Here is a 112,092-nt window from a genome sequence, read left to right as displayed (position 1 = left end):
CAGGCCGGCGATGAAGGATTTCGCCACCTTGGACAGCTTCATCGGGTCGCCGGCGTCGTGGAACGCGTTGCGCTCGCCCTCGAACAGCGACAGGTGGGTGTGCATGCCGCTGCCCGGCTGGTCGGTGAAGGGCTTCGGCATGAAGCTGGCCTGCACCCCGGTGGAGAGCGCCACCTCCTTCACCACGTGCCGGAAGGTCATGATGTTGTCGGCGGTGGTCAGCGCGTCGGCGTAGCGCAGGTCGATCTCCTGCTGGCCGGGCGCCACCTCGTGGTGGCTGAACTCCACCGAGATGCCGATCCGCTCCAGCGCGAGCACGCCCTGGCGGCGGAAGTCCCGGGCCACCGCGTGGGTGGTGTGCTCGAAGTAGCCGCCGGTGTCCACCGGGACGGGCACCGAGCCGTCCTGCGGGCCGTTCTCCAGCAGGAAGAACTCGATCTCCGGATGGGTGTAGAAGGTGAAGCCCTTCTCCGCCGCCTTGGACAGCATCCGACGCAGCACGTGCCGCGGGTCGGCCCAGGACGGGCCGCCGTCGGGCAGCAGGATGTCGCAGAACATCCGGGCGCTCTCGCCGCTGACCCCGCCCTCGAACGGGAAGACCTGGAAGGTGGTCGGGTCGGGCATCGCCACCATGTCGGACTCGAAGACCCGGGCGAAGCCCTCGATCGCCGAGCCGTCGAAGCCGATCCCCTCCTCGAAGGCGGCCTCCAGCTCGGCCGGGGCCACCGACACGCTCTTCAGCGTGCCGAGCACGTCGGTGAACCACAGCCGGACGAACCGGATGTCCCGCTCTTCCAGCGTACGGAGGACGAACTCCTGCTGACGGTCCACTTCCCCAACCCCTCGCGACACTCTTGTTACGCCTTCGACCGGGTGTTACGCCTTCGACCGGGCCGTACCCGATCTGACCGCCCAGTCTCCCCGGGCCTCGTTACGCCGACGTTACGCGACCCGCCGCCCACCGTCCCGCCGTGTCCCGCCTCGCCCCGCCGGTCGCGGCGGACGTGGCCGCCGTCTCCCCCGAGGCGCCCGATTGCCGCCCGGCCACTGGGGCAAGATGAGGACATGCCCACCATGCGTCTCGCTCTCTGCCAGGTCAACCCGACGGTCGGCGACCTCGCCGGCAACGCCGAGCTGGTCCGCTCGTGGACCCGGCGCGCCGCCGACGCCGGCGCCCAGCTCGCTCTCTTCCCGGAGCTGATGCTGACCGGCTACCCGGTTGAGGACCTGGTGTTCCGCCGCTCCTTCGTGGCCGCGTCCAAGGCCGCGCTGCACCAACTCGCCGCCGACCTGGCCGCGGACGGGCACGGCGACCTGCCGGTCCTGGTCGGCTACCTGGACGCGGACGGGCCGCCGCAGGTCAGCGGGGACGCCGAGCCGGGCCGGGGGGCCCGCAACGCCGCCGCGCTGCTGCACCGGGGCACGGTCGTGGCCACCTACTTCAAGCACCACCTGCCCAACTACGGCGTCTTCGACGAGGACCGCTACTTCGTGCCGGGCGACACGCTGACCGTGGTGCGGATCGGCGGGGTGGACGTGGCGCTAACCATCTGCGAGGACCTCTGGCAGGCCGGCGGGCCGTTCGCGGTCGCCCGCCAGGCCGGCGTGGGGCTGGTGCTGAACATCAACGCCTCGCCGTACGAGCTGAACAAGGACGACATCCGGCTGCCGCTGGTCCGCCGCCGGGCCGCCGAGGCCGGCGCCCCCATCGCGTACGTCAACATGATCGGCGGTCAGGACGAGCTGGTCTTCGAGGGCGACTCGATGATCGTCGCGGCGGACGGCACGCTGCTGGCCCGGGCGCCGCAGTTCGTCGAGCACCTGCTGGTGCACGACGTGGAGCTGGCTGCGGCGACCACGGACGCGCCGGACGTCGCCGAGCTGGCGGACGGGATGCGCCTGGTCCGGCGTACCGTCGATGTGGTGCCGGCCGCGCCGGCGGGCCCGGCGGCCGGCGGCGGCGTGCTGGAGCCGGTGGCCGACGAGGCCGAGGTGTGGCAGGCGCTGGTGCTCGGCCTGCGTGACTACGTGAACAAGAACCGGTTCCCCTCGGTGGTGCTCGGGCTCTCCGGCGGCATCGACTCGGCGGTGGTGGCCGCGCTCGCCGTGGACGCGCTCGGGCCGCAGCGGGTGGTCGGGGTGTCGCTGCCCAGTCAGCACTCGTCGGAGCACTCCCGGGCGGACGCGGAGGAGCTGGCCAAGCGGACCGGTCTGGACTACCGGATCGAGCCGATCCAGCCGATGGTGGACACCTTCCTGGCGAACCTGTCGCTGGCCGGGGTGGCGGTGGAGAACCTCCAGGCCCGGGTGCGCGGCGTGATCCTGATGGCGCTGTCGAACCAGGAGGGGCACCTGGTCCTCACCACCGGCAACAAGAGCGAGCTCGCGGTCGGCTACTCCACCCTGTACGGCGACTCGGTCGGCGGCTTCAACCCGGTCAAGGACGTCTGGAAGACGCTGATCTGGCGGCTGGCGAAGTGGCGCAACGCGGACGCCGCGCGGCGCGGCGAGACCGCCCCGATCCCGGAGAACTCGATCGGCAAGCCGCCGTCGGCCGAGCTGAGCCCCGGCCAGCTGGACAGCGACAGCCTGCCCGACTACGACGTGCTCGACCCGATCCTGATCGGCTACGTCGACGGCGACCTGGGCCGGGACGGGCTGATCGAATCCGGTCACGACCCGGAGGTCGTCGACCGGGTGCTCCGTCTGGTGGACACCGCCGAGTACAAGCGCCGGCAGTCCGCGCCCGGCACGAAGATCTCCATGAAGGCGTTCGGCCGGGACCGCCGCCTGCCGATCACCAACCGCTGGCGCGAGCACGGCTGAGGTCCCCTCGGTCGGAGTGACATCCTGCACTGCGCCCTGCCGCCACCCGGTCGACCGGTGCGACGATCGCGGTGGAACCCGGGGACCGCGTTCGCGGCCTCGAGGAAGGAGACAGTCATGGTGGAGTCCACCCCGACCGAGGTGACCGCCCTCTACGGCGGCCCGGCCACCCGTCGGATCCGCACCCGCGACCTGATCGCCGCCAAGGAGCGCGGCGACCGCTGGTCGATGCTCACCTCGTACGACCAGTACACCGCCGCGATCTTCGACGGCGCCGGCATCCCGGTGCTACTGGTCGGCGACTCGGCGGCCAACAACGTCTTCGGCTACGAGACCACCCTGCCGGTGACCGCCGAGGAGCTGCTGCCGCTGGTCCGGGCCGTGGTCCGGGCGACGAAGCACTCGCTGATCGTCGGTGACCTGCCGTTCGGCTCGTACGAGGAGGGCCCGACCCAGGCGCTGCGCACCGCGGTGCGGTTCATGAAGGAGGGCGGCTGCCACGCGGTCAAGCTGGAGGGCGGCCGGCGCTGCGCCGAGCAGATCGCCGCGATCGTGGGCGCCGGCATCCCGGTGATGGCGCACATCGGCTTCACCCCGCAGAGCGAGCACACCCTCGGCGGCTACCGCGTGCAGGGCCGCGGTGACACCGCCGACGAGGTGCTCGCCGACGCCCGGGCGGTGGCCGAGGCGGGCGCCTTCGCGGTGGTGCTGGAGATGGTGCCCGGCGAGGTGGCCAAGCGGATCACCGCCGAGCTGCCGATCCCGACCGTCGGCATCGGCGCCGGCCCGGACACCGACGCGCAGGTGCTGGTCTGGCAGGACATGGCGGGCCTGCGGACGGGCCGGGCGCCACGCTTCGTGAAGCGCTACGCCGACCTGGCGGGCGCGCTCACCGAGGCGACCCGCCGCTTCGCCGACGAGGTCCGCGCCGGCGAGTTCCCCACCGCCGAGCACACCTTCTGACGCAGGGCCGCGGCGGTGCGAGCCGGCCCTGGGTGGCACCGCCGCGCGCGTTGCCCGGCTGCGGAGTCGAGCCGGTCAGACCACGCAGAACTCGTTCCCCTCCGGGTCGGCGAGTTGGTACGAGTAGTAGCCGTTCTCGGCGTCGTCCGTCGACCACAGCACCCGGGCGCCGAGCGCGGTCAGCCGGCCGACCTCGGCGTCGACCGTCACCCGGCGTTCGGCCACCGGCACCGCCCGGCCGCCGCCGACCCGGATATCGATGTGCAGCCGGTTCTTGATGGATTTCACCTCGGGCACCGGCTGGAACCAGATCGGCGGACCTCCGCCCGTCGGATCCTCCAGCCGGTCCGCACAGTCGCCGTCGCCCAACTCGTCGGCCGGGACGCCGACCGAGAGATACCAGTCCCGCCAGGTCGCGTGTCCGGCCGGTGGCGGCTGTGGACGGTAACGCAGCGCCTCCGCCCAGAACGCGACCAGCCGCTCCGGATCCTGACAGTCGATCACCAGTTGCCAATTCATGGCGCTCACTCTGCGCCAGGCGTACGACATCGGCGATTCTTGTCGTACGCCTGTTCTAATCTGGCCCGGTGATCGACGAGCTGGCGGAGGCGCGGGCGACCCTGGGCTGGGTGGCCGACGCCGCCGCGTGGGCGCTGCCCGAGCCGGAGCTGGTCGCGGCCCTCGACGCGGTGGACGCCCTCGAACGCCAGCTCGCGTCGGTGAAGCTGGCGCTGGTCCGCGAGCTCGACGGGCGCGGCACGGCGGTCGCCGCCGGCGCCTCCTCCACCGCGGTCTGGCTGCGCGAGCGGCTGCGGCTGTCCATCGTCGCCGCCCGCCGGCTGGTCACCGACGCGGCCGCCGTCGACGCGGCGTGCCCGGTCCTGCGGGCGGCGCTCGCCGCCGGCACGGTGAACGCCGAGCAGACCCGCGTGATCGCGGATGTCGTCGCGGCGATCCCGGCTGAGGCCGGACCGGGCTCGGCGGAGAAGGCGACGGAGCTGATGATCGGGTGGGCCGGCGAGTTCGAGCCGGCCCTGCTGCGCAAGCTCGGCTCCCGCATCCTCGACCACGTGGCGCCCGAGCTCGCCGACGTGACCGCCCGCGCCGCCCTGGAGGCGGCCGACGCCCGCGCCGCCCGCGACCGGCACCTCACCCTCGCCGACCTGCACGACGGCCGGCTGCGGCTGACCGGCGTGCTCGACGCCGAGACGGGCGCGCTGCTCACCGCCGCCCTCGGGCCGCTGAGCCCACCGGCCGGCCGGCACGACGACCGGACGGCCGGCCAGCGGCGACACGACGCCCTCGGTGACCTGTGCCGGCTGGCCCTGCGCACCGGCGAGCTGCCGGAGCACGGTGGCGACCCGGCGCAGCTGGTGGTGACCGTCCGGTACGACGCGCTCAGCCGCGGGCTCGACGCGGGCGCCCTCGACACCGGCCTGACCCTGAGCGCCGCCGCGGTCCGTCGGCTGGCCTGCGACGCGGCCGTCCTTCCGGCGGTGCTCGGCGGGGACGGCCAGGTGCTGGACGTCGGCCGGCAGCGGCGGCTGATCGGTGGGCCGCTGCGGCGGGCGCTGGTGCTGCGCGACCGGGGCTGCGCGTTCCCGGGTTGTGACCGCCCGCCGCGCTGGTGCGACGGCCACCATGTGGTGCACTGGGCCGACGGCGGCGCCACCGCCCTGGCCAACGCCGTGCTGCTCTGCCGCCACCACCATCGCGTCGTCCACCACGGCGACTGGCGGGTGCGGATGGCCGCCGACGGCCGGCCCGAGTTCCTCCCGCCCGCCTGGCTCGACCCGGCCCGCGTGCCCCGCCGCAACCCGTACCACCTGCGCATCTGAGCCGTCACCAGAGCGGAACGCGCGGGCACGGACCTGCACGCCCGTCAATCCACCCTCGCCAGCACCGACCCCCGGCCGGAGCGACGCGGCGCGACCTGGCGCGATGCTGCGCGACGTGGCGTGGCGTGGCGCTACCTGGCGTGGCGTGGCGTGGCGCTACCTGGCGTGGGGTGGCGCGACGTGGCGTGCGCGGCGTGGCGTGGCGTGGCGAGAGGTGACGTCACGCGGTGCGGCCTGGCTGGAGGCGCCACCGGTCTGCTCCAACACGGACCGACGGCAGTCGCAGCATGCCGGCGGCCGGATCTCCGCGTCGGCCAATGCCGAGGTTGGTCGCGCGGCCCCCGCGCCACGCCCCGGCGGCGTCCGGTTCAGAGGTCGGTGACGCGGATGCCGGCGTGTGCCTTGTAGCGCTTGTTGATGGCGATCAGGTTGGCGGTGAAGGCCTCGATCTGGTGCGCGTTGCGCAGCCGTCCGGCGTAGATGCCCCGCATGCCCGGGATCCGGGCGGCGAGGGCGCCCACGATGTCGACCAATTCCCGGTCCTCGGTGCAGATGAGCACGTCGAGGTCGATCCGGTCGACCTCCGGGTCGGCCAGCAGCGGGGCGCTGACGTGGTTGAACGCGGCGCAGACCCGGGAGTCGGGAAGCAGCCCGGCGGCCTGCTGAACGGCGCTGCCCTCCGGCACGGTCAGGGCGTACGGCCCCTGCTTGTCGAAGCCCAGCGGGTTGACGCAGTCGACGACGATCTTCCCGGCCAGCGGCTCGGCCAGGGCGGCGACGGTGGCGGCGTGACCGTCCCACGGCACGGCGACGATCACCACGTCGCTACGACGGGCGACCTCGGCGTTGTCCGCGCCGGTCACGTCGGCGCCGGCCGGCACGCCCGGCAGCGCGGCGATCTCGGCGGCCGCCTCCGCGGCACGGCCGGCGTCCCGGGAGCCGATCAGCACCGTCTGCCCGGCACGGGCGAACCGGTACGCCAGGCCCCGCCCCTGGTCCCCCGTGCCGCCGACGATGCCGATGGTCAGCCCGGACACGTCGGGCAGCGTGCTCGCGTCGTAAGCCATGGAGTCATCCTCGCAAACCGGTCGCCCGGCGGCACCGGGAGGCGCTGTGACAATGCCCCCTGCCACCGCCCCGGACATGCAGACGGCCCGACCGGCCGGGAGAGGCGCGGTCGTCGGCCAGCCGACGCGGCCCGGTCGGGCGGGCCCAGTGTGGCTCAGGCCAGCTCGAAGAGGACCTGCCGGTGTTCCGGGTCGGCGGTCACCAGGCGGACCTGGACCCGCTCGCCGAGCGGCAGCTGACCGGTGCAGCGGGCGCGTACCGGTGGGTCGTCCAGCGCGACCGTCCCACCCGGCTGCCGCCCCGGACGTTGCTGACCGTTGCCCTGCGGGCGTTGCTGGCCGTTGCCCTGCGGGCGTTGCTGACCGTTGCCCTGCGGGCGGCCGTCGGGGTGTTGCGGACCGCTCGCCTCCGGGGGGTGCTGGCCGTTGGCGGGGGCGTCCGTGTCCAGGACCGCCGCGGAGAACGTCTCCCCCACCCGGTGCTCCAGCAGCACGGCCTCGGCCAGTTCCACGGCGCCCCGGGTGGCGGCGCCGGCCGTACGGTCGGTCGTGGCCATCACCTCGGGCAGCTTCGGCAGCGCCGCGCGCGCCCAGCCGGGCACCGGCCGGCCCTCGTGCAGGGCGAGGCAGACCTCCGTGGCGTACCGGTCGGCCAGCCGGCGCAACGGCGCCGTGACATGGGCGTACGCGGCCCCGACCCCGCCGTGTTCCGGCTGCTCGGGCAGGTCGCCGTCGAATGCGGTGTAGCCCGCGCCGCGCATCAGCTCGGCGGCCTGGTCGACGAACGCGGCGGCGCGGGGCTGCGAGGCGTCCAGCCGCGCCAGCACCTCCCCCACCCCCTCGCCGTCCGGCCAGTCCACGCCCAGCGGGGCGGCCGCCGCGCGCAGCCGGGCCACCGCCTCCGGCTTCGGTGCCGGCATGGTCCGCAGCAGGCCCACCCGCCCGGCCAGCATGATGTCGGCGGCGGCCATCCCGGTCAGCAGGGAAATCTGCGCGTTGTGGTCCTCCATCGGGACGGGGCCGCGCAGCACCAGCCGCCAGCCGTCGCCGTCCGGCTCCACGTCCTGCTCGGGCAGCGGCAGGTTGATCGCGCCGCGGCGCAGGCCGCGGGCGGTGAGCAGGGCGCCGATCTCCGGCAGCAGCGCGATCGGCTCGGGCAGCCGGCCGGCGTCCGCGTCGGCCTGCACGCCCACGTAGTCCAGCTTGGCGCGGCTGCGTACCCGGGCGCGCTCCAGCGCCGCCGCGACGATGCCGCCGTCGCCGTCCAGGTCGATCGTCCACACCACGGCCGCGCGGTCGACTTCCGGCAGCAGGCTGGCCGCGCCCTCGCTGAGGGTGTGCGGGTGCAGGGGCACGTTGCCGTCGGGCAGGTAGACCGTCTGGCCGCGCCGCCAGGTCTCCTCCTCCAACGGGCCACCGGGGCGTACGTGCGCGGCGACGTCGGCGATCGCGTACCGCACCCGGTAGCCGCCGCCCGGACGGCGGGCCAGATGCATCGCCTGGTCGAGGTCGCGCGAGGCCGCCGGGTCGACCGTGACGAACGGGATGTCCGTACGGTCGACGGCCTCGGGCAGCGGCGCGGCCGCCGCCTCCTCCGCCTCGCGCTGCGCCGCGGCCGGGAAGCTCTCGGGGAGGCCCAGCTCGCGGCGCAGCGCGCCGAAGTCGATACGGGGTGCCAGTACGCGTCGGATGACCACGGGTCAATCTTGGCAGTGGTCCGGATGATCCGCCCTCCGGCGAAGCGGCGACCCTCCGCGTACGGTCAGCCGGTGGCCTTGCGGGCCCGGGACCGCGCGCTGGCGGGACCGGCGGTACGGGCGGCGGTACGGGACGGCGCCGTGCGCGCGGTGGTCTTCCTGGCGGTGGTCTTCTTCGCGGCCGTCTTCTTGGCGGTCGCCTTCTTCGCCGGCGCCTTCTTCGCCGCCGTGCGGCTGGCCGTCGAGGAGGTCGCGGTCGCCTTCCTCGCCGGGGCCCGCTTGGCCGTGGTCTTCGACGCCGGCGCCGTACGGGCGGTGGCCTTCGTGGCCGGCGCCTTCTTCGCGGCCGTGGACTTCGCGGCGGTGGTCTTCTTCGCCGTGGCGCGGACCGACGCGGTGGCCTTCGTACCGGAGGAGGTGACCTTGCGGGCGCCGACCGTCGACCTGCTGCCGGCGGTCTTCTTCGCCGCGGCGCCACCGGTCGCGGCGGCGCTTCGGCGCGCGGTCGTCGACGCGGCGGTCTTCCGGGCGGTCGTCGCCGTCTTCGCCGGGCCGGCCGTCTTCGCGGTGCTGGCCCTGACGGCCGCGGTGGACCTCTTCGCCGCGGGGGACTGCTTGGCCGCCGTGGTCTTCTTCGCCGCGGTGGTCTTCTTCACCGCCGTGGTCTTCTTGGCCGCCGTGGTCTTCTTGGCCGCCGTCGTCTTCGTCGCCCCCGTCGTCTTCTTGGCCGCGGTGCTCTTCGGGGCCGCCGCCGCGCGCTTGGCGACGGTCTTCTTCGCCGGGGCCTTCTTCGCGGTGGACTTCGACGCCGGGGCCTTCTTGGCGGTGGACTTCGAGGCGGGCGCGGTCTGCGTCGCGTTCCTCGTGGCCGTCGTCTTCCGCGCGGCCTTCACGTTCTTCGCGGCCGCCTTGTTGGCCGCCCGGGGCGTGGTGGCGGGGGCCCGGCCCGATCCGGCGCCGCCCGCGTTGGGCGCCGCCCTACCGGTGGACGCCTTGCGGACGGTCGAGGCGGTCGTCGCCGCCCGGCCGGCCGCCGTGCTGCCGGACCCGCCCGTGGTACGCGCCGAAGCGGCGGTCCTGGTGCCGGCCGGGCGGGTGGTGGCCTGTCGTGCTTCGGCCATCTCGGTTCCCTCCTTGGGGACATGCTCCCGCGGGCCGCCTTCCGGAGGCACGCGAGTTCCTCGACGCGGGCCGTCCCGCGCCGTTCGTCAGCCCTCCCCGGCCCAACGGGCGTCCTCGGCGTCCCACGCTTCGTTACGCTCCCGCACCTGCTGCAGGGCGTTCTCCGCGTCGGCCGCCGAGTCGTACGGTCCGAGAACGTGCTTGGCAGGGCACACGTCGGCATCGGTCTCGACCCGGTGGTGTCGCGTGCACCAGTAGTAGTGCGCACCACGTCCGCTGTCGTTCATGGGATCACTGTGCACCGCGCGCAGCCCGGCCGCCACCGGAACCGACAAAGACGCCGACGAGATCCACAGTAGACGTGCCTGTGGGTCGACGGGGCAAAACGGGATAATCCATGTCCGCAGGTCACCCGGGCGTGGGACGGATCGGCCGCGCGGTCACTACCGGAGGCGGTACGCGTACCTACCCAGCCGACCCCGGCCGGGCTGGTGCGGGCGGCCCGGTCGGCCGAGCCCTGCGCCGGCACGGGTGGCGGTTACAGTCGCCGGATGGCCGTACCCGAGTACATCCGGCGGATGCGTAAGCACATCGCCACCGAGCTGCTCTGGCTGCCGAGCGTCAGCGCGGTCGTCCGCAACGACGCCGGTGAGCTGCTGCTCGGCCGGCGGGCCGACGACGGCCGCTGGTCGGTGGTGAGCGGGATCGTCGAGCCCGGCGAGCAGCCGGCCACCGCGGTGGTGCGCGAGGTCGAGGAGGAGACCGGGCTGGTGGTGGAGCCGGTACGCCTGGCCAGCGTGGTCGCGCACCCGCACACGTACCCCAACGGCGACCGGTGCGAGTACCTCAACCTCGGGTTCGTCTGCCGGCCGGTGGCCGGCACCGCCCGGGTCAACGACGACGAGTCGGTGGCGGTGGAGTGGTTCCCGCCGGCGGCCCTGCCGCCGCTGGACGCGCACGCCCGGCTGGTCATCGCGCGGGCGCTCGCGCCGGACGAGGCCGCCTGGTACCTACCGGCCGGCATGTCCTGGGACGACCTGACCGTCGCCGGCTGACGCCTCGCGCGCTCCCGAGCGGCCCGCCGAGAAGGTCGACGAGCCCCACCGGTCGGAGTCCTCGTCGTAGGCGCTCAACCGCTCCGGGAGGTTCAGCGGTGGTGGCGACCGTTCCGGGGCAGGACGGCGCGCGGCACCCGGGAACATTCGTAATCTTGGTCACCCCGGCTGGGCCCCGCATCGACCAGCCAGCATCCTCTGTCGGGTGACGGTCAAGGCGAGTCCCGAGAGTGCCGGAGTGGCGGTCGTGCCCGCCGGACGCAACCCGTACATCGACAACGTCAAGGGGCTGTTGATCGTCCTGGTTGTGCTCGGCCACCTGATCCGGCCGACGGTCGGCTACTCACCGGGCGGCTGGACGGTGTACACGTTCATCTACATGTTTCACATGCCGGCCTTCGTCATGCTCTCGGGGATGCTCTCGGCCACCGACGTCACCGGTCGCCGGGCCGCGTCGCTGATCCGCGACCTGGTGGTGCCTTACCTGGCCTTCCAGTTGCTCTACATGAGCTTCCACACCCTGCTGGGCAAGCCGATGCCCTGGACGGTGAACGAGGTCCTGTCGCCGATCTTCCACCTGTGGTTCCTGCCCGCCCTGCTCATCTGGCGGATACTCGCTCCGTTCATCGCGCAGATCCGCGGTGCGATCGTCATCGCGATCGGGGTCTCGCTCGCCGCCGGAGTCGCCACCGTGCTCGGTCACCCCCTGTCGCTGGACCGCACGGCGGCGCTGCTGCCCTTCTTCGTGTTCGGCGTCTGGATCGGTCGCGGCGGGCTCTCCTACCACCCGTCCCGCGGCGTTCGGCTGGCCGCGGTCGCGGTGTTCGTGACCGCCGCTCCGATCGCCTATCTGGTCGCGTCGCGCCTTTCCAGCCTATGGGTGTACTGGAACAACCCGTACCAGCGGGCCGGAGTGGACACCACGCAGGGCGTGCTGATCCGGCTCGGACTGATGGCTGCCGGGTTCGCGATGGCCTGGGCGATCATGATGCTCGCGCCCCGCCACTCGACGGTCCTCACCGGGTGGGGGGCCAATTCGATGTACCCGTACCTGCTGCACGGGTTCGTCGTTCTGGCCTTCACCTGGTCGTCACTGCCAGAGCGGGTCGACGACATCCCTACCTTCCTGGCGCTCACCGCCGCGGCGATCGCGCTGGTCTGGATCACCGCCAGCCGACCGGTGGTACGGGCGTCACGTCCCCTGGTCAGCCCCCCGATCGGCTGGCTGCTGAAGAGTGCCACTCCGGCGGGGGATCCACGGTCCGTGGCCGCGAGGGAGACCGACCCGAACCCGGGACCGGTCAGAGCCTGGGCGACAGGATCCGCGGGCGGGCGGCACCGCGGCAACTGATCAGGGACCTGCACGCCGGATCCTGGACGCCGGAGTGGTTGCCGCCGCCGACGAGGCGTACCGGGAATGCGCGGCGGCGGCGGTGGCGGCACGGCACGGCACCGGGTTCCGGCAAACCTTGCCGGCCGCCCTGCCGGTAGGCCCCGCCGGGGGGTGTAGCCGATCCGCCGCGCGGACGTAGCCGTCCTCGCCGAGACCGGATCTTCGACAAACGTTGAACCTGAAGGTTCAGTTTTATAAGGTGAACCACATGGTTCATCAACAGGTGCTCGACCGGGTGTTCGCGTCGCTGGCCGACCCGACCCGGCGCGGCATCCTGCTCCGGCTCGGCGACGGCCCGGCCACCATCGGCGAGCTCGCCGAGCCGGCCGGGATGAGCCTCACCGGCATGAAGAAGCACGTCCAGGTGCTCGAGGAGGCCGGACTCGTCGTCACGGAGAAGGTCGGCCGAGCACGGCACTGCCGGCTGGTGACCGCGCCGCTCGACGACGTGCTGGCCTGGATCGGCTTCTACCAACGGCTCTGGACCCGTCGCCTCGACGGCCTCGACGCCTACCTCACGTTGCGCTCCCGGAAGGAACACGACACGTGACGATCGACATGCGGATGACCCGGCAACTGCCCGCGACGCCGGCCGAGGTCTTCGACGCGTACACGGACGCCGAGCAGCAGAAGATCTGGTTCAGCATCCTCGACGAGCAGCCCGGCATCGTCGAGATCGAGGTCGACCTGCGGGTCGGTGGGCAGCAGACGGCGGTGTGGGGGCCCAGCCCCGACATGCTGTTCCGGGAGACACAGACGTTCGTCGAGATCGACCGTCCGCACCGGCTGGTCACCGAGTCCACCGGGTCCAGCCCGGACGGCATGACCATGACGACCCGCATCGAGCTGACGTTCGAGGAGAACGACGGCGGCACCCTGATGACCGTCGTGCAGAGCGGCTTCCCGGCACCCGAGGTCCGTGACTTCTTCGTCGGCGAGGTGTGGACCGGCGCCTTCGCCCGGATCGAGACCTACCTGACCCGCCGGTACGGTGCGGAGCCCGCTGATGCGTAGGCCCTCCCGCTGGACGATCGTCGCCCTGGCCGGCGCCGCCGCCGTGGTCACCAATCTCGTCCTGTACGAGCTCGGCCGGGCGGCCGGCGGCACATTCCGCTTCACCTCGGCCGGCGGGCCGGCCGAGGTCGACGCGATCACCGTCGCGGGCTTCAGCGCCGTACCGCTGCTGATCGCGCTCGCCGCCGTCGCGCTGCTGGCACCACGCGCCCCGTGGACCGTACGGGCCGCCCTGGTCGTCGGCCCGGTGCTGGCGGTCGGCACGATCGCCGCGATGACCCTGCCCGCCGACTTCGACCGAGCGAGCACGACGACCCTCGCGCTCTGCCACCTGGCGCTGGCGCCGATCATCATCGTCGCGGTGGTCGCCATCGGCCGGCGGTCGGCGGCGCTCCGTGGCGCGGCGCTCCGGGGTCCACACGAGGTCGACGCGGCCCGGCCGGCGAGCTGACCGGGCGTCGGGGCCGCCGGCGGACCACCCGGGGTGGCAACCGGCGGCCCGACGGCCTGCCCGCGCCGCGAGGCCGGCGGCGGGGACGACCGAGCCAGCCTTCAGGCCGGCCGGGGTACGACGCCCCTGTGCGTTGTCCTACTTCAAGGCGCTGCAGTTGAGGATCGCCCCCCGCCCAGCGGCGGGCCATCCGCTGGCCGTCGCCGCCCGCCCCCGGCCGCCGAGCGCCAGCCGGATCCGCACCCCTGAACAGAGGAGTCCGCCATGACCGCCGACCTGTCCGGCGACAACCGCCCCTACCTGCGCAACGGCCGCTACCGGATCGACCCCTCGACGAGTGAGGCCCGCATCGTCTTCACCCGGGCCCTACACCTGGGCGGCATCGGGGCAACGATGACCATGATGGACGGGGAGATCTTCATCGCCGACAGGTCGAGTGACACCCGCGGCCACCTGATCATCGACGCCACGACGCTGCGCACCGACAGCAGCAGCTTCACCGCCCACCTGCTCGACTCGCCCAACCTCGACGTCACGAACCATCCCCGGATCCTGATCAGCAGCATCGACGCCGGTCAGGCCGGCGATCGGCGGACGGTCACCGCGGTGATCGGGCTGCGCGGCATCCACGGCGTCGTCACCCTGGCCGCCCGCTGCCTCGGTGCGCGCCGGAACACCGTGCGCCTGCGCGGCGACCTGAACCTGAACGACTACGACCTGCGCCCGCGCTACCACGGCCCGGTGCGCCAGCGCGCGGAGCTCATCCTCACTCTGCAACTGCTGCCCGACTGACACCCACCCCGGCCGCTTCCCATCCGCCGACGGAGACCCCATGGCCCCAGCTCACCCCGCACTCCCCAGCACCGGCAACCGTGGTCACCGGTCGTACCGGCGACCCGGACACCGCTCCGGCCCGCCCTGCGGATTCCGCGCATCGACGTGACGACGGAGACCGGGCAGCTCACCATCACCGTGATCGCACTCGACGCGGCACCGCACGCCGTCGAGCGGGCGGTCGAGCTGGCCCGGTCCCGGCTGCCGAGGCGGGCGTCGTCGACCATCGCGGCCGGTGCGCACGCGGCGGATCTGCTCATCACCGACCTGACACCGCAGGAGGCGACGGGCGTCATGGTCCGCGTCGGCGACTACGCCCGCGTGCGCGGCCCCGCACCGCACGGCACCGCCTGGGCGATACCGACCAGCATCCCCGCCTCCCCCACCTGGCACCTGCGCGACGGAGCGATCGCAACGGCCACCCGCCCCGCGTCGCACCGCCCCGGCGGGCGCGGCGACCCCTCCCCCGGAGCCGCCCTGGTCGTGGTCCACGCCGACACCTGCGACCACGCCGGCACCCTCGCCGCCCGCTGGCTCGGCCGCACCGGTGCCGAGTTGGCGGAACTGGCGCGCGCCCACAACGTCGCCGTCCGCGCGCAACTGACCGACGGGTCCACCGCCTCCTTCTCGTCGCACCCCGGACCGGCACGGCGACCCGCGGTGGCCGCCGGCACTTGACGAGCAAGCCCACCATGTCCCCGTGCGTCGCTGCCCATGCCGGGTTCGGGCACCGCGCCGGTGGGCCCCGCCGGCGGCGTCCTCCGTTCCGCCGCCCGGCCGTGACCGTCCTCGCCGCGGCCGACACCCCGACGAACGTTGAACCTGAAGGTTCAGTTTTGCAAGGTGAACCACATGGTTCATCAACAGGTGCTCGACCGGGTGTTCGCGTCGCTGGCCGACCCGACCCGACGCGGCATCCTGATCCGGCTCGGCGACGGCCCGGCCACCATCGGCGAGCTCGCCGAGCCCGTCGGAATGAGCCTCACCGGCATGAAGAAGCACGTCCAGGTGCTCGAAGAGGCCGGACTCGTCGTCACCGAGAAGGTCGGCCGGTCCCGTCATTGTCGCCTGCGGACCGCGCCGCTCGACGACGTGCTGGCCTGGATCGGCTTCTACCAACGGCTCTGGACCCGTCGCCTCGACGGCCTCGACGCCTACCTCACCCTGCGCTCCCGGAAGGAACCCGACTCATGACGATCGACATGCGGATGACCCGGCAACTGCCCGCGACGCCGGCCGAGGTCTTCGACGCGTACACGGACGCCGAGCAGCAGAAGATCTGGTTCAGCATCCTCGACGAGCAGCCCGCCCGCCCGGCCGCCGCGCCATCCCGGTGGTCCTGCGCGGCGGGACGCCGAGCGGTCGCCTAGGCTGCGCGCATGTCGTTGCCGGTGGCCGGTGGTGCCGTGGCGCGGTGCGGGCCGGTCACCCCCGCCACCCACCCGGCGTCCGCGCTGCCGTGGGGAATGTTGCACACCATCGGCGTGGTGAGCGCGACGCCCAGCATGACCCGGGCCGCCGAGCTGTTGCGGGTCTCGCAGCCGGCGCTGAGCCGACGGGTGAACGCCGCCGAACAACTCGCCGGCACCGACCTGTTCGACCGCACCGGCAGCGGGGTGCAGGTCACCGCCGCCGGTCACATGCTGGCGGAGGCCGCGCGGCGCATGCGGGGCCCGCTGCGGACCGCCACCGATCCCCCGGTCGCCGGCCCGCCGGAGTGCGCGTTCGCCACCTACGTGACCTCGCTCGGCGAGCTGGTGCGGTGGTTCTCGCAGCGCTGGCCGGCGAGCCGGTGGCACGGGGCCGAACTCCGGCCGGAACTGGCGATGGCCGACCTGGCGCAGGGCGCCCTCGACATCTTCCTCGGGGTGCACACGCAGCACCACGCGCCGGTCGCCGCCTCGGTGCGGCGGCACGTGGCCGTTCGCGATCCGCTGCGGCTGGCGATGAGCACCCGGCATCCCCTCGCCGCGAACCCGGTGCTGACGCTCGCCGAACTCCGCCACGAGCCGTGGCTGACCAGCAACGACCCGGCGGTCGAGCAACTCCTGGTCGAGGCGTGCCGGGGCCACGGCTTCACGCCGCGGATCGCCTACCGGACCGACCGCACCCGCAGCATCCGGGACCTGGTGGCGGGCGGGCACGCGATCACGCTGTGCGTGCCGGTCGCCCGCACCGACGACGAGGTGGTGGTCCGCCCGGTGACCGGCCTGCCCAGCCTGGACCTGGTGGTGGCCTGGAATCCCGAGCGGCTTCCCGTCGCCCTCGCCGACCGGTTCTGCGGCGTCCTCATCGGCTGGTACCTCTCCCGCGCCTGGTCCGTGCCCGCCTTCCGGTCCTGGTTGGACGCGCACCACGCCGAGGTGATCAGCAGTGCGACGATCAGCTCGGACCAGAACGACGACCCCGACCCGGTGCACGACGACGTCGACTGGAACGACCTCCAGGCCGCATTCGAGATGCTGCGCACCGGCTCGGCCCCGCAGGCCGCCACCCGGCTGGGTTGCTCGCCGAGCACCGTGCAGCGACGCGTCCACCGGCTGGAGCGCCAGGTGGGCGGCGCGCTGCTGGAGCGGTCCGCCGAGGGCCGGCCGGAACCGACGGTACGGGGCTTCCTGCTGCTGCACCACCTCTACCGGGCCCAGGCGGCGTGCGATGCACAACTGACCGCCGGGACGCCGCTGATCTCCAACAACACATAGCCGCAGCCAAGATTGTCTTAGCATCGGCGGAATGGCTTTTCCGGAGCGGGAAAGCTGGATCCTCGCATCGCGCGATTCACCTATGTTTGCTAGCGTCCGATCTCGTTGAGCGTTCGTCGTCAATGCTCGACGTGCAATTATTCACGCTCCGAAGTGGCCCGCGAACTGGAGGTAAGACGTATGCAACAACGCGTTCCCCGCCGGATGGGAACAATGCTGCGGCACGCACTCACCGCCCTGGCCGTGCTCGGCCTGACCCTTGTCGGCACCGTCGCCGGCAACCCGGAACCCGCCCGCGCCGACTCGACTGTCGTCTGCGCCAACGCCGGGGTGCCGGCCGGCTACGTGGTCACCGGCGTCGGGATCAACCAGTGCAACGGCTACCACCGGCTGGCCATCACCAACGACCTCTACGAGGGCATCCCCATCTGCAGCCTGTGGGGCATCCCCGGTGGCTGGTACGCCACCGGCGGCGTCGCCAACGACGCCACCTGCGGATACAGCAACCGCTACCAGGTCAGGACCGGTCTCTACGACGGCATCTCCGTCTGCGCGGCGACCGGCATTCCCGGCGGCTGGATCGCCACCGGCGCCCGCTCCAACGACCCGAACTGCGCGAACCTCAACCGCTACCAGATCACCTCCGGCCTCTACGACGGCATCTCCATGTGCGCGGCGTCTGACGTCCCCGGCGGCTGGGTCGTCACGCAGGTGCTGGCCAACGACCCGAACTGCGCATACCTCAATCGGTACGTCATTCGACGACTCTGAGTGAGGTTCGACCTCCGGCGGAATCCCATTCCGCACAACCCGCTTCACGCACGCGAGAAAGGCAGTAGTCAATGGACAGAAGACGCTTCAGAACGTGGGCGACGACGGCCCGGAACGGCGCGGTGGCCCTGACCGTCACGGTGGCCGGAGTGGGCGCGTCCCTGGCGATCGGCAGCCCGGCCCAGGCCGCGACGACCTCCATCTGTGCGGTCGGCTCGATTCCCGCCGGATGGGTCGCGACCGTGGGCCGCTCCAACGACCCGAGCTGCGGCTACCTGAACCGGTGGCAGATCACGAACGAGATCTACCCCGGCATGAGCATGTGCGCGGCGAGCCCCGTGCCGGACGGCTGGTACGTGTCCCAGGTCGCGGCCAACGACTTCAACTGCGCCTACCTGAACAGGTTCGTCATCTACCCGTACTGACCGGTGCGACGGGGGCGGGCACGGCCGGTCGGCCGCGCCCGTCCCCGCGTGGGTTCGGTGTCGGCACGACGGTGCGGTGCGTTCGTTGATCAGCCGAGCGGTTCAGCGTGACCCACGAGCCGGTCGAGGCCACCGCGCGGAGGCTGCATGGTGGATGCTCAAGCGTGACGGGTCACGGCAGCGGCACCTTCGCCCACGCGAGCGCTGAACCGCGTCGCCGCGGCAAGGACGACGCGCCCAGCGCCTACAAACGTGATGACGCGAACGATTCGTGGCGGCCGGATCGCTGCCGAATCACCCACGTCATCACGTTGGTAGGCGCGCGAGAGTGCTCTCTGCGCGGGTGGGGACGGGTGGACGTCGAGCGACTCCTTCACCAGCTTGTGATCCGCAGGGCCCCGAGCGGCAGCTCGCCAGGTCGTCGTCCTTCGGTAAGGCCGTGCCATCCGGTCCGGCGCCTGACGAGAGTGAGAAGCGCTACGCCGTGAGCGCTACGCCGTGACAATGTGCGTTCCAGAGGTCAGTTTCACGGTCTGGGAGTAAGGCGACCCGGAGCCTTGATCGCGGCTCTGAGCTGGTGGGCGACGGACGAGTCGACCTGTACGCCGGATTAAGATCATCGCACCCCCGTTGACCAGGAGCGGAGCCTGGCGAAGGCCGCTATAGGCCGTCGCCAGGCCGTCTTGGCGTCGCTGAGGCCCTTCATGATGGGCGGTCACGCCGCCGGTCGCGGTGACTCGCCCTCAGGAAGATCGCCGCCGCCACACCTCCTGCCATGCCAGCAAGGAGGGGAATAGCCGGCCCAGTCGGGGGCGCGGGATTCTCGGGGCGAGGACTGCCGGACGCACGGCTCGGTGTAGTGGTGGGCGGAAGAAGCCTGCTGGCCCGCGCCCGCTCAAGCTCCTCCGTCAAAATCACCATGAACCGCCTATCGCGACGGCTCGGGCGCTTGATCCAACCTGGCCCCACTTCAGCCCAGTATCGTCGCGATACATCGCTGCGAAAGAATCCTTTGGCGATGCCACGAAGAGTCTCATCATCGATCTCGCCGACCCTCCAAAGCACCAGCCAATGAGTGGTCAGCAAATTGCAGAAGCTACGGAGCCCGTACCCTTCTTCGGTACCGTCCTCCCCCCAGCTGCGCGAATAGACGGGATTCTCTAGGGTGAAGCGCACAAGCTCGAAATGCCGCTGCGATACGTTGTAGAGCAGCGATGAGCGGTGATCTCTGTACTGAAGGATCAGGGATGCCGTAATGCCACAGAGAGCCGCTGCGGACAAGATCGCCGAGACACCACCGTACGCCTGCCCAACATCGCTAAGCTCGCCCCACTCGTCGCTGAAGCGAAGCAGAACCCGCATCAGCAACGGCGACAGCAGGACGGCCACGATGAAGCCCAACGCAGCCCCAGTGATGATCAGCCACTTCGATGACCAACGATGCATACCTGACAGGTAGCAAGCCGTCGCAAGACTCACCTTGGCGCCCTCCAGACCGGGCTAGGTGAACAGATCGTCGATTGCGCGCCGGGTGCGTTCCTCGCTGGCCGGCATCAGGTGGGTGTAGACCCGAAGCGTGAAGCCGGGGTCGGAGTGCCCGAGGTACGAAGCGAGGGCCTTGATGCTCTCCCCCGCGTCGAGCAGCGCCGAGGCGTAGAAGTGGCGAAGCGCGTGCATCCCGGTCGCCCGGGTCGGGACGATGCCGGCCGCCCTCACCGCCGGGCGCCAGTTCTTGTCGTCGAAGGTGGCTCGCTTGATCGCACCCCGCTGGGTGGTGGTGAAGAGCAGCGGCACGGTCACTCGCTCGTCGCTGAACGGGTCCTCCCACGGCAGGGTGATCGAGAGCGGGTCGTACTTCTTAGCGTGTTCCTTGAGTGACTGTGCAACCGAGTCGGGCAGCGGTACGCGGCGGTCCCGGTCGTTCTTGGGCAGGCCGAAGACCAACCGGGAGCGGACCACCTTGACTTGCCGAACGACGTGGACCCATCCCGAGGCGAAGTCGATGTCATCGACACCGATCCCGAAGATCTCACCCTGCCGCAGCCCGCAGCCGGCGCCCAGGTCGACCATCGGGCGGTACCGCTCAGCCAGGCAACCGCGGATTGCCGAAACCTCGTCGGCCCGCCAGGGAACGACGCGACGTTGCACCGGCCGGGGCGCCTTGACCGAGGCAGCCGAACACGGGTTCTTTGCGATGCGCTCGTCGTCGACGGCCGCGCCGAGGATGGTCCGCAGGTGAGCAAAGATGACGGCCCGGGTCGCCGGCGCCAGCTTTCCGGCCATCGCGGCGTCCCACTCTCGTACGTGACCCGGCTTGATCGAGGCCAGCTGCCGAGAGCCGAAGAACGGCAGCAGGTGCTTCCGTACCCGGAACTCGGTGCTCTCCCGGGTTGACTCGTCGAATGCTCGGGTCCGCAACCAGCTCTCGGCGTACTCGGCGAAGGTGATCCGACCGGCGGAAGGGTCGACGTAGGAACCTCGGAGCTTGTCCGTCTCTGTTGAGACGAGGAAGGCGTCCGCGTCGCGCTTGGCCCGGTCGGGGAAGGACTGGCTGCGTTCCCGGCCGTCCGGGCCGATGTACCGCACCCGGTAGCGCATTCCTTTGCCGAACAGATCCGACTTGATCCGTTCCTTCCGGCCGCCGGGGTGCCGGATCACCTTGTACCAGCGATCTTCAACGTGCCCCATCAGGCAGCCGCCTGGTCACGGAACCACGCCCGGACCGCTTCCGGCTCGTAGCGCAGGTGCCGACCGACCCGAGCCGCCGGCGGACCGTACTTGACCTTGCGCCAGCGGTACAGGGTCTCGGTTGGCACCCGCAGGTACGCCGCCACGTCCCGGATGGTCCAGAGTTCATTGTTCGCCGCCATCACAGTCCCTCCCCCGTCATGCCGTCTGTTCGCGTCGTCGATCCGTCCGCCGATGGCTGGGCGGCCCGGTCCTTGGCGGCGAGGAGTTCGGACCGCCAGCGGGCGCGTTCGCTGATCGAGCGCATGAGTCGGTGGGACATCGGGCCCACGTCGGGGTCGTCGGGTCGGGCGAGTTCCCAGGCGTGCCGGACCCGTTCGGTGGTGTCGGCCTGGTCGTCGACGAGGTGCGCGGCGGTGGTGCTGTCGGTGGTGACGCCGAGGAGGGCGCGGACCCAGGCGCGTACGTCGTGTTTGTGGTCGGCGAGGGTCTTGCCGGACCAGTCGCGGGAGATGAGGATGCGCCGGCCGCCGATGCCGAGGGTGTCGCGTTGGTGGACCTTGCCCTTGCAGCGGCCGGGCTTGAGCTTGGCGTGTGCCTTCTTGGGCTGGACGCCGTAGAGCAGCCAGTTGGCGCACCGGTCGGTGCAGGGGGTCAGTTGGAGTTGGTGCCAGAGCCGGTCGAGGTGCTTGCGCTGGCGGTCGGTGGTCGCCTTGTGGCAGTCGCCGGTGTGCTTGGTGATGTATTTCGTGACGTACCGGATGGTGCGTTCGGCGTCCTCGGTGCCGGGCATGACGCCGCGGGCGTCGACCTGGGTGCCGAAGCGGACGACGTGCACGGGTTCGGCGTCCGGGTCGTCGTCGATGGCGTCGAGGGCTTCCGTCCAGGTGGTCAGCGGCTCCCGGGTGTCGGGGTCGACCCACGCCGCCGCCTGCTCGTCCCAGACGGGCAGCCGGTCGAGGGTGTACCGCTGGACGTCGACCGCCGGCCACCACACCTGGTGGTAGGTCGCCGCCGCCACGGTGCGGAGCACGTCCCGGGGGATGGTGCCGCGGATGGCGAAGTGGGCGTGTGGGGCGAGGCGGCGTTGCGGCTCGACGCAGCCGGCGTACTGAACGTTCCAGCCCTCGCAGCGGCGCAGGTTCTGCCAGAAGCGGTCGAGCAGCCGCGGGAAGTGAACGGCGTCCCAAGCGGCGCGGCGGTAGTCGTACCGGTCGGGGTTGACCGGGGTGCCGTCGGGGCGGACCGGGCCGTAGGAGTCGAGGGTGAGCGTGAGCCACATCGAAGGTCGGAAGGTCGAGCCGTCCCGGGAGGTGTAGGTCTTGCCGACGGTGCGGCGCTCGACCTTGCGGCGGGGTAGGTCGGGTGCGTCCTGGCGCCGTTTGGTGGAGCGCTTGCGCCGGCGGCCGGGCTCGTCGTCTTGGTCCTCGTCGACATCGACGTGGGGTGGGCCGACGCGCCCGCGCAGGCCCTCGGTGGCGATGGCTTCCTCTACCTCGCGGATTGCCTCGTCGAGGTCGGTGACCTGGTCCCACTGGGCGGCGCGGATCGCCTCGTCGCGGGAAAACTCCAGGTGTGCGCGGAAGAGGATCAGGGACTTCTGCGCCTCAGTCGCGGGCTCGGGGCCGGGTAGGGGTTCGTCGTCGCGGTGCCAGCCTTCGCGGATCTGGGCTTGGCGTAGCCGGCGGTTCTTCTTGGCGCAGGGGCCGCACTTGTCCTCGCGGGTCGCGCCGCAGGGCAGGTCGATGATCTCGGTCAGGCCGGTGTCGAGGTCGGTGCGGCGCATGGCAAGGGGACGCGCGCAGACGCCGTACTCGGCGGCGATCTCCTTGAGCACGTCGACCGAGCGAGGGAGTGCCATGCGGGCCGCCCGCGACCCCGGTCGAGGAGCAGCCGAGGTCGGGGCGGCAGGAGCGAAGCCGGGCAGGGTCGGAGCCGTCACCGGCCCACCTCCAGGGCGGGTCGAATGCGGTAGTCCGGGGTGCGGGTTCGCCGGTACTGTCCGGGCTCACCCAGAATCTGAGCGGCGAGGTTGAGATGAGCAGCGATGGCGGAACGACGGTGCTGTGGCGCCCCACCGGGCCGAACGAGCTGGCTCTTGTCCGGGAGTCCGGGTGGCGTAAGTGGCCGCCGCGCCTGCCGGATCAGCTGATCTTCTACCCGGTCCTGAACGAGGACTACGCGGTCATGATCGCCAGGGACTGGAACGCGTCGGCGTCCGGCGTCGGCTACGTCACGCGCTTCTACGTCGAATCCGAGTTCCTGCGGCGGTACCCGGTCCGGCAGGCCGGCGGAGAGACCATCTTGGAGCTGTGGGTGCCGGCCGAAGAGCTCGACGAGTTCAACGCCCACATCGTCGGACTGATCGAGGTCGTACACGAGTTCCGGTAGCCACCCGACGGTGGCGAGGGTGGCGGTCATCGGATGATCCCGACGACCTGGGGCCGGTTGGGCTGGACGACGCCGAGCGGAGGCAGCACGGCAGCCGGCGCCGGGTGGATCGCCGGGGCGGGCACGGTCGGCTGCTGGGGCGCGGACTCGGTGACAACCTGCTCCGCGACCTCGTACGACCAGTCGACAGGCGGTTGGTCCGGCTCGGGAGTCGGGGCGGGTGCGCTGGACAGGACGACCTTGACCAGGGCGAGGAATGCCAGCGACGGCACCGCGGCGACGATCCAGCCCCAAACGGAGGGTTCCGCTTCGGCGACCTGGGCGGCGAGGGAGAGCAGCGCGAAGGCGACCAGGAGTACGCCGACGAGGCCGACGGGGCGACTGGCGCGGCGGCGGGCGCGGATTTCCAGGCCGAGGTAGATGGCCATCAGCTCGACCGCCACGGCGTTGGCCCAGCCGATCCAGTCGGGTTGGCCGTGGGCCACGGTCAGGTCGTGAACGTGGGTGAACGCGGCGGCGCCGGCCATGGTGCCGATGGCGAGCAGGATCAGCACCCGGATGCCGGACTCGGCGCGGTCGCGGATCATTCGAAGTCGCCTTCAGGGATGCGGATGGTCACGGTGATGCGGATGCGCTGGCCGTCGAGGTCGTCGCGGCGGCGGACCATGTGCGCCAGGCCGTGCAGGGCGGCGGCGAGCCGGTCCGGGGAGCCGTTGAGGTCGATGTTCAGCGGCTTGAGGCGGTGGGTGCCGAGGAAGAAGCGCTTGAGGGACATCGGGGCTACCTCCGGTCCGGGGTGACGCGGGTGCGGATGTGGTCGGGTGGGTCGCCGAGGGTGGCGACGGCTTCGGAGAGGCAGCGCCACAGCGCCCACGCCTCGTCGGGGGTGAGGTACATGCGGCGCCGGCCGCCGCCGACGGCGAGATAGACCGGGTACGGGTCGGGTCGATCGGGGTCGACGCGGACGGACACCGCCGTGCTGGTGGTGCCATCCGGGTTCGGTACGCGGAGCCGGTAGAAGGCGCGGGTGGTCACTGCGGCTCACCCCCGTCGGCGTCGAGGATTTCGCGCAGCGCGTCGGGCAGCAGTGGCCCGCGGCGCTGCCGGGGTAGGGCTGGCCGGACCGGTTCGGGGGTCGACTCGCGGGCGACCTGGGCGAGGATGTCCGCCGCGTCGGCCGGGGCCGGGTATTGGCGGGCGAGGTCGCGGATGTGGTCGTCGGTGACGTAGGAGAATCGGACCCGTATCGGTTCGGGGGTGCCGTCGAGGATCACGTAGCCGACGCCCTTGGCCCATCGGGGCATCTCGTCTGCCAGGGCACCTCGATTGCGGGCGCCGTCGCCCAAGACGAGGTCGACCTGGGCCGCCTCGGTCAGGCCCAGCGCGATCCGGGTCGGGAACAGGTCGCGGAACGGCAGCACCTCCTTGCGGGGGTCCTGCAGTGCGGCCACCACCAGTACGCCGACGCCGGCACCCTGGGAGAGCAGCAGCCCGAGCGAGCCGGCGATCCGCTTGCGCAGCTCGACGTCCTGTAGGTAGGCGGTGAGCGCGGCCATCTCGTCGATGACGACCACGACCAGGGGGTCAGCCGTAGTCGGGGTGTGCACCCGCACCGTGCCGGCGAGCCGGGTCTGTCGCTCCCGCATGACCGTCACGGCCTCGTCGAGCAGGTCGGCCATGGCCTCGAACGACTTGCAGGCGAAGCGGGCGAACAGCGGCCGGCCCATGGCGAACTCCATCCCTCCCTTGGGGTCGATCACCCAGAGCCGGACCAGGCCGGAGGTGATGCCGCCGGCCAGCGCGCGGACCAGGGACCACAGCACCGAGCCCTTCCCGGAGCGGGTGGCCCCGCTGATCAGGACGTGTGTGGCGAGCAGGTGCAGGGACCAGGTGCCGAGGTCTTCCCGCCGGGCCAGCGGCAGCGCCGTGAAGTTGGGGACGGCCGGGGCGTCGAAGGGTGCCACGACCGGCCTCAGCGCGTCGGTTCGAACGAGCACGAGGTAGACCACGGTCGGCCGGTCCCGGAACCGCAGCCGGTCCACCCACCCCAGCAGCAGGGACCAGTAGCCGGTACGGGTCGGCGGGTCGTCGGGCCGCTCGGAGTAGACCCGGGCGTGCCGCCGGCCGAAGGCGTACGCGAGGTTCGCCGTGACCCGCTGGAAGTCGGCCGGGGTCTGCCCGCGGACCATGCGGACGGTCAGCACGTCGAGGGCCTGATCCGAGCGCACCCGCAGCAGTTGCGGCACGACGACCTGAGCGCCGTACTTCTCGGCCAGGCCGCAGAGGGTCATGGCCTCGTGCCACGCCCGCCGGTACACGAAGACCTGACGGAACCGGCCGAGGAGCGGCCCTGCGCACCACCGCCACCAGGACGACTCGTCCCGCCACCGCCACAGCGCGGATCCCGCCGACGCCGGGACCAGCGGCACGACCAGACCCGCCCAGCCGTAGTCGGCGTATAGCACGACGCCGAGCAGGACCAGGCCCACGGTGATCGGGTGGCGCAGGCACCACCAGCAACCCCGGGCGAGCCACCGCAGCGCCAGGCCCAGCACGACCAACCACATCGGCAGGACGAAGCGCTTCGGCCGGACCACCATCAGGTCACCGGCGGTCGTCAACACCACCTCGCGCCGCGGCCGGCGCATCATCGCGCACCGCGCAGCGATACGAACCGGCCCGACGCATCACGGACCGGAGGGAACGGGAGAACGAGCTGCCCGACGCAGCCGGCGCACCGACCGTCGGCACCGGTGGTCGGGTCGAATCGGGACTGACACACGCCGCACCGAGGCTGGGCCGGGGCAGCCGAACGCCTACGCTTGGACACGTCACTACCTCTCTCGACAGAGCAGGGGGAAGAGACAGAGGGCGGGGCTGCCGTCCGCCAAGACCTGACAGCCCCGCCCTCACCTGATGCGGCTACGCCGCCGCCTTCTTGGTCACGCCCGCCGGCGCCCGCATCCCGGTCGCCCGCAGCGAGTACGCCATCCGGTTGTTGTTGGTCACGTACGGCGTGACCGTCATGCCGTCGAACTCCACCGCCTCGAACGGGACACCCGTTGGCGGCACCGGCTGGTAGTCGGCGGAGATCTTGACCGTCGTCTCCCGGGGCCGCTTGCCCAGCTCCGGGTCCAGGTCCATCACGCGGACCTGCCACACCCGCTGGCCGGTCAGCTTGTCCTTCGCCGGGCTACGCCGGCCGGTCTTCTCGTCGTAGTCCTCGACCTCACCCAGGGACTCGGGGACCAGGGCGCATCCCGCCGGGAACACGTCCTCACAACGCACGGCGAACCTCGTACCGCCACGCAGAGCCATCGCTCAACCTCCAGGTCGTTGGCATGTCTGCCAAGTGGAGACTCCAAGGTAGACACCACTTGGCAGACAAGTCAACAAGTAAGGCCGTCAAGCTGGCTGACCCCCAGCGCAGCTCACGGTCGCAGAAGACTCCGCCCCTCCCGCACGACTCCATCCAGACCAGATCTGGGCAAGCGACTTCCTGCGTCATAACATGCATGAGGTAAGGTCTGGATAGTTAAGTAAAGCGGGCCCCCAACCCCTCGGCTGACAACTTCGAGGTTGGAGGCCCGCGATCAATCGGTGTGATGTGGCCTTTGGTGGCCAGCCAAGGGCTACATCACATCCCCGCTGGACCCAAGCAGGTCCACCAACTCAATGATCCGAACGGCGATCCTCAGCAACAGGTCCACCAGCTCTCCCGCGCCCTTGAGCCTCACCCGTCGGACGCTGGGCTGGGCTTTCGACCTCGGGGAATCACTAGTCGGCACGCCGAACCTCCTTCCCGGGAAGGGACCCTCCCTCTCCCGATATCTCGAAGAGGCGAGCCCGAACCCGATCACCACAAAGGCTGCTCGGCATGGCGTTCTTGACGGTAACTGTTGAACGCTATTGAGACCCGCCACTGTGATCCCGGGCACAAAAAATCATAACGGCCATCGCCGCTTTTCGAACTAACCCGTAAATTCGGAAATGCTCCGCTAGGTCTTTTTAGTCGACGACTGCCAACTCACAACTTTGGTGCTAACGTGAGAAAAGGCGCTAGCCTGGGTAACCGCTCCTCATGGCAAGTGGAGATCGAACGAAGCCTCCGGCGGCAGAGGAGCACGCGCGGCCCGCGGGAGTAAGCGACGCGACCGTTGAAGCGCTGGGTGAGTTGAGCAAGGCGATGGAGACGATCCATCGAGTGCGCGGGCACCTCTATGCGGCGCATCAGCTCGTTGGCGGCGCGGATCTCACCCTCGACCGGGTGGTGAAGCTGCTCCGCGAGGCCGGGCACGACGAGATGGCCGACCGGGTCGAGCACGAGCTGTTGGGGCGCAACCTGCTACCCGGCCGTTGGACCTTCCAGATCATGGAGGAGTTCGACGACGGCTACTACGCCGCGTTCCAGGAGATCGAACGCGATGCCCGGGAGAAGCTAGCCGGCGGCCGGCGGCACATCTACGAGGCGGAAATGAAACAGCGGCGGCGTACCCCCGGCATGCCGGGGCACGAGGCTACGCCAGAGGGGTGAGCGGCAACCCTTTCGGGAGCATCGAGGCCAGGGCGTCGGCTCTGGCCTCGATGATTGCCATTCGCGCCTGGTACTCCGCCGGCTGCCGGTGTGCGGCCTGGCTGGTGACCTGGCCGGGCCACTTTCGGTAGAGCAGGCCGTACTCCCGGGTGAAGTAGCCCTCGCTGACCGCGCCGGCCGCGAGCAGCAGACCGGTGTCCTCGGAGGCAGGCAGGGCCATCCAGCCGCCCAGGGCGAAGACGAGATCCCGGCGCAGGCACAGCGTCGCCGGGTGCACAGAGGCCCGGTAGTCGTTGGCCCGCCAGAACGACAGGACCGCGCCGCGGCTGATGACCCCGCCGGCCGGGTCCTTGTCCCATCCAGCGGTCGACCCATCGGGCAGCAGGTCGAGTACCCGCGAGGTGGTCCAGCCGATCTGCGGGTGCGCGTCAAACGCGGCGATGTCCCGCGCCAGCGCGCCGGGGGTCAACTGGTCGTCGGCGTCCAAGACCTTGATGAGGTCACCGGCCACCCGCGAGAGAGCGAGTGTTCGGGCGACTCCGGGCCCGCCGGCGCGGCCGGTGCCGGGGCTGATCCGGGGATCGTCGGGCAGGGCTGCAGCCACTGCCCCGGTCTGCCCGTCTTCCTGGACGAGCCACTGCCAGTCCCACCCGTCGGGCATCTCCTGCTTGGCCAACGACTCGTAGGCGCCAGCGAGGTGCTCGATGCTGGGCGCGTGGACCGGCGTGACGACCGAGACGATCTGCGTCAAGTTTTCCACCGCTGGAGTTTGTGGGAGTAGACAAGCTCGGTCCGGTCGCCCGGCATCACCACGTCGGCGACCTCGACGACCCGCCCGCTGGTGTCGATGGACGTCTTGCGGACGGTGAGCACCGAGACGCCAGGGTCGATGTCCAGCAGCTCGGCCTCATCCGGCGACGGCGGACGAGCGCGTACCTCGTCGTCGATCCGGTCCAGCTCGATGCCCAGCGTGTGGAGCTGGTGCTGGGTGCCGCCCGGCCACGGTTCCTTGCCCTCGTCGAGCAGGTCCGGGTTCGCGGCGACCAGGTCATGAGGCAGGTAGGAGTACGACACGGTCAGCGGCGCGTTCTCATGCCGGGACGAGGTCCAGTAGACCCGGCGCAGCAGCGGCGTACCCGGCTCGACCTGGAGGGCCGCCGCCATCTCCTCGTCCGCCTCGACGCGGGAGTACTCGGCGTGGAACTTCAGGTCGTCGACGGTCAGGCCGGTGTCGTGCTCGATGGCGCCGGTCTTCGTCCGCTCGTCCTGGTCGAGCAGGACCCGGTCCTTCTCCCACTGGTACCGCTCACTGTTGCGGCGGCGTACCCGTTGGCGGGGTGCCCGCACGTAGGTGCCGCGCCCCTGCTCCGCGCGGACCAGGCCCCATTCCCGCAACTGCCGGATGGCGTTGCGCACGCTGGTGCGAGACAGCCCCGACGTGTCGGCCAACTCGGTCTCGCTGGGCATCAGCGTGCCGGGGGCCAGCTCACCGCGCATGATCTTCGCCCGCAACTCTTCCGCGAGTTGCAGGTAGCGAGGGCGCCAGTCCCGGCCTTGCACACCGGTCACCGTACCCCCTAGACGTTCCAACGTCTGCCAGGTGGTCCCGCCGGCGGGCCGCTCGGGCACGGGAGGGACCGTGACCGCCGGCCGCGTTGCCTGCATCTGGAGAGGGCCAGGAGTACGCGGAGCTGCCACAGCCCGCCGGCCGTCGGCCTTCATCGGCTCTCCCCGGCCTGTTCGCGCTGGCCGGTCGGTGCACCCATCACGTGTCGCGCATGGGTCAACTCCTCGATGAGCCGGTCGAGCTGCTTCGCCGACAGAAGGACCGCCTGCGTCGCGCCGTAGCGAGTCGCGTCGAGCTTGACGGCCAGGTCCCGACGCGCGAACCGGTCGACGAGCAGTTGGACGCTGACCCAACCGGTCCGCTCCCGCCCGACGGTGACGAGCAGCCCGCGGTGCATCGGGTCATTCGGTCCACAGCCCCGGCACCATGCCGGACACCTCGGCGGCGAGGTCGGCAACGGTCGCCGGCTCTCGTGTTCACTCATCGTCCGCCCCCTTGGCGATCGCCAACCTGCGCCAGCAGGGCACGAAGCTGCTCGATCAGTTGAGCGACCTGCGGCAGGGACAACTCAGCCCACGCCTTGCCGGCCCGGCACGTCGCGTGCACGGCAACCATAGGGCCGAGCGCGTCAGCGCCAATGAGGTACGTGACGACAAGTCCACTCGACCGGTGGTCTCCCACACGCTGTATGACGCCGCGATGCCGACGAGCCATATGGGACATCACCGGCGGCACCAGGTAGCCGCAGCGATCGGGGCTGCACCAGTCCGGGTGACCGATCGGTTCGGTCGACGCGCTCGCGCGCTTCATCGCTGCCACCGCCCGCCGTTGCCCCGGTAGGTCTGAGCCAACGTCATCAGCGGCGCGTTCCGCAGCATGGGCAGTTCCCGGGTCGGCCCCGCCGGCCACGAGTACGCCGGACCGGTGTTCTGCGCCAGGTGTCGCCTCGGCAGGACCCTAGTGCTGGCCGGTGGTATGTCCTTTCGCTTCCGTGACCACCAGGACCACAGCCAGCCGCGTCGACGGTGGGAGCCGGACATCGCACCTCCACAGGTAGGCGGAGACCGGTGGCCAGCAACAGGTGAGTGCGGCCGGCCACCGGCCCGGATGAAGGCACGGCGCACCGTCCGACACGGACGGGTCGGGTGTCGCCGAGCCAACTTGTCCGCGCGGCTACCGCAACCGGTCCGACAGGACGCCGCGCGTCAGGTGCGACCAGGGGCCGGCGTGGCACCACCCCTGATACGAGCCGTCACACTGGCCGCACACGGGGAAACGTACCTACAAGTGGACGACTTGTCTAGGCATCGAAACGGGTCGCCTAGTTGGCACTTGGCAAGACAAGTGCCGGGTACGGTGAGCAGGTGCCCACCCCGCACTACGGACAACCTCGGTACCGCCTCATCGCTGACGAGCTAAGAAGACGCATCGAGAGCGGAGCGCTCCCGCCGGGCGCCCTCTTACCGGCCGAGAGTGCACTCACAGCGGAATTTCGAGCAAGCCGCGGCACAATCCGCCAAGCCATAGCAGTCCTACGGGAGGAACAGCTGGTCGCGACCGAGCACGGTCGAGGCAGCTACACAAGTCCTCAGCAGCGGAGCAGAAGATCAGAGGAGGATTCAGAGACAGAAACACGACAGCGTCGGGTCGCCGCCGACCCTGAGCTGGCCTTACTCTTCGCTGTCGATGTGGGCACCACGTTGGTTGAGCAACAGAGCCTCACCCGGACAGACGGAGCGGTCAGAGCCGTGACCCGAAGGTATCGGTTGCTTTGAACCAAGTAGAAGTACCCACCCCCACAGCAGGACTGGCTCGACCGGCGCACCCAGCTGATGCCCGTGAGCGAGCTGCGCTCACACCGGCTAAGCCCCGACCAACCCCACCACAGCGCTACGGTGCGCATTAGCCACGGGCGAGTCCAAGATAGATTTGCTGTCTAATGTGACCCGAGCGGAGCCGGAGAAGGCATGCAAGGCGTGACTTCTGCCAATAAACCCAAGGGGGCCGCGAGCCCGTACTCCACTGGCGGCGGCGGGACGGTGCTGGAACACACCTACGGCGCCGTTCTCCTAGCCGCTCTGCTGCAACGGTCACCGGTCCGCGGTCTGGGCGAGGACGTCACCCCAACCGAGGTTCGTTTTCAGCAGGGGGCCGATCACGCTGTCGACGACCTGATGGTAGTCGGGGAACACAGATCAGGGACGCGACACCTGCACATCGGGGTCCGGCGGAACCCGGTAATCACTTCTCGGAATCCCGATTTCATCAAGCTACTTGCAGACTACCTGTTAATGATAGTTGAACACAGTGTCGAAATTGATTCTGACCAAGTCCGGCTCGGCTTGGCTGTCGCTGGCCCTCACACCGCATCTCAAGAAGTGGCGCTGTTAACGCAATTCGCGCGCACCCACCGCAGCAATAAGGCCTTTCGCTCGGCGGTTTCAGCTCCGCGGGCCACTAATCACAAGGTACGCAGCAGGTTGCGCTTGATCGATGAGGCACTCCCTAGAGCGGCAGGGATCGCTGGAATAAGCTTGAGACCCCCTCACGGCTTTGACCGGCTAACCTGGCAACTGCTTCGCGCTATGCGCATAATTGATTTGCGGCTTGAGGGCGATGATCCTGCGGACCGAAACACCACCGTTTCCGGCCTCATTCCGGTTGCCGGTGACGCCGGACAGGCGACGGACCTATGGTGGCACCTAGTCGGCCTATCTTCCAGATACGCCCAGACCGCGGGCACGGTCGACCGGTCCATGTTGATCCGAGAGCTGTCCAGTCAACTCAGCACTTTCACCGCGGCCAGCTCCAGAAAGTTAGTTTCGAACGAGCGGACACGCGACAGCCAGTGGGGAGGAAGTCCCCTTAAGACCCGGCAACGGTGGCGACTGACGACTGTTGCAGAATGCCTGCCAGAGCATGTGGAGGTTCATAGCACCCTCAGCAGTTCAGACAAAGAAACAACGCTGAGCCTACCGCCCTACATTTTCCGTGACCACGACCGAGCATTGCGGTCCAAGCTTGAAGAGCTTTCCGCCCAGGGCGGAATGCTTGTTGCAGTGGGCGCGTCCTCCGCAGGCAAATCACGCAGCATGTACGAAGCCGTCCGAGAAGTTTGCAGCGACTGGCAACTGTTGCTCCCTTACGACGCCAAGGCCATCCGCGAGGCAGCAAAAGAAGGAATTCCCGAAAGAACCGTAATCTGGCTAGATGACACCCCGACGATCCGCTACCTCGGAACTGATGGCCTGACAAAAACTGAAGTGCTGGAGCTAATTGGCAGCAATTCCGGTCCAATCTTGATTATCGACATGCTTTGGCCCTCTGAGTACCAGCACCTTAGTACCATCCCCCAGACAGCCTTTGAGGTCCAGCGAGGCGATGAGTGGCGCGATGCACGCGAGGTTCTCTCCCTTGCCGCGCACGCAGTCATCCACGTGCCGGACCGATTCAGTCTGCAAGAGCGGGAAAAAGCCGTTCGCGTCGCCAGGTCCACTGGTGACCTACGCTTGAAGGAGGCATTAGCAGACAACCAGTTTGGGCTCACCCAGCATCTAGCGGGCGCTCCACAGTTGGTAGCACACTGGAACCTCAGTAGGACATCCCATCCGTATAGCTGGGCTATCCTAACCGCAGCCATCGATATTCGACGGATAGGCGTCCGGGACGTCTTAACAACGGAAATTCTCAGCGCGGCCGCACCGGCATACCTCAGTGATGTACAGATCGCAGAAGCCAGTGACGGATGGCTGGAATCAGCTATCGCTCATGCAGCAAAAAAACTTCATGGAGGCGTCCAAGCGCTAGTTCCCATTCCGGGACCAAGCATGGGCACAATTCTTGGATACGAGGTAGCAGACTATCTTCAGCAATACGCATCCATTAGCCGATACTATGAACCGCTACCGGCCAGCTTTCGTGAACTACTCTCCTCGCAAATAACTAATCCAATTGCTCTACTGCAACTTGCACTTCATGCTGAGCAGTGTGGCTCGCTAGTTAGCGCCGTCGCCCTATATCGCCGGATATATTCATTGAATCTCGTAGCGCACAGGCGCCTGCCCCAGCTTCTAGCCGCCACTAATCAGGAAAACGCATTACGAGAACTGATTGTGTTAGGAGGCGGGAGCGACGCGCGTCGCGCTTTGATCGGCCTCTTGGCGAAACAGGGACGCGAAAATGACTTGCGGAGGCTTTCCGCATCAGGAGATTCTTATGCGAGATGGAAACTAGCACTCCTTCTTCAGTGTAAAGGTGATCCATTCTCGGAGCGGCCTGCCACGGTGGAGCTAGATGACTACACACTCGATGAAATTCTCTCTCGCCCAAGAGAGATAATACGTAAGAGCAGAGGACGGGCCGCTGCTGATGCCTTCGCCGCTAAACTGCTTGACCGCGACAACAGAATTGATCCCTCCCCCATCTGTGACACCGCGACGGGCTCACAAGACCAACGGCTTGCAGAACACGAAGGCGAGTTGCGGAGGCTCGCCTGCGGGGGCAGCGCGCCTGCCCGCAGGTTGCTCGCTGAACTTCTAGCTGCGCAGGGTCGCGAAGCTGACCTACGGACTATGGCTGCAGCAGGCGACGTCGCCGCCCAGGAAGAGTTTCTTGCACTACTGGAAAAGCCGGGAAGCAACGACAGTCTGTCGCCCCACGAAAGCACCTAATGGGCCGCTTACCGACGCGAACAACAGGCAGTAGGCCCTGAATCCCAGAAACAGCACCCGACATCACAAGCGCGACCATCGCGGGCGCATTTCCATGCAAGAGAGCACGCCCGCCATCGCCTAGGGCGATCTTGAAGATTAGCTATCCTTAATCCCAAGCTCTCGAACGAACGCGAGGTGAACCTGAAGTTGAGCCTCATCACTTGACCGGAGATGACGGTCCTGATACCGATACCTAGTCTGAGAGCCACCTCTCGCGCCACCAGTCCTATGGACGCCCACTGCAGAAGCCTCGAAGAGCTGCTCCAAAGCAACCTTCGCATCATCGGGACTCAAACCGTTAGCGAGTGCGGCCTCTTCCCACTCGCCGTGCGAGAACGTGCGACGGCCCAAAGACTTCAGTGTATTAATTACCTGACTAAAGTCGCTGACGTGGCGCTCAATCTCGTCCCTCAACTCTTCGAGGGCGTGGTTACTGTAGCGATTCTCCGACGCGTAAATATCTTCTTTTTCAATCAATTGGTGGTTTCGGTTTCTGGCCTCCTCCAACGCGAATACTGAGAAGGCGACGATATCTCGCGGCCTTCCAAGTGCCCGCTTAAGCATATGACGTTGAGCGCTCGCCCGCTGCCGCATCTCGGCGCCAGTAAAGAGCCTCCCCCATCCTTCCCCCTCAGGGATCCCAGCGCTGCTGCTGATACGGCGATCAACGACTTCGGCGAGTTGTTCGTCAGTCCAGTTGAGATAAATGATGTCTTGGCTCATCTTATTTCGATCATTGAACGACAGCTTCTCCCACAGGTCAGTGCGGAGGAATGTAATGACGGGGGCGGGCCCATCCTGCTTCAAGAGAGTCGCAAAATGACGTGATGCTCGCACGGCACCTGCAATCAAATCCAGGGCTTTCTGATCCCCGGTCCAAGCATCATCGAGCCGATCGATCAGAACAGTCACTGGGCACTTCTGTGCAGCTACGCAGAGAATTTCTTCTAGGCGGTCCAAAGCTTTAGACGTAGAAATATCCAATGCCTGCGTTTCCTTGCCTGCTATTTCAACCCCGCCTACTTCAAGCAGTCCGGCTACAGAAGGTAGGTCTACTCGTCGGACGCGAGTCAGCCAGTCAAACATACTCCGAACGGGACCAGCGTTGGGACCGAGGCCAATCTTTCTTAAGAGACGGTCACCTTCTCTGCGCCGCCAGAAACCCATCTCTTTACGAACCGCCCCAAACATGGAGGCCGCAATAAGCAACCGCCATGACGAGGTGTAAGCGAATTCGCGAGCCATGCCTGTATCAAGGAGGCCTCGGTGTACCTGAAAAACATAGTTCAACAGATCCAGCTGCACCACCCGACCATCTAGCGTTGCAGACAGATGGCGAAAGATGGCCGTCTTACCGGAACCCTTTCTACCTACAACGAGCTGAGCACCGCGGGCGGCGGACTGAGCCATGCCGGTGGTGAGAAAGTAGTCGAGCAACTTGTCATCGTTCTCAGAGTCAAGCCGACCAAAGTCGACTCGCGTGATGAGGCTGTCAGACACAGGGCCGAGATCGGGGTGAGTCACCCAACCTTTATACAGGGCGCGCATCCACGTTGCTCGCGCCGTGAGCCACCCAGCAAGCTCAGCGGCCAGGCGGCTGAGGGAGTGACGGGAGCTTACTTGCTGAATTGCTCTTTTCTAGATCAAGGCACCGCGCTCCGCGCGGCGCAGGGCGGCAAGCCGCCCCGGCCGCCTACGGCGCCGGGGCGGTGAGCCACCGACAGCCGCCGGGACACCGCCCCCACGGGTAGAGGAACCAACCCCACTAATGCCGTGACGGAAGCTCGCGGAGCCGCTCTGGTCGGCTGGTCGGGGCTTCCGGCTGCCGCGCCAGTCCAACCCCGGGACTGGCTTGCCACCGGATCACAGGGTCGCGGCACCAGCTCCACCGCCAGGACGTCCCCGGCATCCACAACAGCCGGCGGCACAGCCTCAGAGCCTGCACGCCACCGAAAGGCCCTCAAGTCGAAGCCGGGCGCCGCCCGGTTCGGAGATCCGCTGAGCCATCGCTCAGGCCGTCTCCAGGCCGTCTCAGGCCGTGGCCAGGCCGTCAGATGCCACCCAATGATGACCAAGGTCAACCAACGGCACCAGACAAAGGACCAGCTCAGAGCCTTGATCAAAGCTCTGAGCTGGTGGGCGACGGACGAGTCGACCTGTACGCCGGATTCTGTGCCCGGCGCGTGTCCCTCGCGGGTCACGCGCCGGCGGCGGCCATCCATCTCGGCCTGCCGTCGCCGGCAGGCTCCTGCGGCCTACCCGCAGACGTCGGGCGGGCAGCCCTCAAATGTCTGCGCCGGGTCGTCAGCTTGCGGTGACGACCCTTGCTTGGCCTTGCTCCGGGTGGGGTTTACCGAGCCACCCCGGTCACCCGGGGTGCTGGTGGGCTCTTACCCCACCGTTTCACCCTTACCGACCCGTACGGGCCGGCGGTCTGTTTTCTGTGGCACTGTCCCGCGGGTCACCCCGGGTTGCCGTTAGCAACCACCCTGCCCTGTGGAGTCCGGACGTTCCTCGGCGACGGGCCGGAGCCCGTCGACGCGACCGCCCGGTCGACTCGTCCGTCGCGCTCCCATCCTAACGGCGTGCCGCGGGTGGCCATTTCCGCCCCGACCCGGCGGTGGCCGGACGGCCGGGCTGAAGCGGTAACGGGCCGGAGCCCAGGCACGGTCGATCCGCCCACCAGACCGGGCCAGCGGGGAACCGGACTGTGCCCTACCTTTGACGGCACACCGGGAAAGCAGGACGGCCGATTCCGGTATTGGAACCCGTACCAGGTGAGTCCGGAATGAGCCATCCGCCGGAGAGTCCCATTTACGGGACTGTCGTCCGCGTACCGCTGGACGGTCGGGCGGATGCGCGCGTCGCAGGGTGCGACCGGGCCGAGCGGTGTGCAAGCCTCGTCGGAGCATGTGAACGGGTGTGGTGCCACCTGTCGTAGCCGGGTGACCCCCTGTGTGCGCGACGGTGTCGTCCGTGCCCGTCCGACCTGGGGAGACAGACACCGTGACGAACCTCGACCTCGCTCTCAAGAGCGCGATGAGCATCGACGGCGCGATCGGCGCCGCGCTCGTCGACCACAGCAGCGGCATGACCCTCGGCGTGGCCGGCGGCACCGGCGAGATCGACCTGACGGTCGCCGCGGCCGGCAACACCGACGTGGTACGTGCCAAGCTGCGCACCATCGAGATGCTGAACCTGAACGACGAGATCGAGGACATCCTCATCACGCTCGGCACGCAGTACCACCTGATCCGGCCGCTGACCAGCCGGGCGGGCAAGGGCCTCTTCCTCTACCTGATGGTGAGCAAGAGCCGGGCCAACCTGGCCATGGCCCGGCACCAGCTGCGGGTGATCGAGGAGAGCCTGGAGCTGTGAGCGCCGCGAACGGGCTTCCCCGCCGTACCGGCCGAGGGGCCGACACCCTGCCGCCGCCGCGCCGACTGCCGCCCTCGCTGGCCGGCAACCCGGCGCTGCCGTACCCGGCGATCGGGCAGGAGCTGGCCGAGCTGCGGGTGCAGATCCCCGGGGTGGACGGTTGCGTGCTCGGCGGCGTGGACGGCCTGCTCATCACCCACAACATCCAGACCGACGCCGACCCGAACGACCTGGCGGCGCTCGCCGCGACGACGTACGGGCTGGGCCGGCAGATCGGGTTCCGGCTGGGCCAGGGCGACTTCCAGCAGTCCACGATCCGCAACGCGGGTGGCTACCTGAGCGTGTACGCGGTCAGCGAACAGGCCCTGCTCGCGGTGGTCGGGCAGGACAGCATCAACGTGGCCCGGCTGCACCTGCGCGCGCCGGCGACCACCGAGCGTCTGGCCGAGCTGTTGGACGGCGCATCCCCGGCGACCGCCGACTGACGCTCCGGGGCGGCCCGGGAGTCGGCGCTCGGCGGCAGCCCGTGCACGGGTACGGCCGGCCGGGCTAGCCTCGGGAGACCATGGATCTCTCCCACGCCGCGCTGCTGGTCGCCGCCGGTCTCGCCGCGGGCACGGTGAACGCGGTGGCCGGCGGCGGTTCGCTGATCACCTTCCCGGCGCTGATCGCGATCGGCCTGCCCCCGGTCCCGGCCAACGTCAGCAACTCGGTCTCGGTCTTTCCCGGGTACGTGGCCAGCGTGGCGGGCAGCCGGGCGGACCTGCCGCCCCGGCGGCAGCTGTGGCCCCTGCTGCCCACCGCGGTGCTGGGCACCGCGGTGGGCTGCGCGCTGCTGCTGGCCACCCCGGCCCGGGCGTTCGAGCTGGTGGTGCCGTTCCTGGTGCTCGGGGCGACCGCCGTGCTGGCGTTCCAGGATCCGTTGCGTCGCCTGGTCGGGCACCCGGCCGAGCTGAGCCCGCGCCGTCGTACGGTCACCGTGCAGGCGATGGTCGCGGTCGGCACGGTGTACGGCGGTTACTTCGGCGCGGCGCTCGGGGTGATGCTGGTGGCGGGGCTGGCTCTGGTGCTGGACGCGACGCTGGCCCGGGTGTCGGCGGTCAAGAACCTGCTCTCCGCCGTGGTCGGGCTGACCACGCTGGTGGTGTTCGCGATCTTCGGCCCGGTGAACTGGGCGGCCGTCGCGGTGGTCGCCCCGGCCACCCTGGTCGGCGGGTACGCCGGCGCCCGGCTGGTCCGCCGGCTGCCGCCGGTGGTGCTGAAGGCGCTGATCGTCGCGTTCGGCACGGTGATCGGGCTCTACCTGCTCTGGCGTGCGCTGCGCTGACCCGGCCCGCGCTGAGCCGGCCCCGCGCTGAGCCGGCGCCGGGACCACCCGACCCGTGGCCCGGACGGCGAACCGCCCCGGCGCGACAGGCGACGGGGCGGTTCGTACGGGAACGGGTCAGTACGCTTCGCCGACCGGCTCCTGAGCGTCGTGCTCGGACCCGCGGGCGGCGCGGTTCCAGCGGGACCACAGCACCCGCTCGCCGTAGCCGGCGGCCATCAGGTGGGCGAAGGCGAGGTAGACCAGCACGCCCACCGCGAGCACCCCGAAGCCGACCCAGAACGGCAGCGCCAGCGAGTGCTCGGCGAGCTTGCCGGAGATGATCGGGGCCGGCGCGGCGGCGCCCCAGCGGACCAGGTTGAACGCGCCGGTGGCGACCCGGCGGTCGCTGGAGCCGAGGCCGAGCGCGAGGTCGGTCAGGTTGGCGTTGGCCAGGCCCATGCACAGGCCGGCGAGCACCAGCACCACCAGCGACTCGGCGGTGCTGCCGGAGGTGGCGAAGAGCACCATGCAGACCAGCAGGCCGGCGATGGCCACGCCGACGGTCTGTACGGCGCCGATCCGGTGCGCGAGGCGGTGGCCGATCAGCAGGATGCCGGCGGCCAGGCCGAGGCCCCAGCCGGTGAACGCCAGGCCGAGCGGGATGACGTCGAGGCCGAGGAAGAGCGGCGTGTAGCCGAGCACCACGAAGAAGACGAAGTTGTAGGCGGCGGTGACCACGCAGAGGGTGATGAACGCGGGCCGGCGGTAGGTGGCGAAGATCTGGCCCACCCGTACCGGGGCCTGGCGGTTGGCCGGCTCACGCAGCTTGCGGGCGGCCACCCCGAGGGCGAACACCATGAACACGCCGCAGACGAAGAACGGCAGCCGCCAGCTCACCTCGCCGAGCAGGCCGCCGATCAGCGGGCCGACGGCGAAGCCGAGACCGAGCGCGGTCTCGAAGAGCCCGACCACCCACTCCCGGTCGTTGGCGAGGTTGACCAGCACCACCATGGCGGTGGCGAAGAACATCGCGTTGCCCAGTCCCCAGATGCCGCGCAGCACCGACAGCTGCACGATGTCGTTGCTGAACGACGCGAGGATGGCGGCCACGCCGACCACCGAGACGCCGGTGACCAGCACCGGCTTGAAGCCGAACTTCCCGCTGGCCAGGGTGGCCGGGATCATGCCGAGCGCCATCACCGCGATGTACGCGGTGAACAGCAGCTCGACCTGCCAGGCGGTGACCCCGATCGCCTCGCCGATGGCCGGCAGGATGGGGTCCACCACGGCGATGCCGGCGATGGCGAGGAAGGCCACCAGGGTGGTGGCGTAGATGGCACTGCGGTTGGGTTCGGATCGCCGATCCACTCCGCGCCTCCAGACAGATAGCTGTATCGTACAGGTAATTCTGTTGTATCATACAGCTATGAGCGACGACCACGAGACGGGCGCCGGGCCGGACGACGTCACACTCGGCCGGATCGAGACTGAGGTCGCCCTGCTGATGCGGCTGGGCGAGGCCACCCGGCGGGCCACCGGGTCCGCCGAGCACCGGGTGCTGGACCGGGCGGCGTACGTCATCCTGCGTCACCTGGACGCGGCCGGTCCGCAGAACGTCTCGGCGCTCGCCGCCCGGCTCAACCTGGACGGCTCGACGGTCACCCGGCAGGTCGCCGCCCTGCAGCGCGACGGCCTGATCGCCCGCGCCCCCGACCCGGCGGACGGCCGGGGCACCGTCATCTCCCCCACCCCGGCCGGCCTGCAACGGATGGCGGCCGTGCAGGCCGCCCGCACCCGGCTCTACGGCGACATGCTGGCCGACTGGCCCGGCGCGGACCGGGAGACGCTGGCGACCATGCTGAGCCGACTCAACGAGGCCCTGGAACGGCGCACCCGCCGCTGACCGGCGGCGATCCGCCGACGCCATCAAGTTCGTAGCGCCGGGGCAGGGGTCCGCGCGCCCGGTCGGTCACCGCGTTCTGGCGACACCGGCCCGGCCGGCCCTGCCAAGGCGGGGTGGCCGCGCCCGGGTGCCCGTTCTCGTGGGCGGGGGCACCCGGGCGAGGGCCGTGCTACGCGACCGGCTCGCGGGCCGACTCTGCGTCCCGGTCCGGGCCGGCGGTGACCCGCGGGTCGCCCTCGTCGGCGAAGTAGTCGTCCGGGGTGGTGCCGTCCGCCCCGTCGGCCACCTTCGTCGCCCGCAGCACCAGCGTGGCCAGGGCCGCCACCGCCAGGTTCACCAGCACGGCCACGATCCCCACGTAGATCGTCTTCTTGGTGTCGAAGCCGAAGTCGGACAGCGGGAAGGCCGAGCCGCCGAAGTGCGCGCGCTTCGTCGCGGCGTTCGGGACCTGGTAGAGCATCCACAGCCCCAGCCCCATGCCGGCCGCCCAGCCGACGATCAGGGCGGTCCGGTGGAACCAGCGGGTGTAGAGCCCCAGTGCCACCGCCGGCAGCGTCTGCAGGATGATCACGCCGCCGATCAGCTGCAGGTCGATGGAGAACTGCGGGTCGAGGAAGATGATGCAGGCCACCGCGCCGAGCTTGACCACCAGCGAGGTGATCTTCGAGACGTTCGCCTCCTGGGCCGGGGTGGCGTCCCGCTTCAGGTACTCCTTGTAGATGTTGCGGGTGAACAGGTTCGCCGCCGCGATCGACATGATCGCCGCCGGCACCAGCGCGCCGATGCCGATGGCCGCGTACGCCACCCCGGCGAACCAGTCCGGGAACTGCTGGTCGAACAGCACCGGCACCACCGTGTTGCTGTCCGAGCTGCCCGCCGTGGCACCCGGCAGCGGCTTCACCCCGGCCGCGACGGCCATGTAGCCGAGCAGCGCGATCAGGCCCAGCAGCAGGCTGTACGCCGGCAGCGCGGACATGTTGCGCTTGATCACGTCCCGGTTCCGGCTGGCCAGCACCCCGGTGATGCTGTGCGGGTAGAGGAACAGCGCGAGCGCCGAGCCGAGCGCAAGGGTGACGTACTGCAGCTGGTTGTTGGCGTTCAGCAGGATGCCGTCGCCGGGCGCGGGTGACGCCCTGAACTTGGCGTCCGCCGCGTCGAAGATCGAACCCCAACCGCCCAGCTTGTACGGCAACCAGATCACCGTCACCAGGATCACCACGTAGATCAGCGCGTCCTTGACGAACGCGATCAGCGCCGGTGCGCGCAGCCCCGACTGGTACGTGTACGCGGCCAGGATCGCGAAGGCGATGATGATCGGCAGGTGCCGGGCGACCGCGTTGTCCCCGGTCACGCCCATCGTCTTGAGCACCGCCTCGATGCCCACCAGCTGCAACGCGATGTACGGCATGGTGGCCACGATGCCGGTGATCGCGATCAGCAGCGCCAGCACCGGGGAGTCGAACCGGGTGCGGACGAAGTCGGCCGGGGTGACGAAGCCGTGCCGGTGCGACACCGACCAGAGCCGGCACAGCACCAGGAACACCATCGGGTAGATGACGATGGTGTACGGCACCGCGAAGAAGCCGGCCGCGCCGGCCCCGAAGATCAGCGCCGGCACCGCCACGAAGGTGTACGCGGTGTAGAGGTCACCGCCGACCAGGAACCAGGTGATCCAGCCGCCGAAGCCGCGCCCGCCCAGCCCCCACTCGTCCAGGTGCGCCATGTCCCGTGGCGCGCGCCACCGGGCCGCCACGAACCCCATGGCGCTGACCAGCAGGAAGAGCACCGAGAAGACGATGATCTCGGTCAGGTGGTCGCGCCACATCAGTGCTCACCGTCCGTTCGCGACTGCGGGACCCGCGGCTCACCCGGCGCGCCCACCCGGCGCCCCCGGGCCTTGGTCATCTGGTAGACCAGCGTGGTGGTGGCCACGCCGAGCAGGATCCAGGCCAGCTGCAGCCAGTAGAAGCGCGGAAACCCGAACAGCCGCGGCGAGTCCGCGTTGAACAGCGCGGGGATCAGCGGCACCACGATCGGGATGAAGAGCAACCAGTTCCAGGGGCTGTGGTCCTTCGCCCTGGCCGACGCCGTGCGCGGCGCCTCCGGTTCCGGTGCAGCCATCTGCCTCACCTCCGGGTCGAAACTCGCCATGTGACGGCCGGAGGCTACGACCCGGTGACGGCGGTCACGTTCGACGGTGCGGCGGGGCTGCGCCGAACGGCCGCCCGGCTGCGCCGAACGGCACGCGCCGCGCCGGCACCCGCCCGGCCCGGGGGCTCAGCGTGGCGGGAGGTGGGCGGTGTCGTTGACCGAGCGGACCGCGACGCCGCCGTCGGGCCACAGGTCCAGCACGGAGATGCCGGCCGCGTCCAGGTAGAGCCGGTGCAGGAACCCGTCGCCGGCCGCCAGGGCGTCCTGCAGCGCGAGCTTGATCGGCGAGACGTGCGAGACCACCACCACGGTCTCTCCCGGGTACGCGTCGCGCAGCGCCAGCACCGCCCGGTCCACCCGGTCGGCCACCGTCGCGAACGACTCCCCGCCCGGGGGCGCGACGGCGGTCGAGGCGAGCCAGGCGTCCAGCTCGCCGGGCCAGCCCTCGCGTACCTCGGCGAAGGTCTTCCCGTCCCAGTCGCCGAAGTCGCACTCCACCCAGTCGTCGTGGCGGCGTACCGGCAGACCGCCGAGCGCCCCGGCGATCGCCTCGGCGGTGGCCGTACAACGGGACAGCGGGGAGCTGACCACGGCCGCGACGGACGGGGCCAGCGCGGCCACTCGCGTGCCGGTCGCCCGGGCCTGCTCGCGGCCGGTGTCGGACAGTGGCACGTCGGCGCGGCCGGCGTAGCGGTGCTGGACGGTCCACTCGGTCTCACCGTGCCGGACCAGGATCAGCCGGGTCGCGGTGAAGCTGGGGCGCGGCTCCCAGGACGGCTTCGCGGTGGCCGGGTCGGTGCCGGCGGCGCGGGTGGTGGCGCGGGCGGCCGCCTCGCGGGCCGCGGCGCGGGCCGGCGAGTCCGGGGCGGCCACCTCGCGCGGCGGCTCGACCTCCCGCCGGGCCGGCTTCCCGGCGGCGGCGTCCATGGCCGCGTTGGCCAGCGCGTCGGCGTGCTTGTTGCGCTCCCGGGGGATCCAGCTGAACCGCACCGCGTCGAAGCGGTCGACCAGCGCGGCGGCCCGGGCGGCCAGCGGCCGCAGCCCCGGGTGCTTGATCTGCCAGCGGCCGCACATCTGCTCGACCACCAGCTTGGAGTCCATCCGCGCCTCGACCTCGGCCGCGCCCAGCTCGGCGGCGGCCTCCAAGCCGGCGATCAGCCCGCGGTACTCGGCCACGTTGTTGGTGGCCGTCCCGATCGACTCGGAGCGTTCCACCAGCACCTCGCCGGAGGCCGGGTCCCGGACCACCGCGCCGTAGCCGGCCGGCCCCGGGTTGCCCCGGGACCCGCCGTCGGCCTCGATCACGACCGCGCGCACCGCCACCGGTTACAGACCCGACTCGTTGGTACGCACCATGATCCGCCGGCACTCCTCGCAGCGGACCACCTCGTCCGGGTCCGCCTTGCGGATCCGGGCCAGGTCCGCGCCGGAGAGCTCCAGCCGGCAGCCGCCGCACCGGCCGGCGGTGAGCAGCGCGGCGCCCAGGCCGGTGTCCTCGCGGATCTTGTCGTAGAGGGTGACCAGGTCGGCCGGCAGGTCGGCGGCGAGGGGCTTGCGGGCGCCCCGCTTGAACTCCTCCTCCTTGGCGATCTGAGCCAGGCTGTCGTCGCGGCGCTGCTCGGTCGCGGCCCGCCGATCGCGGGCCTCGGCCAGCCGCGCCTCGATCCCGTCCAGCACGCCCTGCGCGGTCTCCCGCTGCTCCATCAGCTCCAGCTCGGCGTCCTCCAGGTCGCCCTGCCGGCGGTTCAGCGAGGCCAGCTCGTGCTGCAGCGCCTCCAGCTCGCGGGACGGGCCGCTGCCGGCGGCGAGCCGGTCCTCGTCCTTGCGCTTGCGCGCCCGGACCTGGTCGACGTCCTTCTCCAGCCGGGCGATGTCCCGGTCCAGGTCGTCCACGGCGACCTGGGCGCGGACCCGGTCGTCCTCCAGCGCGGACAGCTCCCGGGCCAGCGCCTCCAGCTCGGCCCGCTCGGGCAGCGCGCGGCGGCGGTGGGCAAGCTGGGCGAGGGTGGTGTCGATGGCCTGCAAGTCGAGCAGGCGGCGCTGGACCTGGGGTTCTGCCTTCACGGTCGGGGCTCCTTGTCGTCCAGTGCGGGGTCGTCGTCCGGGTACGGGGTCGTGGGCCGGTGCGGGTCGCGGCCCGGTGCGGGCGAGCCGGCGTGCACGGTCCACGGGTCGGTGTCCAGGTCGGACACCACGGTCTCGACGCCCAGGCCGGCCCGCAGGTGGGCGGCCAGGTCGTCCAGCCATGGTCGTTCGGTCGCCCAGTGGGCGGCGTCCAGCAGGGCGGGCCCACCGGCGGCGAGGTGCTCGCCGGCCGGGTGGTGCCGCAGGTCGGCGGTGAGGAACGCGTCCACCCCGGCGGCGGTCGCCGCGCCGAGGAACGCGTCACCGGAGCCACCGCTGACCGCGAGGGTACGCACGATACGCCCGGGGTCGCCTGCGGCGCGAACTCCCCACGCCGTGCCGGGCAGCACGGCGGCGGCGTGCCGGGTCAGCTCGGCCAGGGTCAGCGGCGCCGGCAGCCGCCCGATCCGGCCGATCCCGCGGCCCTCCCCGGCGGCCGGCTCGCCCGGCTCCGGCCGGCTCAGCGGTCGCAGGTCGGTCAGCCCGAAGCGCGCGGCCAGCGCGTCGGAGACCCCCGGGGAGGCGACGTCGGCGTTGGTGTGCGCCACGTAGAGGGCGACCCCGGCGCGGATCAGGTCGTGCACGATCCGCCCCTTGAACGTGGTGGGGGCCACCGAGGAGACCCCGCGCAGCAGCAGCGGGTGGTGCGCGACGATCAGGTCGGCGCCGACGGCCAGCGCCTCGGCGACGGTCTCCGGCACCACGTCGACCACGCAGGCGACCCGGCGGACCGGGTCGGTGGGCTCGCCGAGCACCAGGCCGACCCGGTCCCACTCCTGCGCCCAGGCGGTCGGGTAGCGCCGCTCCAGCTCGGCCACCACGTCGGCGACGGTCGGCGGAACCGCTGTTGTGCTCACGGCGGGTCAGCTTACCGGCGCGCGCCGCCGATCACCGCCACGCCCGCCGCCCGACCCCGCTCAGGCGGCCGAGGTGACGCGCGACCGGACGGGCAGCGCGGCCACCGCGAGCTCCCACGGGAAGGCGTGCAGGTGCCGCTCGCCGGTGCCGGGTGGGTGCAGCGGGAAGACCTGGTCGCCGAAGAGCACCGTGGTCCCCCACTCGCGCAGCCGTTCCAGGCCGGCCTGGAACGCCGGGTGACCGGCCATCGCGGCGTTGGTGAACGGCACCGCGACCACCGGCAGCCCCTTGCCCTGCCCCTCGACCAGCAGGCCGAGCGCCAGCGTGTCAGTGATCCCGGCCGCCCACTTGTTGATCGTGTTGACCGTGGCCGGGCAGGCGATCATCGCATCCGGCGGGGGCAGCACGTCCGGGTCGCCGGGATGCTTGTAGTGGGTGCGTACCGGGTGGCCGGTCTGCCGGGCCAGGGTGACCCGGTCGACGAACTTCGCCCCGTCGGGGGTGGCGATCACGCACACCTCCCAGCCGTCGGCCTGGGCCAGCTCCACCAGCCGGCCGACGTGCCGTGCCAGCGGCGAACCGCAGGCGATGACGTAGAGCACCTCGCGGCGCTCGCTGCTCGGGTGCGGGCCGTTCATCCGGCCGGCGCCGTCATACTCCGACTCCCATGTGCTCAGCCAACTCCGCAATCGGCGAAGGCGGCGCACCACGTGTGCGACGAAGGACGTCCGACATCACCTCGTGGGCGATCGGCCGGCAGCGGATCTCGGACGGGGCGAGACGGTCGCCCAGCAACAGCATCTCGCCGGCGTTGGCCACGTCACCGAGCTGGGCGTACCCGCGGGCGATGTCGAGCAGGTGGTGCGCGCGGCGCTCCGGCAGCAGGGCGTTGAAGGCCGGCTCGGAGATCCGCTGGTGGATCTCCACCGCCCGACCGCCGTCGCCGAGCTCCACCGCGGCGGCGGCGCGGTGCAGCTCCAGGTTGGTCGGGCCGAACGACGTCCAGTAGCGGTTCTGGTCGCTGCCGAGCAGGGTGGCCGCCTCGTCGGCGCCGTTGAGCAGGTCGTCCACGGTGGCCGAGTCGCCGATCCGGGCGGCGGCCATCGCCCCCTGCAGCAGCAGCATCCCGTAGACGGAGAGCCGGTCGGGGTCCACGCGGTCGCCCGGGGCGAGCCGGTTGGCGATGGTGACGTTCAGCTCCAGCGCGGGGCGGGCCCGGCCCATCGCCACCAGGGCGTTGCAGACCCGGGTGGTGGCGACGCCGGCCAGCAGCTGGTCGTCGGCCCGCTGGGCGACCGCCATCGAGCGGTCGGCGGCCAGCCAGGCCAGGTCGCACTCGCCCAGCTTGCGCAGCACCGAGGAGGCGATCTGGTAGACCTGCCCGAGCAGGTGGGCGGCCTCCTTCGCCCGGTCGCCGCCGTAGCCGGCGTCGCCGGCCTGGGCGTCGCGCAGCAGCTTCGGCAGGGCACGGGTGAGCATCCCGTAGCGGCCGTACTGGTAGGTGAGCCAGGCGTGGTTGACCGCCTTGCGCATGTCCTCCAGCGGCGGCGGGTACGGCGCGGCGTCGAAGTACGCGCTCATCGAGTCGTACCGCTCCAGCGCGGCCCGGATCTCCTGGACCTCGACCTGGTCGATGCAGTTCATCGCGTCGGTGCGCCGCTCCGGGTCCTTGCCGAGCAGCAGTTGCACGTCGAGCTGGAGGATGTCGGCGATCTCGTAGAGGACGGAGAACTTGTCCAGCCGGCGCACCCCGCGCTCGACCTTGTCGACCCAGCTCTTCGACTTGCCGAGGCGGTCGGCGAAGACCTGCTGCGACATCTTCCGCCGGCCCCGCCAGTAGGCCACTCGTCGCCCTATCGGCAGCTCGTCCATCGCCCCTGCCCCTCCCCCTCGACGCCCGTCCGGCGCCGCCCGGACGGCTCGGCGTGGGTGCCACCGGATCCGTCCGTTCCAGATTTTCGCTGGTCGCACAGGTTGTACGTCAGCCGTACAGCCAGTCCTCGTAGTTTTCGTGCAAGTTGCACGAGCCGTTCGTCAGCTCAACGATCGTGGGTTACGGCAGTGACGGTGCTCGACGTGCGGCGTGGCGGGTGTCCGGTCCGGCGAGGGGAGTTGACGGGGTTATGTGGGGAAACGTCGGGCCGCAGGTCGCCAAGCTGTCGCCGATCGAACGGGTCCGGCTGCGCCGGATCGCCGTCCGGTACGCCATGCACGGCTGGGAGGTGACCCCCGGCGCCTGCCTGGCCCGTACCCGGTTCGTCTGCGGCCGGGCCGGGTGCCCGACGGTCGGCTGCCACCCGGCACTGGAGGACTGGGAGCACGCGGCCAGCGCCGACCCGGCCCGGGTGGCGACCTGGTGGCACAACCGGCCGCACGGGGTGCTGCTGCCCACCGGGCGCGCGTTCGACGTGCTGGAGGTCGCCGCGCACCTGGGCCGGCGGGTGCTGGCGGCCGTGCCGGGCCACCCGGCCGGCCACGGCGTACGCGGGCCGGTGGTGACCACCCCGACCGGGCGCTGGATGTTCCTGGTCCGGCCGGGCGACCCGCTGCGGCCGGAGCTGGAGCACTGCTTCCACGTGGTGCGGCACGGCACCGGCTCGTGGATCCCGGCGCCGCCGACCCGGCTGCCCGAGGGCCCGGTGCGCTGGGCGGTCGCCCCCGAGCAGGCCCGCTGGCAGCTGCCCGACTCGTACCTGGTGCAGAACACGCTGATCGACGCCCTGCGGGCCACCGGCGTGACGCTCACCCCCGACCTGCTCCCCGGGCACCTGCCGCTGCCCCGCCGCGGCCACTGACCCACCCCCGGCCGGCCCGCCGCGGGGGGTCGCGTCGGGTTCCCGGCAGCGACCCGGACGGTGGCGACCTCGTTGCACCGGGTGACGGCGCGTCGACGCCGGGAATCCGGGGGTACGTGATGGCCAGCGACGACGCGACACGACACGGCGGCGGCACCGAGCCGCCGCCGCACCACCGGCCGGCGTATCGCTGGCCGGGCGGCCGGCCGGCCGGCTCCCGACCGCGCGGCTCCCGCCCGGGCCGCCCCCGGCCCACCAACACCCGCCCCGCCGGCACCCACCGCTGAGCCGGGCGGCACCCAACGCCGGGTCAGTCGGCGAGCGGCAGCCGGGTCGAGTGGTGCAGCCGGCCGTCGTCGGTGACCACGGCGTGCAGGTGGCCGTCCAGGCGGTCCAGCCAGCCGGTGCCGGCCGGGCCCATCGCCACCGCCGCCGTGGCGTACGCGTCGGCGACGCCCAGGTCGGCGCCGACCACGGTGACCGAGCGCAGCCCGCGGGCCGGGACGCCGCGGCGCGGGTCGAGCACGTGGTGGCCGCGCTCGTACACCCCGGAGGTGGCGACCGCCAGGTCGGTGCCGGTGAGCACCAGGCAGGTGGCGGTCGGGTCCCACGGGTGCCGGACGCCGATCCGCCACGGCCGGCCGGTCGGCGACAGCCCGCACACCCGGACGTCCCCACCGGCGTTGAGGCAGTGGTTGCCGGCGCCGGCCGCGCGCAGCCGGTCCGAGGCGACCTGCACCGACCAGCCCTTCACGAAGCCGGACGGGTCGAGCCGGCCGGTGGCGTACGCGTCGAACCACCCGTCGGTGACGTCCCACAGGTCGGCGCAGCGCTCCAGCACCAGCCGCAGGTCGGCCGACGCCTCGGAGAGCACCAGCTCACCCCGGCCGAACCGGCTCACCTCGCTGTCGTCCCGGTACGTGCTGAACCGGGCGTCCACCTCGCGCAGCCAGCGGAAGGTCTCCTCGGCCAGCTCGTGCAGGGTGGCGGCGGGCAGTTCGTCGGCCAGGTCCAGGCTGATCGCCGTACCCATGATCTGCTCGACCCGGCGCAGGCCCGGCCGGGTGGTCGGCGCCGTCACCTCAGCGGGCCTGGTCGATCGCGGCCTGCAGCGACTGCCGGTACGACTGGCTGGTGTACGTCGCCCCGGAGACCGTGTCCAGGCTGGCGCTCTGCTGCCGGACGACCTGACCGGAGGTGCCGCTGTAGGCGGCGTCCACCCGGTCGCTGCGCTGGCCCGACTGCCCGCCGTCGGGCAGCTCCAGGGCGACCGCGTTGGTGATCCTCGTACCGGAGACGGTGATCTGCACCTGCACGTTGCCGTACTCGTTGGTGATCACCGGGCCGGTCACCGTGCGGGTGGTCGACTTCGGCGGCGTGCTGGTCCGCGGCGCGCTGGGCGCGGTGGTCCGCGGCGCCGTGGTCTTCCCGCCCGTACCGCCCCGGGTGGTGCTGGCGCGGGCGCTCGGGGTGCGGTCGGCGCTCGCGCTGGTGCTCGCGCCCGGCTTGGGCGTGGCGGAGGGGCGGGCGGCGGGCGTCCCGGTCGGGCCCGGCGTGGCGGTGGGCGCCTCGGGGGCGGCCCCGCCCGGCACGGCGCTGGCCCGACCGGCGGGCAGGTCCTGGGCCACCGGGGTGGCGTCCGGTGCGCCCTTGAACGCCACCAGCGCGGTGGTGCTGGCGGCCAGGCCGGTGATCGCGAGCAACGCGCGTCGCATCTCGGACCTCTCTACAACTCGAAGGTGGCCAGGTGGATCTGCCGGCGGGGCACGCCGGCCTCCCGCAGCACCCGCACCGACTCGCTGACCATGCCGGGCGGGCCGCACAGGTAGACGTCCCGGCGGAGCAGGTCGGGCACCAGCTGGCGCAGGCCGCCGGGGCTCATCAGCTGCCGGGGGCCGGGGTCGTCGCGCCGACCGATGACGTACCAGACGGCGGTCTGCCGGGCCTGGGCCAGCCAGTCCAGCTCCTGGTGCAGCAGCACGTCGGCGGGGGTCCGGGCCCGGTAGATCAGCGCGGCGCCGGGCGGCAGCTCCTCCAGCATGGCGCGCAGCGGGGCGATGCCGCTGCCCCCGGCGATGAGCAGCGCGCGCTCCCGGGTGCGGTACGCGGCGGTGAAGGTGCCGAACGGCCCCTCCGCCCAGACCCGGGTGCCCGGGTCCAGCTCACGCAGGTCCCGGGTGTGCGCGCCGACCACCTTGACGGTCAGCCGCAGCCAGCGGCCGTTGGCCGCCGCGGAGACCGAGAACGGGTGCGACTGCCACCAGGAGCCGGTGGTGAGGAACCGCCAGCGGAAGTACTGCCCGCCGAACAGCTCCAACTGCTGCAGCCGGCGGCCGGTGAGGTAGACCGAGACGGTGTCCGGGCTCTCCGCCACCACGTCCGCCACCCGCAGCCGGTGCCGCAGGTTGAACCGCAGCGGCGCGACCAGCCGGCCCCACACCAGGGCGGCGACCACCAGCAGGTAGCCGGCGATCCAGCCGGTCCGCACCGGGCCGGGCTCGAACAGCTGGGCGCCGTTGCTGAACTGGTGGCCGAAGCCGAGCAGCAGGGCCAGGTAGCTGGTCAGGTGCAGGTGGTACCACAGCTCGTAGGGCAGCACCCGGCGGATCGCGCGGATCGCGGTGAGACCGACCAGCAGCATGATGCCGGCGGCCACGAAGGCCGAGACCATGTCCTCGTAGTCGCGCAGCAGCACGCCGACCTCGCCGGGGACGGAGTTGCCCTCGACGCCGGCGTAGGCGACCACGATCAGCGACAGGTGGGCCAGCACCGCGACCAGCAGGGTCGCGCCGACGTCCCGGTGCGCCCGGGAGATCCGCTCCCCGCCGAGCCAGCGTTCCAGCACGCCGAGCCGGCTCATCATCAGCACCTGGACCAGCAGCAGGTAGCCGGCGACCAGGCCGGTGATCCGGCCCGCCGCGGTCAGCACGTCGGCGGTGCCGGTGAACGAGCCGGCCGGGGTGTCCAGCCACCACGGCAGCACCGCGGCCACCAGGCCGAGCCAGAACAGCGCGGCGATGGCACGCCGGCCGCCGGGACCACGGCGCGGCAGCGCCGGAGGCGGGGGCGGGGGTACGGGGGCAGCCGAACGGCCGCCGTACGGGGATTCGCTCCCGGTACGACGGCCGGCGGCCCAGGTGTCCTGGTATGTCACGCGTACAGCTTCATCGGGGTGTACTTCTGCCTCGGGAAGATCTTGTCCACCTCCGCGTTGGTCAGGCCGAACCGGCCCTGCGCGACGCTTCCGTAGACGTTGAACATGTTGTTGTACTCCGGGACGTCGCCGGAGTCCAGCGAGGCCAGCCCGTTCCAGGTGCCCAGCAGCGAGCCGGCGAGCTTGCGGCCGGAAAGGATGGTGACCACGCCGCCGTGGCCGTGGTCGGTGCCGCCGCCGTTGGAGGCGACCCGGCGACCGAACTCGCTGGACACCATGATCGTCACGTCGGCGGCCTTGTCGCCGAGGTCGGTGAAGAACGCCGCCATCGCGCTGGCCAGCTCGCCGAGTCGCCGGTGCAGCTGGCCGCCGTCCTGGGTGCCCTGGTTCTCGTGGGTGTCGTAGCCACCCATGCCGACCGTGGCCACCCGGACGTTCGCCCCGCCCTTGATCAGCTGGGCGAGCTGCTGGAAGGCGTAGCCCACGCCCTCGTACTTCACGCCCTCGGCCGGCTTGTACTCCTGCGCGGAGAGCTTCTGGGCGGTGGCCAGCGCGCCCATGCCCTCCTGCACGGCCTCCTCGACCGGGTGGTTGATCCCGGTGAAGAGCCCCCGGATCGCCTTCTCGGTGGCCGCCCGGTACCTGTCGTCACCGTTGAGCCGCAGCGAGCCGACGCTGTTGAGCGACAGCGCGCCGTTGGTGCCGACCAGCGAGCGGGGCAGCGTGCTGCCGATGCCGACGCTGCGGAACGCGGTGCCCTTGCCGAGGTTGCCGACCAGGCTGTCCAGCCAGCCCCGGCCACCGGTCTCGTTCGGCAGGCCGCCCAGGTTGCAGGCGTCGGCCGCCTGGAAGTGGCTGCGGGACAGCCGCTCGTCCGAGACCGCCGGGACGAAGCCCAGCTGGCCGGCGTTGAGCCACGACTCCAGCGGCTTGAACGCGCTGGTCAGTTTGAACCCGCGGCCCAGGGCCAGCGAGTCGTTGCCGAGCAGGAGGTCGGGCCGGGCCTTGCTGAGCACCACGTCGTTGTCCGGCGCCACCAGGCTGAGCCCGTCCAGCCCGCCGTAGAGGAAGACGTGGATCAGGGTGCCGGTCTTGGTCGCGGCGAACGACGCGCTGGTGGTGACGAACTGGGCGGTGGCCAGCGCGGTGGCGGTGGCGGCGGCGCCGGCGACGAAGGTCCGCCGGGTGACGCCGCGGCCGTCCTGCTGGGCCTCCTCCAGGTCCTCCAGCCGGCGGTAGCGGTCGGCCTCCGCGGCGCTCTCGGCGGCGACCATGTCGGCCTCGGCGCGCAGCAGCGCCTCGGCCGGGTTGTCGGCCAGCCGCCGCAGGTCCGGGCATTCGGGGTGCAGGGGGAACGTGTGCACAGTCTTCTCCATCGGGTGCCTCACCGGAGGTGGTGCTGGGGGGACGCGAGGATCGCCCGCGCGACGGCGGTGATGGCCCCGTTGAACGTGGCGTCGACCCGGGCGGTGGCCGGCACGCCGGCCACCCCGAGGATCAGCGCCTTCTCCTTGGCGCTCAGCTTCTGGTGCACCAGCCGCAGGGCCAGCGCGTCCACGTACGCCCCGGCGGTCGCCGGCGGCTTCGCCACCAGCTTCTCCGGCTTGGTGAACGTGAACTGGCTGCGGTAGCCGGCGACCAGCTCGCCGGCCTCGTTCCAGCCGTTGACCATGGTGCCGGCCGAGGTCCAGGCGACGTACACGTCGGGGTAGCCGTCCGGGGTCGGCTGGCCCATCGGGAACTGGCCCAGCTCACGCAGCTTGTCCTGGACCTGCCGCAGCCCCTGGGCGTACGCGGTCCGCTTGCTGTCGCCCTGCTTGAACTCCGGGCCGGCCTCCGGCGAGACGCCGAGGGTGCGGTACGTGGCGACCAGGTACTCCATCGGGCGGCGCACCTTCTGGCCCACCGCTGCCCAGAACTCCGAGGAGCTGAACAGCGCCATCACCATCGGCTTCACCGCGCCCTTGTTGACCCGGTAGACCTTCGCCAGCCGGTCCACCAGGGACTTCGGCGGGGTGTCCGAGACGAACCGGGTGGCCAGGCTGCGGGCCACGTACTGCGCGGTCGACGGGTGCAGCGCGATGTACCGGATGTAGGCGTCGATCACCATGTCGGCGCCCTCGGCCGAGGTGTTCGGGTGGCTGAAGCCGAGGATCTGCACCTTGCCGACGTAGTGCCGGTCCGGCCGGAAGACGTACTTGCCGTCGTCCACGCCGCGGCCGGTCTGCAGCATGGCCGCCTGCCGGACGTCCTTCTCGGTGTAGCCACCGTCGACGCCGACCGAGTAGAGCTCGAGGTTCTCCCGGGCCAGGTTCTCGTTGATGGCGTCCTTGCGGGAGTCCACCTGGTTCAGGTAGAGCAGCAGCGCCGGGTGCCGGTTGGCGGCGACCAGCATGTCGGGGTAGTTGCCGAGCGCGTGCGCCCGGATCACGTCCCGGTCGAACGCGTTGCGGTACGTCTCGCCGCCGTCGAAGTCGGACGAGACGTGCAGGAAGTCGTTCCAGAAGTCGACCATCACCTCGAACAGCTGGCGGTCCGACCAGATCTGCCGGGCCAGGGTGGCGTCGATGGTCTCCTGCGCCGGCTGCACGCCCTGCTCGTTGAGCTGGTCGCGCTGGTCGCGCAGCTGCTGCGGGGTGAGCTTGAGGCTGGGCAGCTCGGTCATCTTCAGCTCGCCCCTGGTCGGGGCGATCTTCTCCGGGTCGAGCTGCTGACGGATCCAGCCGTCGATGCCCATCCGCTTGATGTCAGCGATCACCTTCGGCGTGGCGCCGAAGGTGGCCCGGCTGGCCAGGTGGCGTACCGGGTCCTTGGCCAGCACGGTCTTCACCGTCACCGGGGTCTCCGCCGCGGCCGCGGCCGGGCCGGAGAAGGTCCGGCCGCCGGTGGGCGAGTTCTTCTTCAGCGCCGCACCGGCGCGGGAGCCCATGTAGCTCTCGTTCTGCTCGGTGTAGGTGCGCACCGTGCTGGCCTGCTGGCCGCTGGGGCGGGCGGCGGTGCCGTCGGTGACCGTGGTGCCGGTGGCGTCGCCGGCCGCGGCCGCCTCGTCGCCGCCGAACAGGTCGCGCAGCTGCGGGCTCATCGCCAGGGCGGCGCCGCCGGCGACCACCGCGGCGGTGCCGCCGAGCGCCGCGAGGGCACGCCGCCGGCCGACCCGACCGTCCCGGTCGTCGTCATCGTCCAGGTTGGGCAGTCCGACACCGGCCGGCTGGTACGGCGCCTGGTGGCCCAGGCCCTGCGGGCCGACCCACTGCGGGCCGCGGGCCGGCTGCTGGGGGGCGGTCGGGTACCCGGCGTGGGCGTACGGGGCGTGCGGATCGGCCGGCGCGGCGTACGGCTGGGTGTACTGCTGCTCGTACGGGGCGTAGGCGTGGGCGTCGCGGTATCCGTCCGCGGGGTGCTGGCGCCCGTCCCAGCCGCGGTCGTCCCGCGGTCGACGTGGTGGCACAGTCTGGTCGGCCATGTACCAATCCCGTTTTCTTCAAGGCGCCGACACGCTGCGACCGGGGGCGGGGCGAGGTGCGGCGACTGTTGCCTGAGGAGTTGCTACGGCAAGGTAGCCAAGCGTCCCGGGCAGCTACAAGACGAGCCGGAGCGCTCCGGGACCGCACTTAAGGCACCGCTCAACGGCCTGCCCGCCTGGTGGATTTCGCCCCTGCTGGGTGCCGGCGTCCGGAGCAGGGGCGACACCGACCGGCGCGGGGCGGGCGTGACGTTTGCCGCCGGTGCGACGCTTCGACGGCCGTTCACCACCACAGCCAAACTTAAGGAACCGATAAGCCTGCGCTGAGTAACCCCACGACCTGCCCGGCGAGCGCGGCCCCCCGTGGCGAAAAAGTAGCAGCACCACGGGTGCGTGAGCTCCCGCCCCGACGGGTAAGCCGCCGAACCGCTGAAGCCTGAGGGGAAGGCATCATCATGCTCAGCAAAGAGGATCAGCGCAGATTCGAACAGATCACCCGGCAGCTCCGGGAGAGCGACCCGAAGTTCTTCGCGCGACTCGACCATCGGGCGCGGGCCCGACGGGGGCGCTGGCTGATGCTGTTGACCATCGTGCTCTGGGCGTCACTGCCGGCGATGACCGTACTGGCCGGAAGGCTGGCCGGCGCGGTCTGCGCGGTGGTGCTGGCCGCCAACGCCGCTCTCATGTGGCGGCTGCGCCGCCGCTGGGCGTGACCCGCGGGCCGTGTGGGGACCGCCGGTGGAACCCGGCGCCGCGACCGTGGGGACCGCCGGCGGGACCTTGCCCCGCCAGCGGTGGGGACGGGCGGCGGTATCCGGCGCCGCGGGCCGGACCGCCCGGACACCGGCGCGGGCGTCAGCTCCGGCCGAAGGCGCGGTACGCGCGGCGCAGCCGCTCCAGCAGGCCGGGGCCGCCGACGGCCGGCGCCGGCGCACCGAGCTGACGCAGCAGCAGCTCCGGACCGGTGGCCAGGCTGGCCGGCCGGTCGGGCAGCGGCACCGGCGGTGACCAGAACCGGTCCACCGCCTCGTCCAGCGGCGCCTCCGGCAGGCCGGTCAGCGCCCGCGCCGCACCGGCGGACGGCAGCGACTCCGACCCGGAGCCGGACGCCGGGACACCGCCCGAGGGACGGGCCACCGCTCCCGCCGATCGCGCCCCGCCGACCGCGACCGACGGGCCATCCGCGACCGCCGGGCCGCCCGCGGTCGGCGCGCCCGTCGCCTCGGCGCGCAGCGTGCGGAGCCGGTCGAGCAGCTCGGCGCGGCCGCGACCGCGCCAGTGCAGCAGCTGGAACGGGTCGGCGTCGAACGCCTCGGCCAACAGGTAGAACGTCGCGGCGAGATGCTTGCACGGCACCGCGAAGTCGGGGCAGCTGCACCGCTGGGTCAGCTCCGCCACCCCGGCCGGGAACAGCGGCGCCCCGGCCGCGGCGAACAGCTCCTCCAGCTCGGGCGGAAGGTCCCCGGCGAGCAGCCGGGCGCTGAAGAACGCCTGCCCGGCCAGCTCCCGCTCGACCCGCTCCCAGAGCACCGGCGGGAACGGCGCCAGCCCGACCGAGACCTGGTACGGCTTCGGTCGCGAGCCCTGCACGGTGGCCTCGACCCGGCCGGGCGTGACGTCCAACCGGAGCACCTGCCCGGCCCGCGCGTACGACCGGCCGCGGGTCAGCCGGGTGCCCAGCGCGAACGACTCCAGCACCTCCAGGAACCGCCGGGACCACCAGGACACCCCGATCGCGCCCCGGGTGCTGCGCGCCTTCAGCCCCCCGTCGACCCGGCGCGGCCGCCCGTAGTCGGCGAACGACCCGCCGCCGTCCCGGCCGGCCCGCTCGCTCACTCCACCACCGCCCCGGCCTCCAGCGCGAACAGTTCCCGCAGCTGGGCGGTGGACAGCTCGGTGACCCAGCCCTCGCCGCTGCCCACCACCGACGCGGCGAGACTGCGCTTGTCGGCGATCATCGCGGCGACCTTCTCCTCGACGGTGCCCGCGCAGACGAACTTGCGGACCTGCACCCGCCGCCGCTGGCCGATCCGGAACGCCCGGTCGGTGGCCTGGTCCTCCACGGCCGGGTTCCACCACCGGTCCACGTGCACCACGTGGTTGGCCGCGGTGAGGGTCAACCCGGTGCCGCCGGCCTTGAGCGACAGCACGAACAGCGGCGGCCCGTCCACGGACTGGAAGCGGGTGACCATCGCGTCCCGGTCGGCCTTGCCGACCCCGCCGTGTAGGAAGAGCACCTCGCGGCCGAAGCGGGCCGAGAGGTGGCCGCGCAGCATCCCGCCGAACTCGGCGTACTGGGTGAACAGCAGGGCCTTCTCCCCCGCCGCCAGCACCTCGTCGATGATCTCCTCCAGCCGTTCCAGCTTGCCCGAGCGGCCGGGCAGCGCCGAGCCGTCGCGCAGCAGCTGGGCGGGGTGGTTGCAGACCTGCTTGAGCCGGGTCATGGTGGCCAGCACCAGGCCGCGCCGCTCGATGCCGTCGCTGGTCTCGATCTTCGCGAGCATGTCGTCGACGACCGCGCGGTAGAGCGCGGCCTGCTCGGCGGTGAGGTTGCAGAGCACCTCCATCTCCAGCTTCTCCGGCAGGTCGGAGATGATCGACGAGTCGGTCTTGAGTCGGCGCAGCACGAACGGGCCGGTGATCCGGCGCAGCCGGGCCGCGGTCTCCGCGTCGCCGTGCCGCTCGATCGGCACCGCGTACGACTGCTTGAAGCTGGCGGCCGGGCCGAGCAGGCCGGGATTGGCGAACTGCATGATCGACCACAGGTCGGCGAGCCGGTTCTCCACCGGCGTACCGGTGACCGCGACCCGGTGCCGCGCGGGCAGCGCGCGGACCGCCTCGGCCTGCCGGGTGGAGGCGTTCTTGATCGCCTGGGCCTCGTCCACCACCACCCGGTGCCAGCCGACCGACGCCAGCGCCACGGCGTCCCGGGCGGCCACCGAGTAGGTGGTGAGCACCAGGTCGGCCGCGTGCACCGCCGCCTCGAACGCCTCCCCCCGGGCCCGGTCGGCGCCGTGGTGCACGTGGATCCGCAGCCCGGGGGTGAACTTCGCCGCCTCCCGCTGCCAGTTGCCGACCAGCGACATCGGGCAGACCAGCAGCGTCGGCCCGGCGTTCGGCGGATCCCCGGCGAGCAGGGCGAGCAGCTGCACGGTCTTGCCCAGTCCCATGTCGTCGGCGAGCACCCCGCCCAGCCCCAGCGACTGGAGGAAGGCCAGCCAGGCCAGCCCGCGCCGCTGGTACGGCCGCAGGGTGCCCTTGAACGCCGGCGGCGGGTCCAGCGGGGTGAGCCGGCGCTCCGCCTGGCCGGCGAGCAGATCGCCGAGCGCGCCGTCCGCGGCGACCTCCAGCACCGGCAGCGCGCCCGGGCCGTCGCCCTCGTCCAGCCCGAGCCGGAGCAGGTCGCCGACGGTCAGCTCGCCGGCGGAGCGCAGCAGCCGCAGCCCGGCCGCGAGCCGCTGCGGGTCCAGCTCCACCCACCGGCCGCGCAGCCGCACCAGGGGCGTCTTCAGCTCGGCCAGCGCCGCCAGCTCGTCGGCGCCGATCGTCTCGTCGCCGAGCGCCACCTCCCACCGGTAGTCGACCAGCGCGTCCAGGCCGAGGCCGCCCGAGGTGGTGGCCACGGTGCCCGGGGCGGTCCGCCCGCGCGCCTGCAGCCGGGCGCCGAGCCGGGCGGACGGCCGCCGCCACCAGGACGGCAGCAGCACCCCGAAGCCGGCCGCGTGCAGCACCGGGGCGCCCTCGCGCAGGAACCGGTGGGCGCCCTCGGCGTCCAGCTCGAGCTGCTCCGGGGCCGGGGTGCGCAGCGCGGCGTCCAGCTCGGGCCAGAGCCGGCCGGCCCGGCCCAGCTCGGCCAGCAGCGTCTCCTGCGGACTGTCCAGCCGCCCGGCCAGCGTGGGCACCGTCTCCGGCGCCCGCCACACCTGCCCGGCGTCCACGTGCAGGCCCGGCTCCTCGGCGGCCTGGAGCCCGAACTCGACCCGCCAGGTGCCGCCCGCACGGACCACGGTGGACGGATCGGCGGGCACCACGACCAGCGGGTCGACGATCTCGTCCTCGGCCGGCTCGACCAGCCGGAAGCTGGCCCGGACCGGGCCGCCGGCGGCGTCGCGCTGCCAGGCGTCCAGCTCGGAACGGAGGGTGGCCAGCGCGGCCGGTTCGGCGGCGAAGTCGCGCTCCGGCCCGGTCAGCGCGGCCAGCCAGTCGCCGACGATGCCGTCCCGCCGGCCGCCGCGGGCCAGGTCGGTGTCGGCCAACGCGACCCGCGCGGCGGCGTCGGTCAGCGCGTCGAGCGCGTCGGCCACCAGCGCGCCGGGGCCCGCCTCCGGGGCCGCCGCGGCGCGGGTGACGGGCGGCAGGGCCAGCGCCAGCGACCGGGCCCAACCGGCGTCCGCGCCGGTCAGCAACGGCCGCCACACCGCGCGGGCGACCGCACCGGCACCGGGCGCTGGCGCGGCCACGGTGGGCAGCAGTCGGCCGCGGGTCGCCAGGTCGACCGCGAACGCGGCCAGCTCGGCGAGGTGGCGCAGGTCGGCCCCGGGTACGGCGGTCAGCCCGGCCAGCCCGCGCAGCACGGCCAGCGCGTCGTCCGGGGCGTACGCCAGGGTGGGCACCCGCCAGGCGGCCAGGGTGACCGGGCCGCGGACCGGTTCGGCGACGGCGGCCCGGATCAGCTCCGGCGAGGGCAGCGGCGAGCCGGCCCGGGTGGGCAGCCGCAGCGGCCGGGTGTCGGCCCGGGCCGGCAGGTCGCCGAGCGCGGCGGCCAGCGCGGCGTGGTCGGCGGCGAACGGGTGGGGGCGCTCGCCCGGCGGCCGGCCGGGCCGGCGCGGCGCGCGGTCGGGGCGCGCGCTGTCCTCGGCCCAGACCGCGAGACCGGCGCCGACCAGCCACGCCCCGTGGATGACCAGCACCTGCCCCCCCTCTTCGTCGCCCGCCTCAGGATAGGCGGCGGCGGGCGGCTACCGTCGGCGCCATGGTCGACCTTCTCGTGCTCGGCGGTCTGGGACTGGACGTGCGGGCCCAGGTGCCGGAGCTTCCGCTGCCGGCCGCCGATTCGCTTACCGTGCCCCCGATCGAGCTGCGGGTCGGCAACACCGGGGCCGGGGTGGCCCTGGCGGCCGCCGCGCTCGGGCTGCGGGTCACCGTGGTGGACGTGCTGGGCGCCGACCCCGCGGGCGACGTGGTCCGGGCGGCGCTGGACCGGGCCGGCGTGCGGTCGGTGCTGGTCGACGACCCGAGCGGCACCCGCCGGTCGGTCAGCCTGGTGGGGCCGGCCGGGCGACGGATGTCGCTCTACGACCCGCGCCCGTGGGGCGGCGGCGACCCGTTCCCGCCGGCTGAGCTGGCCACGCTGGTCGGCGAGGCGGCACACGTGCACGTGTCGATCATGGACTGGCTGCGGGACCGGGTCGGGTCGCTGCGGGCCGCACTGCCGCCCGGGGTGGCGCTCTCCACCGACCTGCACGACTGGGACGGCGACAACCCGTACCACCGCTCGTTCGCCGAGGCGGCCGACCTGGTCTTCGTCAGCGGCGTCCGGCTGGGTGACCGGGGCGCCGAGGTCGCCGCCGGGCTGGCGCCGCGCACGGTGCTGGTCACCCGGGGCGCCGACGGGGCCGAGCTGCACCGGGACGCGGGCGACCCGGTGACCGTGCCGGTGGCCGCCGCCGGAGCGCCGGTGATCGACACCAACGGCGCCGGGGACGCCTTCGCGGCCGGGCTGATCGCCGCCCGGCTGCGCGGCGCGCCGCTGCCCGACGCGGCCCGGTACGCCGCCCGGGTGGCCGCGGCGGCCTGCACCCACGACGGCATGGAGTACCCGCCCGGCCTGCTGCCCCGGGACTGAGCCGGCGCGACCGGGCCGGCCGCCGGCCGCGCCGGGACCGGGTCAGACGGCGCCGGTCTCGCCGTCGGTCAGCTCGCGGAGGATGTCGGCGTGCCCGGCGTGCCGGGCGGTCTCCTCGATCAGGTGCACCAGGATCCAGCGCAGCGACACCTCGCCCAGCTGCGGCTGCGGGACGACGTGGTCCAGCGGGAACCCGGCGGCCACCTCCCGGGACCGCGCGCACGCCGCCTGGTACGCCTCGACCAGCCCGGCCAGCGTCTCGTCCGGGCCGACGGTGAAGCTGGCGTCGCCGTCCTGCTCGCCGGTGACGAAGACCTCGCCCGGTGCGGGCGCGAGCAGCCGGTGGAACCAGTTCCGCTCGACCATGGTGAGGTGCTTCACCAGGCCGGCGAGGGTGGTGGTGGACGGCACCAGCCGGCGCCGGGCGTCGGCGTCGCTCAGCCCGCGCACCTTGCGCAGCAGGATCGAGCGGTGGAAGTCGAGGAACGCGTCGAGGACGGCCCGTTCGTCGCCGGTGCGGGCGATCACCGGCGCGAGGGTGGGGTCGATCGGGATGGTCGCCATCCGCCGACCCTAGTCGGCGACCCGGTCCGCCGGTGCCCCGGCAACTCCTGCGGGCCGCCGGTCGCCGGGGCAGGATGGGCGCATGGCATCAACCGTGCGGATTCCACTGGTGGGCGGCGCCGCCGACGGCGAGACCGTCGACGTCGAGCTGGACAGCAACGGCCGGCCGCCGCTGACCCACCACCACCTGGGGCCGGGCGGCCTGGCCGACGCGCAGATCTACGAGCTGGAGACGGCGGGGGACGACGACCCGACACGGTGGTCGTACCACTTCCGCGGGTCCGCGTCCTGATCCTCAGGTGGGCGTGCGGGCCAGCACCCGGGAGCGGATGCTGTCCAGCACCCCCCGGGTGACCCGGGACGTGCCCCGGGCCTGCTCGCACACCTCGGCCACCCGCCGGGCGGTCTCCGCGGCGCGCGACTCCCGCTCGTCCCAGAGCCGGTCCACCTCGGCCAGCAGCGGGCCCTCCGCCTCCCGTTCCACGCCGCGCAGCGCCGGCACGCCGAGCCGCTGGGCCAGGTCGAAGACCTTCCCGGCGTACGGCAGCGGCAGGAACGGCGTGCCGACCATGGCGGCGAAGATCAGGAAGTGCAGTCGCATGCCGACCGCCAGGTCGAAGTGCTTCATCAACCCGAGCACCTGCCGCGGCGAGTAGCTGCCGTGCAGGATCCGGCCCCGATCGGCCGCGACCATGTGCGACAGCACCCCGTGCGCGTGCCGGATGTCGTCCCGTTCCATCGGGACGAACAGCACGTGCGCGTCGATCCGGTGCACCAGGAAGTCGCCGATCTGGGCCAGCAGCCGGTGGTACCCGTCGACGTCGAGCCGCTCGGCTGCCCGTCCCGGCTCCCGGACGCTGAGCCCGACCAGCCGCCGGCCGGCCGGTACGCCCTCCTCCCGCAGCAGCTTGGCCGGGAAGTCCTCCGGGGTGAGCAGGAACGCCGGGTCGGCGGTGACGGTGATCGGGTTGACCAGGCCGGCCTCCTCCAGCACCATCCGCGACTCCTGGTCCCGGACGGTCAGCTCGACGGCCGAGGAGAGGGTCTCGCGCACCATGCCGGTGTCCACCCCGTCGGTGAGCGGCCCGACCCCCACCGCGTACGTGAGCAGGGGCAGGCCCCGCTCCTGGGCGACCCGGACGACCCGCAGGTAACGGCGGGCCTCCTTGTCGTAGAGGATGCCGCCGCCGCCGAGGATCAGCAGGTCCAGCTCGGCGAGCACCGCCGAGGAGTCGACCCGGCTGACGCCCTCCCAGGGCACCGCCTCCACCTGCGGGTGGGCCAGCGAGGTGTGTGCCGGGTTGCGGGAGAAGACGATGATCCGGGCGTTCGGCTCCTGCTCCCGCAGGTCGGCCAGGAGCCCGGTCAGGATCGCCTCGTCACCGAGGTTCCGCCCGCCGTACGAACCCAGCACACCGATGGTCAGTCCGGCGCCATGCGTCATCCGTCGCTCCTCCTCCGGCTGCGTTCCGGGCGGTTTCCCGCTGCACGCGGCGACACACCCGCCGCCGGGAGCGACACACCCCACCCACCGCCGGGAGCGGCGCCCGCTCAGGCGGGGGTGACCAGCCGGGACACCAGGACGGAGACCACCTCGTCCGGGTCGAATCCGGCGCCCACCGAGGTGCCGACCAGATCCAGCAGCAACCCGTCGACGGCGTACCGCAGCAGCGCCACCTCGAACGCGCCGCCCGGCAGGCCGGCGGCGACGTGGAAGGCGACGTCGTCGCGGTAGCCGCGCCGCAGCGTGTCGCCGAGGATCCGGGCCAGCTCGGGCCGGCGGACCGCCTCCAGCCGCAGCTCGATCAGCGCCCGGGTCAGCGCGGGTTGGGCGGTGGTCCGCTCCACCACGTAGCGGAGGTAGGCGGTGAGCAGGGCCGGGGACGGCTCGCGGGAGCCCAGCTCGGTGAGCCGGCGGTCGTCGGGGGCGAACCGTTCCATGATCCGCTCGCCGAGCGCGCCCAGCAGGGCGTCCCGGGAGCGGAAGTAGTTGGAGCAGGTGCCGACCGGCACGCCCGCCTCGGCGTCGACGGCGCGGTGGGTCAGCCCCCGCGCCCCGGTCGCCGCCAGCACCCGCAGGCCGGCGTCGGCGAGCGCCGCCCGCCGCTGCACGTTCCTCGCCACACGAATCACCCTAGCCCAACCACGACGGCTGTTGTAGTTTGACGACCACGACAGCCGTAGTGATTGAGGAGTGGGTTTGCGCAAGCTCGTGTACTACGTCGCCAGCACGCTGGACGGCTTCATCGCCGCCCCGGACGGCTCGGCCGACTTCTTCCCACTCGAACCCGACGTCGCCGAGCACCTGGTGGCGCGGTGGCCGCAGGCCTTTCCCACCGTCGCCCACGAGCGGTTCGGCATCGACCGACCGGAGGGGCGCTTCGACGCGGTGGTGATGGGCCGGCGCACCTACGATCCCGCGCTGCGGATCGGCGTCACCAGCCCCTACCGGCACCTGCGGCAGTACGTCTTCTCGCGCACCCTCCCGCCGGCGGACCATCCCGACGTCGAGATCGTCGACGCCGACCCGGTCCCCTTCGTCCGCGACCTCAAGCGCCGACCGGGCCGCGACATCTGGCTCTGCGGCGGGGGCGCGCTCGCCGGTGACCTGCTCCCCGAGGTCGACGAGCTGGTGCTCAAGCTCAACCCGATCGTGGTCGGCGAGGGCGTCCCGCTCGCCGCCCGCGGCTTCGACCCGCACCGCTTCCGAATGGTCGAGACCCACCCCTTCGCGAGCGGGGTGGTGATCCTGCACTACGCCCGGTTCTGAGCGGGGCCGGGCGTCCGGTGGCCGAATCCCCGCCGGCCGCCGGCCCAACCCGCTCAGGCCGGCGGGCGGATCTGGTGGGTGAGGAAGGGCAGCACCGCGGCGGGCAGCGCCGGCGCGGCCACGATGTCGTAGTGGGTGAGCCCGGGCAGCACGGCCAACCGGGCGGCCGGCCGGTCGGTGCCGTCCCAGCCGGCGTCCCGGTGGCCGCCGCCGAGCAGCCCGAAGAACTCCGCCATGTGGGTGACCGGGATCGAGTCGCCGTCGGCGTAGACCAGCAGGGTCGGCGGGGCCAGGGCGGCCACCTCGGCCGACCAGTCGTACTCGCGGCGCAGCAGCTCACCGCCCTTGGCCCAGAGCCGCGGCCAGTCCTGCGGGCGGGGCGCGATGCGCTGGTAGATCTCGTGCGGCGGCGTGCCGCGCATCCGCTCGCCGACGCTCTCGTCCTGGGCGCCCATCGCGGCGAGCACCTCCGGGTACCAACCTCCCCGGCGGCAGGGCGTGGAGACCAGCACCAGCCGGCGGACCAACGCGGGCTGCTGGATGGCCGCCCGCAGGGCCACCCCACCGCCGAGCGAGTAGCCCAGCAGGTCCGTCTCCGGCAGGCCGAGGTGACCGATCAGCGCGGCGACGGTGTCGGCCATCGACTCGTACCGCAGGGGACGGTCGACATCCGCGGTGCGCCCGTGCCCCTGCAGGTCGACGCCGATCACCCGGCGCCGGGCGGCCAGCGCCGGCAGGATCGGGGCGAACGTCTCCACCGAGCCGTAGCCGCCGTGCAGCAGCACCAGCGGCGGGCCGTCGCCGTGCACCTCGTACCACAGTCGCAGCCCGTCCACGTCCGCGTAGCTCACCGGCGCACCTCCTCGGCGACAGGTCGGAACGGCCCCGGTCGCGCCGCCGGCGGTCGACCGCAGGGTATCCGGCGCTGGGGCGCCGGCCGCCGGTTTCCCGGCGAACCGGCCGGCCCACCACCGGCCGGTCTCCGACCGTTGGTGCCCGGCCGGGCGGACGGTGCGCCCCGGGCCGGCCGGGGCGCACCGCGACCGGTCAGGCCGGTGCCACCCCGGTGCCGTCCGCGGCCGTGGCCGGGGTGAAGAGCACCCGGGTACGCAGCTGCCGGAAGCCGGTGCGCTCCAGCTCCGCCACCACCGCCACCCGGTGGGCGTCCACGTCGGCGATCGCCTCCCGGGCGCCGTCGGCGGCCAGCACCCGGACCGCCTCGGCCAGCAGCTCGCCGAGCGCCGCCTCGTCGCGTACCCCGAGGTAGGCGACCAGTGGGTAGCAGGCGTCCCCGGCGGTGCCGACCAGGCCGACCGGCGCATCGCCGGCCAGGGCGAGCCGCCACGCCTGCACCGGCCCGGTGAGCCAGGCCAACGGTTCGGTGGCCAGGTCCACCCCGGCGACCGTCCGGGCAACCTCCGCGCCGGTCAGCACCTGGGGCGCGGGGATGCGGGCCACCAGGGCCTCGATCTCGGCGCGGTCGGTTGCCGGGCGGAAGGTGTACCGGCCGGAGGACGCCGGCAGGGGCGCGCCCGTCCAGGAGCAGCGCAGCCGCTCGCCGCGCTCGACCAGCCCGGCGAGCCGGGCCGCCGCCATCGCCGGCTGGATCACGGCCAGCACCTCCGGCCGCCGCCGCCAGTACGCGGGCAGCGCGGCGTGGTAGCTGAGCGGGCCACCGAACGCCTCGTGCGCGGCGCGCAGCAGGGCGGCGCCCACCTCCGGCTCGGCGGCCAGGTCAAAGTGCTCCAGCCAGGGGTCACCGACGGCGCCGGGCGGCTGCAGCCAGGCGGCCCGGGCGACCACCCGGCCGCCGCGCAGGGCGACCCAGGTGTGCTCGGGACGGTAACCGCCACCGGCGAGGCCGTCGGCGTAGGCGACCCGGCGCAGCTGGGGCAGCGGGTCGGGCAGGGAGTCGAAGAGACTGTCCTCGCCCGCGACGAGCGGGCGGACGACCAGATCGGTCATGGTGCGAACCTCCGGGTGACGCGCGCCCCGGATCAGCTCCGCGTGGACGCCGGGCCGCGGAGGGGGCGCAGAACATCGGACATGGTTCTGACCTCCTTCCGGCTCGACGGCGTGCGACGAACTTAACCAGCCGGACCGGGCGCCGCAACCCCGTCCCGGCATGGGCGCGCCCCGCTGCCGACGGGCCGGTGGCAGCGGGGCGCGTCGATGGCGGCTCAGCTGACGCCGGTGACCGCCTTGACCAGGTTGATGCCGAAGTAGACGACGAACGCGACGGAGACCGCCCACATCAGCGGGTGGATCTGCCGGGCCCGGCCCTGTGCCACCCGGATCGCCACCCAGCTGACGAAGCCGGCGCCGATGCCGTTGGTGATCGAGTAGGTGAACGGCATCAGCGTCATGGTGAGGAACGCCGGCACCGCGACGCCGACGTCGGTGAAGTCGATGTCCTTGACCTGCCGGATCATCAGCGCGCCCACCACGACCAGCGCCGGGCCGGCGGCCTCGCTGGGCACCAGCGCCACCAGCGGGGTCAGCAGCAGCGCGCCGAGGAAGAGCACCCCGGTGACCACGCTGGTCAGGCCGGTACGCCCGCCGTCCGCGATGCCCGAGGACGACTCCACGTACGTGGTGGCCGAGGAGGCGCTGCCGGCGCCGCCGGCGACCGCGGCCACGCCGTCGACGAAGAGCACCTTGCCCAGCCGCGGCATGTCGGTGCCGTCGTCGGTGGCCAGGTTTGCCTGCTTGGCCAGCCCGACGGTGGTGCCCATGACGTCGAAGAAGTCCGCCAGCACCAGGGTGAAGACCAGCAGCAGCGCGGTCATCACGCCCACGTTGGCGAAGGCGCCGAACGACACGTTGCCGACCAGGTGCAGGTCGGGCGCGGAGATCAGCGGGTCGGGCAGGGTCGGCACGTTGAGCGCCCAGCCGGTCGGGTTGGGCTTGCCGTCGACGAACGCCGCACCGGGCTTGGCGACCGCGTTGACGATCACCGCGACGACCGTGGTGGCCACGATCCCGATCAGCACGCCGGCCTTGACCTTGCGGGCGACCAGGATGCCGGTGACCAGCAGGCCGATCAGGAACACGACGGTGGGCCAGCCGCGCAGCGTGCCGTCCCCGCCCAGCTGCACCGGCACGGTGGTGCCGGCGGCGTCCGGAATCCGCCGGACCAGCCCGCCGTCGACGAAGCCGATGAACGCGATGAACAGGCCGATGCCGGCGGCGATGGCTGCCTTCAGCTCGGCCGGGATGGCCCGGAAGACCGCCTTGCGGAAGCCGGTCAGCACCAGCACGGTGATGATCAGGCCCTCGATCACCACCAGGCCCATCGCCTGCGCCCAGGTCATCTGGGAGGCGACGGCGTACGCGACGAAGGCGTTCAGGCCCAGCCCGGTGGCGACGGCGAACGGCACCCGGCCGACGACGCCCATCATGATCGTCATGACCGCGGCGACCAGGGCGGTGACCCCGGCGACCGGGGCGATGCCGAGCAGGTTGCCGTCGGCGTCCGGCGCGGTGCCGATGATCAGGGGGTTGAGCACGACGATGTAGGCCATCGTCGCGAAGGTGGTGATGCCAGCGAGCACCTCGCGCCGGACGGTCGAGCCCCGGCGGGTGATCTCGAAGAAGCGGTCGATCCGGCCCTTCTCGGCCGGTTCCGCCGGCTCGACGGGGGCGACGGGGTCGTTCGTGGTCACGCTCATGGCGCGGTGGTGCTCCGTTCCGGGTTGGCCGCCGGCGAGGCGGCGAGGGGGGTGCAGCCGTCCCGTTGCGGTTGGCCCGGAGAACGTCGGGGCGGCTGGGCTCCGCGGCAGTCGCGAAGCACTACGAAGCCGCCCCCCGGTCGGGGGAACGACTTCGCACCGCGAGCTTAACCGCCGGGTAACCGAAGGCGACCTGCGGGAAGGCGACCGGACGACGTGATCTGGGCAACGCCGCCCCGGTCGACGTACGCGACGGAGTGGCCGCCCCGCGAAACGCCCTCAAATCTGACGATTCTTCCCCTAGATTGCTCAGCAGAGGGCAGTCGAGACCGGGGGCGACGTGGACACCTATCCGGCGATCGAGGATCACGGGCTCATCGGCGACCTGCAGACCGCCGCGCTGGTGACCTGCGACGGGACGATCGACTGGTTCTGCGCGCCGCGCTTCGACTCACCGAGCATCTTCGCGGCGCTGCTGGACAAGGACAAGGGGGGCTACTTCCGGATCGCCCCGCACGACGTCCACTACGTCACCAAGCAGCTCTACCTGCCCGGCACGCCGATCCTGGTCACCCGGTTCATCAGCGCCGACGGCGTCGCCGAGGTGATGGACTTCATGCCGGTCACCGGGGAGCGGGTCACCGACACGCACCGCCTGGTCCGCATGGTCAACATGGTCCGGGGCAGCATGCGCTTCAAGGTGGAGTGCCGGCCAAGGTTCGACTACGCCCGGCAGGAGCATCGGCTGGAGCGCCACCAGAACGGGTACGTCTTCCGCAGCCCGTCGGCCACGCTCACCTTCAACCCGGTCGACCCGGTGCGGCAACTCCTCGCCCATGGCGGGGACGTCCGCCTGGAGGGCGGCGACCTGGTCGCGTACGGCACGCTGAACGAGGGCGACACCGGCGGGGTGGTGCTGGAGACGGCCGGCGAGGAGCCGCGGATCATCTCGCCGGACGAGGTCCAGGGCATGTTCGAGTGGACCCGGGACTACTGGCGGCGCTGGGTCGAACGGTCCCGCTACACCGGCCGGTGGCGGGAGATGGTCGAGCGCTCAGCCATCACGTTGAAACTCATGACGTACGCGCCGACCGGCGCGATGATCGCCGCGCCCACCGCCGCGCTGCCCGAGCTGGTCGGCGGTTCCCGCAACTGGGACTACCGCTACACCTGGGTCCGCGACACCTCGTTCTCGGTGCACGCGCTGCTCGGCCTCGGCTTCACCGAGGAGGTCAGCCGGTACATGGAGTGGCTGGACGAGCGGATCCGCGAGGCCGGCGACCAGCAGGACCCGCTGAAGATCATGTACCGGGTGGACGGCTCCTCCGACCTGCACGAGGAGGTGCTCGACCACCTGGAGGGCTACCGCGGCTCCCGCCCGGTGCGGATCGGCAACGGCGCCGCCGACCAGCTCCAGCTCGACATCCACGGCGAGGCGCTCTACGCCATGCACCTCGCCGACGAGCAGGGCATCCGGGTGTCGCACCAGGTGTGGAAGAGCACCGTACGGCTGGTCGACTGGCTCTGCCACCACTGGGACCAACCCGACGCCGGCATCTGGGAGAGCCGCCACCACCCCCGCAACTACACGTTCGGCCGGGTGATGTCCTGGGTGGCGCTGGACCGCGCCATCCGGCTGGCCACCCGCACCGGCCGCCCCGGGGACATGACCTGCTGGACCGATCAGCGCAACCGGATCTACGACCAGGTGATGGCCCGCGGTTACCACCGGGAACGCGGCAGTTTCGTGCAGGCGTACGACGAGAACGTGCTGGACGCCGCGCTGCTGGCCATGCCGGCGGTGGGGTTCGTGACGCCGAGCGACCCGCTGTGGAAGTCCACCCTGGCGTCGATCGAGCGGGACCTGGTCTCCGACAGCCTGGTCCACCGGTACGACCCGGTGCACTCCCCCGACGGCCTGCCCGGCCACGAGGGCACCTTCAACATGTGCACCTTCTGGTACGTCGAGGCGCTGGCGCGTACCGGCCGGCTGGACGACGCCCGGCTCACCTTCGAGAAGATGTTCACCTTCAGCAACCACCTCGGCCTGTACGCCGAGGAGATCGCCTCGACCGGTGAGCAGATCGGCAACTACCCGCAGGCGTTCAGCCACCTGTCCCTGATCAACTCGGCGCTGGCGCTGAACGACCTCCTGGACGCCGAGGCCGACGCCCGCCGCCGCCGGTAGCCGTCCCGCCGACCCCGGCCGGCGCACCGTCATCGGCGAGCCTGGACGCGCCGTTCGGGCCCTCGTTTGCGGCGACGCCGGCCTGGGCACAGCACGACGATGGCCGATCCGGAGCTTCGACCGTCCGTTGTGGAGTTTCACCGCTCGCCCCCTCGGTACTGGAAGCTGGCGGTCGTCCTGTTCGCCGGCGCGGCGCTGCTGGCCGGCTACGCGGCATTCACCGGTGAGCCGTGGTGGCAGGTGTTCGTGCGGTTCGGCCTGATCGGCGTCGGTGTCGGGGTCGGGACCCGCTGGGCGGTGCGCCGCGAGGCCCGCCTGCCGCTGCGGTTGACCGACCGGGCGCTGGAGCTGACCGGCCCGGACGGTACGACGCTGGCGATCGACTGGACGAACCTGGCGCGCGCCCGGGTGCAGGGCCGCCTCGATCGACGACTGGTCGTCGAACCGGTCGATCCGCAGCTCACCCGGCCGCCGATGCGGCCGAACCAGTGGGCGGCATCCGGGCAGCGCCGGCCGTACGCGCTGACCGTCCGGCTGGACCGGATGACGCCCGGCATCGATCGCCTGCGCGACGAACTGGCCCGGCGGCTGCCCCCGACGGCATCCTGACCCGCCGGCCGGGCCGGTTCCCCCGGTGCCGGAGCGGCGACGTCACCACGGGCATGGGGTGACGGTGAGGTGTGCGGAGAGCGCGCGGAGGAAGTCGGGCGCGTCGAAGATCGCCCCGGCGGAGGCGACGCCGCTCGTCCGGGTCCGACCATCGAGGATCCGGCCGACCGCCTCGACCGCCAGCGGCGCGCTCACGGCGTAGATGTCCCGACCTGTGGCGGTGACGCGCCGTTCCGCGCCGCCGGAGCGCACCAGGACGTCGACGGTGAAGGTCTGCGCCGAGCGGCCCCGCTCGTCGGCCGCGGTGGGACCCGAGGTGGCGGGGTCCGCCAGGTCCTGCGCCGCCTCGACGGTCAGGTAGGTGCGTACCTCGGGGACGGCCAGGTGGCTGGGCACGGTGACCACGTCCGCCATGGTGAACTCGCCGAAAACCGCCCGGCGGCCCAACGGCGCCGGAAAGTCCCACCCCAGGATGGGCAGGTCGCCCCCGACGTACTCGATCCGGCCGCCGGTGTGGCGGACCCGGCGGCCGTCGCGCCGCCGCCGGGAGACGGCCCCGGCGGCCAGCGTCCCGGCCGTGGGGTGCCAGCTGCTCAGCCCGTACGCGACGTGCGCCTCCTCGGCCAAAGTTCAGCCGGCGTTGACAGCGTTAGGCGGGAGTACGCAGTATGCGCTGGATCGTCTTCCAGTTGCGCGTTGTCACCCGCTGACCGGTCTCGCGCTCGACCAGTGGCCCCGCCGTCCCAGGTCGTCCCCCGACGAGCCGCGTCACGCTGAACACGTCCGGTCCTGCCGCGGCGAACACGTCCACGTCGCCGCGCGGCGACGTCATGGGCAGCGCGCCGCGCCAAGGGGTGGACCACGGCAGGAATGTCACGCACTGTTCGTGTACGTCGGCGCCCCCTACGGCCGAGAAGGGATCCTTCTCGACCAAGCCGGCCAAGTGCTCGACGGTCCGGATCTGGTTGGCTCCGGTCGCCCAACCGTCATGGGATGGCGTGCACCTCACGCGCTCCGTACCCTGACGGCAGGCCCTCGGCAAGCTCGAGGGACGGCTCTCGTAGACATCGTTGCTGTCACCGCCCCGGGAAGCGATCTTCTCGGGGCCGGTTTCACTGCTGGTGAAGGGTGGGCGCGGCAGGTTTCGAACCTGCGACCCCTCGCTTGTAAGGCGAGTGCTCTCCCACTGAGCTACGCGCCCGGAACGCCCCGTACGAGCGGGCCGGAGGTGGGCAAGCTTACCTGCCGGCCTCCGACCCGGTCGAACGAGTACGGCTCAGGCCGCGACCGCGTCGGCCAGCGCCTTGCGCCAGCCCTGCTGGTCCCGGGCCTCGCCGGGCATGTTCATCTCGGCGAACCGGACCACGCCGGCCTTGTCGATGACGAAGGTGCCCCGGTTGGCGATGCCGGCGACGTCGTTGAACACGCCGTACGCCTGGGCGACCGCGCCGTGCGGCCAGAAGTCGGCCAGCAGCGGGAACTGGTAGCCCTCCTGCTCGGCCCAGATCTTGTGGCTGTAGACCGAGTCCACGCTGACGGTCAGCACCTGGACGTCGTCGTTGACGTACTCGTTGAGGTTGTCCCGCACCTCGCAGAGCTCGCCCTGGCAGACGCCGGTGAAGGCGAGCGGGTAGAAGACGAGCAGCACGGTGCGGTTGCCGCGGAAGTCCGAGAGTCGGACCTCCTGGTTGTTCTGGTCCTTGAGGATGAAGTCCGGCGCCTCGGCGCCAACCTCGATCGGCATGCAAGCTCCTCGGGAGTTCGAGTCTCGACGGCGACAGCCTGCCACACCCGACGGCGGTCGCCGCCGGGTCGGGGAAGCTTCCGGCTACTTCTTGTTCTTCGACCCCCGACGCAGCACCAGGCGGGCGCCGCTCCAGTCCCGGCCGGCATTGATGGTCGAGGTCTGCTGGAGCCCAGCGGTCTGCGCCGACTCGGCGATCTCGCTCGGCTCGACGTGGCCGTCCCGGCCGGCCTTGGGGGTCAGCAGCCACACGACACCGGCGTCCGCCAGCGGGCCGAGGGCATCGACGAGGAGCTCGAAGAGGTCACCGTCGCCCTCGCGGTACCAGATCAGCACCGCGTCGACCACCTCGTCGGTGTCCTCGTCGACCAGGTCTCCTCCACAGCGGTCGGTCAGGGCGTCCCGGAGTTCCTGGTCGACGTCGTCGTCGTACCCGATCTCCATGACGACCATCCCCGGCTCGAGTCCGAACCGGTCCGCCAGGACACGTACCCCGTCGGCGGCCTGACCAGCGGTCGCGCTCACTGTCGCATGCCTCCTCATCTCATCCCTGCTCGCGGCGTCGCGCCGACGCCGTCCGGCAAAGTCCACACACTGTTGCCGCCCCGCGCAAGTGGCGCACCGGGTGGAACGGAATTTACCGTGCCAGCAGCGTACGGGCACCCTGGGTAATGGCATCCTCCGAGACCAGAACCTGACGTGCCGCCGGACCTAATGGTACAAACGAGTCAACTGCGGCCACTCGCCGCGCCGCGCCCACATATCCGGCGTCCACCAGCGCCGCGATGATCCCCTCGCCCACCCCGCCGGAACGGCGCGTCTCGTCCACCACCAGCACCCGGCCGGTCGCCGACGCCTCCCGGATCAGGTCCGCCACCGGCAGCGGCGCCAGCCAGCGCAGGTCCACCACCCGGGTGCCGATCCCCTCGTCGGCCAGGGTGGCGGCGGCCCGCAGCGAGAGCCGTACCCCGTTACCGAAGGTGAGGATCGTGACGTCCTCGGCCGACCCGACGCCGTAGACCCGGGCCCGGCCGATCGGCACGTGGCCGGCTGCCCACCCGCCCGGCTCGGCGTACTCGGCCTGCCACTCGCCGTCGCCCGGCGCGTACAGGTCGCGGGTGTGGTAAAGCGCGATCGGCTCCAGGAACACGCACACGCTGCCATCCACCGCCGCGCTGGCCAGGCAGGTCCGCAGCATGGCCGCGGCGTCGTCCGGCCGGGCCGGCACCGCGACCACCAGGCCCGGCACGTCCCGGAGTACGGCCACCGAGTTGTCGTTGTGAAAGTGCCCCCCGAACCCCTCCTGGTACGCCAGCCCCGGCACCCGGACCACCATCGGGTTGCGGAACGCCCCGGCCGAGAAGAACTGCATGCTGGCCGCCTCGCCGCGCAGCTGGTCCTCGGCGTTGTGCAGGTACGCCAGGTACTGGATCTCCGGCACCGGCAGCAGCCCGGCCAGCCCCGCGCCCAGCCCCAGCCCGAGCACCGAGGTCTCGTCCAGCAGGGTGTCGAAGACCCGGGCCGGGCCGAACCGCTCCCGCAGCCCCTTGGTGACCCCGTACACCCCGCCCTTGGCCGCCACGTCCTCGCCGAAGACCGCCATCCCGGGGTGCTCCAGCATGCCGTCGGCGAGCGCCGCGTTGATGCTCTGCGCCAGGGTGAGCGGGCCGGCCAGCTCCGGCGGCTTCCCGCCGAACAGCTCGGCCCGGGCGCCCGCGTCGGGCCCGGCGGCCCGGGCGCCCGACTCCGCCACCGCGGTGGAGACCCGCAGCGGCCGGCGCGGCGCCAGCGGCGCCACCACCTCGGCCGGGCTGTCCAGCTTCGGCTCGGCCAGCACCTCCTCGGCCAACCGGCGCACCTGCCAGCCCCGCTCGTCGTACCGGGCGAGCAGCTCCTCGCCGGTCGCCGTACCCGACTCGACCAGCAGCCGGGCGGTGGCCAACAGCGGATCGCGGGCCTCGGCGGCGGCGATCTCGGCCGCGCTCCGGTACGCCGACTCGGCGTCCGCGCCGGCGTGCCCGAGCAGCCGTACCGTCCGCAGGTGCAGCACCGCGGGGCGGCGGTGCCGGCGCACCCAGGCCGCCGCCTCCACGGACGCGGCGTACGTGCCGGCCGGGTCGGACCCGTCGGCGGAGAAGTACCGCAGGCCGGGGCGGGCCCGCAGCGTCCGCTCGACCCAGCCCTCCGGCGAGCGGACGCTGATTCCCAGCCCGTTGTCCTCGCAGACGAACAGCACCGGGATGCGCAGCCCGGTGTGGTCGTACCAGCCGGCGGTGTTCAGGGCGGCGGTCGCGCTGGCGTGGTTGACCGAGGCGTCGCCGAAGGAGCAGACCACGATCGCGTCGCGCGGCCAGGGCGGGCGGGGTTCGCCGTCGCGGCGGCCGGCGGTGTCCAGCCGGCGCAGTCGCTCCAGCGCCAGGCCGAGCCCGACCGCGCGGGGCAGGTGCGAGGCGATCGTCGAGGTGGTCGGCACGACGGCCAGGTCCGCTCGGCCGAACACCTTGTGCCGGCCCCCGGCGATCGGCTCCCGGGCGGAGGCGACCATCCCCCGCAGCACGTCCCGGGCGGCATCGGTGAAGGCGTCCTCCGGCCCGGTCGGATGAGCCGCATCCGCACCGGCGACCGACTCCGCATCGGCGCCGGGCTCCGGGCCGGCGGCCGGCTCGACCGGGATCGGCTCGGTCACCCCGTCGGCGCCGACCTGGTACGCGGCCCGCCCGGTCGAGGGCGCGGGCGAGGCCGGGGCGACGGCCGTCGATCCCACCGTGGATTCCGGCGTACCGGCGCCGTCCGGCTCCCCGCGGGGCCCGGCCGGAGCGTGGGCGGCGACGCCCGGGACGGCATCCGTCCCGCCAGCCGCGCCCGGACCGGCATCCCGGCCGCCCCGGGCGGCATCCGCGTCGGCGGACCGTTCGGCGCCGCCTGGCGGATCGGCGTCGGGGAACTCGCCCGCGGCCTGGGCGGCGCGCAGGCAGTAGAACGCGCCGGAGCGGTAGTGCAACAGGGCCGGGTCGGTGGGCCGGAGGGCGGCGGCGACCGCGGCGTTGGCCTCGTGGCCGGCGGAGCCGATCGTGTAGTACCCCTCGTCGAAGCTGCGCAGCCAGCGCCCGGCCAGGTCCAGCTGGCGGCTGGTGACCTGGGCGTCGAAGACGGCGAGCAGCTGCCGCCCGGTCAGCTCACGGTGGGCCGGGGGGTCACCCCGCAGCTCGGGTCCGGGCAGCGCCCCCAGGGTCTCCCGGAACCGGTCGTCGAGATCTTGCGGGCTGGTCACGTCCGACAGCATTACCGACGAAGGGCCGAGTCGCCCAGTCAGACACGATTCACCCGGCCGCCGTCACGCCGGGTCGCACTCCGCCGGGCAGCCGCCGTCCGAAATCTTCCACACCAGCTCGCGCAGGGTGTCCAGCTCGTCCGGGCGGAGCCCGGCCAGCAGCCGGGAGTCGGACAACACCTCACGCACCCGCGCGCGCGTCCGGCGACCGGCCTCGGTGACCACCAACGTCTTCTGCCGACGGTCGGCCCGGTCCACCCGCCGCTCGACCAGCCCGGCCTGCTCCAGCTTGTCGACCAGGGCGGTCACGTTGGACCGGTCGCAACCCAGCTGCTCGGCCAGGTCGCGGGTCGGCAGCGGGTGCTCCGGGTCCAGCTCGGCGAGCGCGCGGGCGACGGCCGGGGTCAGGCCCAGCTCGACCACGCCGGCGTCCTGGTGGTGCCGCAGGGCGGCGGCGAGGTGCAGGAGCCGGCCCACCACCTCGCCGGCGACCTCCGGGCGGTCGCCCGGGTCGGCCCCGGAGGGCCGTGGGCTCCGCGTCATCCCGCCAGCGTACGTCGATCATCCCGGCCCGGGTGGCCACGCCGCCGCGCACCCGGGGGCGCTCCGGCCGGTGGGCCCGGCGCGCGGGATCAGCCGGGGAGGAAGGAGAAGCGGACCTGGCGGTCCGGGTTGTCGCCATTGGGGTCGACCAGGCAGATCGACTGCCAGGTGCCGAGCTGGAGCCGCCCGCCGAGCACCGGCAGCGTCGCGTACGGCGGGACGAAGGCCGGCAGCACGTGGTCGCGCCCGTGGCCGGGCGAGCCGTGCCGGTGCCGCCACCGGTCGTCGGTGGGCAGCAGGTCGTCGAGCGCCCGGAGCAGGTCGTCGTCGGAGCCGGCGCCGGTCTCGATGATCGCCAGCCCGGCGGTGGCGTGCGGCACGAAGACGTGCAGCAGGCCGTCGCCCTGGCCGGAGACGAACCGCTCGGCCTCGGCGGTGATGTCCCGGACGGTCGGCCGGGACCCGGTCCGGACGGTGATCACCTCACTGCGCATACGGCGCATTCTGCCGCATCGGCTCAGCAACCGCCGCCGCTGCCGCCGTCACTCCCCGTCCGACGGGCCGCCGTGATCCGGCTGGCCCGGGGCAGCGGAAAGTTACCGATGGGTACCTGTGTTGAGCGTCGCGCTGGGGGGACCTGGACGTGACGGCGACGCCCACCAGGGGGCAGGATGGTGCTAGAGACCTATCCCACACACCAACCGAGGGAACGCCTGTGGCTACGGAACGCAAGCGCCCGGTGATCACCGCTGGTCTGCCGAGCCAGCTTCCGGACATCGACCCCGAAGAGACCGGCGAATGGGTCGAGTCGCTCGACGGCGTGATCGACGAGCGCGGCACCAAGCGCGCCCGCTACGTCATGTTGCGCCTGCTGGAGCGGGCCCGGGAGCGCCAGGTCGGGGTGCCGTCGCTGACCACCACCGACTACATCAACACCATCACCCCGGAGCAGGAGCCCTGGTTCCCCGGTGACGAGCACGTCGAGCGGCGGATCCGGGCGTACGTCCGGTGGAACGCCGCGATGCTGGTGCACCGGGCCCAGCGCCCGGAGATCGGCGTCGGCGGGCACATCTCCACCTTCGCCAGCTCCGCCTCGCTCTACGAGGTGGGCTTCAACCACTTCTTCCGGGGCAAGAACCACCCGGGTGGCGGCGACCACATCTTCTACCAGGGCCACGCCTCCCCCGGCATGTACGCGCGGGCGTTCCTGGAGGGCCGGCTCTCCGAGGACCAGCTGGACGGGTTCCGGCAGGAGCTGTCGCACCCCGGCGGCGGGCTGCCGTCGTACCCGCACCCGCGGCTGATGCCGGACTTCTGGGAGTTCCCCACCGTCTCCATGGGTCTCGGCGGCCTGAACGCCATCTACCAGGCGCGGTTCAACCGCTACCTGCAGCACCGGGGCATCAAGGACACCTCCGACCAGCACGTCTGGGCGTTCCTGGGCGACGGCGAGATGGACGAGCCGGAGACGCTCGGCGCGATCGGGGTGGCCGCCCGCGAGGAGCTGGACAACCTCACCTTCGTGATCAACTGCAACCTGCAGCGGCTGGACGGGCCGGTGCGCGGCAACGGCAAGGTCATGCAGGAGCTGGAGGCGTTCTTCCGGGGCGCCGGCTGGAACGTGATCAAGGTGGTCTGGGGCCGCGAGTGGGACCCGCTGCTCGCCGCGGACACCGACGGCGCGCTGGTCAACCTGATGAACACCACCCCCGACGGTGACTACCAGACCTACAAGGCGGAGTCCGGGGCGTACGTCCGGGAGCACTTCTTCGGCCGCGACCAGCGGACCCGCAAGATGGTCGAGCAGCTGAGCGACGACGAGATCTGGAACCTCAAGCGGGGCGGCCACGACTACCGCAAGCTCTACGCGGCGTACAAGGCGGCGACCGAGCACACCGGGCAGCCGACGGTCATCCTGGCCAAGACGATCAAGGGTTGGACGCTCGGCTCGCACTTCGAGGGCCGCAACGCCACCCACCAGATGAAGAAGCTGACGCTGGAGGATTTGAAGACCTTCCGCGACCGCCTCTACCTGGACATCCCGGACAAGGCGCTGGAGGACAACCCCTACCTGCCGCCGTACTTCACCCCGGGTGAGAAGTCCGACGAGATCGCGTACCTCAAGGAGCGGCGCCAGCAGCTCGGCGGCTACCTGCCGTCCCGGCGGACCAGCACCAAGCGGCTGACCATCCCCGGCCCGGAGCGGTTCGCCGACGTCAAGCGCGGCTCGGGCAAGCAGAAGGTGGCCACCACGATGGCCTTCGTCCGCCTGCTCAAGGACATCATGAAGGACAAGGAGTTCGGCAAGCGCTGGGTGCCGATCATCCCGGACGAGGCCCGCACCTTCGGGCTGGACTCGATCTTCCCGACCGCGAAGATCTACTCCCCGCACGGCCAGCGGTACACCTCGGTGGACCGGGAGCTGTTCCTGTCGTACAAGGAGTCGACGGCCGGGCAGATCCTGCACGAGGGGATCAACGAGGCCGGCTCGGTCGCCTCGTTCACCGCCGCCGGGTCGGCGTACGCCACGCACGACGAGCCGATGATCCCGATGTACATCTTCTACTCGATGTTCGGGTTCCAGCGCACCGCCGACGGGCTGTGGGCGGCGGCCGACCAGATGGCCCGCGGCTTCCTGCTCGGCGCCACCGCCGGGCGGACCACGCTCAACGGTGAGGGCCTGCAGCACGAGGACGGCCACTCGCTGCTGATCGCCGCCACCAACCCGGCGGTGGTCGCGTACGACCCGGCGTTCTCCTTCGAGATCGCGCACATCATGGAGACCGGCCTGCACCGGATGTACGGCGACGCGCAGGAGAACGTCTTCTACTACCTCACCGTCTACAACGAGCCGATCCTGCAGCCGGCCGAGCCGGAGGGCGTGGACGTCGAGGGCATCGTCAAGGGCATCCACCGGTACTCCCCCGCGCCGCAGGTGGACGGGGACGCGCCGCGGGCGAACATCCTCGCCTCCGGCACCGGGATGCAGTGGGCGCTCAAGGCGCAGCAGCTGCTCGCGCAGGACTGGGGGGTGGCCGCCGACGTCTGGTCGGTGACCTCCTGGACGGAGCTGCGCCGCGACGCGGTCGAGTGCGAGGAGCACAACCTGCTGCACCCGGGCAGCGAGCCGCGGGTGCCGTACCTCCAGCAGAAGCTGGCCGACGCGGACGGCCCGAAGGTCGCGGTCAGCGACTGGATGCGGGCGGTGCCGGATCTGATCGCCCGCTGGGTGCCCGGTGACTACACCTCGCTCGGCACCGACGGCTTCGGCATGTCGGACACCCGGCACGCGCTGCGCCGGCACTTCCACGTGGACGCCGAGTCGATCGCGGTGGCCACGCTGCGCCAGCTCGCGCTGCGCGGCACGGTGCCGGCGAACGTGCCGGCCGAGGCGGCCAAGAAGTACGCCATCGACGACGTGAACGCCGCCCCGGTCGGCGAGACCGGCGGCGACAGCTAGTCCCCGCGTACGCGACAGAGGGCCCGGCGCACCATGCGCCGGGCCCTTCGTCAATGCCGTACGCCAAGCGGCGGTGGCCGGCGTCCCTGGCGGGGAGGCCGGGCCACCGCCGTCGCGGGTGGCGCCAGGACGTGGCCGGTCAGCCGACGGCGGCCAGATCGGTGAGCCGGGCCAGCGAGTCCTCCAGGTCGGCGCCGACCCGACGCAGTCCGAGCCGCAGCATGGCGGCCTTGACCGGACCGGCCGGCCAGCGGACCACGATCAGCCGGACGATGGTGCCGCCCTCCTCCTCGTCGGCGGTGAGCTGGACGTAAATTTCGGTACGGGCCTCGGCTCGGGCGCCGGCCCCCTTGGCCCGTTCCCGCCAGCCGATCAGGCCCGGTTCCTGGTAGGCGATCACCTCGGCCTCGTGCGCCGAGCCACGCCCGGCCTGGACCAGCTGTCGCCGCCCGAAGCCCTCTCCGGAGAGGACCTCGGCCGCGCGGACCCCGGCCAGCCAGGCCGGCAGCTGCTCGGCCCGCTGGACGACGTCCCAGACCACTTCCACCGGCGCCATCACGTGCGCACTGCGTTCCACGAGGATCATTTCCGTCTTCCCCCACTGAGGACATCCGCGATATTCCGCACTGTATGCGCAAAATTGGACGTACCAGGACGTGTTCGGTAAAGACACGCCGAAAAGCCTTGCGCCCCGATCGCCGTCGGCCTATGGCGCACGGCGGGTCAGCGTCCGAGAGCCCCGAGCACGCTTCGCGTTTCGGGAGGGCCCATGACCACCACTCCGCCGCCCGACTTCCCGCCCGGATTCCGCTGGGGAGTCTCCACCTCCGCGTACCAGCTCGAGGGCGGCGCCGACGCGGACGGGCGGGGACCCTCCATCTGGGACACCTTCGCGCACACCCCCGGCCGGGTCGCCGACGGCAGCACCGGCGACGTGGCCTGCGACCACTACCACCGCTCGGGCGAGGACGTCGCGCTGCTGGCCGCGCTCGGCGCCGCTGGCCGCGGTGCTGGCCAACCCGCTCGCCGGGGCGCTGTCCGACCGGACCTGCCCGCGGCTGGCCGGCCGCGACTGGGGCCGCCGGCGACGCCGCGTCCTGCCCGCACTTTCCGAGAAAGCGTGCTCATTCGGGGCCGGATAGGCACGCTTTCCCGGAAAGTGCGCGATCACCGGGGTGGGGGTGGGGTGGGGTGCGGAAAGCGCTGGCCGGTCGCCGTAGGGTGGGGGGCGTGACGGTACGTGTGCGATTCGCCCCCTCCCCGACCGGTATGTTCCACGTCGGCGGCGCCCGCTCGGCGCTGCAGAACTGGATCTACGCCAAGCAGCAGGGCGGGGTGTTCGTGCTGCGCATCGAGGACACCGACGCGGCCCGCAACAAGCCCGAGTGGACCGAGGGCATCCTGTCCGCGCTGGACTGGATCGGCATCGAGCGGGGCAGCTACGAGGGCCCGCACTTCCAGTCGGAGAACGCCGGTGAGCACCGCGCCGCCGCGCAGCGGCTGCACGAGGGCGGCCGGGCGTACTACTGCGACTGCACCCGGGAGGCCGTCCAGGCCCGCACCGGCTCGCAGTACCAGGGCTACGACGGCTTCTGCCGCGACCGCGGCCTCGAGCCCGGCGAGGGTCGGGCGCTGCGCTTCCGTACGCCCGACACCGGCGAGACCGTGGTGGTCGACCTGGTCCGCGGCGAGCCGACGTTCGAGAACAAGCTGATCGAGGACTTCGTCATCGCCCGGGGCGACGGTTCCCCGGTGTTCCTCCTGGCCAACGTGGTCGACGACATGACCATGGGGATCACCCACGTGATCCGGGCCGAGGAGCACCTGCCGAACACCCCCAAGCAGCAGCTGCTCTGGGACGCGCTCGGCGTCAAGCCGCCGATCTGGGCGCACGTGCCGGTGGTGGTCAACGAGAAGCGGCAGAAGCTCTCCAAGCGGCGCGACAAGGTGGCCCTGGAGGCGTACAAGGACGAGGGCTACCTCGCCGCCGCGATGCGCAACTACCTGATGCTGCTGGGTTGGGCGCCGTCCGCCGACCGGGAGATCGTGCCCTGGTCGGTGATCGAGGAGGAGTTCCGGCTGGAGGAGGTCAACCCCTCCCCCGCCTTCTTCGACGAGAAGAAGCTGCGCGCGTTCAACGGCGAGTACATCCGGGCGCTGCCGGTGGACGAGTTCGTCGCGGCCTGCCAGCCGTGGCTGACCGGCACGGACACCATCGCCCCGCCGCCGTGGCAGCCCGAGGAGTTCGACGCGGACGCGTTCGCCGCGGTGGCGCCGCTGGCGCAGACCCGGATCGCGGTGCTCAGCGAGATCGTGCCGAACGTCGACTTCCTCTTCCTGGCCGACCCGCTGATCGACGAGGCCGCCTGGGCCAAGGCGATGAAGGAGGGCGCCGCCGAGCTGCTGGACGCGGCGATCGAGGCGTACCAGGCGGTCGGGTCCTGGGACGCCGAGACGCTGAAGGCCACGCTGGAGGCGGTGGGCGCCGAGCGCGGGCTCAAGCTGGGCAAGGCGCAGGCGCCGGTCCGGGTCGCGGTGACCGGCCGCACCGTCGGGCTGCCGCTGTTCGAGTCGCTGGAGGTGCTCGGCCGCGAGCGCACCCTGACCCGGTTGCGCGCCGCCCGGCTCCGGCTCTTCTGAGGGGTACGCGTCAAAGAGGGCCCGCCGGCGATCCGGCGGGCCCTTCGACGTACGCGGGTCAGCGCGGGGAGGAGCGGCGCCGGCGCAGCAACAGGCCGGCGGCGAGCGCGGCCAGCACCACCAGCGCGCCGACCACCCACAGCCAGCCTCGACCGCCCTCGTCCCGGCCGGCCACCGGCACGGCCGAGGCGGATCCGGCCGGCGTGGACGAGCCGGCGCCGGGGGCGGCGGTGGCCTGGGTGCCGGCGGCCGTCGGGGTGGCGGGAGGCGTCGGCGGCGGGGTGGCGGGAGGGGTGGCCGCGGGGGTCGGCGGCTGGGCGGCGGTGCCGGTGGTCAGGGTGAAGCGCACCTCGCCCTTGACCGGGTGCCCGTCGCTGGACGCCACCCGGTACCCGACGATGTAGAGGCCGGCCTTGCCGGGCCGGAACGGCACGTGCACCCGGTCGCCGGTCACCCGGGGCGGGCCGCCGACCGCCGGCACATTGTCCGGCCCCATGACGGTGACCGTCGTGGTGGCCGGGTTCGGCGCGGCCAGGAAGCGCAGCTCGATCCGGGCGGGTGCGGCCGCCACCCGGGCCCCGTCGGCCGGGTTGCTGCCGGTCAGCGAGTTGTGCGCGTACGCCGGCCCGGCTGACAACAAGGACACACCGAGCGCCACGCCCATAACGGCTGGCACCGTACGCCCCAATCGTGCGACCCTGCCCCCCATGAAGTCCTCCGTAACGGTACGATCCGCCCGCTGATCGAGCGGCTGATCGTTAGTCGGCCGGAGATAGCAGATAGTTCCAATTGGTGTTCCGACAGCTGCAACCTTGCGACGTTCCGCGGAGTCTTTCAGGTGAGGTCCCGGCCAGCCGGCAGCTCACCGCAGTCACCAACCCGACGCGTGACCTGCAGCACAGCCATCCATCGATACGGGGCGAGGAGGCGGCGATGGTCGTAGGGGTGGGGCGCCTGCTCGGCGCGGTCGCCACGGTGCTGGTGGGGGTGCTGCTCACCGTCGGCACGGGCACGGCGGCACAGGCGGGACGGGCCGCGCCGAAGCCGCCGCCCGCCGGGGTGGACATCACCGGTGACGGGCTGACCGAGCCGCTGCGGCTGCGGTCCGACAGCCAGCCGTCGGCGGTGCTCGAGGTGCTCGACCAGGTCAACTGGTTCGGGCGTACCGGGATCGGCGCGCCGACCGGGCCGGAGACTCCGGATCTCGGCCCGCGGTACACGGTGGTGGTGCTCGCCGGCGAGACGCCGAAGCAGCGCTACGACCTCTACCCGCTGGCCACCGGCGGCCCGCGCGTCTTCCGGCCGGCCAAGCAGCCGGACGGCCACGCCACCAAGGCGGGCTGGTTCCTCGGCCGGCTCACCATGTCCGAGGCGCTGCGCACCGCCGGGGTGCCGCTGGAGCGGCAGTTCGACACGGTCAGCGGTGGGGCCGGCGGTGGCGAGCGGGTCATCCCGCAGGACTCGCTGCACCCGGGTGACGACATCGGCTCGGCCGTCGGCGAGCTGCAGCGGCTGCTGCTGCTCAACGTGGGCGTGGTGCTGGTGATCACCTCCGGGCTGGCCGGGATCGCCCTGCTGGTCCGCCGCCGCACCCGCTGACCACACCGCCGGTCGGGCGCGGCCCGTCGCGCCAATTGATTCAGACCTCCAGGACGACCTTGCCGCGGACGTGCCCGGCCTCCACCAGGCGGTGCGCGTCCGCGGCCTCGTCCAGCGGGAAGGTCCGCTCCACGTGCACGGTCAGCCGGCCGGCGTCGACCAGGCCGGCGAGCGCCCCCAGGTCCTGGGTGGACGGCCGGACGAACAGGTAGCTGCCGCCCAGCCGGGTGACGTGCTCCGGGTCCGCGGTGGAGATCAGTCGGGCCGGGCGCTCCAGCAGCGCGGCCGAGACGTCCAGGGCGTCCCCGCCGAACAGGTCGAGCGCCACGTCCACGCCGTCGGGCGCGATCGCCCGGACCCGGTCGGCCAGGCCGTCGCCGTAGCTCACCGGCTCCGCGCCGAGCGAGCGGACGAAGTCGTGGTTGGCCTCGCTCGCCGTACCGATCACCCGGTGCGCGCCGAGCGCCCGGGCGACCTGCACCGCCAGGTGACCGACGCCGCCGGACGCGCCGTGCACCAGCACCGTGTCGCCGGCGCCGGTGCGGGCCAGCTGAAGGGCCTGGTACGCGGTCAGCCCCGCCAGCGGCAGCCCGGCCGCCTGCGCCCAGGACGCCTGGGCGGGCTTGTCGGCCAGGCAGCGTTCCGGGGCCGGGACCAGCTCGGCGTAGGTGCCGTACTGGACGTGGTCGCGGCGGACGTAGCCGATCACCTCGTCGCCCACCGCGAACCCGGTCACCGCCGGCCCGGCGCCGACCACCTCGCCGGCCGCGTCCCAGCCCGGCACCAGCGGGAAGTGCCCGGGGATGGCCGAGGCCAGGTGCCCCGCCCGGACCTTCCAGTCGACCGGGTTGACCCCGGCGGCGCGGACCCGGACCAGCACCGTGTCCGGCCCGACGGGCGGGTCGGGCAGCTCCCGCGGGGTGAGCAGCTCGGCCGGGCCGTACTCGTCGATCGCGATCGCCTTCACATCTCCCACGCTAGCCGTCCGACGGCGGTCAGGTGGTCAGCACCAGCGCTGCGGTGGCCGTTCCCGCCGGACCGGACGGCGGCGCGGCCGGACCGGGCCGTGCCGGTGGGCGCCGGCCCAACCGGCCAGGTCGCTGTGGCAGCCCCGGCCGGCCCGACCGGGCTGGGCCGGCTCCTGCCCGGGCTCGCCGCCCTCGGCGGACCGGGCACGCCGGCCCGGCTCGGGGGTGGCGGACCCGCTCGCGGCGCACTCCGCCGCGGTGGGCTCGCCGGCCCGCGGGCGGGGCACCACGTCGTCGGGACGCTCGGGCGCCCGGCCGGCCGGCTCGGACGGGGCGGCCAACCGGCGGTGCGGCCGGCCGGAGCCCTGGTGGTCGTGGTGGCCCAGGCGGCAGGGCTCGCCCTGGGCGCAGCCGTGCTCGGCCTCCCCGTGCGCCATGCCGGTCTCCTCACGCTCGCGTCGCGCGCCGGGAGGTCGCCCCGGCGGCAGTGCCACCGTACTGGCCGGCACCGACAGGGCGTGCAGCCGGACCCGCGGCCGGGACCCGGACCACCGGGGTCGCCCCGACCCGCACCTGGATGGCCTGTTCGGGACGTGTCAGGCTGGACCGGTGAGCGAGCCGGGCGGGATCGAGCTGTCGGCCACCCTGCGCCGGATCGAGCGGGCGGCGGGGGCGTTGGCGACCGCCAGCGTGGCCCGGATGGACGACACCCTCCCCTGGTTCCGTGAGCTGCCGGCCGACCAGCGCTCCTGGGTCATGCTGGTGGCGCAGGCCGGCGCGCGGTCCCTGGTGCAGTGGCTGCGCTCCGGCGGCGGCTCGGCGGACAGCACCCAGGAGGTCTCCGACGAGGTGTTCGCCACCGCCCCGCAGGCGCTGGCCCGCTCGATCAGCCTGCAGCAGACCGTGGCGTTGATCAAGGTGACCATCGACGTGGTCGAGGAGCAGGTCTCCCAGCTGGCCGCCGAGGGCGAGGAGCAGCAGCTGCGCGAGGCGGTGCTGCGCTTCTCCCGGGAGATCGCCTTCGCCGCCGCCCGGGTGTACGCCCGGGCCGCCGAGTCCCGCGGCTCGTGGGACGCGCGACTGCAGGCGCTGCTGGTGGACGCGCTGCTGCGCGGCGACTCCCCGGACGTGCTGGCCAGCCGGGCCGCCGCGCTGGGCTGGGCGGACGCGCCGCCGGTCGCGGTGGCGGTGGGCCGCTCGCCCGGCGGGGAGGTGGCCGCCGTGCTGCACACCGTCTACCGGCAGGCCCGGCGGATCGGGGTGGAGGTGATCGGCGGCGTGCACGGCGACCGCCTGGTGGTGGTGTTCGGCGGGGCGGCGGACCCGCTGGCCGCCACCGAGAAGCTGCTCACCGCCTTCGGCGACGGGCCGGTGGTGGTCGGGCCGGCCGTACCCAGCCTGGACGAGGCGACCGACTCGGCGCGGGCCGCGCTGGCCGGCTTCCGCGCCGCGCCCGCCTGGCCCACCGCCCCGCGCCCGGTGCCGGCGGCCGACCTGCTCCCGGAGCGCGCCCTCGCCGGGGACGCGGAGGCCCGCCGCCGGCTGCGCCACGACGTGTACGCGACGCTGGTCCGCGCCGGCGGCGAGCTGGTGGAGACGCTGGACGCCTACCTGGCCGCCGGCGGGACGCTGGAGAGCGCCGCCCGGGCGCTGTTCGTGCATCCGAACACGGTGCGTTACCGGCTGCGCCGGATCTCGGAGGTGACCGGCTTCTCCCCGCTGGCCCCCCGGGACGCGTTCGCGCTGCAGGTGGCGCTGACCGTGGGCCGGCTGGATCCGGTGGTCCCGGTGGCCACGGCAGCCCCGAGCACGACAATGACCCCAGCCATGCGGAAAACCTCACACACAGGTGATGACTCCCGCCGATCTTTGTAGGATCCCTCCAACGGTCCTAGTGCGGTTTGGTCGAGGCCGGCACAGCGCTACCCACGCGTATCCGGGAGAGTGATGACGTGCTCGCCGTACTCTCGCCCGGCCAGGGTTCCCAGAAACCCGGCTTCCTCAGCCCCTGGCTCGACCTCCCGGACGCCGCCGCACGACTGGGCGAGTGGTCGGCGCTGGCCGAGGTGGACCTGCGGCACCTGGGCACCGCCGCGGACGCCGACGAGATCCGGGACACCGCCCGCACCCAGCCGCTGCTGGTAGCCGCCACCCTGCTCGCCGCCGAGCAGCTGCCGATGTCCGAGGTCGGCCTGGTGGCCGGCCACAGCGTCGGTGAGTTGGGCGCCGCGGCGCTGGCCGGGGTGCTGTCCGCCGAAGCGGCGATCACCCTGGCCGGGGTGCGCGGGCGGGAGATGGCCGCCGCGTGCGCGGCACAGCCCACCGGGATGGCCGCCGTGCTCGGCGGGGACCCGGACGAGGTGCTCGCCGCGCTCGAGTCACACGGGCTGCACCCGGCCAACCGCAACGGCGCCGGCCAGGTGGTCGCCGCCGGCGCCCGGGACGCGCTGGACAAGCTCGCCGCCGAGCCGCCGGCCCGGGCCCGGATCATCCGGCTGCAGGTGGCCGGGGCGTTCCACACGCCCTTCATGGCCCCCGCCGAGCAGGCGCTGACCGGGGTCGCCGCCGGGATCACCCCGTCCGCCCCGGCCCGGATCCTGCTGTCCAACCTGGACGGCACCGCGGTCGGGGACGGCCCGGAGGTGCTGCGCCGGCTGGTCCGCCAGCTCACCGCGCCGGTGCGCTGGGACCTGTGCATGCGGGCGATGGCCGACCTCGGGGTGACCGGCGTGCTCGAGCTGCCGCCGGCCGGCACCCTGGCCGGGCTGGTCAAGCGCGAGCTCAAGGGCGCCGGCGCCCCGGAGATCGTCACCCTGAACACCCCCGACGACCTGCCGGCCGCGCGGGAACTGATCGCCCGGCACGCCGGCCCGGCCGCGGGCGACGCGCCCACCACCGCCCGGTCCGACCGGGACGCCCCCTCGGAGGACAGCACTGATGACCGGTAGCAAGATCGTCGCGATGGGGCACTACCAACCGTCCCGGGTGGTCACCAACGACGACCTCGCCCAGATCGTCGACACCAACGACGAGTGGATCCGGGACCGCGTCGGCATCGTCACCCGGCGGATCGCCGACGGTGAGACGGTGGCCGACATGGCGACCTCGGCCGCGGGCAAGGCGCTGGCCAACTCCGGCCTCACCGCCGCCGACATCGACCTGGTCGTGGTGGCCACCTGCACGTCGATCGACCGCAGCCCCAACGTGGCCTGCCGGGTCGCCGCCAAGCTCGGCATCAACGCGCCCGGGGCGTACGACCTGAACACCGCCTGCTCCGGGTTCGGGTACGCCCTCGGCACCGTGGACCACGCGATCCGGGCCGGGGCGGCGCGCAACGCGATCGTCATCGGCGCCGAGAAGCTCTCCGACTTCACCGACTGGACCGACCGCTCCACCTGCATCATCTTCGGCGACGGGGCCGGGGCGGCGGTGGTCACCGCCACCGCCGACGACGAGCCGGCCGGGATCGGCCCGGTGGTCTGGGGCTCGGCGCCGGAGAAGAGCGACGCGGTCCGGATCGAGGGCCGGCGGCCGTACATCGCGCAGGAGGGCCAGTCGGTCTTCCGCTGGGCCACCACCGCGCTGGCCCCGCTGGCGCTGCAGGCGTGCGAGCGGGCCGGGGTCGCCCCGTCCGAGCTGGCCGCCTTCGTGCCGCACCAGGCCAACGCCCGGATCATCGACGGCATCGCCAAGCGGCTCGACATCCCGGACGCGGTCATCGCGAAGGACATCGTCGAGTCCGGCAACACCTCGGCGGCCAGCGTGCCGCTGGCGCTGTCCAAGCTGGTCGAGCGGCGGGAGGTGCCCGCGGGCGCCCCGGTGCTGCTGTTCGGCTTCGGCGGCGGCCTGACGTACGCCGGTCAGGTCGTCCGCTGCCCGTGAGCCCCCTCGGCGCGGGCGCGTCGAGGAGCGGCGGTCGGCGTCGCCGGCCACCGAGTGAAACCCCCCATGAGAGGAACCCACCGCAATGACCCGTGACGAGATCACCTCCGGCCTCGCCGAGATCCTGGAAGAGGTCGCCGGGGTGAACCCGGACGACGTGGCCGAGGGGAAGTCCTTCACCGACGACCTCGACGTCGACTCGCTCTCCATGGTGGAGGTCGTGGTCGCCGCCGAGGAGAAGTTCGGCGTCAAGATCCCGGACAACGAGGTGCAGAACCTCAAGACCGTCGGGGACGCCGTCAGCTACATCGAGGCGCAGTCCTGACATGAGTCGCATCGACGTCGTCGTCACCGGGCTCGGCGCGACCACCCCGTTGGGCGGGGACGTCGCGTCGACCTGGGACGCCATGCTCGCCGGCCGCTCCGGGGTGGGTCCGCTCACCCAGGAGTGGGCCGAGCAGCTGACCGTCCGGATCGCCGCCCAGCTCGCGGTCGAGCCGTCCGAGGTGCTGGACCGGGTGAAGCTGCGCCGGCTGGACCGCTCCGAGGCGATCGCCATCATCGCCGCCCGGGAGGCCTGGGCGGACGCCGGGCTGGCCGACTCCGGGCTGGACCCGGAGCGACTGGCGGTCAGCGTCGGCTCCGGCATCGGCGGGGTGACCACCCTGCTGGCCCAGGACGACATCCTGGAGGCGTCCGGCCCGCGGCGGGTCTCCCCGCACACCGTGCCGATGCTGATGCCGAACGGCCCGGCCGCCTTCGTCGGGTTGGAGCTGGGCGCCAAGGCCGGCGTGCACTCGGTGGCCAGCGCCTGCGCCACCGGCGCCGAGGCCATCGCGCTCGGGCTGGACATCATCCGCGCCGGCCGGGCCGACGTGGTGGTGGCCGGCGGCACCGAGGCGGTCATCCACCAGCTGCCGATCGCCGGCTTCGCCTCGATGCGGGCCATGTCGACCCGCAACGACGACCCGGAGCGGGCCTCCCGCCCGTGGGACAAGGGCCGCGACGGCTTCGTGCTCGGCGAGGGCGCCGGAGTGGTCGTGCTGGAGCGCGCCGACCACGCCGCCGCGCGCGGCGCCCGGGTGCACGCCCGGCTCGCCGGCAGCGGCATCACCTCCGACGCGTACGACATCGTGCAGCCGCACGCCGAGGGCGAGGGCGCCATCCGGGCCATCGCCAAGGCGATCGCCGACGCGGACGTGGCGAAGGCCGACATCGTGCACGTCAACGCGCACGCCACCTCGACCCCGGTCGGCGACATGCTGGAGATCGGCGCGCTGCACGCCGCGCTCGGCGACCACCCGGTGCTGACCGCGACCAAGTCGATGACCGGGCACCTGCTCGGCGCGGCCGGCGCGTTGGAGTCGATCGCCACCATCCTGGCCATCCGGGAGGGCGTGATCCCGCCGACGATCAACCTGGACGACCCGGACGACGGCCTGATCATGGACGTGGTCGCGCACAAGGCCCGGCAGCTGGAGATCCCGGCGGCGCTGAACAACGCGTTCGGCTTCGGCGGCCACAACGTGGCGCTGGTCTTCGCCCGCGCCTGAGCCGCACCTTCGGCCGAGCTTATCCGCTGGCCATGAACCGTTCGTGACGACGGGGTCCGCGCTCGGTGAGCGCGGACCCCGCAGCCGTGTCGGGCCCGGTGGTGGGCGAGCGCGTCGACCGCCGGACCGCTATGGTGAGCCGCCGGCCCCCTCGCGAGGAGCAGACCGTGGAAGCGACCGAGATCCGCAAGCTCGCCGCCCTTGAGGACACCCACTGGTGGTACCGCGAGCGTCGAACGCTGCTGGCCCGGGCGTTGAACCGGCTCGCCGCCGCGGGCGCCCGCCCGGAACGGGCGCTGGACATCGGCGCCGCGGGCGGCGGCAACACCCGGGTGCTGCGCGCGCACGGCTGGCGACCGCTGGCGCTGGAGTACAGCGCCGAGGGCGCCGGGGTGGCCCGCGAGCGGGGGCTGGACGTGATCCGCGCCGACGCCCGGCGGCTGCCCGTCCGGTCCGCCAGCCTCGGGCTGGTGGTCGCCTTCGACATCCTGGAACACTTCGACGAGGACCACCTCGCCGCCGCCGAGATCCACCGGGTGCTGCGCCCCGGCGGATCCGCGCTGATCGCGGTGCCCGCCGACATGGCGCTCTGGTCCGCGCACGACGTCGCCGTCGGGCACGTCCGGCGGTACGACCGGGGTTCGCTGCGCGCCGTGGTGGAGAAGGCCAACCTGGTGGTCGACGAGCTGTGGAGCTGGAACGTGCTGCTGCGCCCGGTGGCCGCCTGGCGCCGGCGCCGCTCCACCGGCAGCGACCTGGACGAGCTCAACCCGGTGGTCAACCTCGGGCTCCGCGGCGTGGTCACCGCCGAGCGCTACCTGCCGGTGCGGTCCCTGCCCGGCGTCTCGCTGATGCTGCGCGCGCACCGTCCCGCCGAGGACGGGCGCATCCCCCGCCAGGGCTGAGCGCCGTCGGTGACCGGTCGACCGGCCCGCTCAGCGCAGCCGGTAGACCGCCACCCGCCCGTTGTCCCAGCGCCGGTCGGCCAGCGCCGCCAGCTGCGGCGCCTCGGTGCCGACCTGCCGGTCGACCACCAGCCAGCGCACCCCGTACCGGTCGCGCAGGTCGGCCAGGCCGGCCGCGGTGGGGGTGGTGAAGGCGGCGTCGTTGGCGCGCAGCCGCTCGGCGTCCCAGAACGGGGCGTACGGGCCGGCCGGGAGGCCGACCATCCGGGGCGCGAACGCCCACCCCTCCACCAGCACCGAGCGCTGGCTGTAACCGCTGAGCCAGAACGAGCGGGCGTCGCACCAGCCGTCCACCACCGCCCGGCAGTGCACGTTGGTGGCCAGCACGTCGTCCGCTGCGCTGTGCGCGTACACGTAGCGGGCGGCCTGCACCCGGGAGGCCGGCATCCGCTCCACCGGGTAGGCCCCGCCGTTCGGGTACTGGCGGGCCGCCGCCGCGTCCAGCACCAGGCCGGGCGCGCCGGCCACCAGCACCGCGGTGAGCAGCACCGCGCCGCCCCGGCCGGCCAGCCCCGGCCACCGGCCGGCCAGCGCCGGCCAGAGCAGCGCCACCAGCATCGCGCCGGCCAGCAGCGCCGCCGCCCAGGCCAGCAGCGGCAGCACGGGAGCGTACGGCCGACCGGCCGGCACGGTCGCCGGAAACCGCAACTGGTACGCGGTCAGCAGCAGCGCCAGGCCGGCCGCGCCCGCCCCGAGCAGCGCCCCGGCCCGACGGGTCAGCGCCACCGAGTCGAGCAGCTCGGCGTACCCCCAGGCGGACAGCAGCACCCCGAAGGCGAACCCGGCCCGGGTGAAGTACTGGTTGCTGCTGCCCGGGTGGCCCACCAGCAGGTAGATCGCCGGCCCGGCGAGCGCCCCGCCGAGCAGGAACACCTGCACCGGCTCCAGCCGCCACCGGCGCAGCCGCAGCAGCGCGACCACGCCGGCCAGCCGGAGCTGGAGGTTGAGCAGGAAGGCGACGAACACGGCGGCCCAGACCAGCCCGGAGCCGCCCGGGCCGACGTACGGCCGCAGCCCGGAGAACGGGTCGACGGTCACCCCGTGGCTCTCGAAGGCGAACAGCACCGCGGTGGCGAAGACCTGGGCGGCGACCGCCAGCCCGGCCGCCACCAGCACCGCCCGGGGCAACCGCCGCCGGGTCGCCAGCGCCACCGCGGCGGTGAACGCCAGCGCGGCCAGCACCACCGGCACCGAGCTGGCCTTGGCGCCGGTCGAGGCGGCCAGGAACACCGCCGCCAGCGCCCACCGGGCCGGCCCCACCTCCGGCACGGCCGACCCGCGCGCCCGGCCGACCACCTCGGCCAGCACCGCGATCAGCGGCAACAGCAGCACCCAGCTGTACGTCATCGACGGGCTGCCCCAGACGATGAAGGTGGCCTGGGTGCCGAACAGCTGCCGGACCCCGTTCTCGAAGCCGAACTCGCCGACGGTGAACATCAGCGCGGCGGCGACCACCCCCGCGTACGGCCGGCCGGTGACCCGCCAGCCGACCACCGCGACCAGCACGGCGGCCAGCGCGCAGAGCGCGGGCACCCCGAGCCGGAAGAAGACGGTCGGCAGGTCCACGCCGCTGACCAGGCTGGCGGCGGCCAGGTGGGCGAAGCCGAACCAGTGGTAGTGCAGCGGCTCGCCGGCCACCTGCGGCACGTCCAGCGGCGCCTGATGGGTGGCCGCGCCGGCCAGCGAGAGCTGAAAGGCGAGGTCGATGTACTGCGCCTGACCGTCGTCGACCGGCAGCACCGGGTTGACCTTGAGGAACGACTCGTACAGGTAGAGGGTGAAGCCGGCGACCACCGCGGCGAGCGACCAGGCCCAGCCGACCGGCACCGGCACCAGATCGCGGGGCCGCCAGTGCCGGCGCAGCCGGGGCAGCGCGGCGAACGGCAGCAGCACCGCCAGCGGCCAGGCCCGCAGCCAGCCGGGCAGGCCGGCTGCGGTCAGCGCGGCCCAGGCGGCCAGCTCCAGCACCAGCCCGACGGCGGCGCCCATGGCCAGGTCCTCGACCAGGGTGTGCGGCCGTCGGCGCAGCGCCCGCCAGACCAGGGTGCCGGGCAGCACCACGGCCAGCGCGGCGTACGCCGTGTAGCGGAGCAGGTCGACCGGGGGCGTGCCGGCCGCGAGCAGCACGACGGCGATGAACGCGTACCCGGCCAGCGCCGGGGCCAGCCGGGCGACGGCCGGTCGGCGGCGGGGCGGGGTGTCCGGGACGACTCCCCCGGCGGCGAGCGCGGTCACCGGGAGGCGGCGGCCGGCTGGGGTCCCGTCACGGCGCTCGACTCTCCCGTTCCTGGTGCGGTTGGCGGACCACCGCACGCTATCAGCCGCCGACCCGCGCACCAGGCGCTGCGCGGGGCCGCCCACCACGCCGATCCGGACAGGCCGGCACGAAGGGCCCGCGCTCGGCTAGCATCCGTCGGCCGTCGTGCCGACGGCCGAACACTCACGGGAAGACCGAGACAGATGATCCGACGTACGGCCGCACTCGCCGCGCTCACCCTCACCCTGACGGCCGGCTGCGCCGAGGCCGACACCCGGCCGGCGACCGCGCCCTCGCCGTCGGCCAGCCCGACCGCGTCGCCGGTCGCCGCCGGCCCCCCGTGGTACGACGACGTCGCCCCGGCCCCCGCCGCCACCCTGGTCGGGCCGGAGGGGAGCACCTGCCCGCTGTCGCTGACCTTCTCGGTGCCAGCGAAGTGGAAGGTCAAGGCGGTGCGGGGCGGCGAGGACCTGATGTTCGGTCCGGCCGTGCCGGTCTGCGAGATCGACGCGAAGCCGGCCGGTCTGATCGGCTTCCTGCGGGTCTGGCGGATCACCGGCGCCACGCCGTTGAACCCGCAGGAGACGGTGGACAAATACCTCGCCGAGTTCGACGCCGTCAAGGAGCAGCAGTACCGGCGGACCAAGGCCGGCCCGCTGGACTCCTTCGAGGCCAGCTGGACCGAGGACGGCGTCCCCAAGCAGGCGGTGCTGGTCTCCACGCTCTACGGAAAGGTGATGATCACCCTCGGTGGCCTGGACGCCGAGGAGTTCACCGAGCTGCTGCCGGCGTACCGGCTGGCGAAGTCGAGCGCCAACCTGCCGAAGTAGCACGACCGGTAGCGGGGTCAGCCGGTGCAGGTGGTGGCCGGCAGGCCGGGCACCGACACCGGTGCGCGGCCGGCGGGGCGGAGCTTGCCGGCGAGCACCCGGGCGAGCGCGTCCATCGACGCCCGGGTGGAGGAGTAGGTGGCCAGCAGCGTCGGCGAGGTCGCCTTCTCCAGCACGTACGGGGTGTCCATGGCGACGGTCACCGCCGCGCCGGCCCGCAGGTCCGCGCTGCCGTCGCCGTACCCGACGAGGTGCACGGTGGTGCCGCCGCTGGGGACCACCGGCACCCCGGCGGCGGTCAGCGCGTCGGCCAGCGCGGCCCGGGTGCGCTCCCGGCCGTCCGAGGCGGTGACCGTGACCGGGCCGCGCACCGGCGCGCCGCAGGCTCCGCGGAGCTGGGTGACCGCAGCCGAGCCGAGGTCGGCCGCGGCGGCCCGGTGGGCCGGGCTGTTCAGGGTGGACATGGCCGGCGCGGGCCGGTCGGCCAGCCGGAACTTCATGGTCAGCACCCGGGTGACCGCGTCGACCAGCCGGGTACGCGGCAGCGACCCGTCGCGCAGCCCGGCGAGCAGCCCGTCGTACGCCTGGCCGACGTTGGGGGTCATCAGGATCAGGTCATTGCCGGCGAGCAGGGCCCGCTTGGCGGCCTCGCCGGGCGACCAGCGCTTGGCCGGCGGCATGTTCATCCCGTCGGTGACCACCACGCCGGTGAACCCGAGCTGCCCGCGCAGCACGTCGGTGAGCAGCTTGTGGGAGAAGGTGGCCGGGGTGCCCGGGTCGACCGAGGTCACGTCCAGGTGGGCGGACATCACCGCCATCGCGCCGGCGTCGACGCCGGCCCGGAACGGCGGGAAGGCGGTGGCCTCCAGCTCCTGGCGGGACTGGCCGACCACCGGCACCTCCTGGTGCGAGTCGGCGGCGCTCAGCCCGTGCCCCGGGAAGTGCTTGACGCTGGCCGCGACGCCGGCGCTCTGCAGCCCCTTGACCGCGCCGGCGACCTGGGGGGCCGCCCGCTTCGGGTCGGCGCCGAAGGAGCGGGAGCCGATCACCGTGCTGCGGGTGGCCAGCACGTCGGCGACCGGCGCGAAGTCCATGTTGATCCCCATCGCGGCCAGCTCGGCGCCGGCGGCCCGCCAGGCGGCCTCGGTGAGCTCCGGCTTTCCGGCCGCCCCGGCGGCGAGCGCGCTGGGCAGCGTGGTCACGCCGTCGGTGATCCGGGTGACCACGCCGTACTCCTGGTCGGTGCCGACCAGGAAGGGCGCGGCGCCGGCGGGCAACTTGCCGGCGGCCGCGCGCAGCCCGGTGGTCAGCGCGCGCACCTGGGCGGGGTTGTCGACGTTGGTGGTGGCCTGGTTGCCGGAGGTCGGGTCGTCCGCGCTGAAGCCGACCAGGATCAGCCCGCCGAGGCGGTACTTCGCGATCATCTCGGCCGGGGTGTCCACCCCGGCCAGGTCCCGGTTGCCGGCGGCTGAGCCGGGCGAGACGCTGGTCGCCGAGCTGCCGTACGCATAGGGCATCAGCACCTGGCCGACCAGGTCCTCGTCGCTCAGCGTGCCGGCCAGCGCGGCCGCCCGGGCGGCGGGATCGGCCGGGTCGGCGGAGGGGGTCGGGAGCGCGGCGGACGACGCGGACGGGCTCGACGCCGGGGGCGGGGCGGCCGCCTCGCCCGCGCACCCGGCGAGCAGCAGCGCGGTCAGGGTGGTGAGGGCGACGCCGGCGCGGCGCGGAGAGGTCGGCACGCACCCCATCAAACCCGGAGTCGAATCGGGGCGGCAACCCGAGCGGTGGCGGTACGCGCGGGCCGTGCCCCTCCGGGTCGGGGTGTCCGGCTGGCCGATCCCGATTCAGCCGACCCGGGTGAGCAGGGTCACCGGGGCGCCGTCCCCGGCGTAGCGGTACGGCTCGAGTTCCGCGTCCCAGGCGGTGCCGAGCGCCTTGTCCAGGGCGTGCGCCAGCGCCTCGGGCGCCCGGGCGCCGGCCATGATGGCGCGCAGCCGGTCCTCGCCGAGCTGGATGTCGCCGGCGGCGCCCACGGTGGCCCGGAACAGCCCGCGGCCCGGGACGTACATGAAGCGCTCCCCGTCAGCGCCCGCGCTGGGCTCCTCGGTGACCTCGAAACGGATCATGGGCCACTGCCGGAGGGCAGCGGCCAGCTCGGCGCCCGTCCCCGGACTGCCGGTCCACCTGCACTCGGCCCGGCGCACGCCAGGATCGACGGGCTGGGCCGTCCACTGCAGGTTGACCGGCGCGGCGAGGACGCGCGCGATCGCCCACTCGACGTGCGAGCACACGGCGAGCGGGGTCGAGTGGACGTATACGACGCCACGCGTTGGCACGGTGACCTCCCGGAGACCGAGGTGCGTCTTCCCCTACGACCTCGTCCACCCGAGTGGTACCTGCGACACATCATGACTGGTGTGACGGATGGTGCGCCAGAGAATCGGAAAATTCGCCGCCCGGAGGGGACGGGAAATACCCGGCCGGTGGACCCGGTTGTGCTCTCCGGACAGGCACGGTGGCCAGCCAGGCATCGTGGTCGTGTACAGTTCTATGGGCGGTTCTGTGCCGCCGCACATCTTCGCGGGCCGAGGCTCAACCGGGTCTCACCCGCATCAGCCCCCGGACGGTTCCCGTCCTCCCGTACGTCTGCAAGGAGTACCTCCGTGGCGAGCAACACCTCTAAGACCGCGCGCGCGTCAGTCCGGGCCGGCCAGGCTGGCCAGGGTGGCGCCCTCAGCGTGCTGGGCGAGTTCAAGTACCTCATCCCGCTCAACGGCGGCAAGCACGCATACGTGCGGAATCTGACCAACGGCAAGACCGCGCACCTGCGCACCGACTCGGACGCCTTCGTCGAGGAGATCCGCACGCTGGCCGCCGCCGGCCACGCCGCCAAGATCCGCGCCGAGATCAACAACCTCGCCGCCACCCACCCGGGTGACGGCTGGGACAAGACCGAGAAGCGCCTCGTCGAGGCCGGCATCTTCGAGGGCTGACCCCTCCCCCGCACCACCTCCGCACCGCCCGTCGGGTCCCCCGACGGGCGGTGCGCTCTTTCCCGCCCCACCCCCTCACCCCGGACGGATCAGTCGTCGAGCAGGGAGACGGTGGCGGTGGTGAGGTCGTAGAGGGCGCCGACCACGTCCAGGCGGTGCTGGGCCAGGGGGTCTGCCAGGAGGGGGTCGGCGCGTAGGGCGGCGACCGTTCGGTGGACGTGGCGACGGATCGCCAGGGGGTGCGCGTGGGGGGCGGCGACGCCGACCTCGCGGACAGCGGGGGCGATCTGGTCCACCAGGTAGCCCAGCGCGCCGGCCGGCCGCAGACCGGTGCGCAGCGACTCCACCGCCGAGCCGACCGCGCCGCACCGCTCGTGGCCGAGCACCATCACCAGCGGCACCCCGAGCTGCTGCACCACGTACTCGATCGAGCCGCGGACCGCGGTGTCCAGCACGTGCGCGCCGGTACGGATCACGCAGATCGACCCGAAGGTCTGGTCGAAGATCGCCTCCAGCGGCACCCGGGAGTCGATGCAGCCGAGCAGCACCGCGTACGGCTGCTGGTCCCCGGAGGCGACGGCCGCGGCGGCGGTCACGTCGTGCCCGTGCACGGGCCGGCCGCTGACGAACCGGCGGTTGCCCGAGAGCAGCTCGACCAGGGCGGACCGGGGCGTCCGCCGGCTCGGGACGGCCGGTGGCGGGCTCGGCGCGGGCACGCCCTCCAGCCTGGCCGGGGGACGGGGAGCGCGGGGCCGGGTTGCGAATCTTCTCACCAACTCGGTTGGCGTGGTGTCATGGGGGGTAGCCGCTGTGTTACCGCCGGGTCAACCCCGGGCGACGGTGACCGGGCGGCCCGGGGAGGTGGCGATGCCGGAGCAGGTGGAGGTACGACTCCCGGACGACGTGCGGCTGCACGTCGAGGTCACCGGCCCGGCGGACGCGCCGGTGACCGCGGTGCTGCTGCACGGCTGGACGCTCGACGGGCGGGCCTGGCACCGGCAGCGCGCCGCCCTGGCCGAGCGCTTCGGCGACGACGTGCGGGTGGTCGCCTACGACGCCCGGGGGCACGGCCGGTCCAGCTGCATGGCGCTGCGCACGGCCACCCTGGCGCAGCTCGGCGACGACCTCCTCGCGGTGCTCGACCGGCTGGCGCCCGCCGGCCCGGTGGTGCTGGTGGGGCACTCGATGGGCGGGATGACCGTGATGGAGTACGCCCACCGCCACCCCGCGCACTTCGCCGCCCGGGTGGCCGGGCTGGTCTTCGTCTCCACCACCGCCGAGGGGCACACCCACACCGTCTACGGGCTGTCCCCGCGGATCGCCCGGCTGATCCGGCTCGCCGAGACCACCGGGGCCGGGGTGCTGGCCCGCTGCGGCGCCTGGCGACCGCCCCGGGCGCTGCTGCGCGCACTGCAGCCGAGCATCCGCTGGATGCTCTTCGGCGACCGCTGCGACCCGTCGGACATCCGGCTGGTGACCTCGGCGGTGGCCCGGGCGTCGCTGCGCTCGATCGGCGGGTTCCGCGCCTCGATCGGCGCCCAGCACCGGCTGGAGACGCTGGCCGCGCTGGCGCACCTGCCGGCGGCGGCCCTGGTCGGCGACCGGGACCGGCTGACCCCGCCGCCGTGCGCCGAGTCGATCGCGGCGGCGCTGCCGGCCACCGAGCTGACCGTCTGCCCCGGCGGCGGCCACATGCTGATGATGGAGCGCCCGGACGAGGTGACCGCCGCGGTGGCGGGCGTGCTGCGCCGGGTGCTGGCCGGCGCGCCGGAGACCGCCCCGGCGGGCTGACCGCGCCGGGTGGCCCGCGTCGCGTCACCCGCCCGGGCCCGCACGCGGCCCGTACGCTCCCCGTACCCTCATTCTCCGCCCGGCGCGCCCGCGCCCGGGCGGCGCCGCGACGCACAGGAGCGAAGTGAGTTGACCGACCAGACGACCCTGGAGCAGGAGCTCGCCGCCGAGCAGCGGCACCTCGACCGGGTGTACGCCCGTCTCGCCGAGCTGCGCCGCGCCGCGGCCCGCGCCGAGCGGGACGGCTACCGGCAGTCCCGGGTGGGCACCTTCGGGGCACTGGTGGAGCGGGACGCGATGGTCTTCCACGCCGCCCAGCGCCGGCACCTGCTGGACGCCGAGCACGAGGGCCTGGTCTTCGGCCGGCTGGACCTGCGCGACCGGCAGGTGCTCTACGTGGGGCGGCTCGGGGTGCGCGGCGAGAACGCCGAGACGTTGGTGGTGGACTGGCGGGCGCCGGCCGCCGCCGCGTTCTACCGGGCCACCCCGGCCGAGCCGCTCGGGGTGGTGCGGCGGCGGACGATCAGCTCCTCGGCCGAGAAGGTCACCCGGATCGAGGACGACCTGCTGGATCCGGAGGCCGCGCCGGCGGACCTGCCGGTGATCGGCGACGGCGCTCTGCTGGCCACCCTGTCCCGGGCCACCGGCCGCGGCATGCGGGACATCGTGGCCACCATCCAGCGGGAGCAGGACGAGGCGATCCGCTCCCCCGCCTCGGGGATCACCATCGTCTCCGGCGGCCCGGGCACCGGAAAGACGGCGGTGGCCCTGCACCGGGCGGCGTACCTGCTCTACTCCGACCGCAACCGGTACGCCGGCGGCGGCATCCTGGTGGTCGGCCCGTCCGGCGTCTTCGTCGAGTACATCGCCTCGGTGCTGCCCTCGCTGGGTGAGGAGACCGCCACCCTGCACTCGCTCGGCTCGCTCTTCCCGGGCTTCTCCGCGTCCCGGACCGATCCGCCGGAGGTGGCGGCGGTGAAGGGCTCGCTGCGGATGCGCCGGGTGCTGGACCGGGCGGTACGGGACGCGGTGCCGGACGGCCCGGACGAGCTGCGCCTGCTCTACCGCGGCGAGCTGCTGCGGCTGGACCGCCGCGAGCTGGACGACATCCGGGACCGGACGCTGGCGCGCGGCGGCCGCCGCAACGAGGTGCGCCGGGCCGCCTTCGACGCCGTCCTGGCGGCGCTCTTCGGGCAGGCCCGCCGGCTGCGGGTGGGCCGGCTGCCGGAGCAGCCCGCGTTCGAGGACGAGATCATCGACCGGCCCGAGTTCCGGGAGTTCCTCAAGGCGTGGTGGCCCCGGCTGCACCCCCGGCACGTGCTGGGCTGGCTGGCCCGCCCCGAGCGGCTGCGCCGGTACGCCGCCGGCCTGCTGTCCCGGGCCGAGCTGGCCCGGCTCGACGACGCGTACCGGACGCTGGACTCGCAAGGGCTGACGGTGGCCGATGTCGCCCTGCTGGACGAGCTGGACGCGCTGCTGGGCCGGCCGGCGCAGCGGGCCCGGCCGCGGCGGGACCCGTACCAGCTGGCCGGCGGGGTGCGCGAGCTGAGCACCGCCGCGGACCGGCGGCGGGCGGCCCGGGAGGCCGCCCGGGAGCGCCCGGCGGACTACCGCGACTTCGCGCACGTGGTGGTGGACGAGTCGCAGGACGTGTCGCCGATGCAGTGGCGGATGATCGGCCGTCGCGGGCGGTTGGCGTCCTGGACGGTGGTCGGCGACCCGGCGCAGACCGCCTGGGCGGGCGACCCCGGCGAGCTGGACCGCGCGCGGGACCAGGCGTTGGGCCGGCGCCGGCGGCACCGGTTCACGCTGACCACCAACTACCGCAACTCGGCGGAGATCTTCGCGGTGGCGGCGGCGGAGATCCGCCGGCTGCACCCGGACCTGGCGCTGCCCATCGCGGTGCGGTCCACCGGGGTGGACCCGGTCGCGCTGACCGTGCCGGCCGCCGAGCTGGTCGAGACCACGGTGGCCGCGGTGGAGACGCTGCTGGCCGACGTGGAGGGCACGGTCGGGGTGATCACCCCGGTGCCGCGGCGGGACGAGGTGGCCGGCTGGCTGGGTGACCGCGGCGGCTCCCGGCTCCAGGTGGTGACCAGCCTGCAGGCCAAGGGCATGGAGTACGACGGCGTGGTGCTGGTCTGCCCGGGTGAGATCCGGGCCGAGCCGTCCGGGGTGCGCACCCTCTACGTGGCGCTGTCCCGGGCCACCCAGCGGCTGACCACCGTCGATCCCGTTCCGGCCGTCGGGGATCACTTGCACACATAGCGATGTGAGCATACATTGGGTCGGGCCCCTCGACAGCGACGGAAGGTGTGGGCGTGGGCGGAGGTCATGACCACGGCGTGGCGGTCGGCAACGCCGCGCACCGCCACTCCGGCCGGCTGTGGGCGGCCTTCGGGCTGCTCGCCGCGCTGATGGTGGTCGAGGCGGTCACCGCGTTCGGCACCGGCTCGCTGGCCCTGCTCTCCGACGCCGGGCACATGTTCACCGACGTGCTCGGCATCGGCATGGCGCTGGCCGCGATCACCGCCACCCGCCGGGCCGACCGCGACCCGCAGCGCACCTTCGGGCTCTACCGGCTGGAGGTGCTCGCCGCGCTGGCCAACGCCGTGCTGCTCAGCGGGGTGGCGGTCTACGTGCTGATCGAGGCGATCCACCGGTTCGGCGACCCGCCCCGGGTGCTCACCGGCCCGATGCTGGCGGTGGCGGTGCTCGGCCTGCTGGCCAACGTGGCCGCCTTCGCCCTGCTGCGCCCCGGCGCGCAGGAGAGCCTGAACCTGCGCGGGGCGTACCTGGAGGTGGTCGGCGACCTGCTCGGCTCGCTCGGCGTGATCGGCGCGGCGCTGCTGATCGCCGGCACCGGCTGGTGGTGGGCCGACCCGGCCGTGGCGGTGGCGATCGGCCTGTTCATCCTGCCCCGCACCTGGCGGTTGGGCCTGGCGGCGGTGCGGATCCTGGTGCAGGCCGCCCCGGAACACCTCCAGGTGACCGCCGTACGCGACCGGTTGACCGCCGTGCCGGGGGTGGCCGAGGTGCACGACCTGCACGTCTGGACGCTCACCTCCGGCATGGAGGTGGCCTCCGCCCACCTGACCACCACCCCGGGCGCCGAGCTCGGCATGGTGCTCGCCGCCGCCCGCAGCGCGCTGCACGAGGACTTCCGCATCGAGCATGCGACCCTGCAGATCGAGCCGGGCAGCTCGCCGGGCGCCTGCGGGCCCTCCCACTGGTAGTTAGCGGTTCCTTAAGAATCCCGGGGATCATGTCCGTTAATCACCCTTTTAACGGCATTATCTCGCGTACCCTCGGTCACGAAACGGGCGGCGGTCACACCCGTGCCGGTAAGCTCTGCCCCGGCCTCCGCGCGGCGGCGCCCACCGGCGCGGCGTGGTGACCGTCGCCTAATCGCCAGCACAGGCGAGCCGGGGAACCACGTTCGTGGGGTGCATCCGCGTCAGCGGTAGGGATCTTCCGTCCCGAACCCGTCAGCTAACCCGGTCGGCGGCTGACGGAAGGACACGTGCATGCAGGTTCGACACACCACCGCGCGGCTGCTGGCCGCGATCGTCGCGACGCTCGCCCTGGGCGTGTCGTCCGCGCCGCTCGCCACGCCCGCCGTCGCCGCCGGCCCGACCAACCACCTCGCCGCCCCCGGGGACGACGACGAGGGTGGCTCCCCCTCGCTGCGCGCGCAGCTCGACGCGGCCAGCAAGGGCTGGCTCGACGCCCGGGCCGCGCTGGACCGCTCCACCCAGCGGCAGAAGCAGCTCGACGCCCAGCTCAAGACCGTGGAGACCGAGCTCGGCTCGCGCACCGACAAGGTCGGCGAGATCGCCGGTCTGGCGTACCGGACCGGGCGGCTCGGCCCGATCTCCGCGCTGCTGGACAGCCGCACACCGGAGGGCTTCCTGGACCGGGCGCGGGCGCTGGAGACGGTGGCCGCCAACGAGGACCGTGAGCTGCGCAAGCTGGTCGAGACCCGGGACGCGGCGACCCGCACCCGCACCGCGCTGGCTACCGAGATCGTCGAGCAGCGCAAGCAGGTCACCGTGATGGCCAAGCGCAAGGAGCAGGCCGAGCGGGCGCTCGAGGTGGCCGCCGCCGAGAAACCGGCGCCGCCGAAGGCCGACACCGGCGCCACCCGGGGCACCTCCACCGCCACCGCCAAGGCCGCCCCGCGCAACTCCGACGGCTCCTGGCCGCCCGAGTCGTGCAGCATCAACGACCCGACCCCGGCCGACGGCTGCATCACCCCCCGGATGCTGCACGCGATGCAGCAGGCCCAGGCGGCCGGCTTCAAGCGGTACGTCTCCTGCCACCGGCCCAGCGGATCCGGCGAGCACCCCAAGGGCCGCGCCTGCGACTTCGCCGCCCAGACCGACGGCTTCGGCGGGGACGCCACCGGCGGCGACAAGACGTACGGCACCAACCTGGCCGCGTACTTCATCCGCAACTCCGACCGGCTCGCCGTGCTGTACGTGATCTGGTACCGGCAGATCTGGCTGCCCAGCAGCGGCTGGAAGTCGTACAGCGGGGCGGGCGGGGACCCGTCCAGCGACCACACCAACCACGTGCACCTGTCCGTGTACTGACCCGCGCCGACCGGTGGCCCGCCCGCCCGGGCGGGCCACCCGCGTACGCCCCTCGTCGTACGCCGGATGTCGTCGCCCGGCCCACGACGGCCCGGCCCCGGCGGACCAGCATCGGGGTATGCGCAGACTCTCCCCCGACGGCCGCCGGGCGCTGCTCACGCTGCACCTGGTGACCTCGCTCGGCTGGCTCGGCGCCGATCTCGGCCTGCTCACCCTCGGCGTGGCCGGGCTGCGCGGAGCCGACCCGGCGGTGGTCTATCCGGCGGCGGCGTTGCTGGCCACCTGGCTGTTCGCCCCGCTGAGCGTCGCGGTCTGGCTGGCCGGGGTGGCCAGCGCCCTGCTCACCCCGTGGGGGCTGCTGCGGCACCGCTGGGTGGTGGTGAAGCTGGGGCTGACCTCGGTGATGCTGGTGCTGGTGCTGTTCCTGCTGGTGCCGACCGTGCGGGCCGCCGCGCTGCCGGACGCCACCGCGCACCAGCGGATCGACGTGGTGGTCGCGCCCAGCGTCTCCACCGCGCTGCTGGTCACCATGACGGTGATCTCGACCTGGAAGCCGTGGGGCCGGACCCGCCGGGGCGTACCCGCCCGCCGCCCGGCGTCCACGGCCGCCACCCGCGGCTGACGACCGGCCGAGCGGGTCACCGGTCGCCGGCCACGGATCTAGCGGGCCGATGGGCGGGCGGCGGCCGAGACCGCTACCGGTCGAGCGGGTTGTCGTCGGGGCCCGGGTCCACCGCATCGCCGCCCGGGTCGTGGTCGGTGGGGTCGTGGTCGGTGGGGTCGTGCTCGGTGGAGTCGTGCTCGGCGTGGTCGTGGTCGGCGCCGCCGGCGGACCGGTCCAGCATCGCGCCGAGCCGGCTGGCCAGCCCGAGGTGGGCGGCCCGGGCCTGGCGGAAGGCGTACCCGAACAGCGGCGCCGGCGCGGCCAGGGTGATCTCGACGTCGATCCGCAGCACCCCGGCCTCCTCGTGCAACCGGGTGAGGTTGCGGACCGTCGTGCCGGGCTGCTGGCGGGCCACGGTGACGATCTCGTCGTCGGTCACCACCAGCACGTCGGCCTGGTAGGTGACCGGGAAGTGCAGCGGCCCGACCGCCAGCCGGTCGGTGATGGCGTAGCTGGCCCGCGCGCCGGGCCGGGCCGGCAGCCGGCGCACCCGGACGATCAGCGGATGCAGCTCCCCCTGCCGCGCCGGGTCGCTCAGCAGCGCCACCGCGTCGGCCCGTGAGCAGCGCGCCTGCACCGTGTAGCTGAACGATTCCCGCCGGACCACCGCGCCTCCACACCGTCGTCGGTGGCCCGATCGTGCCGTACCGGGAACGGCCTGGCAACGCCGGGGCCGGCACCGGACGGGCGCCCGCCGGTCACCGGGGCCGGCGGTGCGGACCCGTGCGACCTCGGCGGGTGAGCAGACCCCAGCCGGCCAGCAACCGGGCGGGCAGGGCGGCCCGGCGACCGGCGCGCGCCCGCTCGGGGCCCGGCGGCGGCACGGGTTCGTTCCGCCCGGCGGCGGGCAGCCAGGCGAGCAGTGGACGGCGGGGCACGACGGCGGCCGATCAGGCGCCGGGAAGGACCTCGGTGGCGGGAGCGGTGCCGGCGAAGTAGGGCTCCGGAGCGCCGAAGAGGCCGAGCAGGCCGGTGACCCAGAGCTGCCGGTGCACGAACCGGCTGGGCTGGGTGACGACCAGCTTGACGCCGCTGACCTCGGCGGTCTGGAAGCCGGCCACCATCGCGCTGATGCCGACCGAGTCGATGAAGGTGACCAGCCGCATGTTGAGCTCGATCCGGGACGGGCGGCCCTTCGCGAGCACCTCCGCGATCGCCTCCCGCACCTCGTACGCGGTGTCGACGTCGATCTCGCCCCGCGGGGCGATCTCGATGACACCACCGTGCAGCATCGACTTCACGATCGACAGGCTCACGCGAGCACCTCCACTCGCCCGGTTCCACGGGCGCCTCATCAGTACGCGGGCCGCGACCGAGAGTATTCCTCCGACGGCCTCGGTCGCCACCCCTCGGGATGAGCGATTCGCGGATCCGGACGGACCGGGCGGCCCCGGGGCGGGGCAGTCTCGGATCCGGTCGGCTCCGGCGTGGCCGCCGATACCGGCCACGCCAACCGCATCAGCGTAGCGGGCCGGGTCCACCCCGCCCCGGATCCACCGCCCGGGCGCGCCAGCGGTTCGACCGGTCGGCGGCGTTGTCGCAGGTGCGAGCGGTTGTCGGGGTGGCCTAGCCTCGGGGCGAGACAAAGGTCACCCTGACGGAAGGACCGGATTCGATGCTCAGGCGACTGCTCGGCCTGGCCGGTGTCGGCGCGCTGCTCGCCCTCGTCCTGGCCTGTGGGTTCGGCGGCGGGGACGACGACGATGACGGCGACGACGATTTCGCCCGGGCCGCCACGGTGGCCGTGGTCCACTAGGCACCGGGTTTGCGCACCGGCCGGGCTGGGCACTGCCGCAGAGCGACCGTGACGCGCCGCAGAGACACCGCAGTCCGAAGTGGCCGCAGGCTTCGGCACCCCGAGGAGGTAACCCACGATGTTCGGTAGCAGTCTGCTGGAGCGCCGCAGCAAGCCCGAGCGGATCGCGGACCAGGCCTGGGAGCACCTGCTCTCGGCGGTCGGCTCCGCCGGGGACAGCGTCCGCGACGCCGCCAAGTCCGTCCGATCCACCGGGGGCTCCGGCCTCTCCGACGCGGGCGACCTGGTGGGCTCCGCCGCGGACGAGGCCCGGCGCCGCGCGACCCTCGCCTTCGACGCCCTCGCCGGCCGTCGCCCCGCCCTGCCGTGGACGCTGCTGATCAGCGCGGCCCTGGTCGGCGCGGCGATCGGTTGGGCCGCCGGCACGGCCGCGCGGGCCGCCGGCAGCCGCGACAGCCGGCCGGTCGACGACATCGAGTTCGTCGACGTGGACCGGCCGAACTCCCCGGTCGGCCTGGACGACTGACCCACCGCACCAGCCCGACGGGCCCCGGCGACTCACCCGAGTCGACCGGGGCCCGCGGCGCTTCTCAGCGGCCGGCGCAGCTGACCACCGGGGTGCCGTTGGTGCTGCCGGTGCTCGCGATGAAGCCGACGCTGGTGCTGCCCGCCGGCGCGAGCACGCCGTTCCAGCCCGCGTCCCGCACGGTCACCGCGGCGCCGGTCTGGGTGTACGCCCCACCCCAGAGCTGGTTGATCCGCTGACCGTCGGGCCAGGTCCAGGTGAGCGTCCAGCCGGCGGTCGGCGCGCTGCCGGAGTTGCGCACCACCACCTCCCCCTGGAAGCCACCGGGCCACGACCCGGTCACCCGGTACGTCGCCGCGCAACCCCGGGTCGTCGGCGTCGGGGTCGGCGGGTAGTCGGTCGGGTACGGGCTGGTCGAGCTCGCACTCGGCGTCGGGGTGGCACTCGGCGTCGAGGTCGGCGTCGGCGTGGAGCTGGGCGTGGGCGAGCCGGTGGGGGTCGGCGTCGGGGTGCCGCCGAGCCGGTCGGCCACCAGGATGCCCCGACCGTTGGTGCCCAGGTAGACCCGGCCGTAGACCCGCGGGTCACCGGTCAGGGCGTCCCCGGCGTTGCCGTACTGGTGCTGGTCGTCGTTGATCCGCACCCAGCTCCCGCCGGCGTCGTCCGAGCGGAACACGCCGTGCATGCCGTCGACGGTGCCGATCACGAACACCGCCGGGTGGGTCCGACCCGGAGCCGCCCTGCCGAAGCCGACGTTGCCGGCGGAGCCCACGGCGGGCAGCTTGGTGAAGCTGGCGCCCCCGTCGATCGAGCGCCACAGCCCGCCGGAGCCGGTCACCCAGAGCTCGCCCTGCTGGCCGGGCACCGCCTTGAGCCGCCCGGACGACGGCAGCCCGGTGGCGGCCGTCGCGGTGAAGCTCGCGCCGCCGTTCGTGCTGGCGTAGACCCTGCCGCCGCTGAGTCCGTAGAAACGGTTCGGGTCGACCCGGTCGGCGGCGATCTGCGCGTTGGCCGGGATGCCGGTCGCCGCGCTCCAGGAGGTGCCGAAGCCGACCGAGCGGACGACGGCCGCGCCGGTGTCGCCCGGGGCCCAGAGGAACCGGCTGCCGTCGGCTGCCGCGGCGACCGTGCCGCCGTTGGTGAGGCCGGCCGGCTCGGTGCCCTGGAACCAGGTGGTGCCGCCGTCGGTGGAGAAGGCGACGTGGCTGTCCCCCGGCCGGTCGGCGTCGGCGAAGCTGCCGGCCCGGACGATCACGTTCGGCCTGGTCTCCGCGTAGTCCAGGTCGTGCGGCCCCCAGCTCGGGTCGGTGTACGTCCAGCAGGGCACCGCGTTCAGGTCGTCGTGCCGGAAGCCGGCGATGTCACCGAGCGCGCTGAGCAGCGGCGCCCCGGACGGCGGGCTGATCAGGTCGAGCACCGCGGTCTCCTCCAGCCCCTTGACCATCGGGGTGATGGTGAACTGGCCGCCGGTGTCCCATCTGGTCAGGTCGGTGGTGCCGTAGACGGTCGCGCCGGTGCCGTACAGCATCCGGTTCGAGTCGAACGGGTCGATCTCGATGGACTCGTTCATCCAGCCCAGCTTCGGCGACGTGTCCGGCGGGCCGGGGTCGGCGTTGCCGAAGTTCAGCCAGGGCACCGAGGAGGCGTCCATCTTGTAGCGGAAGCTGCGGTTCGGGTAGCCGGCCCAGTCCCAGACCCGGCTCCAGGTGGCGCCGCCGTCGGTGCTGCGCCAGAAGACCGTGTCCGGCCACCAGGAGACCTGGGAGCCGACCATCAGGGTGTTCGGGTGCTGTCGGTCGATGGTCAGCCCGGAGTACCCGAAGGTGTCGTCGGTGCTGGTCGACGGGGTCGGGCTGATCCGGGTCCAGGCGCCGGTGGCCCGGCTGAGCTTCCACACGTCGCCCTTGCCGCCGTCGTACGGGCCGCCGGTGTCGCTGGTGGCGAGGTAGAGGTAGCCGCCGACCGGGTCGACGACCCCCTTGTGCGGGATGAAGCCGGTGGGCGCGCCGGGCACCGGCTGCCAGGTGACGCCGGCGTCGGTGCTGCGGTAGACCGGGTTGGCCTTGTCGGCGACCCCGGCGTAGATGGTCTTCGTGGCGGCGCCGGCCGTGCCGGTGCTCTCGTCGAAGCTGACCCAGACGACGCCCTGGTTGTCGGCCCCGGTGGACGGGTAGTTGCCGACGTTGGGGAAGCTGGTCACCCTGGCCCAGGTGACGCCGGAGTCGGTGCTGCGCCACAGCCCGTTGCCGCTCGGCGCGCCCAGGTAGAGCACGCTGTCGCGGTTCGGGTCGACGACCAGCCGCTCGCCCATCCCCCGGCCGGGCATGTTGCCGCCCAGGTGGAACGGCAGCTCGGTGGCCTGCCAGGTGGCGCCCTTGTCGGCCGAGCGCAGGACCGCGCCGTTGTTCGGGTCCCAGCCGTTGGTGTACATGCCGGCCGCGACGTACACCCGGTTGGTCTGCACCGGGTCGGTGGCCAGGCTGACCACTCCGTTCCAGCCCCACCTGTCGGCGCCCACCCAGTCCAGCAGCGGCGTCCACGACCGGCTGTCCTGCTCCCAGCGGTACGCGCCGCCGATGTCGGTCCGGGCGTAGATCAGGTTCTTCTCGGTGGGGTTGAAGACGATGCCGGGGACGAAGCCGCCGCCGTCGATCCGGACGTTCTTCCAGCTGTACGGCTCGGCGGCCGCAGCGGCGGCCGGGACGGTGGGTGCGATGGTGACCTGGACGGCCAGCGCGGCCGTGGCGGCGGCCAGCACGGCGGTGACCGCGCCGGCGAGACTTCTCCGCATCTGCGGTTCCTCTCGGGGAGTGCCCTGTGGTGGGGGGACGAGGCCGACGCCCGGACGTCGACCGGTTGCGGGAAGCTGCCCTGGCTCCCCGCCGGCACGCTGGCTCCCGCTGCCGAGGAAGACATTCACCCTATCGGATGGGAGAGCGGTCATGGAAGCGCTCCCATCCTCGTACGGACCACCCGGGCGGGGTGAGCCCGGCTCACCCGGCCCGCGGGCAGGGTGGGGACATGACTGATTCGGACGGGCTGATCCGACCCGGGAGCCCGGCCCCCGACTTCGCCCTGCCGGCCACCCCGGACGGGCGACGAACGGGACCCGGGCAGTTCCGTGGCCGGCCGGTGGTGCTGGCCTTCTACCCCGCCGACTGGAGCCCGGTCTGCGGCGACCAGATGGCGCTCTACCAGGCGGCGATGCCGGAGTTCGACCGCTACGACGCGGCCCTGCTGGGCATCTCGGTGGACAGCCTCTGGTCGCACCGGGCCTTCGCCGAGGCGCAGGGGATCCGGTACCCGCTGCTGGCCGACTTCGAGCCCAAGGGCGAGGTGGCCCGGCGGTACGGGGCGTACACGCCGCAGGGGCAGGCCGCCCGGGTCCTGGTGGTGCTCGCGCCCGACTCGACGGTGGCCTGGAGCTACCGCTCGCCCTCCGAGGTCAACCCGGGGGCCGACGGGATCCTGACCGCGCTGGAGGAGCTCACCGAGCGGCCGGTGGTGGCCGGATGACCACGCCACTGCAGGCCACCCCCCTGCTGCGGACGCCGGTCACCGAGGCGGACCACGCCCGCGGGCCGGTGGACGCCCCGGTCACCGTGGTGCAGTACGGCGACTTCCAGTGCCGGTTCTGCGGGGCGGCGTACCCGAACCTGGCCGAGCTGCTGCGCCAGCGGGCCGAGACCGTACGCCTGGTCTACCGGCACTTCCCGATCGCCAACGTCCACCCGTACGCGGAGGCCGCCGCGGAGACCGCCGAGGCCGCCGCGCGGCGGGGCCGGTTCTGGCAGATGCACGACTGGTTGTACGAGCACCAGGACCAGCTGGACCCGGTGCACCTGTCGCTCGGCGTGCAGCAGGTGGGCCTGCCGCCGGACGAGGTGCGCGCCGAGCTCGACCGGCACGAGCACGCCGACCGGGTCCGGCACGACTTCGTCGGCGGCATCCGCTCCGGGGTGAACGGCACCCCCACCCTGTTCGTCCAGGGCGTCCGGCACGAGGGCGGGTACGACCTGGCCGACCTGCTGGTCGCGGTGGACGCCGCAGCGAACGCCTGACCGGAGCCCTTCCCCTCCACCGCCGCCCGCCGCCGGGATCGCACCGCCCGGCGGCGGCCGGCACGCCGATGTCCGGGTGGCGCGCCGGCCGCCGGGTGGCGCGCCGGCCACTCAGATCAGCCGCAGCTCGCGGGCGCGACTGACGGCCTCCCGGCGGCGGGTGGCGTCGAGTTTGCGGTAGATGTTGCGCACGTGCGTCTTGACGGTGTTGACCGACAGCGACAACTCACCGGCGATCTCCACGTTGGACAGGATGCTCTGCAGGTAGCGCAGGATGGTCAACTCCCGCTCGGTGAGCGGCTCGTCCAGCGGTCGCCGGGTGCCCGCCGGGTCGTCCTCGGCCGGCTCCTCGGCGCCCCGGACCAGCTCGCTGACCGTCGACCAGTGCGCGGTGCCGGAGTCCAGGTGGGCGGCGAGCAGGTCGCGCACCGGCGGTTCCGCCCGGGTGAAGACCCGCCGGTAGCCCTGCGGGCCGGCCAGGTCGAGCACCCGCTCCAGCAGCCGGCCGGCGCGCCGCTCGTCGCCGCCGCGGCGGGCCAGCACCGCGTCCAGCACCCCGGCCGCGAGCCGTACCGGCAGCGGCCAGCCGGCGGCGGCCGGGCCGTCCCAGTCCGGCAGGGAGTACCCGGCCGCCCGGACGTCACCGGCCCGCAGCTCCACCCGGGCCAGGGCGAGCGCCAGCACCGGCGCCGGGTCGGGCTCCCGGGCCCGGTCGGCGAGCAGGTCCCGGGCGAAGCGCACGTCGCCCTGCTCGCCGCGCAGGTCGGCCTCCAGGGCGAGCAGCCGGTCGGCCAGCTCACCGGGCCCGGCCAGTCGCTCCCGGGCGGCGGTGACCACCTGGATCGCCCCGGCCGGGTCCCCCGCGTCGCGCAGCAGCGTCGCCCGGACCAGCGCGGCGGCGCCGGCCACCACCGGCTCCCCCGCCGCCGGGCCGGTCGACGCCACCCGGGCGGCGGCCTCCCGCGGCTGGTCGCGGTGCAGCGCCACCAGGGCCAGCGCCAGGTGCGCGTACCCGCAGTCGGTCCGGCCCGACCAGCCCTGGCATGGTGGCATCGCCAGCGCCGTCCGGGCGGTCTCCTCCGCCGCCAGCAGCTCGCCGGCGAGCGCGTGCAGCAGCGCCGAGCGGGCCGCGCAGACCAGCGCGGTACGCGGCCGGCCCGCC

Annotated in this window: 106 protein-coding genes, 1 tRNA gene, 1 other RNA gene, 3 pseudogenes and 1 riboswitch (2 of these 112 only partly in view); of the genes and pseudogenes, 52 read left to right on the top strand and 59 right to left on the bottom strand. The window is 72.8% G+C overall.

The features are described 5' to 3' along the window. Window positions 1-831, bottom strand: partial view of a type I glutamate--ammonia ligase gene (gene glnA / locus ACFY3U_RS04745; protein WP_387194893.1) — the 5' portion only. It extends 519 nt beyond the left edge of the window; 831 of the gene's 1,350 nt are visible here — the first part of the coding sequence; the start codon lies at window positions 829-831; the stop codon falls past the left edge of the window. A 234-nt stretch (window positions 832-1,065) separates the two neighbouring features. On the opposite strand from glnA, the gene ACFY3U_RS04740 reads away from it, so the two are divergent. After that, a complete protein-coding gene (locus ACFY3U_RS04740) occupies window positions 1,066-2,826 on the top strand; it encodes an NAD+ synthase (protein WP_387194890.1) in 1,761 nt (586 codons plus the stop codon). Between the two features lie 117 nt (window positions 2,827-2,943). After that, window positions 2,944-3,789: a 3-methyl-2-oxobutanoate hydroxymethyltransferase gene (gene panB, locus ACFY3U_RS04735; RefSeq protein WP_387194887.1), complete on the top strand. Its 846-nt coding sequence runs from the start codon at window positions 2,944-2,946 to the stop codon at window positions 3,787-3,789. Window positions 3,790-3,864: 75 nt separating this feature from the next. Here panB and ACFY3U_RS04730 read toward each other — a convergent pair whose 3' ends face one another. After that, on the bottom strand, window positions 3,865-4,308 hold the full coding sequence (locus ACFY3U_RS04730) for a VOC family protein (protein WP_387194884.1): 444 nt from the start codon (window positions 4,306-4,308) through the stop codon (window positions 3,865-3,867). A 68-nt stretch (window positions 4,309-4,376) separates the two neighbouring features. Here ACFY3U_RS04730 and ACFY3U_RS04725 point away from each other — a divergent pair, with 68 nt between their 5' ends. After that, window positions 4,377-5,627 (top strand): DUF222 domain-containing protein, encoded by a 1,251-nt coding sequence (locus ACFY3U_RS04725; protein WP_387194881.1) that lies wholly within the window; start codon window positions 4,377-4,379, stop codon window positions 5,625-5,627. A 368-nt stretch (window positions 5,628-5,995) separates the two neighbouring features. Here ACFY3U_RS04725 and npdG read toward each other — a convergent pair whose 3' ends face one another. Continuing rightward, window positions 5,996-6,694, bottom strand: a complete 699-nt coding sequence (gene npdG / locus ACFY3U_RS04720; RefSeq protein ID WP_387194878.1) for an NADPH-dependent F420 reductase — start codon at window positions 6,692-6,694, stop codon at window positions 5,996-5,998. 155 nt (window positions 6,695-6,849) lie between these two features. After that, window positions 6,850-8,391 (bottom strand): RNB domain-containing ribonuclease, encoded by a 1,542-nt coding sequence (locus tag ACFY3U_RS04715; protein WP_387194875.1) that lies wholly within the window; start codon window positions 8,389-8,391, stop codon window positions 6,850-6,852. Window positions 8,392-8,463: 72 nt separating this feature from the next. On the opposite strand from ACFY3U_RS04715, the gene ACFY3U_RS04710 reads away from it, so the two are divergent. From ACFY3U_RS04710 to ACFY3U_RS04650, 13 genes and pseudogenes are all read left to right on the top strand, one after another. Then, window positions 8,464-9,771 (top strand): hypothetical protein, encoded by a 1,308-nt coding sequence (locus ACFY3U_RS04710; RefSeq protein WP_387194872.1) that lies wholly within the window; start codon window positions 8,464-8,466, stop codon window positions 9,769-9,771. A gap of 293 nt (window positions 9,772-10,064) precedes the next feature. After that, on the top strand, window positions 10,065-10,568 hold the full coding sequence (locus ACFY3U_RS04705) for an NUDIX domain-containing protein (protein ID WP_387194869.1): 504 nt from the start codon (window positions 10,065-10,067) through the stop codon (window positions 10,566-10,568). Window positions 10,569-10,806: 238 nt separating this feature from the next. After that, a complete protein-coding gene (locus tag ACFY3U_RS04700) occupies window positions 10,807-11,919 on the top strand; it encodes an acyltransferase family protein (RefSeq protein ID WP_387194866.1) in 1,113 nt (370 codons plus the stop codon). Between the two features lie 250 nt (window positions 11,920-12,169). Continuing rightward, complete coding sequence (locus ACFY3U_RS04695; RefSeq protein WP_387194863.1) at window positions 12,170-12,511, top strand: ArsR/SmtB family transcription factor; 342 nt, start codon at window positions 12,170-12,172, stop codon at window positions 12,509-12,511. Beyond that, a complete protein-coding gene (locus tag ACFY3U_RS04690) occupies window positions 12,508-12,975 on the top strand; it encodes an SRPBCC domain-containing protein (RefSeq protein WP_387194860.1) in 468 nt (155 codons plus the stop codon). The genes ACFY3U_RS04695 and ACFY3U_RS04690 overlap by 4 nt, the downstream gene beginning before the upstream one ends. Then, window positions 12,968-13,426 carry a DUF6069 family protein gene (locus ACFY3U_RS04685; RefSeq protein WP_387194857.1) on the top strand — a complete coding sequence of 153 codons (459 nt, stop codon included), beginning with the start codon at window positions 12,968-12,970 and terminating at the stop codon, window positions 13,424-13,426. Before ACFY3U_RS04690 ends, ACFY3U_RS04685 begins: the two co-directional genes overlap by 8 nt. 264 nt (window positions 13,427-13,690) lie before the next feature. Beyond that, a complete protein-coding gene (locus tag ACFY3U_RS04680) occupies window positions 13,691-14,218 on the top strand; it encodes a YceI family protein (RefSeq protein ID WP_387194854.1) in 528 nt (175 codons plus the stop codon). 147 nt (window positions 14,219-14,365) lie between these two features. Then, on the top strand, window positions 14,366-14,938 hold the full coding sequence (locus ACFY3U_RS04675; protein WP_387194851.1) for a hypothetical protein: 573 nt from the start codon (window positions 14,366-14,368) through the stop codon (window positions 14,936-14,938). Window positions 14,939-15,112: 174 nt separating this feature from the next. Beyond that, window positions 15,113-15,454 carry an ArsR/SmtB family transcription factor gene (locus ACFY3U_RS04670; RefSeq protein ID WP_387194848.1) on the top strand — a complete coding sequence of 114 codons (342 nt, stop codon included), beginning with the start codon at window positions 15,113-15,115 and terminating at the stop codon, window positions 15,452-15,454. After that, a pseudogene (locus ACFY3U_RS04665) lies at window positions 15,451-15,567 on the top strand (SRPBCC domain-containing protein); the annotation flags it as partial. The gene ACFY3U_RS04670 and the pseudogene ACFY3U_RS04665, both read left to right, overlap by 4 nt. 72 nt (window positions 15,568-15,639) lie before the next feature. Beyond that, window positions 15,640-16,962, top strand: a complete 1,323-nt coding sequence (locus ACFY3U_RS04660; RefSeq protein WP_387194845.1) for a LysR family transcriptional regulator — start codon at window positions 15,640-15,642, stop codon at window positions 16,960-16,962. A gap of 213 nt (window positions 16,963-17,175) precedes the next feature. Further along, entirely contained in the window at window positions 17,176-17,733 is a 558-nt protein-coding gene (locus tag ACFY3U_RS04655) for a hypothetical protein (protein WP_387194842.1), read from the top strand. A gap of 71 nt (window positions 17,734-17,804) precedes the next feature. Beyond that, on the top strand, window positions 17,805-18,158 hold the full coding sequence (locus ACFY3U_RS04650) for a hypothetical protein (RefSeq protein ID WP_387194840.1): 354 nt from the start codon (window positions 17,805-17,807) through the stop codon (window positions 18,156-18,158). A gap of 702 nt (window positions 18,159-18,860) precedes the next feature. Here ACFY3U_RS04650 and ACFY3U_RS04645 read toward each other — a convergent pair. The 4 genes from ACFY3U_RS04645 to ACFY3U_RS04630 are packed head-to-tail and all read right to left on the bottom strand — an operon-like array spanning window position 18,861 to window position 22,788. Then, window positions 18,861-19,637 carry a DUF6082 family protein gene (locus ACFY3U_RS04645; RefSeq protein WP_387194837.1) on the bottom strand — a complete coding sequence of 259 codons (777 nt, stop codon included), beginning with the start codon at window positions 19,635-19,637 and terminating at the stop codon, window positions 18,861-18,863. 21 nt (window positions 19,638-19,658) lie between these two features. After that, window positions 19,659-20,846, bottom strand: a complete 1,188-nt coding sequence (locus ACFY3U_RS04640; RefSeq protein ID WP_387194833.1) for a tyrosine-type recombinase/integrase — start codon at window positions 20,844-20,846, stop codon at window positions 19,659-19,661. Further along, the gene (locus ACFY3U_RS04635) at window positions 20,846-21,028 is read right to left on the bottom strand and encodes a helix-turn-helix domain-containing protein (protein WP_387194830.1); all 183 of its coding nucleotides are present in this window, start codon (window positions 21,026-21,028) and stop codon (window positions 20,846-20,848) included. The genes ACFY3U_RS04640 and ACFY3U_RS04635 overlap by 1 nt, the downstream gene beginning before the upstream one ends. Then, window positions 21,028-22,788 carry a replication initiator gene (locus tag ACFY3U_RS04630; protein ID WP_387194827.1) on the bottom strand — a complete coding sequence of 587 codons (1,761 nt, stop codon included), beginning with the start codon at window positions 22,786-22,788 and terminating at the stop codon, window positions 21,028-21,030. The genes ACFY3U_RS04635 and ACFY3U_RS04630 overlap by 1 nt, the downstream gene beginning before the upstream one ends. Window positions 22,789-22,883: 95 nt before the next feature. Between ACFY3U_RS04630 and ACFY3U_RS04625 the strand changes: the two genes are divergently transcribed. Then, a complete protein-coding gene (locus ACFY3U_RS04625; protein ID WP_387194824.1) occupies window positions 22,884-23,237 on the top strand; it encodes a hypothetical protein in 354 nt (117 codons plus the stop codon). Between the two features lie 26 nt (window positions 23,238-23,263). Here ACFY3U_RS04625 and ACFY3U_RS04620 read toward each other — a convergent pair whose 3' ends face one another. From ACFY3U_RS04620 to ACFY3U_RS04600, 5 genes are all read right to left on the bottom strand, one after another. Then, window positions 23,264-23,824: a DUF2637 domain-containing protein gene (locus ACFY3U_RS04620; protein ID WP_387194822.1), complete on the bottom strand. Its 561-nt coding sequence runs from the start codon at window positions 23,822-23,824 to the stop codon at window positions 23,264-23,266. After that, the gene (locus tag ACFY3U_RS04615) at window positions 23,821-24,012 is read right to left on the bottom strand and encodes a hypothetical protein (protein WP_387194819.1); all 192 of its coding nucleotides are present in this window, start codon (window positions 24,010-24,012) and stop codon (window positions 23,821-23,823) included. The genes ACFY3U_RS04620 and ACFY3U_RS04615 overlap by 4 nt, the downstream gene beginning before the upstream one ends. Before the next feature lie 5 nt (window positions 24,013-24,017). Further along, a complete protein-coding gene (locus tag ACFY3U_RS04610) occupies window positions 24,018-24,272 on the bottom strand; it encodes a hypothetical protein (RefSeq protein ID WP_387194817.1) in 255 nt (84 codons plus the stop codon). Further along, window positions 24,269-25,885 carry an FtsK/SpoIIIE domain-containing protein gene (locus ACFY3U_RS04605; RefSeq protein WP_387194814.1) on the bottom strand — a complete coding sequence of 539 codons (1,617 nt, stop codon included), beginning with the start codon at window positions 25,883-25,885 and terminating at the stop codon, window positions 24,269-24,271. The genes ACFY3U_RS04610 and ACFY3U_RS04605 overlap by 4 nt, the downstream gene beginning before the upstream one ends. Window positions 25,886-26,159: 274 nt before the next feature. Continuing rightward, a complete protein-coding gene (locus ACFY3U_RS04600) occupies window positions 26,160-26,555 on the bottom strand; it encodes a transcriptional regulator (protein ID WP_387194811.1) in 396 nt (131 codons plus the stop codon). 763 nt (window positions 26,556-27,318) lie between these two features. Here ACFY3U_RS04600 and ACFY3U_RS04595 point away from each other — a divergent pair. Then, entirely contained in the window at window positions 27,319-27,771 is a 453-nt protein-coding gene (locus ACFY3U_RS04595) for a hypothetical protein (RefSeq protein ID WP_387194808.1), read from the top strand. Here the strand turns inward: ACFY3U_RS04595 and ACFY3U_RS04590 are convergent. The 4 genes from ACFY3U_RS04590 to ACFY3U_RS04575 form a co-directional block, all read right to left on the bottom strand. Further along, window positions 27,755-28,531: a glycosyltransferase family 2 protein gene (locus tag ACFY3U_RS04590; RefSeq protein ID WP_387194805.1), complete on the bottom strand. Its 777-nt coding sequence runs from the start codon at window positions 28,529-28,531 to the stop codon at window positions 27,755-27,757. The genes ACFY3U_RS04595 and ACFY3U_RS04590 overlap by 17 nt on opposite strands. Further along, window positions 28,519-29,340, bottom strand: a complete 822-nt coding sequence (locus ACFY3U_RS04585) for a GntR family transcriptional regulator (protein WP_387194802.1) — start codon at window positions 29,338-29,340, stop codon at window positions 28,519-28,521. The genes ACFY3U_RS04590 and ACFY3U_RS04585 overlap by 13 nt, the downstream gene beginning before the upstream one ends. A 149-nt stretch (window positions 29,341-29,489) precedes the next feature. Continuing rightward, window positions 29,490-29,735, bottom strand: a complete 246-nt coding sequence (locus tag ACFY3U_RS04580; RefSeq protein ID WP_387194799.1) for a precorrin-4 C11-methyltransferase — start codon at window positions 29,733-29,735, stop codon at window positions 29,490-29,492. Between the two features lie 83 nt (window positions 29,736-29,818). Beyond that, window positions 29,819-30,148 (bottom strand): hypothetical protein, encoded by a 330-nt coding sequence (locus tag ACFY3U_RS04575; protein WP_387194797.1) that lies wholly within the window; start codon window positions 30,146-30,148, stop codon window positions 29,819-29,821. Between the two features lie 554 nt (window positions 30,149-30,702). On the opposite strand from ACFY3U_RS04575, the gene ACFY3U_RS04570 reads away from it, so the two are divergent. Next, window positions 30,703-31,113, top strand: coding sequence for a GntR family transcriptional regulator (locus ACFY3U_RS04570; protein ID WP_387194794.1), 411 nt, complete (start codon window positions 30,703-30,705; stop codon window positions 31,111-31,113). A 192-nt stretch (window positions 31,114-31,305) separates the two neighbouring features. After that, a complete protein-coding gene (locus tag ACFY3U_RS04565; RefSeq protein ID WP_387194791.1) occupies window positions 31,306-34,008 on the top strand; it encodes a hypothetical protein in 2,703 nt (900 codons plus the stop codon). Between the two features lie 138 nt (window positions 34,009-34,146). Here ACFY3U_RS04565 and ACFY3U_RS04560 read toward each other — a convergent pair whose 3' ends face one another. Continuing rightward, a complete protein-coding gene (locus ACFY3U_RS04560) occupies window positions 34,147-35,598 on the bottom strand; it encodes a P-loop ATPase, Sll1717 family (protein WP_387194788.1) in 1,452 nt (483 codons plus the stop codon). Between the two features lie 595 nt (window positions 35,599-36,193). Beyond that, window positions 36,194-36,610, bottom strand: an RNA gene (rnpB, locus tag ACFY3U_RS04555) — RNase P RNA component class A. A gap of 446 nt (window positions 36,611-37,056) precedes the next feature. On the opposite strand from rnpB, the gene ACFY3U_RS04550 reads away from it, so the two are divergent. The 3 genes from ACFY3U_RS04550 to ACFY3U_RS04540 all read left to right on the top strand — a co-directional run bounded on the left by ACFY3U_RS04550 (window position 37,057) and on the right by ACFY3U_RS04540 (window position 38,755). Then, window positions 37,057-37,428 (top strand): hypothetical protein, encoded by a 372-nt coding sequence (locus ACFY3U_RS04550; RefSeq protein WP_387194785.1) that lies wholly within the window; start codon window positions 37,057-37,059, stop codon window positions 37,426-37,428. Further along, window positions 37,425-37,913, top strand: a complete 489-nt coding sequence (locus ACFY3U_RS04545) for a roadblock/LC7 domain-containing protein (RefSeq protein ID WP_387194783.1) — start codon at window positions 37,425-37,427, stop codon at window positions 37,911-37,913. Before ACFY3U_RS04550 ends, ACFY3U_RS04545 begins: the two co-directional genes overlap by 4 nt. Window positions 37,914-37,993: 80 nt before the next feature. Next, entirely contained in the window at window positions 37,994-38,755 is a 762-nt protein-coding gene (locus ACFY3U_RS04540; protein ID WP_387194780.1) for a sulfite exporter TauE/SafE family protein, read from the top strand. Window positions 38,756-38,872: 117 nt separating this feature from the next. On the opposite strand, the gene ACFY3U_RS04535 is transcribed toward ACFY3U_RS04540, so the two are convergent. Beyond that, complete coding sequence (locus ACFY3U_RS04535; RefSeq protein WP_387194777.1) at window positions 38,873-40,105, bottom strand: MFS transporter; 1,233 nt, start codon at window positions 40,103-40,105, stop codon at window positions 38,873-38,875. A 58-nt stretch (window positions 40,106-40,163) separates the two neighbouring features. Here ACFY3U_RS04535 and ACFY3U_RS04530 point away from each other — a divergent pair, with 58 nt between their 5' ends. Next, window positions 40,164-40,640 carry a MarR family winged helix-turn-helix transcriptional regulator gene (locus ACFY3U_RS04530; protein WP_387194774.1) on the top strand — a complete coding sequence of 159 codons (477 nt, stop codon included), beginning with the start codon at window positions 40,164-40,166 and terminating at the stop codon, window positions 40,638-40,640. Between the two features lie 169 nt (window positions 40,641-40,809). Here ACFY3U_RS04530 and mctP read toward each other — a convergent pair whose 3' ends face one another. From mctP to ACFY3U_RS04495, 7 genes are all read right to left on the bottom strand, one after another. Then, window positions 40,810-42,465, bottom strand: a complete 1,656-nt coding sequence (mctP, locus tag ACFY3U_RS04525) for a monocarboxylate uptake permease MctP (RefSeq protein WP_387194771.1) — start codon at window positions 42,463-42,465, stop codon at window positions 40,810-40,812. Continuing rightward, on the bottom strand, window positions 42,465-42,761 hold the full coding sequence (locus tag ACFY3U_RS04520) for a DUF3311 domain-containing protein (protein WP_387194769.1): 297 nt from the start codon (window positions 42,759-42,761) through the stop codon (window positions 42,465-42,467). Before ACFY3U_RS04520 ends, mctP begins: the two co-directional genes overlap by 1 nt. 156 nt (window positions 42,762-42,917) lie before the next feature. Further along, on the bottom strand, window positions 42,918-44,114 hold the full coding sequence (locus ACFY3U_RS04515; protein ID WP_387194766.1) for a bifunctional RNase H/acid phosphatase: 1,197 nt from the start codon (window positions 44,112-44,114) through the stop codon (window positions 42,918-42,920). A 3-nt stretch (window positions 44,115-44,117) separates the two neighbouring features. Beyond that, window positions 44,118-44,855: a zinc ribbon domain-containing protein gene (locus ACFY3U_RS04510; protein ID WP_387194763.1), complete on the bottom strand. Its 738-nt coding sequence runs from the start codon at window positions 44,853-44,855 to the stop codon at window positions 44,118-44,120. Further along, entirely contained in the window at window positions 44,852-45,772 is a 921-nt protein-coding gene (locus tag ACFY3U_RS04505) for a Nif3-like dinuclear metal center hexameric protein (protein ID WP_387194760.1), read from the bottom strand. Before ACFY3U_RS04505 ends, ACFY3U_RS04510 begins: the two co-directional genes overlap by 4 nt. A gap of 60 nt (window positions 45,773-45,832) precedes the next feature. Further along, complete coding sequence (locus ACFY3U_RS04500; protein WP_387194757.1) at window positions 45,833-46,411, bottom strand: flavoprotein; 579 nt, start codon at window positions 46,409-46,411, stop codon at window positions 45,833-45,835. A gap of 13 nt (window positions 46,412-46,424) precedes the next feature. Beyond that, the gene (locus tag ACFY3U_RS04495; protein WP_387194754.1) at window positions 46,425-47,645 is read right to left on the bottom strand and encodes a helix-turn-helix domain-containing protein; all 1,221 of its coding nucleotides are present in this window, start codon (window positions 47,643-47,645) and stop codon (window positions 46,425-46,427) included. Window positions 47,646-47,896: 251 nt separating this feature from the next. Here ACFY3U_RS04495 and ACFY3U_RS04490 point away from each other — a divergent pair, with 251 nt between their 5' ends. Continuing rightward, a complete protein-coding gene (locus ACFY3U_RS04490) occupies window positions 47,897-48,568 on the top strand; it encodes a bifunctional DNA primase/polymerase (RefSeq protein WP_387194752.1) in 672 nt (223 codons plus the stop codon). A gap of 310 nt (window positions 48,569-48,878) precedes the next feature. On the opposite strand, the gene ACFY3U_RS04485 is transcribed toward ACFY3U_RS04490, so the two are convergent. The 5 genes from ACFY3U_RS04485 to ACFY3U_RS04465 are packed head-to-tail and all read right to left on the bottom strand — an operon-like array spanning window position 48,879 to window position 55,185. Further along, complete coding sequence (locus tag ACFY3U_RS04485; protein WP_387195944.1) at window positions 48,879-49,601, bottom strand: FAD:protein FMN transferase; 723 nt, start codon at window positions 49,599-49,601, stop codon at window positions 48,879-48,881. Window positions 49,602-49,650: 49 nt separating this feature from the next. Continuing rightward, window positions 49,651-50,283: an FMN-binding protein gene (locus tag ACFY3U_RS04480; RefSeq protein ID WP_387194749.1), complete on the bottom strand. Its 633-nt coding sequence runs from the start codon at window positions 50,281-50,283 to the stop codon at window positions 49,651-49,653. 11 nt (window positions 50,284-50,294) lie between these two features. Beyond that, a complete protein-coding gene (locus ACFY3U_RS04475; protein ID WP_387194746.1) occupies window positions 50,295-51,722 on the bottom strand; it encodes a ferric reductase-like transmembrane domain-containing protein in 1,428 nt (475 codons plus the stop codon). After that, complete coding sequence (locus tag ACFY3U_RS04470; RefSeq protein ID WP_387194743.1) at window positions 51,719-53,086, bottom strand: DUF1501 domain-containing protein; 1,368 nt, start codon at window positions 53,084-53,086, stop codon at window positions 51,719-51,721. Before ACFY3U_RS04470 ends, ACFY3U_RS04475 begins: the two co-directional genes overlap by 4 nt. A 20-nt stretch (window positions 53,087-53,106) precedes the next feature. Next, a complete protein-coding gene (locus tag ACFY3U_RS04465; RefSeq protein ID WP_387194740.1) occupies window positions 53,107-55,185 on the bottom strand; it encodes a DUF1800 family protein in 2,079 nt (692 codons plus the stop codon). A 455-nt stretch (window positions 55,186-55,640) separates the two neighbouring features. On the opposite strand from ACFY3U_RS04465, the gene ACFY3U_RS04460 reads away from it, so the two are divergent. Continuing rightward, complete coding sequence (locus ACFY3U_RS04460) at window positions 55,641-55,898, top strand: DUF3040 domain-containing protein (protein WP_387194737.1); 258 nt, start codon at window positions 55,641-55,643, stop codon at window positions 55,896-55,898. A 142-nt stretch (window positions 55,899-56,040) separates the two neighbouring features. Here ACFY3U_RS04460 and ACFY3U_RS04455 read toward each other — a convergent pair whose 3' ends face one another. Then, on the bottom strand, window positions 56,041-57,021 hold the full coding sequence (locus tag ACFY3U_RS04455; protein WP_387194734.1) for an SWIM zinc finger family protein: 981 nt from the start codon (window positions 57,019-57,021) through the stop codon (window positions 56,041-56,043). After that, window positions 57,018-60,095: an SNF2-related protein gene (locus ACFY3U_RS04450; protein ID WP_387194730.1), complete on the bottom strand. Its 3,078-nt coding sequence runs from the start codon at window positions 60,093-60,095 to the stop codon at window positions 57,018-57,020. The genes ACFY3U_RS04455 and ACFY3U_RS04450 overlap by 4 nt, the downstream gene beginning before the upstream one ends. A 62-nt stretch (window positions 60,096-60,157) precedes the next feature. Here ACFY3U_RS04450 and ACFY3U_RS04445 point away from each other — a divergent pair, with 62 nt between their 5' ends. Beyond that, entirely contained in the window at window positions 60,158-61,030 is an 873-nt protein-coding gene (locus ACFY3U_RS04445; protein WP_387194727.1) for a carbohydrate kinase family protein, read from the top strand. 42 nt (window positions 61,031-61,072) lie between these two features. Here ACFY3U_RS04445 and ACFY3U_RS04440 read toward each other — a convergent pair whose 3' ends face one another. Next, the gene (locus ACFY3U_RS04440) at window positions 61,073-61,594 is read right to left on the bottom strand and encodes a DinB family protein (protein ID WP_387194724.1); all 522 of its coding nucleotides are present in this window, start codon (window positions 61,592-61,594) and stop codon (window positions 61,073-61,075) included. An 82-nt stretch (window positions 61,595-61,676) separates the two neighbouring features. On the opposite strand from ACFY3U_RS04440, the gene ACFY3U_RS04435 reads away from it, so the two are divergent. After that, on the top strand, window positions 61,677-61,886 hold the full coding sequence (locus ACFY3U_RS04435; protein ID WP_387194721.1) for a hypothetical protein: 210 nt from the start codon (window positions 61,677-61,679) through the stop codon (window positions 61,884-61,886). A 3-nt stretch (window positions 61,887-61,889) separates the two neighbouring features. Here ACFY3U_RS04435 and ACFY3U_RS04430 read toward each other — a convergent pair whose 3' ends face one another. Together ACFY3U_RS04430 and ACFY3U_RS04425 are read right to left on the bottom strand one after the other, a co-directional pair. After that, on the bottom strand, window positions 61,890-63,038 hold the full coding sequence (locus ACFY3U_RS04430; RefSeq protein WP_387194718.1) for a polysaccharide pyruvyl transferase family protein: 1,149 nt from the start codon (window positions 63,036-63,038) through the stop codon (window positions 61,890-61,892). Window positions 63,039-63,145: 107 nt separating this feature from the next. Continuing rightward, window positions 63,146-63,718: a TetR/AcrR family transcriptional regulator gene (locus ACFY3U_RS04425; RefSeq protein ID WP_387194715.1), complete on the bottom strand. Its 573-nt coding sequence runs from the start codon at window positions 63,716-63,718 to the stop codon at window positions 63,146-63,148. 76 nt (window positions 63,719-63,794) lie between these two features. Here ACFY3U_RS04425 and ACFY3U_RS04420 point away from each other — a divergent pair, with 76 nt between their 5' ends. Further along, window positions 63,795-64,364, top strand: a complete 570-nt coding sequence (locus ACFY3U_RS04420; protein WP_387194713.1) for a dihydrofolate reductase family protein — start codon at window positions 63,795-63,797, stop codon at window positions 64,362-64,364. 53 nt (window positions 64,365-64,417) lie between these two features. Here ACFY3U_RS04420 and ACFY3U_RS04415 read toward each other — a convergent pair whose 3' ends face one another. The 3 genes from ACFY3U_RS04415 to ACFY3U_RS04405 all read right to left on the bottom strand — a co-directional run bounded on the left by ACFY3U_RS04415 (window position 64,418) and on the right by ACFY3U_RS04405 (window position 68,035). Further along, a complete protein-coding gene (locus tag ACFY3U_RS04415) occupies window positions 64,418-65,215 on the bottom strand; it encodes an alpha/beta fold hydrolase (RefSeq protein WP_387194710.1) in 798 nt (265 codons plus the stop codon). Between the two features lie 196 nt (window positions 65,216-65,411). Then, window positions 65,412-66,329 (bottom strand): acetyltransferase, encoded by a 918-nt coding sequence (locus tag ACFY3U_RS04410; protein WP_387194707.1) that lies wholly within the window; start codon window positions 66,327-66,329, stop codon window positions 65,412-65,414. Window positions 66,330-66,544: 215 nt separating this feature from the next. Then, entirely contained in the window at window positions 66,545-68,035 is a 1,491-nt protein-coding gene (locus ACFY3U_RS04405; RefSeq protein ID WP_387194704.1) for an NCS2 family permease, read from the bottom strand. 340 nt (window positions 68,036-68,375) lie between these two features. Between ACFY3U_RS04405 and ACFY3U_RS04400 the strand changes: the two genes are divergently transcribed. Then, the gene (locus tag ACFY3U_RS04400) at window positions 68,376-70,223 is read left to right on the top strand and encodes a glycoside hydrolase family 15 protein (RefSeq protein ID WP_387194701.1); all 1,848 of its coding nucleotides are present in this window, start codon (window positions 68,376-68,378) and stop codon (window positions 70,221-70,223) included. 99 nt (window positions 70,224-70,322) lie between these two features. Next, window positions 70,323-70,832 carry a hypothetical protein gene (locus tag ACFY3U_RS04395; RefSeq protein ID WP_387194698.1) on the top strand — a complete coding sequence of 170 codons (510 nt, stop codon included), beginning with the start codon at window positions 70,323-70,325 and terminating at the stop codon, window positions 70,830-70,832. Between the two features lie 42 nt (window positions 70,833-70,874). Here ACFY3U_RS04395 and ACFY3U_RS04390 read toward each other — a convergent pair whose 3' ends face one another. The 7 genes from ACFY3U_RS04390 to ACFY3U_RS04360 form a co-directional block, all read right to left on the bottom strand. After that, complete coding sequence (locus ACFY3U_RS04390) at window positions 70,875-71,459, bottom strand: hypothetical protein (RefSeq protein WP_387194695.1); 585 nt, start codon at window positions 71,457-71,459, stop codon at window positions 70,875-70,877. Window positions 71,460-71,961: 502 nt separating this feature from the next. Continuing rightward, window positions 71,962-72,033, bottom strand: a tRNA-Val gene (locus ACFY3U_RS04385). A 75-nt stretch (window positions 72,034-72,108) separates the two neighbouring features. Continuing rightward, the gene (locus ACFY3U_RS04380; protein WP_387194693.1) at window positions 72,109-72,576 is read right to left on the bottom strand and encodes a peroxiredoxin; all 468 of its coding nucleotides are present in this window, start codon (window positions 72,574-72,576) and stop codon (window positions 72,109-72,111) included. An 84-nt stretch (window positions 72,577-72,660) separates the two neighbouring features. Then, complete coding sequence (locus ACFY3U_RS04375) at window positions 72,661-73,101, bottom strand: DUF3052 domain-containing protein (RefSeq protein WP_387194690.1); 441 nt, start codon at window positions 73,099-73,101, stop codon at window positions 72,661-72,663. A 112-nt stretch (window positions 73,102-73,213) separates the two neighbouring features. After that, on the bottom strand, window positions 73,214-75,859 hold the full coding sequence (locus ACFY3U_RS04370; protein ID WP_387194687.1) for a thiamine pyrophosphate-dependent enzyme: 2,646 nt from the start codon (window positions 75,857-75,859) through the stop codon (window positions 73,214-73,216). A 51-nt stretch (window positions 75,860-75,910) separates the two neighbouring features. Next, window positions 75,911-76,390, bottom strand: a complete 480-nt coding sequence (locus ACFY3U_RS04365) for a MarR family winged helix-turn-helix transcriptional regulator (protein ID WP_387194684.1) — start codon at window positions 76,388-76,390, stop codon at window positions 75,911-75,913. Window positions 76,391-76,479: 89 nt separating this feature from the next. Beyond that, complete coding sequence (locus tag ACFY3U_RS04360) at window positions 76,480-76,884, bottom strand: YjbQ family protein (RefSeq protein ID WP_387194681.1); 405 nt, start codon at window positions 76,882-76,884, stop codon at window positions 76,480-76,482. 221 nt (window positions 76,885-77,105) lie between these two features. On the opposite strand from ACFY3U_RS04360, the gene aceE reads away from it, so the two are divergent. Then, window positions 77,106-79,850: a pyruvate dehydrogenase (acetyl-transferring), homodimeric type gene (aceE, locus tag ACFY3U_RS04355; protein ID WP_387194678.1), complete on the top strand. Its 2,745-nt coding sequence runs from the start codon at window positions 77,106-77,108 to the stop codon at window positions 79,848-79,850. Between the two features lie 139 nt (window positions 79,851-79,989). On the opposite strand, the gene ACFY3U_RS04350 is transcribed toward aceE, so the two are convergent. After that, complete coding sequence (locus ACFY3U_RS04350) at window positions 79,990-80,436, bottom strand: SRPBCC family protein (RefSeq protein ID WP_387194675.1); 447 nt, start codon at window positions 80,434-80,436, stop codon at window positions 79,990-79,992. A 183-nt stretch (window positions 80,437-80,619) separates the two neighbouring features. On the opposite strand from ACFY3U_RS04350, the pseudogene ACFY3U_RS04345 reads away from it, so the two are divergent. Together ACFY3U_RS04345 and gltX are read left to right on the top strand one after the other, a co-directional pair. Continuing rightward, a pseudogene (locus ACFY3U_RS04345) lies at window positions 80,620-80,844 on the top strand (family 1 glycosylhydrolase); the annotation flags it as partial. A 236-nt stretch (window positions 80,845-81,080) separates the two neighbouring features. Further along, window positions 81,081-82,490, top strand: a complete 1,410-nt coding sequence (gene gltX, locus ACFY3U_RS04340; protein ID WP_387194672.1) for a glutamate--tRNA ligase — start codon at window positions 81,081-81,083, stop codon at window positions 82,488-82,490. Between the two features lie 58 nt (window positions 82,491-82,548). Here gltX and ACFY3U_RS04335 read toward each other — a convergent pair whose 3' ends face one another. Further along, window positions 82,549-83,136, bottom strand: coding sequence for a copper resistance protein CopC (locus tag ACFY3U_RS04335; protein ID WP_387194669.1), 588 nt, complete (start codon window positions 83,134-83,136; stop codon window positions 82,549-82,551). A 287-nt stretch (window positions 83,137-83,423) separates the two neighbouring features. Between ACFY3U_RS04335 and ACFY3U_RS04330 the strand changes: the two genes are divergently transcribed. Continuing rightward, window positions 83,424-84,089: a hypothetical protein gene (locus ACFY3U_RS04330; RefSeq protein ID WP_387194667.1), complete on the top strand. Its 666-nt coding sequence runs from the start codon at window positions 83,424-83,426 to the stop codon at window positions 84,087-84,089. Between the two features lie 40 nt (window positions 84,090-84,129). Here the strand turns inward: ACFY3U_RS04330 and ACFY3U_RS04325 are convergent, their stop codons facing one another. Continuing rightward, the gene (locus ACFY3U_RS04325; RefSeq protein WP_387194664.1) at window positions 84,130-85,056 is read right to left on the bottom strand and encodes an NADP-dependent oxidoreductase; all 927 of its coding nucleotides are present in this window, start codon (window positions 85,054-85,056) and stop codon (window positions 84,130-84,132) included. 36 nt (window positions 85,057-85,092) lie between these two features. Further along, window positions 85,093-85,494 carry a hypothetical protein gene (locus ACFY3U_RS04320; RefSeq protein WP_387194661.1) on the bottom strand — a complete coding sequence of 134 codons (402 nt, stop codon included), beginning with the start codon at window positions 85,492-85,494 and terminating at the stop codon, window positions 85,093-85,095. Between the two features lie 136 nt (window positions 85,495-85,630). On the opposite strand from ACFY3U_RS04320, the gene ACFY3U_RS04315 reads away from it, so the two are divergent. From ACFY3U_RS04315 to ACFY3U_RS04290, 6 genes are all read left to right on the top strand, one after another. After that, the gene (locus ACFY3U_RS04315; protein WP_387195941.1) at window positions 85,631-86,932 is read left to right on the top strand and encodes a PucR family transcriptional regulator; all 1,302 of its coding nucleotides are present in this window, start codon (window positions 85,631-85,633) and stop codon (window positions 86,930-86,932) included. 77 nt (window positions 86,933-87,009) lie between these two features. Next, window positions 87,010-88,005 carry an ACP S-malonyltransferase gene (locus tag ACFY3U_RS04310; RefSeq protein WP_387194658.1) on the top strand — a complete coding sequence of 332 codons (996 nt, stop codon included), beginning with the start codon at window positions 87,010-87,012 and terminating at the stop codon, window positions 88,003-88,005. Beyond that, window positions 87,995-88,939, top strand: a complete 945-nt coding sequence (locus ACFY3U_RS04305) for a beta-ketoacyl-ACP synthase III (RefSeq protein ID WP_387194655.1) — start codon at window positions 87,995-87,997, stop codon at window positions 88,937-88,939. Before ACFY3U_RS04310 ends, ACFY3U_RS04305 begins: the two co-directional genes overlap by 11 nt. A gap of 85 nt (window positions 88,940-89,024) precedes the next feature. Further along, window positions 89,025-89,264 carry an acyl carrier protein gene (locus tag ACFY3U_RS04300; RefSeq protein ID WP_074474691.1) on the top strand — a complete coding sequence of 80 codons (240 nt, stop codon included), beginning with the start codon at window positions 89,025-89,027 and terminating at the stop codon, window positions 89,262-89,264. Between the two features lies 1 nt (window position 89,265). Then, window positions 89,266-90,492, top strand: coding sequence for a beta-ketoacyl-ACP synthase II (gene fabF / locus ACFY3U_RS04295; RefSeq protein WP_387194652.1), 1,227 nt, complete (start codon window positions 89,266-89,268; stop codon window positions 90,490-90,492). A 167-nt stretch (window positions 90,493-90,659) separates the two neighbouring features. Continuing rightward, window positions 90,660-91,397, top strand: coding sequence for a class I SAM-dependent methyltransferase (locus ACFY3U_RS04290; RefSeq protein ID WP_387194649.1), 738 nt, complete (start codon window positions 90,660-90,662; stop codon window positions 91,395-91,397). A 30-nt stretch (window positions 91,398-91,427) separates the two neighbouring features. On the opposite strand, the gene ACFY3U_RS04285 is transcribed toward ACFY3U_RS04290, so the two are convergent. Then, on the bottom strand, window positions 91,428-93,692 hold the full coding sequence (locus ACFY3U_RS04285; RefSeq protein ID WP_387194646.1) for a hypothetical protein: 2,265 nt from the start codon (window positions 93,690-93,692) through the stop codon (window positions 91,428-91,430). A gap of 225 nt (window positions 93,693-93,917) precedes the next feature. Between ACFY3U_RS04285 and ACFY3U_RS04280 the strand changes: the two genes are divergently transcribed. Continuing rightward, window positions 93,918-94,544 (top strand): lipoprotein, encoded by a 627-nt coding sequence (locus tag ACFY3U_RS04280; protein WP_387194644.1) that lies wholly within the window; start codon window positions 93,918-93,920, stop codon window positions 94,542-94,544. Between the two features lie 17 nt (window positions 94,545-94,561). Here the strand turns inward: ACFY3U_RS04280 and ACFY3U_RS04275 are convergent, their stop codons facing one another. After that, window positions 94,562-96,292 carry a glycoside hydrolase family 3 protein gene (locus ACFY3U_RS04275; RefSeq protein ID WP_387194641.1) on the bottom strand — a complete coding sequence of 577 codons (1,731 nt, stop codon included), beginning with the start codon at window positions 96,290-96,292 and terminating at the stop codon, window positions 94,562-94,564. A 96-nt stretch (window positions 96,293-96,388) separates the two neighbouring features. Beyond that, window positions 96,389-96,880, bottom strand: coding sequence for a DUF3145 domain-containing protein (locus ACFY3U_RS04270; RefSeq protein ID WP_387194638.1), 492 nt, complete (start codon window positions 96,878-96,880; stop codon window positions 96,389-96,391). Window positions 96,881-97,207: 327 nt separating this feature from the next. Between ACFY3U_RS04270 and ACFY3U_RS04265 the strand changes: the two genes are divergently transcribed. Beyond that, window positions 97,208-97,537, top strand: a complete 330-nt coding sequence (locus ACFY3U_RS04265; RefSeq protein WP_387194635.1) for a hypothetical protein — start codon at window positions 97,208-97,210, stop codon at window positions 97,535-97,537. Window positions 97,538-97,626: 89 nt separating this feature from the next. On the opposite strand, the gene ACFY3U_RS04260 is transcribed toward ACFY3U_RS04265, so the two are convergent. Further along, window positions 97,627-98,253: a carbonic anhydrase gene (locus tag ACFY3U_RS04260; RefSeq protein WP_387194632.1), complete on the bottom strand. Its 627-nt coding sequence runs from the start codon at window positions 98,251-98,253 to the stop codon at window positions 97,627-97,629. A 151-nt stretch (window positions 98,254-98,404) separates the two neighbouring features. Between ACFY3U_RS04260 and ACFY3U_RS04255 the strand changes: the two genes are divergently transcribed. The 5 genes from ACFY3U_RS04255 (at window position 98,405) to ACFY3U_RS04235 (ending at window position 104,545) form a co-directional block, all read left to right on the top strand. Then, on the top strand, window positions 98,405-99,328 hold the full coding sequence (locus tag ACFY3U_RS04255; protein ID WP_387194629.1) for an alpha/beta fold hydrolase: 924 nt from the start codon (window positions 98,405-98,407) through the stop codon (window positions 99,326-99,328). 129 nt (window positions 99,329-99,457) lie between these two features. Continuing rightward, the gene (locus tag ACFY3U_RS04250) at window positions 99,458-101,596 is read left to right on the top strand and encodes a HelD family protein (RefSeq protein WP_387194626.1); all 2,139 of its coding nucleotides are present in this window, start codon (window positions 99,458-99,460) and stop codon (window positions 101,594-101,596) included. A 47-nt stretch (window positions 101,597-101,643) separates the two neighbouring features. Further along, complete coding sequence (locus ACFY3U_RS04245; protein ID WP_387194623.1) at window positions 101,644-102,564, top strand: cation diffusion facilitator family transporter; 921 nt, start codon at window positions 101,644-101,646, stop codon at window positions 102,562-102,564. A 155-nt stretch (window positions 102,565-102,719) separates the two neighbouring features. Beyond that, window positions 102,720-102,851: riboswitch (cyclic di-AMP (ydaO/yuaA leader) on the top strand. 4 nt (window positions 102,852-102,855) lie between these two features. Next, window positions 102,856-103,923 (top strand): coiled-coil domain-containing protein, encoded by a 1,068-nt coding sequence (locus tag ACFY3U_RS04240; protein ID WP_387194620.1) that lies wholly within the window; start codon window positions 102,856-102,858, stop codon window positions 103,921-103,923. A gap of 118 nt (window positions 103,924-104,041) precedes the next feature. Next, the gene (locus tag ACFY3U_RS04235; protein WP_387194617.1) at window positions 104,042-104,545 is read left to right on the top strand and encodes a hypothetical protein; all 504 of its coding nucleotides are present in this window, start codon (window positions 104,042-104,044) and stop codon (window positions 104,543-104,545) included. A 73-nt stretch (window positions 104,546-104,618) separates the two neighbouring features. Here ACFY3U_RS04235 and ACFY3U_RS04230 read toward each other — a convergent pair whose 3' ends face one another. Both ACFY3U_RS04230 and ACFY3U_RS04225 read right to left on the bottom strand, forming a co-directional pair. Then, window positions 104,619-105,194, bottom strand: a complete 576-nt coding sequence (locus ACFY3U_RS04230) for an SRPBCC family protein (RefSeq protein ID WP_387194614.1) — start codon at window positions 105,192-105,194, stop codon at window positions 104,619-104,621. A gap of 283 nt (window positions 105,195-105,477) precedes the next feature. Continuing rightward, the gene (locus ACFY3U_RS04225) at window positions 105,478-105,819 is read right to left on the bottom strand and encodes an STAS domain-containing protein (protein WP_387195938.1); all 342 of its coding nucleotides are present in this window, start codon (window positions 105,817-105,819) and stop codon (window positions 105,478-105,480) included. Window positions 105,820-106,202: 383 nt separating this feature from the next. Here ACFY3U_RS04225 and ACFY3U_RS04220 point away from each other — a divergent pair, with 383 nt between their 5' ends. Next, window positions 106,203-106,343 carry a hypothetical protein gene (locus ACFY3U_RS04220; protein WP_387194612.1) on the top strand — a complete coding sequence of 47 codons (141 nt, stop codon included), beginning with the start codon at window positions 106,203-106,205 and terminating at the stop codon, window positions 106,341-106,343. Between the two features lie 118 nt (window positions 106,344-106,461). Next, window positions 106,462-106,869 carry a hypothetical protein gene (locus ACFY3U_RS04215; RefSeq protein WP_387194609.1) on the top strand — a complete coding sequence of 136 codons (408 nt, stop codon included), beginning with the start codon at window positions 106,462-106,464 and terminating at the stop codon, window positions 106,867-106,869. Window positions 106,870-106,933: 64 nt separating this feature from the next. Here the strand turns inward: ACFY3U_RS04215 and ACFY3U_RS04210 are convergent, their stop codons facing one another. Beyond that, complete coding sequence (locus ACFY3U_RS04210; protein ID WP_387194606.1) at window positions 106,934-109,660, bottom strand: cellulose binding domain-containing protein; 2,727 nt, start codon at window positions 109,658-109,660, stop codon at window positions 106,934-106,936. 230 nt (window positions 109,661-109,890) lie between these two features. On the opposite strand from ACFY3U_RS04210, the gene ACFY3U_RS04205 reads away from it, so the two are divergent. Together ACFY3U_RS04205 and ACFY3U_RS04200 are read left to right on the top strand one after the other, a co-directional pair. Further along, window positions 109,891-110,385, top strand: a complete 495-nt coding sequence (locus ACFY3U_RS04205) for a redoxin domain-containing protein (RefSeq protein WP_387194603.1) — start codon at window positions 109,891-109,893, stop codon at window positions 110,383-110,385. Further along, entirely contained in the window at window positions 110,382-110,930 is a 549-nt protein-coding gene (locus ACFY3U_RS04200; protein WP_387194601.1) for a DsbA family protein, read from the top strand. The genes ACFY3U_RS04205 and ACFY3U_RS04200 overlap by 4 nt, the downstream gene beginning before the upstream one ends. 111 nt (window positions 110,931-111,041) lie before the next feature. Here the strand turns inward: ACFY3U_RS04200 and ACFY3U_RS04195 are convergent. Then, a pseudogene (locus ACFY3U_RS04195) lies at window positions 111,042-112,092 on the bottom strand (LuxR C-terminal-related transcriptional regulator); it runs 1,708 nt beyond the window's last position.

Origin of the sequence: Micromonospora sp. NPDC000089 (assembly GCF_042899365.1) — a bacterium.
In the GTDB taxonomy this organism is placed as follows: Bacteria; Actinomycetota; Actinomycetes; order Mycobacteriales; family Micromonosporaceae; genus Micromonospora.
The sequence above is the reverse complement of the archived record's forward strand: the minus strand, read 5'-3'. Positions and strand labels throughout refer to the sequence as shown.

What these genes read in the sequence shown, in the direction of transcription:
- ACFY3U_RS04740 (WP_387194890.1), top strand. Translation starts at nt 1,066, where the DNA reads ATGCCCACCATGCGTCTCGCTCTCTGCCAGGTCAACCCGACGGTCGGC.
- panB (WP_387194887.1), top strand. Translation starts at nt 2,944, where the DNA reads ATGGTGGAGTCCACCCCGACCGAGGTGACCGCCCTCTACGGCGGCCCG.
- ACFY3U_RS04730 (WP_387194884.1), bottom strand. Translation starts at nt 4,308, where the DNA reads ATGAATTGGCAACTGGTGATCGACTGTCAGGATCCGGAGCGGCTGGTC.
- npdG (WP_387194878.1), bottom strand. Translation starts at nt 6,694, where the DNA reads ATGGCTTACGACGCGAGCACGCTGCCCGACGTGTCCGGGCTGACCATC.
- ACFY3U_RS04705 (WP_387194869.1), top strand. Translation starts at nt 10,065, where the DNA reads ATGGCCGTACCCGAGTACATCCGGCGGATGCGTAAGCACATCGCCACC.
- ACFY3U_RS04695 (WP_387194863.1), top strand. Translation starts at nt 12,170, where the DNA reads ATGGTTCATCAACAGGTGCTCGACCGGGTGTTCGCGTCGCTGGCCGAC.
- ACFY3U_RS04685 (WP_387194857.1), top strand. Translation starts at nt 12,968, where the DNA reads ATGCGTAGGCCCTCCCGCTGGACGATCGTCGCCCTGGCCGGCGCCGCC.
- ACFY3U_RS04680 (WP_387194854.1), top strand. Translation starts at nt 13,691, where the DNA reads ATGACCGCCGACCTGTCCGGCGACAACCGCCCCTACCTGCGCAACGGC.
- ACFY3U_RS04670 (WP_387194848.1), top strand. Translation starts at nt 15,113, where the DNA reads ATGGTTCATCAACAGGTGCTCGACCGGGTGTTCGCGTCGCTGGCCGAC.
- ACFY3U_RS04660 (WP_387194845.1), top strand. Translation starts at nt 15,640, where the DNA reads ATGTCGTTGCCGGTGGCCGGTGGTGCCGTGGCGCGGTGCGGGCCGGTC.
- ACFY3U_RS04655 (WP_387194842.1), top strand. Translation starts at nt 17,176, where the DNA reads ATGCTGCGGCACGCACTCACCGCCCTGGCCGTGCTCGGCCTGACCCTT.
- ACFY3U_RS04650 (WP_387194840.1), top strand. Translation starts at nt 17,805, where the DNA reads ATGGACAGAAGACGCTTCAGAACGTGGGCGACGACGGCCCGGAACGGC.
- ACFY3U_RS04640 (WP_387194833.1), bottom strand. Translation starts at nt 20,846, where the DNA reads ATGGGGCACGTTGAAGATCGCTGGTACAAGGTGATCCGGCACCCCGGC.
- ACFY3U_RS04635 (WP_387194830.1), bottom strand. Translation starts at nt 21,028, where the DNA reads ATGGCGGCGAACAATGAACTCTGGACCATCCGGGACGTGGCGGCGTAC.
- ACFY3U_RS04625 (WP_387194824.1), top strand. Translation starts at nt 22,884, where the DNA reads ATGAGCAGCGATGGCGGAACGACGGTGCTGTGGCGCCCCACCGGGCCG.
- ACFY3U_RS04620 (WP_387194822.1), bottom strand. Translation starts at nt 23,824, where the DNA reads ATGATCCGCGACCGCGCCGAGTCCGGCATCCGGGTGCTGATCCTGCTC.
- ACFY3U_RS04615 (WP_387194819.1), bottom strand. Translation starts at nt 24,012, where the DNA reads ATGTCCCTCAAGCGCTTCTTCCTCGGCACCCACCGCCTCAAGCCGCTG.
- ACFY3U_RS04605 (WP_387194814.1), bottom strand. Translation starts at nt 25,885, where the DNA reads ATGCGCCGGCCGCGGCGCGAGGTGGTGTTGACGACCGCCGGTGACCTG.
- ACFY3U_RS04600 (WP_387194811.1), bottom strand. Translation starts at nt 26,555, where the DNA reads ATGGCTCTGCGTGGCGGTACGAGGTTCGCCGTGCGTTGTGAGGACGTG.
- ACFY3U_RS04595 (WP_387194808.1), top strand. Translation starts at nt 27,319, where the DNA reads ATGGCAAGTGGAGATCGAACGAAGCCTCCGGCGGCAGAGGAGCACGCG.
- ACFY3U_RS04580 (WP_387194799.1), bottom strand. Translation starts at nt 29,735, where the DNA reads ATGCACCGCGGGCTGCTCGTCACCGTCGGGCGGGAGCGGACCGGTTGG.
- ACFY3U_RS04575 (WP_387194797.1), bottom strand. Translation starts at nt 30,148, where the DNA reads ATGAAGCGCGCGAGCGCGTCGACCGAACCGATCGGTCACCCGGACTGG.
- ACFY3U_RS04565 (WP_387194791.1), top strand. Translation starts at nt 31,306, where the DNA reads ATGCAAGGCGTGACTTCTGCCAATAAACCCAAGGGGGCCGCGAGCCCG.
- ACFY3U_RS04560 (WP_387194788.1), bottom strand. Translation starts at nt 35,598, where the DNA reads ATGCGCGCCCTGTATAAAGGTTGGGTGACTCACCCCGATCTCGGCCCT.
- ACFY3U_RS04540 (WP_387194780.1), top strand. Translation starts at nt 37,994, where the DNA reads ATGGATCTCTCCCACGCCGCGCTGCTGGTCGCCGCCGGTCTCGCCGCG.
- ACFY3U_RS04530 (WP_387194774.1), top strand. Translation starts at nt 40,164, where the DNA reads ATGAGCGACGACCACGAGACGGGCGCCGGGCCGGACGACGTCACACTC.
- mctP (WP_387194771.1), bottom strand. Translation starts at nt 42,465, where the DNA reads ATGTGGCGCGACCACCTGACCGAGATCATCGTCTTCTCGGTGCTCTTC.
- ACFY3U_RS04520 (WP_387194769.1), bottom strand. Translation starts at nt 42,761, where the DNA reads ATGGCTGCACCGGAACCGGAGGCGCCGCGCACGGCGTCGGCCAGGGCG.
- ACFY3U_RS04500 (WP_387194757.1), bottom strand. Translation starts at nt 46,411, where the DNA reads ATGAACGGCCCGCACCCGAGCAGCGAGCGCCGCGAGGTGCTCTACGTC.
- ACFY3U_RS04495 (WP_387194754.1), bottom strand. Translation starts at nt 47,645, where the DNA reads ATGGACGAGCTGCCGATAGGGCGACGAGTGGCCTACTGGCGGGGCCGG.
- ACFY3U_RS04490 (WP_387194752.1), top strand. Translation starts at nt 47,897, where the DNA reads ATGTGGGGAAACGTCGGGCCGCAGGTCGCCAAGCTGTCGCCGATCGAA.
- ACFY3U_RS04485 (WP_387195944.1), bottom strand. Translation starts at nt 49,601, where the DNA reads ATGGGTACGGCGATCAGCCTGGACCTGGCCGACGAACTGCCCGCCGCC.
- ACFY3U_RS04480 (WP_387194749.1), bottom strand. Translation starts at nt 50,283, where the DNA reads ATGCGACGCGCGTTGCTCGCGATCACCGGCCTGGCCGCCAGCACCACC.
- ACFY3U_RS04465 (WP_387194740.1), bottom strand. Translation starts at nt 55,185, where the DNA reads ATGGCCGACCAGACTGTGCCACCACGTCGACCGCGGGACGACCGCGGC.
- ACFY3U_RS04460 (WP_387194737.1), top strand. Translation starts at nt 55,641, where the DNA reads ATGCTCAGCAAAGAGGATCAGCGCAGATTCGAACAGATCACCCGGCAG.
- ACFY3U_RS04445 (WP_387194727.1), top strand. Translation starts at nt 60,158, where the DNA reads ATGGTCGACCTTCTCGTGCTCGGCGGTCTGGGACTGGACGTGCGGGCC.
- ACFY3U_RS04440 (WP_387194724.1), bottom strand. Translation starts at nt 61,594, where the DNA reads ATGGCGACCATCCCGATCGACCCCACCCTCGCGCCGGTGATCGCCCGC.
- ACFY3U_RS04435 (WP_387194721.1), top strand. Translation starts at nt 61,677, where the DNA reads ATGGCATCAACCGTGCGGATTCCACTGGTGGGCGGCGCCGCCGACGGC.
- ACFY3U_RS04430 (WP_387194718.1), bottom strand. Translation starts at nt 63,038, where the DNA reads ATGACGCATGGCGCCGGACTGACCATCGGTGTGCTGGGTTCGTACGGC.
- ACFY3U_RS04410 (WP_387194707.1), bottom strand. Translation starts at nt 66,329, where the DNA reads ATGACCGATCTGGTCGTCCGCCCGCTCGTCGCGGGCGAGGACAGTCTC.
- ACFY3U_RS04405 (WP_387194704.1), bottom strand. Translation starts at nt 68,035, where the DNA reads ATGAGCGTGACCACGAACGACCCCGTCGCCCCCGTCGAGCCGGCGGAA.
- ACFY3U_RS04395 (WP_387194698.1), top strand. Translation starts at nt 70,323, where the DNA reads ATGGCCGATCCGGAGCTTCGACCGTCCGTTGTGGAGTTTCACCGCTCG.
- ACFY3U_RS04380 (WP_387194693.1), bottom strand. Translation starts at nt 72,576, where the DNA reads ATGCCGATCGAGGTTGGCGCCGAGGCGCCGGACTTCATCCTCAAGGAC.
- ACFY3U_RS04370 (WP_387194687.1), bottom strand. Translation starts at nt 75,859, where the DNA reads ATGCTGTCGGACGTGACCAGCCCGCAAGATCTCGACGACCGGTTCCGG.
- ACFY3U_RS04365 (WP_387194684.1), bottom strand. Translation starts at nt 76,390, where the DNA reads ATGACGCGGAGCCCACGGCCCTCCGGGGCCGACCCGGGCGACCGCCCG.
- ACFY3U_RS04360 (WP_387194681.1), bottom strand. Translation starts at nt 76,884, where the DNA reads ATGCGCAGTGAGGTGATCACCGTCCGGACCGGGTCCCGGCCGACCGTC.
- ACFY3U_RS04350 (WP_387194675.1), bottom strand. Translation starts at nt 80,436, where the DNA reads ATGATCCTCGTGGAACGCAGTGCGCACGTGATGGCGCCGGTGGAAGTG.
- ACFY3U_RS04330 (WP_387194667.1), top strand. Translation starts at nt 83,424, where the DNA reads ATGGTCGTAGGGGTGGGGCGCCTGCTCGGCGCGGTCGCCACGGTGCTG.
- ACFY3U_RS04320 (WP_387194661.1), bottom strand. Translation starts at nt 85,494, where the DNA reads ATGGCGCACGGGGAGGCCGAGCACGGCTGCGCCCAGGGCGAGCCCTGC.
- ACFY3U_RS04305 (WP_387194655.1), top strand. Translation starts at nt 87,995, where the DNA reads ATGACCGGTAGCAAGATCGTCGCGATGGGGCACTACCAACCGTCCCGG.
- ACFY3U_RS04300 (WP_074474691.1), top strand. Translation starts at nt 89,025, where the DNA reads ATGACCCGTGACGAGATCACCTCCGGCCTCGCCGAGATCCTGGAAGAG.
- fabF (WP_387194652.1), top strand. Translation starts at nt 89,266, where the DNA reads ATGAGTCGCATCGACGTCGTCGTCACCGGGCTCGGCGCGACCACCCCG.
- ACFY3U_RS04280 (WP_387194644.1), top strand. Translation starts at nt 93,918, where the DNA reads ATGATCCGACGTACGGCCGCACTCGCCGCGCTCACCCTCACCCTGACG.
- ACFY3U_RS04275 (WP_387194641.1), bottom strand. Translation starts at nt 96,292, where the DNA reads ATGGGGTGCGTGCCGACCTCTCCGCGCCGCGCCGGCGTCGCCCTCACC.
- ACFY3U_RS04255 (WP_387194629.1), top strand. Translation starts at nt 98,405, where the DNA reads ATGCCGGAGCAGGTGGAGGTACGACTCCCGGACGACGTGCGGCTGCAC.
- ACFY3U_RS04240 (WP_387194620.1), top strand. Translation starts at nt 102,856, where the DNA reads ATGCAGGTTCGACACACCACCGCGCGGCTGCTGGCCGCGATCGTCGCG.
- ACFY3U_RS04235 (WP_387194617.1), top strand. Translation starts at nt 104,042, where the DNA reads ATGCGCAGACTCTCCCCCGACGGCCGCCGGGCGCTGCTCACGCTGCAC.
- ACFY3U_RS04225 (WP_387195938.1), bottom strand. Translation starts at nt 105,819, where the DNA reads ATGCTGCACGGTGGTGTCATCGAGATCGCCCCGCGGGGCGAGATCGAC.
- ACFY3U_RS04220 (WP_387194612.1), top strand. Translation starts at nt 106,203, where the DNA reads ATGCTCAGGCGACTGCTCGGCCTGGCCGGTGTCGGCGCGCTGCTCGCC.
- ACFY3U_RS04215 (WP_387194609.1), top strand. Translation starts at nt 106,462, where the DNA reads ATGTTCGGTAGCAGTCTGCTGGAGCGCCGCAGCAAGCCCGAGCGGATC.
- ACFY3U_RS04210 (WP_387194606.1), bottom strand. Translation starts at nt 109,660, where the DNA reads ATGCGGAGAAGTCTCGCCGGCGCGGTCACCGCCGTGCTGGCCGCCGCC.
- ACFY3U_RS04205 (WP_387194603.1), top strand. Translation starts at nt 109,891, where the DNA reads ATGACTGATTCGGACGGGCTGATCCGACCCGGGAGCCCGGCCCCCGAC.
- ACFY3U_RS04200 (WP_387194601.1), top strand. Translation starts at nt 110,382, where the DNA reads ATGACCACGCCACTGCAGGCCACCCCCCTGCTGCGGACGCCGGTCACC.